The sequence below is a fragment of the Amycolatopsis sp. GM8 genome, assembly GCF_021653975.1.
Classification (GTDB): domain Bacteria; phylum Actinomycetota; class Actinomycetes; order Mycobacteriales; family Pseudonocardiaceae; genus Amycolatopsis_E.
Window position 1 is genome coordinate 1,276,817 of sequence record NZ_JAJKFK010000001.1, and the last position, 113,746, is coordinate 1,390,562.

Sequence of the window (113,746 nt, forward strand, 5' to 3'; positions counted from 1 at the left end):
CGTTCGTGCGCCGGTACGTGGGCGGGCGGCTCGCCCTGGATGTGCAGCACGATCTGCGCCAGGCGGTGTTCGGCGCGGTGTCGCGTTTGGACGGTGGGAAGCAGGACTCGCTGCGCACCGGGCAGGTCGTCTCGCGCGCGATCACCGACCTGCAGCTGGTCGTGTCGCTGCTGATGATGACGCCGGTTTCGGCCGGTTCCATCATTTTCGCCCTGTTCTCCCTCGGCGCGATGTTGTGGATGTCACCCGGGTTGACGCTGATCGCGCTGGTCGTCGTGCCGGCGGTCGCGATCGTGGCCGGTGCCGCCCGCAAGCGGCTGTTCCCCGCGACCTGGTCGGCGCAGCAGCGCGCGGCGGACCTGGCCCAGCACGTCGAGGAGACGGTGACCGGGGTCCGCGTGGTGAAGGGCTTCGGGCAGGAGGCGCGCGAGGTCGCGCGGCTGGAAAAGACCGGGCGGAAGCTGTTCTCCGAACGCCTGCGCGCGGCCCGGCTGTCGGCCGTGCCGACGGCGACGACGTCCGCGCTGCCTGCCGCCGGACAGGTGGCCGTGCTGGCGTTCGGCGGTGTGCTGGCGCTGCACGGCGACGTGAGTCTCGGCACGTTCCTCGCGTTCGCCAGCTACGTCTCGGGCTTGATCGGGCCGGCGCGGATGCTGTCCGGGATGATCGTGCAGGCGCAGCTGACGCGCGCGGGCGCGGACCGGGTGTACGAGCTGATCGACGCGCAGCCCGAGGTCCGTGACAAGCCGGACGCGCGGTCGCTGCCGGACGGGCCGCTCGGCATCCGGCTCGACGACGTGAAGTTCGGTTACACGCGGTCCGAACCGGTGCTGGACGGCCTGTCGCTCGAGGCGAAACCGGGCGAGACGCTCGCCCTGGTCGGCACGGCGGGCTCGGGCAAGTCGACGATTTCCCTGCTGCTGCCCCGGTTCTACGACGTGCACGCGGGGTCGGTGCGCCTCGGCGACTGTGACGTGCGGGACCTCCGCCTGGCCGAACTGCGCAAGGCGATCGGCGTGGTGTTCGAGGAGGCGTTCCTGTTCTCCACGTCGATCCGCGACAACATCGCCTACGGCCGGCCTGACGCGAGCGACGAAGAGGTCTACGCCGCCGCGAAAGCCGCGGAGGCGCACGAGTTCATCATGTTGCTGCCCGAGGGCTACGACACGCTCGTCGGCGAGCGCGGGCTGACCCTGTCCGGCGGCCAGCGGCAACGGCTGGGCCTCGCCCGCGCGCTGATCACCGATCCGCGCGTGCTGATCCTCGACGACGCGACCTCCGCCGTCGACACGGTGACCGAGGCCGCGATCCACGACACCCTGCGCGCGGTCACCGCGACCCGCACCACGCTGCTCATCGCGCACCGCAAGTCCACGCTCGCGCTGGCCGACCGGATCGCCGTCCTGGACGCCGGCCGGGTCGTCGACGTGGGCACCGCCGAGGAGCTGGAAGAGCGCTGCGATCTGTACCGCGAGCTGGTGTCCGGGCCGGGTGAGGGGGTCGAGGAGAAGCATCGGGGCAAGTGCGAGGTCCGGCCGGAAACCGGGATCACACCGGAGTTGTGGCCCGAACCGGCCGCCCTGGACGACGCCGGGCAGCTCGCCGACGCGGCGCAACAACGTACGCCCGTGGCCCCGACCGCGATCTGGGGCGCGTTCGACGTGCCGCCGTCGGAGGAGCTCGTCGAGGGCGTGCGCAAGCTGCCGCCCGCGACGGACGTCCCGGCGCTTTCGGCCCACGACGTGACCGAAGCGGATCCCCGGTTCAGCCTCGGCCGGCTGCTGCGGCCGGTGCGCGCGTTGCTGACGATGGTGATCGTGCTCGTCGGGCTGGACGCGGCGGCCGCGATCGCGTTGCCCGCGCTGTACCAGTACGGCGTGGACCACGGTGTCCGGCCGGGCGTCGAGTCGGTCGTGTGGTTCACCGCCGCGGCGGGCGCGCTGATCGTCGCGGCGGACTGGTTCGTGATCCGCTCGCAGACGCGGCTGACCGCCCGCGCCGGGGAAACCGTGCTGTACTCGTTGCGGGTGCGCAGTTACGCGCACCTGCAACGGCTCGGCCTCGACTACTACGAGCGCGAGCTGTCCGGCAAGATCATGACGCGGATGACCACGGACGTCGACGCGCTGTCGACGTTCCTGCAGACCGGTGTCGCGCAGGCGGTGATCAGTGCGCTCACCCTCGTCGGGATCTCCGCGGCCTTGCTGGTCACCGACATTTCCCTTGCCCTGTACGCACTTTCGGTGCTCCCGGTGCTGATCATCGCGACCGTGATCTTCCGCCGGCTCGCCACCGCCGCCTACAACGAGGCGCGGGAAAAGGTGAGCGTGGTCAACGCCGACATGCAGGAGAACGTCAGTGGCCTGCGGGTCGCACAGGCCTACAGCCGCGAGGAGCGCTCGGCCGAGATGTTCGCGTCCCGCAGCGACGCCTACCGCCGCTCGCGGTTGCGCGCGCAGCGCTACGTCGCGACCTACTTCCCTTTCGTCACCATGCTTTCCGGGTTCGCCGAGGCGATCGTGCTGGTGGCGGGGGCGAACCGGGTCGCGGCCGGCACGCTGCCGATCGGCGTGCTGCTCGGTTTCCTGTTGTACCTCAACCTGTTCTTCTCACCGATCCAGCAGCTGTCCTCGGTGTTCGACGGGTACCAGCAGGCGAAGGTCGGGTTGCGGCGGATCAGCGATCTGCTGCACACGCCGACGTCCGTCCCGCCGGCGGAGAACCCGGTGGCGGTGCCCGACCGGCTGTCCGGCGAGGTCACCTTCGACGCGGTGGACTTCTCCTATGCGGGCACGGATTCCCGTGCACTGGCGGACATCTCGCTCAAGGTGGTGCCCGGTGAGACGGTCGCGCTGGTGGGCGCGACCGGGGCGGGCAAGTCGACCGCGGTGAAGCTCGTCGCGCGGTTCTACGACGCGACCGGCGGCAAGGTTGGTATCGACGGCGTGGACGTTCGCGACTACGACCTGCCGGCACTGCGGCACCGGATGGGCGTGGTGCCGCAGGAGGCGCACCTGTTCTCCGGCACCGTCGCGGACAACGTGCGCTACGGCCGCCCGGACGCGAGCGACGCCGAGGTGGAAAGCGCGGTGCGTGCCGTCGGCGCGCTGGACGGCGTGGCCGCGCTGCCGTCAGGGTTCCGGCAGCAGGTCGGTGAGCGGGGCAAGTCGCTCTCGGCCGGTCAGCGGCAACTGATCGGGCTGGCGCGGGCCGAACTGGTCGACCCGGACGTGCTGCTGCTGGACGAGGCGACGGCGGCCCTGGACCCGTCCACGGAGGCCGCGGTGCTGCACGCAACGGAGAGCCTTTCCCGCCGCCGCACGACTTTCGTGGTGGCGCACCGGCTCGCGACGGCCGCCCGCGCGGACCGGATCGTCGTGCTCGACCACGGCCGTGTCGTCGAGCAGGGCTCGCACGAGCAGTTGGTCGCCGCGGGCGGGCACTACGCGCAGCTGTGGCGCACGGGCAACCACGAGTGACGTGCCGATCGTTACTGATCCGACGGCAGCCACGGCGGAAACGGGTTTCTACGAGCAGGCCGGCTGCGGACCGTGTCCGCCTACTTTCGGTCGGATCAGTAACTACAGCTCGACCACCGGGAGCCGCCACGCGGCGCGGAACTCCTCGATGAGCAGCCAGGCATGCGTCATGTTGTCGCCGAACGCCTGGCGGGCGCGGGCGAGCGTCTCGAACGAACCCGGGCCGGGGTCCAGCGAGGCGGTGACGATCTGGTCCTTCGTCAGGTCGTCGGTGAAGACTTCGCGCAGGGTCAGCGCGAAGTAGAGGAGGGTCGCCAGCTCCAGCCGGACGGTGGCGGTCTCCTCGGTGGTCTGGACCAGCTTGCCGATGGTCGCCTGCAGCTCGCCGGGCGGCCGGCGGGTCAGGCTCGGGCCGTCCGCCAGCCGGATCAGCTCCACCACGGACGCGGCATGTGCCAGCGGCCGGAGCTCCCGCTGCGCGAGCCGCGCCGCCTGCTCGATCGCGGTCCCGGTCAGCGCCGCGCACACGTGCGCCAGGCCCGGCGCGGGTGTCGTGTGGGTGATGTCCATCATCGCCCTGGCCACCCGGATCAGGTCGCGCGGCAGGCCGCCGGAGAAGCAGTACGCGAAGGTGACGAACGGCTCGGGCACCCCGATCAGCCTGCTGCTGAGCAGTTCCCGGCTCTCCGCCAGCGTCAGGTAGTCGACCCGGATGATCTCGTCGAAGGCGCTGTCGAACGCGTCGCGCACGGCGAAACCCCTGCGCTCGAAGGAGATCAGCGCGTCCTCGGACACCGACAGCACGAAATGGCAGCCGGGCACGCCGAACAGCGCCTTCAGCTCGTTGACGAACCGGTAGGCGTGCTCGGCCGAGGCGATCTTGTCCAGCTCGTCGATCGCGACCACCAACGGGGTCGCGGCCGCGTTCGAGTTGACGAAGCTGAGCAGCGCGGCCACCCGCGTGAGGAACTTCCGCAGCTCGTTGATGATCTCCGGGTACGTCAGCGGCTGGCTCGCCTTCGCCGTCGAGCGGCTCGCCGACACGTCCGCGCCGGTGCCCGGCAGCGTCACCTTGCCCGACCAGCCCGTGGTGCTCGTCTGCAGGTAACGGATCCGGTCGAGCCGCCGCGTGGCGTCCTCGACGACATCCAGCCGCACCTTGTCCTCGGCCGGCTGCCGCCCGAAGATCCACTTCTTGCGCTCGGTGCGCAGGGTGTCGATGACGGCCTCGCAGGCGGCGGCGTAGATGTGCAGCGCGAAGTCCCGGCCCTCGTACCCGATCGGCGCGTCGACCCGGATCACGACGTGCTCGCGGCCCCGCGGGAGCAGCCATCCTTCGCGATGCACCTCGATCAGCGTCGTCTTGCCGACCCCGCGGGGACCGGCGATCCCGACCGCCCCGGACCGCATCCGGCCGAGGACCCGCCGCAGGCGTTCCCTCGCGGCGGTGGCGACGACCCGGTCGAGATTGGCCATCGTGCCCAGGCCCGAGTCGTCCCGCACGGTCAGCCGCACGTCGTAGGACGGCGCCGACAGGCGGCTGATCAGCCGGTTCACCGCCGGTACGACGGTCGCCCGCGCCGCGTCGCGCCACACGTCGAGCGCCGCCGCCGCGTCGGCCCGCAGCCGGGCCCGGCGCACCCCCACATTCCGCGCGATCACCTTCTCCATGTCCGGATTGAGGCTGGCGACGCTGAAGGCGAGCACGAGCGCGATCACCGCGAGCAGACTGGCCGCGATCGCGCCCCACACGGTCAAGGACCGCTCCAGTGCCGGCAAAAGGGCATAGACCGCGACCGCCAGCACGAGGAACGCGAGCCAGCGTGCGATCTTCGCGGCACGGTGCGTGCCGAGCGGGCGGAGCCGGGGCGGCGGCAGCCGTTCGGTGACGGTGATCAGCGCGCCGATCGGCACCGCGAAATAGAGCGCGACCACGCCGGCCGCCACGACCAGGCCCAGCACGATCTTGACGATCACCGGAAGGCCACCACGGGCGATCACGCCGACCAGGAGCGCCGCGCCCATCATTTCCGCGGACCCGAGCAGCAGCAGGAAGAACTCCAGCACCGCCCGGTAGTCGCTCGGCCAGGTCCGCTCGCGCGCCCGGCCAGGGCCGACCTCGCCGAGGGCGCGCACGGCGTCCCGGTAGGCGGAGATCTCCGTGTTGGTCGGGCTCAGCAGCTCGTCGGGATCGGCGAGCAGCCGTTCGCGGAGCTCGGCGGGATCCAGTTTGTGCTTGTCGCATTCGTCCTGGATCCGCGGCCGCGCCAGTACCTCGTCGACGATGGGCGGGAGCTCCGCCAACGCGAGTCTGCGCACGACGGAGTCGTCCGCGGGAGCACGCTCGTCCACCAGTTCGGCCGCCATGATCCTTATGACGGCTGCCATCCGGACGCGGTTGCTGCTCCGGTCAGGTGAAGATCTTGCCCGGGTTCAGGATGTTCAGCGGGTCGAGCGCGGTCTTGACCGCACGGTGCATCTCCAGCACCGCCGGGCTCAGCTCACGCCGCAGGCCCGCCCGCTTGAGCAGGCCGACGCCGTGCTCGCCGGTCACCGTGCCGCCGAGCTCGATCGCGTCCGCGATGATGTCCTCGAAGGCCGCCTGCGCCCGGCGTTTCGCGTCCTCGTCCCCGATCGGGGTGATCAGCAGCGGGTGCAGGTTGCCGTCGCCGGCGTGCGCGATGTTGGCGATGAGCGTGTCGTGCTCGGCCGCCGACTTCTCGATCCGGGCCAGCATTTCCGGCACCAGCGCCTTCGGCACGCAGACGTCCTCGGTCAGCACCGGGCCCAGGCGCTCCAGGGCCGGGTACGCCAGCCGCCGCGCGTCGAACAGGGCCTCGGCCTCGTGCTCGTCCGAGGACAGCGCGGCCCACGTGGCCCCGGCCTCCTCGAAGCACCGCAGCACGGTCCGTGCCTCGTGCTCGCCGTACTCGCCTGGGGTGTCGACCCGGCCGAGCAGCACGACGTTCGCCTCGGTGGACAGGCCCATGTTCTTCCAGGCGTCGACGGCTTCGAGGCAGTGCCGGTCGACCAGTTCGAGCGCGGACGGCACGACACCCGACGCGGACACCGCGCTCACCGCCTCGCCGGCCGCGACGACGGAGTCGAAGTACCCGGCGATCGTGCGCTCGGCGGGCCGCTGCGGGCGCAGCCGCACGGTGATCTCGGTGATGATGCCGAGGGTGCCCTCGGAGCCGACCATCAGTCCACAAAGGTCGTAGCCCGCGACGCCTTTCGCGGTGCGGTGGCCGATCCGGACCACCTCCCCGCGCCCGGTCACCACCTCGAGCGCCAGCACGTAGTCACGCGTCACGCCGTACTTGACGCAGCACAACCCGCCCGCGTTGGTCGCGACGTTGCCGCCGATGGTCGACCACGGCGCGCTCGCCGGATCCGGCGGGTACCACAGATCCTTGGCCGCACAGGCACTTCGCAGATCGTCGTTGACCACACCCGGCTGCACGACGGCGAGCCGCTCGACGGTGTCGATCTCCAGCACCTGGTTCATCGCCTCGAACGCGAGGACGACGCAGCCCTCGATCGCGTTGGCGCCGCCGGACAGGCCGGTGCCCGCGCCGCGCGGCACGACCGGCACCCGGAGCTCCGCGGCCAGCCGGACGACCGCCCGCACCTCCTCGGTGCTACGCGGCCGGACCACCGCGGCGGCCTGCGCGTACTGGGCCCATTCCGCCTGGTCCTGCAGATAGGACTCGACGACGGCCGGATCGTCCAGCACGTGCTCCGCGGGCACCGCCGCCCGCAGCCGGGTCACCAGATCCATCGCCACCTCCGAACGTTCAGGCTACGCGGACAGGCCGCTCGCCGACGCCGTTCACCACCAGATGAGACAGCGGTCATGCCCGCTCGACCAGCGGTTTAATCGATCAGCGGCTTCCCGATCGTGTCCAGCACCTGCCCGGTGGACTGGTCTTGTGCGGTATAGGTCTGGACCGCGTCACGGACCTGGCCGGCGGTGTCGCCGACCGACTCCTGGGCGCTCTGCAACGCGCGCACGCCCATTTGCTCGAACGGATCGAGCAGCAACGCGAACGGCTGGCAGATCACGCCGTACGCGCTGTTGTCCATGGCCACCTGCTGGGCCGCCTGCACCGCGGTCTGCAAGCGTTGCGCGAGCCCGTCCACCTTGCCGGCATGGGTGTCCAGCTCATCGGTAAGAACTTCGTAACCATCGCTCACCGTCTACCCCCGTTCTCAGTCACGGCGAAGGAAAGTCTGGTCGCCGAAGTCGTCGTCCCCGCCGTCTTCGCGGCGGTGTTTCGGTTGCGGCTTCGGCTGCGCGGGCTGCTCTTCCTCGGCTTCCTGCTCGATCCGCAGCTGCCGCCCGGGCGCCTCCGGCTCCTCTTCCGCGGGCGGGGGCGGCGGGAAGTTCTCCACCGCGGTGGCCACGATGTGGCGACTCGTGTCGTCATCCCCCACGGTTTCCGAAACGATTTCCTGAATTCGCTGCGGATACTGGGACTGCGCCTGCTGCATCGCGGTGAGCACGGCGGCCGCGATCTCGTCCGGGTTCATCTTGCGGACCGCGTCCGTCATCGCGACACCCGTCGGGATGCCGTTGCTGCCCACGGTCACGCTGACCGCGCCGTGCGCCGCCGAGCCGGTGATCGAGATCTGCCCGACCTCCTGCTGCATCCGCTGGTAGCGCTCGGCTTTCTGCTTCGCGTCGCGCTCCCAGTCATCGACCATGCGCTCGACGTCGCTCAGGTCAGCCACGGTGCGATCCTCCCTGTCCCCCTCGTTCGACGACCGCACGAACGGCCCGGTTCCCAGGCTCTCGCAGCACGCCCGCGACGTCCAGTAGCAGGACCCATCGATCCTGCATCGATCAAGTGAGGAATCCCAAACCCACTTGCAACGGAGATGCACCACTTAGGCGACATCCCGAAAGGGTGGGGGGTTAGCCTGGTAGGCGCATCAAGCGGACAACCAAGATCGAGATGGATAGAGGCGAGTCCCTGCCGTGTCCAGCAGCAGCCCTGCGTCACAGTTCGGCCCCAATGAATGGCTCGTCGAGGAGATGTACGACCAGTTCCTCGCCGACCCTTCCTCAGTAGATGCCGCCTGGCATGACTTCTTCTCCGACTTCAAGCCGACGCAGACGCCGGAGACCAAGCCGGACACCGCGAGCGCCACCGCCGCCGCGCAGATCCTGCCGAAGCCGTCGGGCAACGGTCAGGCCCCCGCCGCCACGCCCGCTCCCGCCGCGGTGAAGGCCGCGCAGCCGCCCGCCGCGAAGGCCCCCCAGCCCGCCGCCGCGAGGACACAGGCCGCCGCCGTCAAGCCCGCCGCGGACGAAGAGACCAAGCAGCTGCGCGGCGCCGCCGCCGCGATCGCGAAGAACATGGACGCCTCGCTGAGCGTCCCGACCGCGACCAGCGTGCGCGCCGTGCCCGCGAAGCTGATGGCGGACAACCGGATCGTCATCAACAACCACCTCCGGCGCACCCGCGGCGGCAAGATCTCCTTCACGCACCTCATCGGGTACGCGATGGTCCGCGCGCTGCGCGACTACCCGAACATGAACCGGCACTACCAGCTGATCGACGCCAAGCCGTTCGCGGTCACGCCGGAGCACATCAACCTCGGCCTCGCCATCGACATGAAGGGCAAGGACGGCAGCCGCACCCTCGTGGTCGCCTCCATCAAGAACACGGAGAACATGACGTTCCTCCAGTTCTGGCAAGCCTACGAGGACATCGTCAAGAAGGCGCGCAACAACAAGCTCACCGCGGACGACTTCGCCGGCACCACCATTTCGCTGACCAACCCGGGCGGCATCGGTACGAACCACTCCGTGCCACGGCTGCAGGCGGGCCAGGGCGCGATCATCGGTGTCGGCGCGATGCAGTACCCGGCGCATTTCGAGGGCACCAGCGAGAAGACGCTGACCGACCTCGGCATCAGCAAGATCATGACGCTGACCTCGACGTATGACCACCGCATCATCCAGGGCGCGGAGTCCGGCGAGTACCTCAAGCTCATCCACGAGCTGCTGCTCGGCGGAGACGGCTTCTACGACGACATCTTCACCTCGCTGCGGCTGCCGTACGAGCCGGTCCGCTGGGTCGAGGACATCCCGGCCGGCGCGGTGGACAAGACCGCGCGGATCCTCGAACTGATCGACGCCTACCGGATGCGCGGCCACCTGATGGCCGACACCGACCCGCTGAACTACCGGCAGCGCCGCCACGAGGACCTCGACGTCCTCTCGCACGGCCTGACCCTGTGGGACCTCGACCGCGAGTTCGCGGTCGGCGGGTTCGCCGGGCAGGAGAAGATGAAGCTGCGCGACATCCTCGGTGTGCTGCGCGATTCCTACTGCCGCACGGTGGGCATCGAGTACACGCACATCCTGGACCCGGAGGAGCGCCGGTGGATCCAGGAGCGTGTCGAGGTGCCGCACGCGAAGCCGGACCCCGCCGTGCAGAAGTACGTGCTGTCCAAGCTGAACGCGGCGGAGGCCTTCGAGACCTTCCTGCAGACCAAGTACGTCGGCCAGAAGCGGTTCTCGCTCGAAGGCGGCGAGACGGCGATCCCGCTGCTGGACACCGTGCTGGACAAGGCGGCCGAGTACGAGCTGGACGAGGTCGTCATCGGCATGCCGCACCGTGGCCGGCTGAACGTGCTCGCCAACATCGTGGGCAAGCCGATCTCGCAGATCTTCCGCGAGTTCGAGGGCAACCTCGACCCGGGCCAGGCGCACGGCTCCGGCGACGTGAAGTACCACCTGGGCGCGGAGGGCAAGTACTTCCGGATGTTCGGCGACGGCGAGACCAAGGTTTCACTCGCCTCGAACCCGTCGCACCTGGAGACCGTCGACCCGATCCTCGAAGGCATCGTCCGCGCGAAGCAGGACATCCTCGACAAGGGTGACCAGGACGGCAAGGGCTTCACCGTGCTCCCCGTGCTGATGCACGGTGACGCGGCCTTCGCCGGTCAGGGTGTGGTGGCCGAGACGCTGAACCTGTCGCTGCTGCGCGGGTACCGCACCGGTGGCACCGTGCACCTGATCATCAACAACCAGGTCGGCTTCACCACCGCGCCGGAGCACGCGCGCTCCTCGCAGTACGCGACCGACGTGGCGAAGATGATCGGCGCGCCGATCTTCCACGTGAACGGTGACGACCCGGAGGCCGCGCACTGGGTGGCGAAGCTGGCGGTGGACTACCGGCAGGCGTTCAACAAGGACGTCGTGATCGACATGATCTGCTACCGCCGCCGCGGCCACAACGAGGGCGACGACCCGTCGATGACGCAGCCGGCGATGTACGACATCATCGACACGAAGCGTTCGGTGCGTAAGACCTACACCGAGGCCCTGATCGGGCGCGGCGACATCTCCGTCGAAGAGGCCGAGGCCGCGCTGCGCGACTTCTCCAGCCAGCTCGAACACGTCTTCAACGAGGTTCGCGAACTGGAGAAGCACCCGGCGACGGCGAGCCCCTCGGTGGAGGAGGAGCAGCAGGTCCCGGCGAAGGTGCCGACGGCGGTTCCCCGCGAGACGATCGAGCGTATCGGCGACGCGTTCCTGAACGTGCCGGATGGTTTCAGCCCGCACCCGCGGGTCAAGCCGGTGCTGGAGCGCCGCGCGAAGATGTCGCGCGAGGGCGGTGTCGACTGGGCGTTCGGTGAGCTGCTCGCGTTCGGTTCGCTGGCGATGGAAGGCCGGCTGGTGCGACTGTCCGGTCAGGACTCTCGCCGCGGCACGTTCACCCAGCGGCACTCGGTGCTGATCGACCGCAAGAACGGCAAGGAGTACTCGCCGCTGCAGAACCTGGTGGACGGCCAGGGCCGGGTGCTGATCTACGACTCGGCGCTGTCGGAGTACGCGGCGGTGGGCTTCGAGTACGGCTACTCGGTGGCCAACTCGGACGCGCTGGTGATGTGGGAAGCGCAGTTCGGTGACTTCGTCAACGGCGCGCAGACCGTGATCGACGAGTACATCTCGTCCGGTGAGGCCAAGTGGGGCCAGCTCTCGGATGTCGTGCTGCTGCTGCCGCACGGGCATGAAGGGCAGGGTCCGGACCACACGTCGGGCCGGATCGAGCGGTTCCTGCAGCTGTGCGCCGAGGGCTCGATGACGGTCGCGGTGCCGTCGACCCCGGCGAACTACTTCCACCTGCTGCGCCGCCACGCGCTGGACGGGATCCGCCGGCCGATGATCGTCTTCACCCCGAAGTCCATGCTGCGCAACAAGGCTGCGACTTCGGCGGTCGAGGACTTCACCGACCAGTCGAAGTTCATGTCGGTGATCGACGATGTCGAGGTGGACCCCGCCAAGGCCCGGAAGGTGCTGCTGACTTCGGGCAAACTGTACTGGGAGCTGGTCGCCGAACGCACCAAGCGCGAGGCGCACGACGTCGCCATCGTCCGGATCGAGCAGTACTACCCGCTGCCGATCAAGAAGCTGGGCCACGCACTGGAGCGCTACACCGCCGCGACGCAGGTCACCTGGGTCCAGGAGGAGCCGGAAAACCAGGGCGCCTGGCCGTTCTTCGGCCTGCACCTGCCCCGCAAGCTGCCGCAGCTACTGTCCACTCTGGACGTCGTGTCCCGCCGCCCGATGGCCGCGCCGTCCGCGGGCTCGTCGAAGGTGCACGAGGTTGAGCAGAAGGCGTTGATCGCCAAGGCTTTTGAGTGAGGTTTTAGAGATCAAGAGATGTCCTCGCCGGACGGGCTGGCTCCGGGATGAGGGGGCCAGGGGATCTTGCGTTGAGTGGGTGGTCGGGGTGGGTTGTCATCCCGTCGCCTGCGGTTTGATGTATCACTTTGAGCCGGGGCCGCAAGGTTGGTCTTGTCGGCTGCCGGTTGTGTTGTAGGTTGCGGCCCCGGCTCAAAGTGATGGTTCCTGTTTCAGGCGACGGGATGACAACCCAAGCCCTCGGGTTTTAAAGACAAAGCCCGCCCAGCGCGCCGACCTACGGCCCCGTGTACAACAGAACGTTCGGCGAACCGGACCCAGCGCCGGTCACCTTCCCGGTAGTCCCGGCCGCCACCAAGGCATTCCGCACCGCCGCCGGGGACGCAGTCGTATGTGTCGCCAGATAAAGCGCCGCGGCACCAGTGACATGGGGTGTTGCCATCGACGTGCCGCTGATGGTGTTCGTCGCCGTGGAGCTGCCGATCCAGTCGGACTTGATGCTGCTGCCCGGCGCGAAGATGTCCAGACAACTGCCGTAGTTCGAGTAGCTGGCACGCGCATCGGTGCTCGTCGTCGCGCCGACGGTGATCGCCTCGGCGGTGCGGGCCGGGGACGAACCGCAGGCGCTCACACTGTCATTGCCGCCCGCGACGGCGAACGTGACGTTCTTCGATATCGCGTTCCGGACAGCATTGTCGACCGACGCAGAAGCACCACCGCCGAGGCTCATGTTCGCCACGGCCGGTTTGATCGCGTTCGCGGCAACCCAGTCGATCCCCGCGATGACACCGGCATAGCTACCCGAACCCGAGCAGTCCAGCACCCGCACCGCGGTCAGTTGCACACCTTTCGCGAGACCGTAGGTGGCCCCGCCGACCGTCCCGGCGACGTGCGTGCCGTGCCCGTTGCAGTCGGTCGCATTGCTGTCGTTGTCGACGAAATCGTATCCGGACTTCGCCCGCCCACCGAAGTCGCTGTGGGTCAGGTTGATCCCGGTGTCGATGATGTACGCGTGCACGTTCGACGCCGTCGTCGAGTACGTGTATTTCTTGTCCAGCGGCAACGATCGCTGGTCGACCCGGTCAAGGCCCCACGACGGCGGGTTCAGCTGGTCCGTCAGGATGTGGAACGTGCGGTCCTGCTCGACGTAGGCAACCGAGGAGTCCGCCGCGGCACGCTTGGCCTGGCTCTCGGTCATGGTGGCCGAGTAACCCTTCAGCGCGGCCGAGAACTTCTGGTGCACCACGCCGCCGAGCTTCCCGGCCAGCGCGTCGACGGGCGACGCGGTGTCCTTCAGTACGACGATGTAGCTGTCCTTGATCGCGTCGGCGCCGCCGGCACCGACGATGGAACCTTCCTGGGCCATCGCGGGAGCGCTGGTGGCGACAGCGGCGATCGTCGCGACGGCCGCGGCGAGGCCGAGTGTGGCGACTGGTCTGCGTTTGAGTCCGGTGGGGATACGCACGGCAGGCATTCCTCCCTCAGCAGGAGCGAAAAGCATTCACGGCGCGAATGCATCGCCGAGCGTAAAACGGACACCCCGGCGCCGGAAGCCCCCGCACTCGAACAGACCCAGCCGAAAGTAGGCCCGCGGTCACTCCCGGTGTTCGAGCACGTCCAGAATCTGCCTCGCCGTGACCACACCGGTCACGCGCCCCTCGTCGTCGACGACGACACCCAGCCCCGCGGGCGAGGACAGGGCGGCGTCGAGCGCACCGCGGATCGCCGTGCCCTGCTGGTACAGCGAACCTCCCGCGACGAGGTCCGCCTCCGCCAGCGAACCGTCCACAGTGGACTCGGGCGCGAGCCATCCGCGCGGGCGTCGCTCGGCGTTCACGGCCAGCCGCCAGTCCTCGACCGGGCCGGCCAGCGTCTCGCCCAGCTCGATGGTGGCGACGTCCTTCACTTCCACCCCAGTGGAATCCACAAAGGACAGACCACGGTAGCCACGGTCCCGGCCGACGAACGAAGCGACGAAATCGTCCACCGGATAGCGCAGCACATCGGCTGGGGTGCCGTACTGCGCGAGCTTCCCGCCGACCCGCATCACGGCGATCCGGTCGCCCAGCCGGACGGCCTCGTCGATGTCGTGTGTCACGAACACGATCGTCTTGTCCAGCCTCGACTGCAGCCGCAACAACTCGTCCTGCAGCTCCTCGCGGACGATCGGGTCGACCGCCGAGAACGGCTCGTCCATCAGCAGCACCGGAGAATCCCCCGCGAGCGCGCGGGCGACGCCGACGCGCTGCTGCTGGCCACCGGAAAGCTGCGCGGGATAACGCTTTCCGAGCTCGGCGGGCAGGCCCACGGTGTCCAGCAGTTCGGCCGCGCGATCGCGCGCCTTCCGCCTGCCCCAGCCCGAAAGCAGCGGCACCGTCGCCACGTTGTCCAGCACCGTGCGATGCGGGAACAGGCCCGCGTTCTGGATGACGTATCCGATTCCCCGACGCAGCACGGGCGGATCGGACTCCCGGACGTCCTTGCCGTCCAGCAGCACCGCGCCGGAGGTCGGCTCGACCATCCGGTTGATCATGCGCAGCGACGTGGTCTTGCCGCAGCCCGACGGGCCGACGAGCACCGTGATCGTGCCGTCGTCGATGGTCAGACCGAGGTCGTCGACCGCGACCGTGCCACCTGGATACCGCTTGGTGACGTGCCGGAACTCGATCCCCACGCCCGCCTCCTCACTAAGCCGAACGGCCGGCCTCCCGCTGGGGAGACCGGCCGTTCCCACAGCCTTGCGAGCAACCCTAGCCGGTGACGCCGTCCTCCACCGCCGCCTTCGCGACCGCGGCGGCCACTTCGGGCGCCACCCGCGGGTCGAGCGGGCTCGGCACGATCCGGTCCGGACCGAGGTCGTCCTGCGCGACGGCCACGATCGCCTCCGCCGCGGCGAGCTTCATGTTCTCCGTGATCGCCCGCGCGCCCGCGTCCAGCGCGCCCCGGAACACACCGGGGAACGCGAGCACGTTGTTGATCTGGTTCGGGAAGTCACTACGCCCGGTGGCCACGATCGCGGCGTGCCGCGCGGCCACCTCCGGATGCACCTCCGGGTCCGGATTGGACAGAGCGAACACGATCGCGTCATCCGCCATGCTGCCCAGCAGCGACCCGTCGATCGTCGCCCCGGACAGCCCGAGGAACACGTCGGCGCCCCGCAGCGCCTCGGCCAGCCCGCCCCGCAGCCCGGCCGAGTTCGTCGTCCCGGCCAGCTGCTCCTTGACCGGGTTCAGCCCGGCTCGGCCGGCGTGGATGATGCCCTTCGAGTCGAGCACCGTGATGTCGCCGATGCCCGCCTCCTGCAGGATCTTCGCGCAGGCCACCCCGGCCGCGCCGGCGCCGGAGATCACCACGCGCTGCTCGCCGATTTCCCGGCCCAGCACCAGGTTCGCCCCGCGCAGCGCAGCGAGGGTGACGATCGCGGTGCCGTGCTGGTCGTCGTGCATGACCGGGCAGTCCAGCGCCGACTTGAGCTTGTCCTCCAGCTCGAAGCAGCGCGGCGCGGAGACGTCCTCGAGGTTGACCGCGCCGAACGAGGGCCGCAGCCGCACCAGCGTCTCGACGATCTCGTCCACGTCGGTGGTGTCGAGCACCAGCGGGATCGAGTCGAGCCCGCCGAACGTCTTGAACAGCACCGACTTGCCTTCCATCACCGGCAGCGACGCGCTCGCGCCGATGTCGCCGAGGCCCAGCACGGCGGTGCCGTCGCTGACCACGACGACCAGCCGGTCGGCCCAGGTGAACCGCTTGGCGAGTGAAACGTCCTCGGCGATCGCCCGGCTCACCTTCGCCACGCCGGGCGTGTAGGCGACGGAAAGATCGCGCGGCTTGGAAATCGGCCGGATCGCCGCGACGGACAGCTTGCCGCCCTCGTGTCCGGCGAAGATCTCGGTGTCGGTGACGGGCGACGAATCGTCCTGCGCCGTGTTCGTCGTCTCGGCTTGAGTCATTGTCGAATCCCTCCCGGGACTGCGAGCGGGGGACCATGGCCCCCGAATTCCCCAGTGAATACTGGCATTTGCTGCTCGGCAGCCGGGCGCGGTGGCGCCGCCTACCGGCCAGGCGTCCGGTCCGGCAGCCCTTGGTGAGGCGGCGGCCGCGGACGTGGCGGTCCCTTCAGTCTGACATCATCCGCCCGCCGGGTGCTGAGCAGGTGCGGGCGACATCACAAAAAACCCTGGTCAGGCACGGTATAACAAGACGTCCGTCCGGCTTGGTAGCACCTTCGATAACCGCCAGCCCCTCGCCCGACCACCACCCCTCAACGAAACGCTTCGCGTTACCGTGACCCCCATGAAGGTTCGCCAGTTGGCTATCAGCGATGCCTACGAGTTCACCCCGCGGCAGTTCCCCGATCACCGCGGCCTCTTCGTCGCGCCGTTCCAGGAGTCCACCCTCGTCGAGGCGGTCGGGCACCCGATGCGGCTGGCACAGACCAACCACAGTGTCTCCAAGCGCGGCACGATCCGCGGCGTGCACTTCGCGGACACCCCGCCGGGGCAGGCGAAGTACGTGTACTGCCCGAGCGGCGCACTGCTGGACGTGATCGTCGACCTGCGTGTCGGCTCGCCGACGTTCGGCCGCTGGGAGGCCGTCCGGCTGGACTCGGTCGAGTTCCGCGCCGTGTACCTCGCCGAGGGCCTGGGCCACGCGTTCGTCGCACTGGCCGACGACACCGCGATGTCCTACCTCTGCTCGACCGGCTACAACCCGGCGGGCGAGCACGGCATCACGCCGCTCGATCCCGAGCTCGGCCTGCCCTGGCCCACGGACATCGAGCCGATCCTGTCCGAAAAGGACACTCAGGCACCCACGCTCGCCGAAGCGCGGGCGGCGGGCCTCCTGCCCAGCTACGAGGCCTGCCGCGCGCACTACGCGACGCTCGGCTGATGTCCTGCTACTGAGCCTTCTTCTTCGTGACCCAGATGGTGATCGTCGCCGTCACCACGGTTTTCCCGTGTTTGTCGAGAATCGTGACCGGCACGGGAAGATCGAACCCCTCGTCGCCGAACTCGGTCAGCTCCGGCAGTTCCGCGACCGCGCGCAGGCCCGTCTCCGCCTTGGCCACGTAGGCGACGGTCATCCCCTTCGGCAGCCAGCGATGGGTGGCGGGCACGGTCGCCTCGGCGAGCATGCCCATCGCGAACTCGGCGAGATTGCAGGCCGCGATCGCGTGAAAAGTCCCGATGTGGTTCCGCGCACCCCACCAGAGCGGGCCGGTCACCTCGCAGTGACCGGGTCGCAGCTCGCGCACGGTCGGCAGCACGGTCCGGAAATAGGGCGCACGCAGGCAGACCGCGGCCGAGAACAGCTGTTTGCCACCGGGCAGCCCGGCGAGTTTCGACCATCTGGCGAGGGTCGGGGTCATGGCACACTCCTTTGTTACTCGTCGGTAGCAAAGCAGAGGTGCACTATCTTCGCAAGCGTGGAGCACGAGCTTTTCCTTCTCCGGCATGGCCAGACCGAGTGGTCGGCGAACGGCCGCCACACCGGGCGCACGGACGTCCCGCTCACCCCGGCTGGTGAGAACCAGGCGAGGGCGGCGGGGCTGACGCTCGGCACCCTGCGCAAGGGCCAGGCGCTGGTCGTGACCAGCCCGCGCCGGCGCGCGGTCCGCACGGCCGAGCTGGCCGGGCTGGTGGTCGACGAGACCACCGAGGACCTGGCCGAATGGGACTACGGCGACTACGAGGGCATCACCACCGCGGACATCCGGAAGACGGTGCCCGGCTGGACGGTGTGGTCCGGGCCCGTCCCCGGCGGGGAAAGCGCCGCCGACGTCACGGCGCGGGCCGATAAGCTCCTCGATCGGGTGCGCGCCGCGCTCGCCGAGACCGAGGTGATCCTCGTCGGGCACGGTCACTTCGGCCGGGTGCTGGTGGCCCGCTGGCTGGGCCTGCCCGCGCAGTCCGGAGTCCACTTCGGACTCGACCCGGCGGGCGTCTCGGTACTGGGCGATGAGCGGGGCGAGCCCAAGATCGAGCACCTGAACATCCCGCCGTCGTAGAGAAGGTTCCCGCCTTGGCCGAGATCCGCCGCGTCAAAGAGTCCGATGTAGACACTCTCGTGCAGCTGGTGCACGACCTCGCCGCGTACGAGAAGGCGCCCGCGGAGTGCCGGCTGAACGCCGCCAAGCTGCACACAGCGCTGTTCGGCGAGCACCCGGCGGTCTTCGCCCACGTCGCCGAGCAGGACGGCGAGATCGTCGGGTTCGCCTTGTGGTTCCTGAACTTCTCCACCTGGCGCGGGGTGCACGGGATCTACCTCGAAGACCTGTACGTGCGGCCCGCGCTGCGTGGTTCCGGCCTCGGCAAGGCCCTGCTGGCGACCCTGGCGCGCGAATGCGTCGAGAACGGGTACCAGCGGCTGGAATGGTCGGTGCTCGACTGGAACCCGGCCACGGGCTTCTACAAGGCCCTGGGCGCCACCGCGATGGACGAGTGGACCGTCTACCGCCTCACCGACACCGCCCTCGACAACCTGGCCCGCACAGCCTGACCCACACGACCGTCGAACTCGCCGTCGCGAGTGTCGGAGTCGCCGTCGCGAACGTACGACTCGCGCGCCGGGGCGCCACGCCCCGCGAGTCCGACGGTCAGGACGGCGAGTCCGACGTTGGGGACGGCGAGTCCGACGTTCGGGACAGTGAGTTCGGCGTTCGGGTCAGTCGTCGTGGTGGTCGCGGTCGGCGTGGCGGCCTTCGAGACCGCCACGCTCGGCGGCGTCTTCCTCGCTCTCGCCCGGCCGCTGGCCCAGCGCCCACGCCCGCGAAGGCTGCCGGAACAGCAGCACGATGATCAGCAGGCCCAGCAGGATGACCGGCACCCCCGGCCCCGGCTGCCCGGACGGCCCGGCCAGGTACCAGCCGGCGCCGATGGTGATCAGCGCGATCACCACCCCCGGCGAGCGCGCCCACGTGTGCCCCATCCCGAGACCGGCGGCGCAGGCCAGCACCACGAGCGCGAACAGCAGGAAGAAACCCGCCTCCGCGAGGACGTTGTTGCGCGGCGCGGCGGAGCTGCCCGACGCGGCGAGCACCATGACGCCGAACCCCAGCAGGCCGAGGCCCAGCAGCGCGGTGACCAGCCCGGCGAGCCGGACCTCGCGTGGCGCGGGAGCGATCTTGTCGGTGATCGACACGGGAAAAACGCCTTCCACCTGCGGCCGTGACCTTGTGTGAGCACTTTCGATGGTATGCCACCCGGTCGGCCGTTTTCGAATCGCGGCCGCTCGGGTCAAGATCTGAGTGTCGTCGGCGAGCGGGCGGTCGGCCCGGGTGCACTTGTCACGACGAGCGGCACTGCGTGAACGATGGGAGGTCCCACCGGCACTCGGATCTGTTCCCGTGAGTTGGCACTCCGCACCCCACCGCAGTGACGGTGGTTGACCTACCCTGCGAGTTGTGCGCGCGATTCTCGTCGTCAACCCGCAAGCCACGTCGACCACGGCCGGTGGCCGCGATGTGCTGGCCCATGCGCTGGCCAGCCAGATGAAACTCGAGGTGGTCGAAACCGACTACCGCGGGCATGCGCTGGCCGTGGCGCGCAGCGCGGTACGAGACGGCATCGACCTGGTCGTCGCGCACGGCGGTGACGGGACGGTCAACGAGGTCGTCAACGGGATGCTCACGGACGGGCCCACGAACCGGACCGCGCTCGGCGTGGTCCCCGGCGGCTCGGCGAACGTCTTCGCGCGCGCGTTGGGTATCTCCCGGGACCCGGTCGAGGCCACCCACCAGCTGCTGCGGGCCGTCGAGGACGGGCAGAGCCGGTCGGTGGGGCTGGGCAGGGCCGACGAGCGCTGGTTCACCTTCAACGCCGGCCTCGGCTGGGACGCCGACGTCGTGGCGGCCGTCGCCGACCGGCGCGGCAAGCAGACGAACGCCCTGCTGTACATGCGCTCCGCCGTCGCCTGCTACTTCAACCCGCCGCGCGGCAAGGAACCGCTGACGCTGCACATCCCCGGCGAGGACCCGGTCGAGGTGCGCACGGCGTTCATCTCCAACACCGATCCCTGGAGCTACCTCGGCCCGCGCCCGGTGCGCTTCAACACGGGCACGTCGTTCGAGACCGGCCTCGGCCTGTTCGCGCTGCGCACCCTGAGCCTGTGGACCGTTTACCGGCACGTGCGGCAGTCGCTGCGGTCGGAGGCGAAGCACCGCGGGCGGAATCTGGTGCGTCATGACGATCTCGCGAAGCTCCGGATCGAGGCGCCGCACCCGGTGAACTTCCAGGTGGACGGCGATCCGGTGGGCCGGCGCAGCCAGGTCGAATTCGTCAGCGTCCCACACGCGCTGAGCGTGCTCATCGGCGGGTGAGGGCCCGCGGAGTGATCGTTCGGGGCAAAGTGCAAGTTGCCGTTCGTCGACACACAAGCCCCGTTTACCGCACCGTCCTTTCCGTCCAGTGGCCGTTTCGGAGAGAAACCGCAGGTCAGCAGCGTCGCTCGACCAGGTGAGCTGACTCACCGATCTCCAGAAAACCCTTGTCGAACGCGTGTCTTCGTGAAAGCATTCACAAGCACCCAAAAAAACGACCGCCATGACGACTGTGGCGCATCACACTGCGCCCTTTAGAAGGAGCTCACCGATGGACTGGCGCCACGACGCGGCCTGCCGAGACGAGGACCCCGAGCTGTTCTTCCCTGTAGGGAACAGCGGTCCCGCTCTGCTTCAGGTCGCCGAGGCGAAGGCCGTTTGCCACCGCTGCACCGCAGCGTCCGACTGCCTGGCCTGGGCTTTGGCCAGCGGGCAGGACGCCGGTGTCTGGGGCGGTATGAGCGAAGACGAGCGCCGCTCCCTCAAGCGTCGCCGCGCTCACTCCGGTATCCGCTGACTTCGCGGATCAAGGCAAGCTTTTCGCCTTCAACGGGCGCTGGACACTATTCGTGTACCAGCGCCCGTTTTGTTTGCCCTAGAGCCGGCGGCTCAACGGAATTCGCAGGGCGGCTTCGGTGCCGTGCACATCCGCGTCACGGACCCGGCGCAGGGACAGCGAACCACGCAGCTCGGACTCGATGAGCGTCCGGACGATCTGCAGGCCGAGGCCGTCGGCGCGTTCCAGCGAGAAACCCGACGGCAGGCCGCGGCCGTTGTCGCGGATCACCACGTCCAGCCAGCGCGCCGAGCGGGACACCGCGATCTCGACCTTGCCCGGCCGCCCGTTGGGGAACGCGTGCTCGACGGCGTTCTGCACGAGCTCGGCCAGCACCATCACCAGCGGGGTCGCGATCTCGGCCACGACCACGCCGAACGAGCCGGTGCGCTTGATGCTCACCCGCGATTCGGCGGTGGCGACCTCGCCGACCATCGGCAGCACGTTGTCCAGCAGCTGGTCGAGATCGACCCGCTCGTCGACCGACACCGACAGCGCCTCGTGCACCATCGCGATTGACGCGACCCGGCGCACCGATTCGGTCAGCGCGAGCCGCGCCTCCTCGCTCGCCGTCCGCCGCGACTGCAGCCGCAGCAAGGCCGCGACTGTCTGCAGGTTGTTCTTGACCCGGTGATGGATTTCGCGGATCGTCGCGTCCTTCGACAGCAGCGCCCGGTCCCGACGCTTCACCTCGGTCACGTCCCGCACCAGCACCAGCGCACCGGCCGGCTGGCCGTGCGGCCGCAACGGCAGCGCGCGGAACAGCACGACGGCGCCGCGGCGCGAGTCGGCCTCCGTACGGCTGCCCGGTTTGCCGTCCAGCGCGTCCAGAATCCGGTGTGCGACCTCGGTGGCGTCGAACGGGTCACGGATCAGCGAGCGGGTCAACGGGGCCAGCCTGGTGCCGACCAGGTCCGCCTCGTGGCCCATCCGGTGGTACGCCGACAACCCGTTGGGGCTCGCGAACACGACGTTGCCGCCCGCGTCCAGCCGGATCAGGCCGTCCCCGACACGCGGGCTGGTGTGCACGTCGCTCTGCGAATCGGCGCTCGGGAACGTGCCGTCCGCGATCATCTGGCACAGGTCGCCCGCGCTGCCGAGATACGCGACCTCCAGCGGGCTCGGCACCCGCGGCGCGGCCAGGTTCGTCTCCCGGCTGAGCACCGCGATCACGGCCCCGGCGAAGGTCACCGGCACCGCCTCGCGCCGCATCGGCAGGTCCCGGAACCAGTGCGGGTCCTCCTCGCGGCAGATCCGCACCTCGCGGAGCGCGCGGGCCAGCTGCGGGTGCTCCTCGCCGGTGACCCGGACGCCGACGACGTCCTCGGGATGCGCCGTCAGCCCGGTGGTCGGCCGGGCCTGGGCGACGCACACGAAGTCGCCGCCCTCCTCGTTGTGCTCCGGCGAGACGGGCACCCACAGCAGGAAGTCCGCGAACGACAGGTCCGCGAGCAGCTGCCACTCGGCGACCACGGCCTGCAGGTGATCCGCGGCCTCACCGGGCAGCCCGGTGTTCTCGGCGAGCAGGTCGGAAAGTGTGGACAAGGGGTCACTCCGGCGAGCAGGGGTATCGGATCCATGTAACCAGAGCGGACCGGGTCGGCACAGGCCGGGCGGCGCCTGCCACACTGGAGCGAGCAAGCAACACCCGAGGAGCAGATATGTCGAAGCGTGCCCGCAAGCGCCGGGACCGGAAGAAGAACGGCGCGAACCACGGCAAGAAGCCCAACGCCTGAGCGCGGAACGTAAAAGGCCCCGGCACGTGCCGGGGCCTTTTTTACGAGCTGTTCTCAGTCGTGGTGCTCGACGCGGACTTCGGTCTGCTCGACGGATACGCCGCCGCGGATCTCCACCGTCTGGCGGATCGACGCGCGCAGCTTGTGCTTCAGTTCCGCCGGTGCCTGGTCACCGCCGCACTTGCGGGCCAGCAGTTGCTTCAGCGCGGCGTCGATGCCGTACTCGGCCAGGCACGGCGGGCAGTCCTCGATGTGTCGCCGCAGTTCCGCGTCCCGCTCCGCGCTGCATTCGGAATCCAGCAGCAGGTAGATCTCCGCGAGTGCCTGCTCGCAGTGCACCTCGTCCTGACCGGACTTTGCTTCGTGCGGGTTCACTGCGCCACCTCCTGCTGCGCGCGCCTGATGAAGCCGCGGTCACGCGCGACATCGGCGAGCAGGTTCCGCAGCTGCGCCCGGCCACGGTGCAGCCGGGACATCACGGTGCCGATCGGAGTGTCCATGATCTCGGCGATTTCCTTGTAGGCGAATCCCTCGACATCGGCAAGGTACACCGCGAGCCGGAATTCCTCAGGCAGTTGCTGCAAAGCCTGCTTGACGTCGCTGTCCGGCAGCCGGTCCATCGCCTCGACCTCGGCCGACCGCAGGCCGCTGGAGGTGTGACTCTCCGCCTGGGCGATCTGCCAGTCGGTGATCTCCTCGGTCGGCTGCTGCACCGGCTGGCGCTGGCGCTTGCGGTAGCCGTTGATATACGTGTTGGTGAGGATGCGATACATCCAGGCCTTGAGGTTCGTTCCCTCCTTGAAGGAGTTGAACGCGCCGTACGCCTTGAGATAGGTCTCCTGCACCAGATCCTCGGCGTCGGCCGGGTTGCGGGTCATCCGCATGGCCGCCGAGTAAAGCTGGTCCAGCAGCGGCATCGCGTCGCGTTCGAAACGCTCGGCGCGTGCTTCCGCCTGCTCTTGCTCGACGGCGGGTGTCGCGTCGTTCGGCGTGCTCGGCAAACCTTTCCCTTCCCCGTGCGCATAAGACAGCTCCGAGGATACGCGGGCGGCTTTCGTCTGGCCCGGCACGGAGGCCTGACCAGGACGTGTGAGGTTCTGCACCCTGCCGGCGGGGCGAGCGAGATCGGTCATCACGACAGCCATAACGGGAATCCGGTGGCCGTCATTCCCGAATCGATTACGCTGCGAACACCATGGCAGGCAAGGGAACTCCGGCGACCGCGGTGCTCGCGAAACAGCGGATCGCACACACGCTGCACACGTACGATCACGATCCGAAGCACGAGTCGTACGGCCTGGAAGCCGCCGAAGCGCTCGGCGTGGAGCCGTCCCGGGTGTTCAAAACCCTGGTCGCGGACGTGGACGGCAAGCTCACGGTCGGCGTCGTGCCGGTCACCGGCCAGCTGGACCTGAAGGCGCTCGCGGCGGCGGCCGGTGGCAAGCGCGCGAAGATGGCCGAGGCGGCCGCGGCACAGCGCGCGACCGGTTACGTGCTCGGCGGGATCTCCCCGCTGGGGCAGCGCAGCCGGCTGCCCGTTGTGATTGATTCGTCAGCAGAGGCGTTCGACACAGTGTTCTGCTCGGGCGGCCGGCGTGGGCTGGAAATGGAGCTGGCGCCCGCGGATCTCGTCCGGCTCACCAGCGCGACCGTCGCGGCGATCGCCGGCTAGCGAGCTGATCGCAGGTACTCCCGCAGGTGCTGCTCCTCGGTGCGGCCGTGCAGCGGGAACGTGAAGCTCGAACCGTCCGGCCAGACGATGGTGCGCGTGCGGAGGTCGACCTCCGGGGCCTGCGGTTTGCGCGCCTGCCACACGATCCGCGGCGCGGGCGCGCCGGCTGGGTCGGTGATGGTCGATCCGGTGTCCACGATCGCGAGCGCGGACGACGAGCACACCAGCCAAGGGCCCTTCACCGGCCGGAGCTGGTCCACCAGGTCGAGCGCCATCGCGTTCGCCGGGCCCTTCACCCGGATTTCCCGCTTGAACGGATGTGCTGCCCCGCGAGCGTCCGCGCCATTCGCCAGGAAAAACACGAACAACGCCGCGCCACCGATACCGCGCAGGATGTTCCAGAAGAACCGCCGGACGAGGTTCTTTCCCTTGATCGTGCCGTCCGGGCGCCTGCCAGGCACGTCGAATCCCAGGCCGTCATCCCCGAGGCGCAGCACCACGAACGGTTCACGCCACTGGCCGCGCATCACTTCCTCGACACGTTCCCGGAACCCCGGACGGACAAGGGTCTTGTCCCGTTTCGCCGCGAGCCGCTCTTCGTTGGCGAAGATGTTCTGCGCGGCTAGATGTCGAGATTCTTGCTGGTCTCCTCCGGACTCTGGTCCCCGCCGATCTCGCTCTTGTTGAACCACGGTTCGTCCCCTTCGCCAGTGACGGCGTCCTTGCCTTCGCCGTAAGCCGCTTTCCCGGCCCCGATGCCGGCCTTGACACCCGCGCCGGCGAGCAACGGACCGGCGCCGACCGAGGTACCGAACATGGTGGTGAGCGCGCGGTTGCTCGGCTGGAAACCCTGGGCGACCGCGCCGAACCCGAACTTGGTCTCCCCGGGCATCACACCGACCCGCAGTTTCCTGGTGAAGACCTCCAGCTTCCCGGAGAACTTGACGAGGAACTCCATGAACGTGTCGAGCAGCTTCCCGAATTTGCCGAGGTAGCGGGTGACCTTCTGCAGCACGCTGGCGGCCTTGGCGATGGACGCGGTCATCGCGGCGGCGACCGAGCCGCCGAAGCTGATCACCGAGGCGGCCAGCGCGGGCAGCCAGAGGGTGATCAGCCACGAGACCAGCTCGGTGATGATCGCCTTGATCACCTCCTCGATGACCACCATGACCATCGACCACATCTGCAGCACCTCGGCCACCGAACCGGCCGCCGAGCCGACACCGCGGATGCCGGACGAGAAGTCGCCGAGCGCTTCCTTCGCCGCAGCACCGGCCTTGTCCACCCAATCGGCCAGGGCCGTGTCACCGGTCTTCTCGAAGTCCTCGGCGAGCGCGACGAAACCCTGCGCGATCGTGACGTAGTTTTCGGAAGCGTGCCCGATGGCCGGCCCGTCACCGGTGACCTGGTGCAACGCGTCCTGCAGCGGCTGGACCAGTTCGAGCAGCATGTTCAGCCCGTGGCTGACCAGCCAGCCGATCGGGTCCATGGCGAAGGTGACCATGTCTCCGGCGGCGGCGCCGACGAACGCCGCGCCGTCGCCGACCAGCGCGGCACCCGCGGACGCGAGCTCGCCCGGGCCATCCGCCTCGGCTGCCTGCCGCGCGTGCCCGGCGATCGACTTGCCGGAGTCGTAGACCGTGCCCACCACCGGTGCCGCGCTCAGCCCGCGATCGAGATTCGCGCCCATGCTCTCGTCGTAGCCCTCGACGTTCAGCGTGTCGGCAATGCTCTTCTTGTCGGTCACGGGTTACTCCCCCACCGCGTCGATTTCCGCCTGGTACTTGCCGAACGTGATCTTCCCGGCGTCCTCGTTGCCCTGGTACATCTGCGACGCCGTGTCCAGCTTGGTGGTCAGCCCGTCCACGCCGTCCTTGAGATCGCTCAGCAGCGAACGTAGTTCGGCCAGGCGGTCGGTATAGCCCTGCTTGGCGAAGATGCCGATCACGCCCCACGCCTCGTTGCTCACGTCGGCGGTGTCGATCAGGGTGCCGAACTTGTCCGCTTCCTGCTGGTAGTAGGGCAGTTGCCGGGCGTACCGGGCGATCGCGTCGATATTCGTCTGGATTCCGTCGGACATCGTGGGAGCCCCTCGGTCGGTTCGGTCAGCGGCGCAGGACGGTGCCCTGATCGAAGTAGTCGTCGTCATCCCCCGGGCTGGGGCGGCGCCTCGGCGGCGCCGCTTGCTGCGGCGGCTGCTGTTCCTGCGACGCGGGCTCGTCCGCGTGGGTTCCGAACGCTTCGGCCTGGGCCTCGCGAACCTGCGCCGAGATGTTCACGCCGAACGCGTCACCGAACGCGCCGTCGACGATTCCGGCCTGCTGCTGGACGGCCCCGGCGACCGCCTGGCGGAGGGTGCGCATGATCGTCGCGGCCAACTGGTCCGACCCGAGGCGGACGGCGCCCGGGGCCAGCCGGATGTCGGTGACGGTGCCGCCGGCGCCCGCGACCACCGTGACGGTGCCGTCCGGTGCGGTCGCGGTGCTCTGCACCTGCGCGATCCGCTCCTGCATGTCGTCCACGCCGGCGAAGCTGGCCTCGGCCTGGCGCACCTTGGCCTGGAAGTTCTCGAACTGCGCGATCAACTGGTCCATGTGCGCAGACATGACGCCCCCTCGTGCGGCCGGTCGGTGGATGCACGGATTGTGCCAGAGTCACACCAGCTGGTGGCGAAAATCCGAAAAGTCACGAACCGCCGAAAGGCGCTCCGCGCGTCAGTCGAGCGGACGCAGCACGCGGGTCAGCCATTCCGACGTGATCCGGGACAGCGCCTCGAGATCCTTGTCCAGGGCGTGCGTGCCCGGGATGACGACGACCTCGTGGTGCGGCGCCGGTTTCGGGCGGCCGAACGGGTCGGTCTCGCCCTGGACCACGAGCGTCGGCACCTCGACGGCGTCCAGTTCGGACTGCCGCGAGCTCTCCGGCCTGCCCGGCGGATGTTCGGGAAAAGCCAGGCACAGCACGGCAACCGCCTGTCCGGCGGCCGCTGTGCGGCAGGCCACGCGAGCACCCGAGGACCGGCCACCGAACACCTGCGGCAGCCCGTCGAACCGCCCGGCGAGTTCCTCCGATACCGCGAGCCAGGCCGCGTCGAGCTGCTTCGCGGGCGCCGGGGCACGCCGGCCCGCGACCCGGTACGGCTGCTCGATCAACGCGACGTCCACGCCCACGGCCTGCGCCGCGCGCGTCACCGCGACCAGATCCTTCGCCTCGATCCCGCCCCCGGCACCATGCCCGAGCAGCAAGACGGCCTGCCCCTGCTCGGCGCAATGCAGGTCGGCACGCGCCGGGCCGTGCGGAGTGGCGATCTCGATCCGGGTCATTTCGGTACTTCGAACAGGGCCGACTCGGCGGTCGCGTCGAGATCCGGCTGCCCGGGCTCGACGCGCTCCAGCAACTCCGGGCCGTTGTTGCGGACGTTGTTGACGCGGTCGGAAATCGGCCGCAGCTCCAGGGTGTCGACCAGATCGGCCGGCGGGGTCATCAGCTCCGTGACGTCAGCGCGGTCCGGATCCAGCCAGCCCGCCCATTTGTCCTTCGTCATCAGCAGCGGCATCCGGTCGTGGATGTCGGTGAGCCGGCCGATCGCGTCGGTGGTGATGATCGAGAAGGTGATCAGCGGGTCCGCGTCGTCCTTCTTGGGGTCCCGCCAGCTCTCCCAGATGCCGGCGAACGCGAGGTCCTCGCCGGTCATGAAGAACGGTTCCTTCTTGCCGTCGGTCTTGCGCCACTCGTACCAGCCGTCGGCGGGCACCAGCAGGCGGCGCTTGGCCAGCGCCCGCTTGAACGCGGGCTTCTGGGTCGCCGTCTCGGCCCGCGTGTTGATCATGCGGTTGCCGACCGACGGGTCCTTCGCCCAGAAGGGCACCAAGCCCCAGCGCATCACCCGCAGGCTGCGCACCGCGGGCTCGTCTTCGAGCACCTGACCCTCGGCGTCGCGCGGATGCCGCTGCACGACGGTGACCACATTCTTGGTGGGCGCGACGTTGTAGTCGTTTTCGCGGGCCTTGCCGTCGGTCTCGTCCACCGCGTCGAACTCCTTGACCAGATCCGCGGGGTTCTTGGTCGACGCATAGCGGCCGCACATCTCGCCAGCTCCTTCGCGCGGGTACTCGGACAACCATCGTGACACACATCGGGGATCATCGTGTTCGTACACATCGACGGCGGGAGACCGGTTTGGCGGGCAGGGACTGGAGCAAGCTCGACGAGAGCGACGTCCGGGTGCGCCCCGGACGCGGTTCACGCCCCCGCAGCAAGCGCCGTCCCGAGCATGCCGACGCCGTGGCGGCGATGGTCGTCGTCGTCGACCGGGGCCGCTGGACCTGCGCGGTCGGCGGCGACCCGAAACAGGTCGTGACGGCGATGCGCGCGCGCGAACTGGGCCGCACCCCGGTGGTCGTGGGCGACCAGGTCGGACTCGTCGGGGATGTCAGCGGCAAGCCGGACACGCTCGCCCGGATCGTCCGCGTCGAGGAGCGCGCAAGCGTGCTGCGCCGCACGGCCGACGACACCGATCCGTACGAGCGGATCGTCGTGGCGAACGCCGAGCAGCTGCTCATCGTCAGCGCGCTGGCGGATCCGCCGCCGCGCACCGGGTTCATCGACCGGTGCCTCGTCGCGAGCTTCGCCGGCGGGCTGCGGCCGATCCTGTGCCTGACGAAAGCGGACCTCGCGAGCCCGGACGATCTGCTCGCGCTCTACGCCGATCTCGATGTGCCCGCGATCGTGACCAGGCACGACGAGGACTCGCTGCCCTTGGCCGACACGGTCCACGGCCGGGTGTCGGCGCTCGTCGGGCATTCCGGGGTCGGCAAGTCGACACTGGTGAACCGCCTCGTGCCCGACGCCGAGCTGGCCACCGGCGAGGTCAGCGCGGTCGGCAAGGGCCGGCACACGTCGGTCACCGCGATCGCGCTGCCGCTACCCGACGGCGGCTGGGTGATCGACACGCCCGGCGTGCGGTCGTTCGGGCTGGCGCACATCACCGCCGACGACATCGTCTCGGCGTTCCCCGAATTCGCCGAAGCCGCCGAGGAATGCCCGCCGGGCTGCGGTCATCTCGGTCCGCCCGAGGACCCGGACTGCATGCTGGACGAGGTGCCGGAAACGCGGCGGCTGCGATCTTTGCGGCGGCTGCTGACATCACGCGCCGGTCTGGAAACATAAAGCTCCGTTCACACGATTGGGGCAATATGAGAAAAAGACAGGTGATCGCCGCTGCCGCGGTGACACTCACGCTCGCCGGTTGCGGAGCCCGCCCGGTAGCCGGTAGTCCCACCGCGGACCCGCAGGTTTTCGGCGACGCGCAGGCACTCGTCCGCGCGGCCACGACCCAGACCGAGAAGGTCAAGTCCGCGAAGTTCAGCATGGACACCGCACTGCTCGGGCAGTCCTTGACCGCCCAGGGCGAGGGCCGGTTCGACGGTGACAACTCGGCGATGCAGCTGACGATGCACATCGGCCCGCTCGACGAGACGATGCGCTACGTGAACAAGACGTTGTACCTGCAGGTGCCCGACCAGTACCGGGCGCAGGTGACCGGTGGCAAGCCATGGGGGAAGGTGCCCGCGGACAGCCCGGCGGCGGAGCAGCTGGGGGCCGCGCAGGCCCAGCAGAACGATCCGAGCCAGACTCTCCAGCAGATCCAGGAAGCCGGCACGATCACCCGCAGCGCGCGCGAGACGCTCGACGGCCAGCCGGTGACCCACTACTGGATCGACGTCGGTTTCGCCAAGGCGCTCGACAAGTTCAAGGACACCGGGCTGTCGCAGGAAGACCTGGACAAGCTCGGAGCAATGAACCTGACCATCCCGGTCGAACTGTGGCTCAACAGCGACCAGCTGCCGGTCCAGATCACCGAGGACCTGGGGGGCGCGTTGAAGGCCGCCGCGGCGGCTGAGGGACCCTCGTCCGCCGCCCCGTCTGACCTGAGCATGAAGCTGACCATGAAGTACAGCGACTGGGGCACCCCGGTCGACGTGCAGGAGCCACCCGCCGACCAGGTCGGCGAAGCGAAACTGCCCGGCTGATGTCCGCGCGTCGGCTACTCGTCCTGGTGCGGGTAGCCGATGCGGGTGGGCGCGTCGAACGTTTCCTTGATCGAGCGCGGGCTGGTCCAGCGCTGCAGGTTGAACATCGAGCCCGCCTTGTCGTTGGTGCCCGAGGCCCGCGAACCGCCGAAGGGCTGCTGGCCGACGACCGAGCCGGTCGGCTTGTCGTTGACGTAGAAGTTGCCGGCGGTGAACCGCAGCGCGTGGTGCGCCTGGCCGATCGCGGCTCGGTCATCCGCGAATATCGCACCCGTGAGCGCGTACGGTGCGATCCCGTCCATCTGCTCGAGAATCCTTGCGTAGCCGGCATCTTCGTAGACGTGCACGGCGAGGATCGGGCCGAAGTATTCGGTCGAGAACACCTCGTGCCCCGGGTCTTCGGACACCAGCACGGTGGGCTCGACGAAGTAGCCGATCGCGTCGTCGCAGTGGCCGCCGACGAGCGCGTGCAACGCCGGATCGGAATCCACAGTGGACAGCAGTTTCCGGTGCTTGGCAAAGGCCCGCACGTCGATCACCGCACCGCCGAAGACCGAGAAGTCCGTGATGTCACCGTATTTCACGGTTCGGGTCAGATCGGCCAGTTCCTCGCGCAGGCCGCCGTCCCACAGCGAACGCGGCAGGTACGCGCGCGAGGCCGCCGAGCATTTCTGGCCCTGGTACTCGAAAGCGCCCCGGACCATCGCGGCGACGAGTTTTTCCTTGTTCGCCGAGGAATGCGCGACGATGAAGTCCTTGCCGCCGGTCTCGCCGACGATCCGCGGGTAGCTGCGATACGCGTCGAGGTTCTCCGCGATCCGCCGCCACAGCAGCTTGAACGTCGCCGTGGAACCGGTGAAGTGCAGGCCCGCGAAACCCGGGTCGGCCAGCGCGACCTCGCTCACCGCGCGGCCGTCGCCGGTCATCAGGTTGAGCACGCCCGGCGGCAGGCCCGCCTCCTCGAACGCCAGCATCGTGTAGTGCGCGGCCAACTGCTGGGTCGGCGTCGGCTTCCACACCACGGTGTTGCCCATGATCGCCGGGGCGGTGGGCAGGTTGCCGGCGATCGCGGTGAAGTTGAACGGGGTGATCGCGACGACGAACCCGTCGAGCGGCCGGTAGTCCATCCGATTCCACGCGCCCGGCACCGAGTTCGGCTGCTCGGCGAGGATCCGGCGCGCGTAGTGCACGTTGAACCGGAGGAAGTCGATCAGCTCGCAGGCCGCGTCGATCTCGGCCTGCTGCACCGATTTCGACTGCCCGAGCATCGTCGCGGCGTTGAGGGTGTCCCGGTACTTCCCGGCGATGAGGTCCGCGGCGCGCAGGAAGATCGCGGCCCGCTCGTCGAACGGCAGGTCCCGCCAAGCGGGCGCGGCGAGCTTCGCCGCTTCGACCGCGTCGGCGACGTCCGCGGGTGTCGCGTGCGCGGCCACGCCGAGGACATGCTTGTGGTCATGGGGAGCGACGACCTCGAACGCGTCACCCCCGCCGAGCCTGCGCCGGCCGCCGATCGTCTGGGGCAGCTCGTGTTTCTCGTCCGCCAGTTCGGCGAGCCGCCGCTGCAGCGACTCCCGTTCGGGACTGCCGGGGGCATAGCTCAGGACGGGTTCGTTGCGCGAGGCAGGCACGTTCGTGACGGCGTCCATGTTCATACGCTACGCGCTTCGCCTGGAATATGAATGACGTTCACCATTGCTGCCTAGAGTTTTCGATCATGGCGGAATCAGAAGAGAACACCGGAAAATCCTTCACCCGTCGTCGTTTGCTGGGGGCAGCCGCGGGTACCGGCGCGACGCTCGCGCTGCCGCTGAACGTGCAGCGCGCACTGGCGTGACCACCCCCGAGCAAACGGCCTTCCCTGCGCGACATCGAACACGTCGTACTCCTGATGCAGGAGAACCGCAGCTTCGACCACTACTTCGGGACGATGTCCGGCGTCGCCGGGTTCTCCGACCCGCACGCGATCAGGCTGCCGACCGGCCGCAGCGTCTTCTACCAGCCCACCGACGCCACACCCGAGGGCTACCTGCTGCCGTTCCACCTCGACAGCCGGACCACCTCGGGCCTGAAGAACCCCGGCACGGACCACAGCTGGGCCGTCCAGCACGCCTCCTGGAACGGCGGCAAGATGGACTCCTGGCTCACCGCACACATGCAGCCGGGCTCGGACGGGCCGGAGAAGGCGCCGTTCATCATGGGCTACTTCGACGAGCAGGACATCCCGTTCCACCGGGCGCTCGCGGACGCGTTCACCATCTGCGACCACTACCACTGCTCGATGCTGTCCTCGACGACGCCGAACCGCGTCATGTGGGAGACCGGCGGTATCGACCCGGAGGGCACGCACGGCGGGCCGGTCCTCACCAACGCGATGGGCGTCAACACCTGGCCCACCTATGCCGAGGCGCTGACCGACGCGGGGGTGAGCTGGAAGCAGTACTGGGTCGACGGTGGGATGAAGAGCCAGACCCCGTACTGGAAGGCGTTCCGCGAAGCACCAGCCGACTCGACGCTGGCGATCAACAGCAAGGTGAGCCCGATCGGCCAGTTCGAGTACGACGCGATCAACGACCAGCTGCCCACGGTCAGCTGGCTGTTCCCCGGCCCCGGCCAGAACGAGCACCCCAACCAGGGCGCGATTCCCGCAGCCGGTGCGCAGTTCATCGCGTCGAAGATCGACGCCATCGCCGCGAACCCGGACGTCTGGGCCAAGACGGTCTTCATCGTCAGCTGGGACGAGAACGACGGCCTGTTCGACCACGTTGTGCCGCCCACCGCACCGCCGGGCACACCGCTGGAGTCCACGACGCTGACCTCCCCGGGCGGCATCCACGGTGAAGGCCTGCCGCTCGGTGCCGGTTTCCGCGTCGGCTGCCTCATCGTGTCGCCGTGGACCGCCGGCGGCTGGGTGTGCAGCGAGAACTTCGACCACACGTCGCAGCTCCGGTTCCTCGAAGAGGTCACCGGCGTGGAGTGCGTGAACATCAGCCCATGGCGGCGCAGCACGTTCGGCGACCTCACGTCGGCATTCCGCTTCGACCAGCGGCCGTCCCCGCCGCCGACCCTGCCCGACACCACCGGCAACCTGGCCCTCGCGCAGTACGAGATCGACCACCTGCCGGCGCCGGCCGCGCCCACCGGCCACCAGACCCCGCCGGCGCAGGCACCCGGCCACCGGCCGGTCACCCCACGCCGGCCGCACCACCCGTGAGGACTACAGCAGCTCCAGCAGGAACGGCAGCTCCTGGGCCGCGTACCAGGCCAGTTCGTGATCCTCGGCCTCGCCGAGGGTGAACTCGGCGTCCAGGTCGCCGAGGTCGGCGGCATCGATGACCTCGGCGGCCGCGTGCACGGCCGCCTCCGCGTCCTCCGCGTCGACGTGCACCGCCGCGACCTCGTCGAACACGATCGGGCCGGGCAGCTTCACCACGGCCGCGTCGAGGTCGGGGCGGACGACGGCGTTGTCCACGTCGACCGAGAGCACGACCCGCCGGGGCAGCTCCTGGTCGTCGTCCCCGATCAGCCGCAGTGACGCGCGGGCCGCGTCGAGGAGCGCGGCGTACTCCAGTTCCTCCGTGTCGCCGCTGGTGTAGGACTCGCGCAACGCCGGGGTCAGCGCGAAGCCGGTGCCGCCTGGCGGCTGCAGCTTGCCCTCGGAAACGAGCTTGCGCAGCATCCCGATCGTCGCCGGGAGATAGACCCTCACCAGTGCGTCCCCTTCAGTTCGTCGAGCGCATCCTCGACCATCGCGGCCAGGTTCCCCACGTCGGACACGGCCTTGCGGTCCCCGTTCAGTCCGAAGTAGACATGCCCGTGGTAGGACGTGACCCCGATGGCGAGCGCCTGGTTGCGTGCCAGCGGGATCACCGGGTACATCTCGGTCAGCCTCGCCATCCCCGCGTACAGCGGCTGCTGCGGGCCCGGTGAGTTGGTGATCACCAGGTTGAAGATCCGGCCGGAGAAGGACCCGGCGGCCCGCGCCGCCAGCGAGTGCATCGTCGCCGGCGCGAACCCGCCCACCTTCAGCATGGCACGGGCCGCCACCGAACGGCTGGAGTCGGTGTAGACGCGCATGGCGTGGCTGATGTGCCGCAACCGCAGCACCGGGTTCGCCTCGCCGACCGGCAGGTCCAGCAGATGCGCCTCGACCTGGTTGTTCACCAGTCCGGCGGCGGAGAACTCGACGGTGTCCGGTTCGAGCACGGCCATCGGCACGAGCGCCCTCAGCGTGGCGCTGGGCTGCAGGGCCTCCCCTCGGGAGAGCAGCCACTCCCGCAGCGCGCCGGTCAGCACGGTCAGCACCAGGTCGTTGACGGTGCCGCCGTGCTCGGCGCGGATCTTGCGGTAGTCCTCCAGCTTGGTGCGCACGACGGCGAACACCCGGCCGCCGCTGACGTGCTTGTTCAGCGGGCCGGCCGGGGCGGGCCGGATGATCGTGCGCACCGCGGCGGCGACCCCGCCGATGGTGTCGGCGAGCTTGTCCACGGTCGCGGCCGCGTCGCCGACGATGGCGCGCACGTTCTCCATCAGCTCGCCGGGCCGCTGCACGGTCTCGCTGACCGCGTCCAGCACGAGCTGCGTGGCCGACGGCATCCGGCGGGGCGCCCAGGCGTCCTCGTAGGGCTCGCACAGCTGCGGCACGGTGTCGAGGATCAGCTGGCCCAGCTCGACGGTGCCGATGCCGTCCACGACGGCCTGGTGCGTCTTGGTGACCAGCGCGACCCGGCCGCCCGCGAGCGCTTCGACGAAGTACGCCTCCCACAGCGGGCGCTCGTGGTCCATCGGCCGGGCCATCAGCTGCGCGACCAGGTCGAACAGCTGCTCGTCGCTACCGGGCGAGGGGAGCGCGGAGCGGCGCACGTGGTAGTTGAGATCGAAGTCGGTGTCGTCGACCCACACCGGGCGGGCGAGATGCCCCGGCACGGAGAGCACGCGCTGCCGGTAGCGCGGCAGGTAGCCGAGCCGCTGGCTCACCAGGCACAACAGCTGCTCGTAGTCGAAGCCGTCGCGCGGGCGCTCGAACACCGCGACCCCACCCACGTGCATCGGGGTCGCCGCGTCCTCGAGGTACAGGAACGACGCGTCGAGCGCGGACAGGCGGTCGGGCATGACGCGATCCTGGCACATCCTGATGTACTGGGGCTGTGCACGAGACTCAGGTATCGCCGAAGGATCGCTTTCTGACCGTCTACGGGCGCAAGCCGGTGCTGGAGGCGCTGGGCGACCCGGGGCTGCGGGTGGACAAGGTGATCCTGGCGGACACCGCGCGGGCGCCGGAGATCGAACAGGCGGCACGCAAGGCGCGTGTGCAGGTGCAGCGCGCGAGCGCACACCGGGTGAAAGTCTTGGCGGGCAACGGAAAACAGGACCAGGGCGTGCTCGCGGACGTCGTCGCGCCGCGGATGCGCCCGCTCTCCGCGGCGTTGTCGAGCGCGCCGCTGCCGCCCCGGGTGCTGGTGCTGGACGGCATCACCACGCCCGCGAACGTCGGCATGATCCTGCGCACCGCGACGGCGGCCGGGATCGAAGGCGTGGTCGTGCCGCGGCGCGGGGTCGCGGCACTGGATCCGCTGGTGGTGAAGGCTTCGGCCGGGGTCGCGTTCCGCGCGCCGGTGCTGCGGTGCGCGACGGCCGCGGAGGCCGCCGGGATGCTGTCCGACGCCGGGTACCGGCTCTACGGACTGGGCGCGTCCGGCGGGGAGCCGCTGTTCGAGGCGGACCTCCCGGAGCGGGCGGCGTTCGTGCTCGGCGGCGAGACCGCCGGCGTGTCGGACGACGTCGAAGAGCTGCTGACCGGCTGGCTGTCGATCCCGATGCCCGGTGAAGTCGAGTCGCTGAACGTGTCGGCCGCGGCGGCTGTCCTGTGCTTCGACCTGGTCAGGCGGGAAACCAGGAGGCCTGATCAGCGATAATCGCGGAGCCGTTGATCGAGGCCGACCGGGTGCGGGTGTCCCGCAGGAAACAGCGCGCTGAGTTCGTCGAGGGTGGCGCCGACCGACGTGTGGTGGACCCCGGTCATCCCCGCCGCCACGGCACCTTCGACGTTCCCCCGTGAATCGTCGACGAAGACGCACGCCGCGGCGGGCAGACCGAGCCGTTCGGCCGTGATCACGTAAACCTCCCGCGCGGGCTTGGCCCAGCCGACCTCACCGGAGAACACGACCTCGTCGAACCACCGGCTCAGCCGGCCTTTCACCGTTCCGTCACCGGCGGCGTTGGACAGCAGCGCGGTGCGGATTCCCCTGTCCCGCAACTGGTCGATCGCGGCGTACAACGCGGCGGCGTCCGGTTCGGTGAGCACTCCGGCGTAGTCGACCACGAGCCCGTTCAGCATGAGCAGACGATAGTCGTCACCGGTTCAGGGTCAGTTCGGCCGAGCGGTTCCCGCCGGCCCCTCTTGTCGGGCGCACGATCCGAACATCCTGGGGGAACACATGCGGGCGTTGAAGCCGCTGATCGACTACGAACCTTTCCGCGACCTGCGGCGGCTGCTGTCCGGCGGGCAGCTGGACCTGATTCCGGAACACCTGCCCCATCCGCGGCTGAGCCCGCGCGGCCGACCACCATTGCCACTGGCGCATGTCCGGTCGGTGCTGACCGGCGTGCTGGCGGTCCGCACCGGACAGCAGTCCCCGACGTACGTCCAGGGCTGGGTCGGCGCGTCCCTGTACGCCCAGTTGAGCAGGCAGGCTCCGCTGGACGTACGGCTGACGCTCAACGGCGTACGGGGATGCGTCGTCCCGCCGTCGTCGTACGAGGTATCGGCCACCGCGGCGAGCGCCGCCCGCGCGTACGCGCTGTTGGCCCGGTTCGACCTGGCCGACGGCGCCTGGCGCTGCACCGTCTTCGACGTGATCGTCCCGCCCGGCCGGCGATAGGAAAAAGGGCCCGTCACACCATTGACGGGCCCCTCTTCCAGCAGGTCACTGACCTGACTTCTTGCCCTTCTTCGCGTCGGCGCGCGCGGCGGCCCGGCGCTCGCGGCGAGTGCCGCCGCCCCCGCCACCACCGGACGGCTTGGCGCTCGCGCCGCTGCGCTCCACGCCACCCTGCTCACCGGGGCCGGAGAAGGTCAGCCCACCCTGCCCGTTGCCCTGGCCGAGGCCCTTGCCCCGCAAGGCGGACGGCACCGGCTCGGGCGCCGGTTCCGCCGGCGGCTGCGGCGGCGTCGCCTGCGAGTGCCGCGACGACACCGTCGGCACGGGCTGGCCCGCGACCGGCAGAGCGGCCGCGGCCGGCTGCGCCGCCTGCGGCTCGGCCTGCTCCACTTGCAGGTTGAACAGGAAGCCGACGGCCTCCTCCTTCAGCGAGTCGAGCATCGCGCGGAACATGTCGAAGCCCTCGCGCTGGTACTCGATCAGCGGGTCGCGCTGGGCCATCGCGCGTAGCCCGATGCCCTCCTTGAGGTAGTCCATCTCGTAGAGGTGCTCGCGCCACTTGCGGTCCAGCACCGACAGCAGCACCTGCCGCTCCAGCTGGCGCATCGCGCCTTCGCCGATCCGCTCGTCGATCTCGGCCTCACGCCGGTCGTAGCCGTTGTTGGCGTCCTCGAGCAGCCGGTCGAGCAGGTAGTCCGAGCTGATGTCCTCGTCCTCTTCGACCAGCTCGTCCCAGGTGACCGCCACCGGGTAGAGCTGCTTGAGCGCGGCCCACAGCTTCTCGTGGTCCCAGTCCTCGGCGTAGCCGGTCGAGGTCGCGCCCTCGACATACGCTTTCACGACGTCGGTGAGCATGTTCCGCATCTGCTCGGAGAGGTCCTCGCCCTCCAGCACCCGGCGGCGCTCGGCGTAGATCACCTTGCGTTGCTCGTTCATGACCTCGTCGTACTTGAGGACGTTCTTGCGGATCTCCATGTTCTGCTGCTCGACCTGCGTCTGCGCACTCTTGATCGCGCGCGACACCATCTTGTGGTCGATCGGCTGGTCGTCCGGCAGCCGCATGGTGGTCATCACGCGCTCGACCATCACCGCGTTGAACCGGCGCATCAGCTCGTCGCCCAGCGACAGGTAGAACCGCGACTCGCCCGCGTCACCCTGACGACCGGAGCGGCCACGCAGCTGGTTGTCGATCCGGCGCGACTCGTGGCGCTCGGTGCCCAGCACGTACAGGCCGCCGGCCTCCTTGACCTCTTCGGCCTCGGCCTTCACCTCGGCCTTGACCTCTTCGAGGACCCTCGGCCACGCCGTCTCGTACGCCTCGGAGTGCTCGACCGGGTCGAGACCGCGCTCGCGCAGCACCTCGTCGGCGATGATGTCCGGGTTGCCGCCGAGCACGACGTCGGTACCGCGGCCCGCCATGTTGGTGGCCACCGTGACCTGGCCCTTGCGACCGGCGCGGGCGATGATCAGCGCCTCCCGGTCGTGGTACTTCGCGTTCAGCACCTCATGCGGCACCCCGCGCTTGAGCAGCAACTTCGACAGGTACTCGGACTTCTCGACGCTCGTCGTACCGACCAGCACCGGCTGGCCCGCCTCGTGCCGCTCCTGGATGTCGTCGGCCAGTGCCTCGAACTTCGCCGGCTCGGTCTTGTAGATGAGGTCCGTCTCGTCCTTGCGGATCATCGGCTTGTTCGTCGGGATCGGCACCACACCCAGCTTGTAGGTCTGGTGGAACTCCGCCGCCTCGGTTTCGGCGGTACCCGTCATGCCGGCGAGCTTTTCGTAGAGCCGGAAGTAGTTCTGCAGCGTGATCGTGGCGAGCGTCTGGTTCTCCGCCTTGATCTCGACGCCTTCCTTGGCCTCGATCGCCTGGTGCATGCCCTCGTTGTAGCGGCGGCCGTGCAGGATGCGACCGGTGAACTCGTCGACGATGACCACTTCGCCGTTGCGGACGATGTAGTCCTTGTCGCGCTTGTAGAGCTCCTTGGCCTTGAGGGCGTTGTTCAGGTAGCCGACCAGCGGCGTGTTCGCGGCCTCGTACAGGTTTTCGATGCCGAGCTGGTCCTCGACGAACGCGACGCCCTTCTCGCTGACGCCGACGGTGCGCTTGCGCTCGTCGACCTCGTAGTGCACGTCCTTCTTCATCAGCGGCGACATGCGCGCGAACTCGACGTACCAGCGGGCGGACTGCTCGGCCGGGCCGGAGATGATCAGCGGCGTCCTGGCCTCGTCGATGAGGATCGAGTCGACCTCGTCCACGATCGCGAAGTTGTGCCCGCGCTGCACGCAGTCGTCGAGCGTCCACGCCATGTTGTCACGCAGGTAGTCGAAGCCGAACTCGTTGTTCGTGCCGTAGGTGATGTCGCAGTTGTAGGACTCGCGGCGCTGGTCCGGCGGCAGCTCGGACAGGATCGCGCCCACGGTCAGGCCGAGGAAGCGGTGCACCCGGCCCATCCACTCCGCGTCACGTTTCGCGAGGTAGTCGTTCGTGGTGACCAGGTGCACGCCCTTGCCGGAGATGGCGTTGAGATAGGCGGGCATCACCGACGTCAGCGTCTTGCCCTCACCGGTCTTCATCTCGGAGACCTGGCCGAGGTGCAGCGCGGCGCCGCCCATCAGCTGGACCGGATACGGCCGCTGCCCGAGGACTCGGAACGCCCCTTCGCGCGCGACGGCGAACGCCTCCGGGAGCAACTCGTCGAGCGACTCGCCCTCTTCGTGCCGTTTGCGGAACTCGTCGGTCTTCGCGCGCAGCTCGGCGTCGGTGAGGTCCTTCACCTCGTCTTCGAGGGAGTCGATGTGGTCGGCGATGTTGCGCAGCCGCTTGAGCATCTTGCCCTCGCCCGCGCGCAGCAGGCGGTTGAGAACCATCCGGTCGACCTCACTAGCTGTCTTGGAAATGCGCCCAGGCTTGTTCCCGGGCGGACCGTGCCCTCCTCCATCGTAGGGAAGGTCGGCCCCGACATGCACGCACGTCACCGCATGTGTAGCAGAACGACCCGCACGCGGCGTCGCGTGCGGGTCGTTTTCGAGGCGGGGGCGGTCCTCAGCCGCCCAGCCGGATCACGCCGTAGGCGAATCCCTTCCGCCGGTACACGACGCTCGGGATGCCGGCGTCGGCGTCGTTGAAGAGGTAGAAGTCGTGGCCGACCAGCTCCATCTGGTAGAGGGCTTGGTCGACGGTCATGGGATCGGCGGAATGGTGCTTCTCGCGCACGATGCGGCCGGGCTGATGGTCGGCCGCGTCGTCCCAGCGCTGCACGGGCAGGTCGAGCTCCTCGGCGTCGAGCTCGACGGCTTCGAACGGCACGGGCGCTTCGAGTACGGCTGTGCTCGTCGCGGGCTGGCGGCCATTGACAGGCGGCGCGACGGCAGGCGTGGACGAGGTTGCTTCGGCGACCGATTCTGGGCAGCGGCGCCCGTAGTGGACGCGGCGGCGGTCGGCGAGCCGGCGCAACCGGTTCTCCAGCTTGGTGACCGCGGCGTCCAGTGCGGCGTAGAAGTCGCCGGCGCAGGCTTCGGCACGGACCGCGGGGCCCCTGCCCTTGCCGGTGATCTCCACGCGCTGGCAGCTCTTGGACTGCCGGCGGTTGGGCTCGTGGAAGAGCTCCACGTCGTAACGGAAGACCTTCTTGTCGTAGCGCTCCAGACGCGTGAGCTTGGCGCTCACATGCGCCCGGTAGTGCTCGGGCACCTCCACGTTGCGACCTTTAACCACGATGTCCATACACGACCTCCTCCTACTGGATTTCGAGCTCTTCGGACTTCGATCTGGGCACCGGCGCGGGCTTTCCCGAAGGGAACGTCTTAGCCTCCCGTCGGCACCAGGGTCATGGGCTGTTCACCTCCCTGCCGCGGAATCGCTATAGCGGAGCACGCTAGCGCGGTAACGCGCATCACAAAACCCCCCGAGCCGGGGGATGCCGACGAGTGGGAAACAGTCACGGTGCGCGTCTGCGGGTAGGTACGCGCGGCCGGGCGCGATCTCGAACGGAGCAGTGCGGGGATCCGCTTTTCACCTTGACAGGCAAGGAATTCCGAGCGTCCGGAGCTGATCGTCACGGCACGCCCGTCTCGGCTGCCCCCATGCGTGGGTTGGTGCCTGGGGTCGTGCGCCGGAGGCGGCACTTCGCTGGACGGCCGCATATTCGGACAACGAAAACAGCCCGATGGGCGTTCCCGGCGATTACACCTATGTGAGTGAGATAGAAGGTTCTGCCGAGGTCCGGAACTGTCGGTGGGGCCGGGCAGAGTGCGGGGCGTGGGAGTACTCGAGTTGCTGCTGCCGGCGTCGTGCGCGGGATGCGGGGCGCCGGGGGCCGCGTGCTGTCCGCAGTGCGTGGCGATGTTCGGCAGGCCGGAGCGCGTAGCACGCGGGCCGACGGCGCGGACCGCGCCGGTCTACGCGCTCGCCCGGTACCGGGACGTCGCGCGGCGGTTGGTGCTGCACTACAAGGAGCGCGGACGGCGGGACCTCGCCGGGCCGCTGGGCGGTGTGCTGGCGGCGGCGTTGCCGCACCTGCCGGAGGCGCAGCCGGACGCGGACGGCGTGTGGTGGCTCGTGCCGGCCCCGTCGCGCCGGGTCGCGTCCCGTGTCCGGGGCGGCCCCCACCTGCGGCGGCTGGCCGGCGCCTGCGCGGCGGGCCTGGCCGGGTCAGGTCGTCCGGCCGCAGTCGCTCCCGCGCTACGGCTGGGCGCGGGCGCCCGCGACGCGGTGGGGTTGAGTCGCGAGCAGCGCGCGGCAAACCTCGCCGGCCGGCTGCGCCTGGACCCGCGCGGTGTCCCACCGCCCGGCACCCCGGTGATCCTGCTCGACGACGTCATCACCACCGGCGCCACCGCGGCCGCCTGCACCCACACCCTGACGGCGGCCGGCTTCCCGGTGCGGCTGATCCTGACCCTGACCGCCGCCTGATCCCGCGAGTCCGACACTCACGACAGCGAGTCCGACACTCGTGCGCGCGAGTTCGACACTCAGGACAGCGAGTCCGACATTCGCGTGCGCCTGAACGTCGGACTCGACGTCGCGAACGTACGACTCGGCGTCACGAACGTCGGACTCGGCGTCCTGGACGTCGGACTCGCCGGGGTCAGCCGGGGTAGAACGGGGAGACGCGGGTGCCCAGGGAATGCGGGTGCGGGCGCCAGACCTCGCCGACGTCCGAGGCCGTCCACAGGCCACCGGCGTCCGCGACGACGATCGGGCGGCCCGGCGCGGCCGTGATGGCGCTGACCGGCGGCGTCAGGTTCGAGCTGTTGAACGTATCCATCCGCAGCCCGTCGATGGGCACCTTCACCACCGGCTGCGACGGCAGCGTCGTCGCGGCGACCAGGCTGTCCTGGCTCAGCCAGTCCACGTCGACCACCCCGGACAGCGTCCCGGACTGCAGGATCCGCGGGCTCCGCAGCGTCACCGCGTCCTGCGTCCGCACGACCGAGGCCACCAGCACCTGCCCGTTGACGACCATCGCCGCCCTGGCGCCGTCGCGGGACAGCCGCAGCACGCTGATCTGCCCGACCGTCAGCACCTCCTCGGCGTTGACGGCCTGCCCGGTCCACCCGCCGTCCGACGTCCGCAGCACCCGCACCACCGACGAGCCGTCGACCACGGTCCACACTTCGCCGGCGGTGCCGTCGGCGGTCGCGGTCGGCCGCCAGGTCGGTCTGGTCAGCGTGCCGCCGAACAGGTTCACCGGCTGCGCCGCCGCCCCGAACGCGCCGATCCGCAGCTGCTGGTGCCCGTTCGCGTTCTCCACGATCGCGAGCTGCCGCCCGTCGATCGACTGCGCGGCACTCGCCACCTGGTACGTGCCCTGCCCGGCCGGTCCCTGGATCGCGGACCCGTCCGCCAGCGACCGGACCCGGCCGTTGACAACCATCAGCCCCGGTTGGTCCGCACCCGGCGAGGCCAGCGACGTGTACGACGGGACATCGCTCGGCAGCCAGTCCTCATGCCCGTCGACCAGCGCGTTCCCGTCCGACAGCAGGCGCACCCGGTTCGTCGTCACGGCCTGCAGCGACAGCACGATCTGCGCCGCGATGAGTTTCTTGACGTCCGGTGTCTGGTCGCCGACCCCGGTCAGCGGCACCATCAGCGCCCCGTCCGGCGTGGTGGTCACGTTGCCCTCGATGTTCGCGGCCTCCGGCAGCGGGCTTCGGACCGCGCCGACCAGTTGGTCCGATGGCCCGGACAGCAGCAGCGACACCACTCGCCCGGCCAGCCCCGTCTGCGGTTTCCCTGCCACGTAACGCAGATCGGGCACGATCGTGTTCGAGTCCTGCGCGAAGAAGTACACCGGCACCCGCACGTAGTTCGCGGTGAACGCGCTGGAGGGCATCACGATGTTGGCCGGCGGGTTGGTGACCCGCCACTGCCCGTCGGCCTGCTTGCGCACCAGCAGCCGCAGCTCGTACGGGGTCCGTGACGGGATGAACGAGCTGTCCGCGCCGAGCGTGCCGATATTGGTGCCCCGCACGACGACGACCACTTCCGTCGGGTTCACCGGCAGCGCCGCGCCCACCGCGTACACCGTGTTGAACTGGTCGTCGATGACGTTCATGACCTTGCCGGGCTGCCAAGCCTTCGCCGCGGCGTCGTCGAGATACGTCCGCGCCGCGGCGTTGTTGCTCACCGGCTGCGCGCTGGCCTCGACGAAATCGCGCGCCACGGTCAGCGGGTCGATGTCGCGTTGCGGCTGCTGCACGTCGGGGTTGGCGATCTGGCCGAGCTCCTGCTGCTGCACCGCGACCGGCTGCGACTCCTCGGGCACGGTGGCGCACCCGCCGACCAGCACGACACTCGCCAGCACCGCGAGCAGGCCGGCCCGCCTCATCGGACGTCCTCCCTGCGTAGCTCGTGCAGGACGATGCTGTAGTCGGCGCCGGACCCGGTGCTGGCCTGCCCGTTGACGGCCTGACCGTCCGGGGGTGTCAGCGGCAGCGGGTACTCCTCGAACGGCACGCCCTGCTGCCGCGGCAGCGTGAGCCGGAAGCACGCGCCGGATCCGGGCGCGCCCCAGGCCTCGAGCTGGCCGCCGTGCAGGCGGGCGTCCTCGTGGCTGATCGCGAGCCCGAGCCCGGTGCCACCGGTGCGGCGGTTGCGCGACGGGTCCGCCCGCCAGAACCGGTTGAACACCAGGTCGGCCTCGCCCGGCCGCAGGCCCACCCCGTAGTCGCGGACGGTGATCGCCACGGCGTCGTCGTTCGCGGCCAGCGTCAGGCGCACCGGTTTGCCCTCGCTGTGGTCGACGGCGTTGGCCAGCAGGTTCCGCAGGATCCGCTCGACGCGGCGGGCGTCGATCTCGGCGAGTGTCTCGCCTTCGGGCAGCACCAGTTCGACGGAACTGCCCGCGTTGCCGGCGATCACCCGGACCTGCTCGACGGCGCGTTTCGCGATGGGCCCGATGTCGATCAGCTCGGCCGCCAGCTCCTCGACGCCCGCGTCGAGCCTGCTGATTTCCAGCAGGTCACCGAGCAGCGCTTCGAACCGGTCGAGCTCGTCCACCAGCAGCTCGGTGGACCGGGCGAGCCCGGCGGGGAACTGCTCACGGGACGCGTGCAGCACGTCGGCCGCCATCCGGACCGTGGTCAGCGGGGTGCGCAGCTCGTGCGACACGTCGGAGGTGAACCTGCGCTGCAGGGTGCCGAACTCCTCGAGCTGACGGATCTGACGCTGGATGCTGGCCGCCATTTCGTTGTAGGACACCGCGAGCCGGGACAGGTCGTCCTCGCCCGTCACCGGTAGTCGTTCGTCGAGCTCGCCACCGGCGAACCGGGCCGCGGCCGCCGCGGCCGACCGGACCGGCCGCACGACCTGCCGGGTGACGATATTGCTGATCCCGGCCAGCAGCATCAGCAGCACGAGACCACCGACGAGCAGCGTGTTCTGCACCGTCGAGGCGGTGTTCTGCTCGGCTGTCATCGGGAAGAGCAGGTACAGCTGGATCGGCCGGCCCGTGCTGGCCACCGGCGCACCCACGACCAGGTACGTCGTGCGCGTGCCGCTGTCGTCGACGCTGTGGGTCTGGTAGGCGATCTGGTTGGCCTCGGCGAACCGCTCCAGCCCCTCGGGCACCTTCCAGATCGGGCCCGCCGAGTCGGGCGAGCCCGTGCCACCGGCCGTGAGCACGGGCTCGAACGCACCGGCGGCGGACGTGCCCGAGCCCTGGTCGTCCGACGACGTGCTGGTGATCTTCTTCAGCACGTTCTGCAGCCGGTCTGGCAGCGCGTCCTGGTCGCTCAGGCCGACCAGTTCGCCCTCGGCGGTGGCGACGACCTGCAGCGTCTGGGCGACGGCGGCCTCGCGCTTGGTGTCCATGAGCCGGGTGATGATCTGGTTCTGCAGCACCATGCCCAGCACGAAGATCACCGCTGAGGACAGCGCGAGCGTCGACGCGGTCACCCGGAACTGGAGGGAGCGCCGCCACAGCACGCCGAACGCGACGAGGCGGCTGCGGCCATAAGCGCCGACGCGGCGGGCGAGCCGCAGCACCCTGAATGCGAAAGCGAGGATGTTCTGCTTCATCGTGGGTTTACGGGGGACCCGCCTTGTAGCCGACGCCGCGGACCGTCAACACGACCTCGGGGTGTTCGGGGTCCTTCTCGACCTTGGACCGCAAGCGCTGGACGTGCACGTTGACGAGCCTGGTGTCGGCGGCGTGCCGGTAGCCCCAGACCTGTTCGAGCAGCACCTCGCGCGTGAACACCTGACGCGGCTTGCGGGCCAGCGCCACCAGCAGGTCGAACTCGAGCGGGGTCAGCGGGATGGCCTTGCCCTCCCGCGTGACCTCGTGCCCGGGCACGTCGATCGCGAGGTCGCCGATGGTGAGCGACTCGGCGGGCTCGGCCTCGGTGCGGCGCAGGCGAGCACGGACGCGGGCGACGAGTTCCTTGGGTTTGAAGGGCTTCACGACGTAGTCGTCGGCACCGGACTCGAGACCGAGCACGATGTCGACGGTGTCGCTCTTGGCGGTCAGCATGACGATGGGCACGCCCGACTCGGCGCGGATCGCCTTGCAGACGTCGATCCCGTTCATCCCGGGCAGCATCAGGTCCAGCAGGACCAGGTCCGGCTTGAGGTCTCTGAGCGCGGGCAGCGCGCGGGAGCCGTCGGCGACGACGGCGGTGTCGAATCCCTCGCCTCGGAGCACGATCGTGAGCATCTCTGCGAGCGCAGGGTCGTCGTCGACCACCAGGACACGTGCCTTCATGACCACATATTCGCACTCCGGACACCGTTCGTGACTCCCGACCCGGTATCCGACGGGTAGATCTCACCAGCTTAGCCCGGATGGACCAGTCCGCTCGCCAGCTCAGCGTGGTCGGAACCGGCGGTACCGTCGATCACTCGCCAGGGTGAAAGCCAGGACTCGGCGGCGAGCTGGTCGTACACGCGGGCGCAGCGGACCTGGAGATCGTCGTCGGATTCGAAGGCGTCCTTCGCTCGGTCCACTTCGGACTGTGCCCGCCGCTCGGCCCGCTCGGCGGCGACCTCGGGGCTGACCCGCAGCAGGATCTGCGCGTCCGGCACGGGCAGGCCGAACCGGTTGATCTCCAGGTCGCGCACCCACTTCACGAACTCGCCGTGCGCGTCCTGACGCAGGCGGGCGGCGCCGTACGCGGCGTTCGACGCCACATACCGGTCGAGGAGGACGATGTCGTGGAGTCTCAGGTCGTGCTCGACCGAGGCGGCCGCGCCGCGCCGGTCGAGCGCGTAGAGCACGGCCATGCCGTACACCGAATCGGCGAGATCGCCGTGCCCGCGGTGGAGGGCGTCACGGACCAGGTCGGCGTGCACATCTTCGCCGTAGCGCGGGAACGCCAGCGTCGCGACACTCTTGCCGAGGTCGTGCAGGGCCTTGGTCAGCGCCTCGGTGAGAGTGCGCTTACCCGCGCCGTCCAGCCCTTCGATGACAACCAGTCGTCCCACGGGTCAGACAGTATCGCCGCGTTGAGATACGGCGATACGAGCCGTGGCATCACGACACCCCGGGCAAGCACGGCGGGACGGCCGAGGAGTGGTGGCCGCCGGACGGGCCGGCGGCCACCGGAAGCCTCAGTAGCGGTAGTGCTCCGACTTGAAGGGGCCTTCCGGGTCGACGTCGATGTACTCGGCCTGGTCCTTGCTCAGCTTGGTGAGCTCGCCGCCGAGGGCCTGCAGGTGAATGCGGGCGACCTTTTCGTCGAGTTTCTTCGGCAGCCGGTAAACCTCGTTGTCGTATTCCTCGTGTTTGGTGAACAGCTCGACCTGCGCGATGACCTGATTGGAGAAGCTGTTGGACATCACGAACGACGGGTGGCCGGTGGCGTTGCCCAGGTTCAGCAGGCGCCCTTCGGACAGCACGAGAATCGAATGACCATCAGGGAAGACCCATTCATCGACCTGCGGCTTGATGTTCACCCGCCGGATTCCCGGATACCGGGTCAAACCTGCGATGTCGATCTCATTGTCGAAATGGCCGATGTTGCCGACGATGGTCTGATGCTTCATCCGCGCCATGTGCTCGGCCATCACCACGTCCTTGTTCCCGGTCGTGGTGATCACGATGTCCGCCTCGGGCAGCGCGTTCTCCAGCGTCTTGACCTGGAATCCGTCCATCGTGGCCTGCAGCGCGCAGATCGGGTCGATCTCGGTGACGATCACCCGCGCGCCCTGGCCGGACAGCGACTCCGCCGCGCCCTTGCCGACGTCGCCGTACCCGCAGACGACCGCGACCTTGCCGCCGATCAGCACGTCCGTGCCGCGGTTGATGCCGTCGATCAGCGAGTGCCGGATGCCGTACCGGTTGTCGAACTTCGACTTGGTGACCGAGTCGTTCACGTTGATCGCCGGGAACAGCAGCTTGCCGGCCGCCGCCAGCTGGTACAGCCGCAGCACACCGGTCGTGGTCTCCTCGGTCACGCCCAGGATGCCCTCGCCGACGCGGGTCCACTTGCCCGCGTCCGCCGCCAGCGAATCGCGCAGCAGGCCCAGGAAGACCTTCCACTCGTCGGAGTCGTTCTCATCCTCCGGCGGCACCACACCGGCCTGCTCGAAGTCGGTGCCGCGGTGCACCAGCATCGTCGCGTCGCCACCGTCGTCGAGGATCATGTTGGGGCCCGCGCCGTCCCAGGTGAGCATCCGCTCGGTGCACCACCAGTACTCCTCGAGCGACTCGCCCTTCCACGCGAACACCGGCACACCCTTGGGCTCCTCGACCGTGCCGTGCGGGCCGAGCACCACCGCGGCGGCCGCGTGGTCCTGCGTGGAGAAGATGTTGCAGGAGGCCCAGCGCACTTCGGCACCGAGCGCCACCAGCGTCTCGATCAGCACCGCGGTCTGCACCGTCATGTGCAGCGACCCGGAGACCCGCGCCCCGCGCAACGGGTACACCTCCGCGTACTCGCGGCGCAGCGCCATCAACCCCGGCATCTCGTGCTCGGCCAGCCGGATCTCCTTGCGACCGAACTCGGCCAGCTCCAGATCGGCCACCGCGAACTCCACCCCATTGCGGGTGTCGTGCCACTTGGCAACGCTTTCGGGGGTCATAGGGCATTTCCTCCAAGGATCGGTGACACCTGAACAGTACCGTTGTCGGTTCATTCCGTTACACCCTTGCGAAGGAGACTGCGCAGTGCCGATTCCCGGCCCGGAAACCCGGATCGTCGAGCTGCGCGTACCCGGCGTCACCGGTACCACCGGCGAGGCGCTGCTGGACGCGGTCAGCACGGTCGAGGTCGCGGGGGACGGAGTGGGCCGGGTGATCCGGCCGTCCGACCGGTTGCGCCGCCCGGCGCCGGGACCGGTTCTGCAGGCGCTCGGCCGCTCGGTGCCGCGCACGCTCGAAGGCTATTTGTGGGGCGCGATGACCTCGGGCGGCGCCGCGAAAGCGACCTGGGCGCTGCTGTTTCCTTTCTCACTTTCCAATGTGGCCCACTGGATGCTGCCGCCGGTGCCGAAGGACAGCCGGGCGGCCGTGGCGCTGGGCGCGGTGTGCCGGAGCCTGCTGCGGGTCGCGGGGTTGCTGCTGACGATGCTGCTCGTCGGGCAGCTCGCGGTGATCGCGCTGGACCTGTTCGCGACGCAGTGTCTCGCGCCCGGCTCGGCCTGTTTGTCGTTCGTGCCCAACGGATTCCGTGAGCTGACGGTGCTGCGCACGATCGCCGGGCTGGTCCCGCTGGTCGTGGTGATTTTCGTGCTGCACCGTGTTTCCGGCACGAATTGGACGGTCACGTCGGAGGACGTCACGCCGCGGCGCGGCTCGCTGCCCGGCGACGTGTTGCGCGACGGGCCGGACTCCGCGGGGCTGCGCTGCCTGCACGCCGTGGCCGCACTGGCGACGACGGCGCTGCTTTCGCTCGGCGGCCCGCTGCACGCGCCGGACACGACGCCCGAGTTGATCGTGTGGATCGTTGCGCTCGCGCTCGTGCTGGCGACGGTCTTGACGGTCATCGTCGGCGTCCCCGCGCTGCAGAATTGGGCACGTCGCAGCGTCCTCGTCTTCGCGACGCTCGTGCTCGCCGCGGTCACGGCCTTCCGGCCGGTGCTGCCCGCCGGTTCCGAGGACACGGTGCGCACGCTCGGAGCCGCGCTGCTCGTGGTGTCGGTGCTGTTCGCCGCGCTGCTCATACCGGCCGCGTTGCTCGGTCGGCGGATCTGGCGTAACCAGCCGAAGCGGCTACGGCCGTGGCTCGGTGGCTGGGCCGCCGCGCCGGTGCTCGCGCTCGCGGTCCTGCTGGGCGGCGGTTTCGGCGCGGGGCTCGCGATCGCGCTACGCCGCCTGGCCGGCGCGTCGGCGTTACAGCTGCCCGCCAGCTACACCCCGGTCACGGTGCTGTGGGGCGGCGGTCTGGTGCTCGCCGCACTGCTGGCGCTGCTCGGATTCGCGGTGGGCGTGCCGCTGCGCCGCCGTCGGCGCGGTATCCCGGAGATCGTGCGGTTGCTCCAGAACACGCCCGGCGACGAGAAGGCGGCCGCAGCGGCCTGGGCGCGTTCGTCGTGGGAGCGGCGGCACCTGCACCAACTCGTGTCCGGCGTCGTATTCGGCATGTCCGCCGGGGCGGCCGCGCTGCTCGTGGCGCACTACGGCTTCCACTTCCGGCCGGGCTGGCTGGATCCGCTGTCCGGGCTCGGTGTGTTCGCGCTCGGCGCGATGGCCGTCGGACTGTTGCGCGTGGTCTACACCGCGGCGACGAAACCGGGCCGGAACAGGCATCTCGGCGCGCTCGCGGACCTCGTGTGCTTCTGGCCGCGGGTGGCGCATCCGGCCGTGCCGCCGTGCTACGCGCTCAAGGTCGTGCCCGAACTCGCCGCTCGCACGAAGGAGCACCTCGCCGACCCGAGCACGCGGGTTGTGCTCGGCGGGCACAACGTCGGCAGCCTCCTCGCGCTGATCGCGACCGCCCGGCTCATGCACGACCTGCCGGAGCGCGACCGTGAACGCGTCGGCCTGCTCACCGCGGGTTCGCCGCTGCAGTGGGGTTACCAGCGGGCGTTCCCTGCGGTGCTGCCGCAGGATTCGCTGACCGCGTTGTACGGGGAGCTCGCCGGGCGGTGGCGGGGGCTGGCGCGCGGCACCGACATCTTCGGCGGCGGGGTCACCACGTGGCGGCAGGACGTGTACGACGGCAAGCTGCTCGGCGTCGGTTTCCTGCCCACCGGCGAGGTCGGCGCGCTCGACCCGGCACTGCCGGGCGCGACCGGCGCCCTCGTCCTCGGCGGTGACCACTGGCTGCCCGACCCGATCCGCAACACCCCGGGCACCCGGCGCTGGGCCGCGGGCGTGCTGGGGCACAGCGACTACGAGGTCGACCCGGAATGGGATCGCGCGGTCGCGATGGCCGCCGGACTGGAGTTCGCGGACCGGCCGTCGACGCGGCCGTTCGGCGAGCAGGTGCCGCTGTTCCCGGACCTGCCGCGGTTCAACGTCAACTTCGCGAAGTAGTAAACGGATCAGGCGGTCTGCCGGTCCAGGTCGGGCTCGAGGTAGATCAACCGCACGACCGGAACCTTGGCCCGCACCCGCGCTTCGGCGTCGTCGATCGCGCGGGCGACCTGGCTCAGCTCGAGGTTCGGCGCGAGCGCGAGCTTCGCGGCGACGAGCAGCTCCTCCGGGCCGAGGTACTGGGTGCGGATGTGGATCACGCGCTCGACGTCGCCACCGGTCAGCTCGGCGACGATGTCGTCGAGCTGCACGTCGGTGGCGCCCTCGCCGATGAGCAGGCTCTTCATCTCGACGATCAGGATGATCGCGATGACGCCCAGCAGCGCGCCGATCATGATCGTGCCGATGCCGTCCCACACCGGGTTCCCGGTCAGCTCGGACAGCCCGACGCCGATCAGCGCGAACACGAGACCGAACAGCGCGCCGGTGTCCTCCAGCAGCACGACGGGCAGCTCGGGCGTGCGCGATTGGCGGATGAAGCCCCACCACGAGACGTCACCCTTGATCTTGCGGGACTCACCCATCGCGGTAACGAAGCTGTAGGTCTCCAGCCCGAACGCGACCACCAGGATGCCCACGGCGACCAGCGGTGAGGTCAGCGGCTCGGGGTGCTCCACCTTGTGGATGCCCTCGTAGAGCGCGAACACCGAGCCGAGCGTGAACAGCAGGAGCGCGACGACGAACGAATAGAAGTAGCGCTCCCGGCCGAAGCCGAACGGATGCTCGCGGGTGGCCCGGCGCCGCGACGAGCGCTGGCCGAGCAGCAGCAGGCCCTGGTTGGAGGTGTCGGCGATCGAGTGCACCGCCTCGGCGAGCATCGAGGAGGACCCGGTGATCAGGAACCCGACGAACTTCGCCACGGCGATTCCCGCGTTGGCGGCCAGCGCCGCGAGGATCGCTCTGGTACCGCCGCCTGCCGACACACTGGCTCCCTGCGTCCGTCCCGATTTGTCGGAATGAGCCTACGGGGCTGATCGTCAGCGCAGTAGCGGGAGCCCTCCCACCAGCTTGCCGATCTTGTTGCGCGGCCCGACCAGGCTGACCGCGTAGTAGCTCAGGGCGTCTTCCTCGCTGCCCTCAACGGCGGCGCGGTACTCGGTATAGTCGCGGCTCGCCTGCGCGTGCTTGGACATGTCCGCGACGAACAGCCCGTCCTTGGTCATCGCCTTCGCCCGGATCTCGCGGACTTTCGCGGCGTCCGCGGCCAGGATCGAGCAGCCGCTCCACGGCAGGCCGGGATGGGGCTGCCTGGACGCGTCGGTCACTTCCGCGCCGACCATGCCCGGCAGCACGGCCGCGACGGCGGCACCGAGGCACGCCGTCGCGTTCGCGACCAGACCGGGGCCCAGCGCCTGGTCGACGACGATGACCCACTTGAGCTTCGCCGTCCGAGTGCCCGCGCCGTCCCGAACGTCCGCCGCGAGAATGGCCTGTAGTTCCTGATGTTCTGTGGTCACATCCGCAGAAGCTAGGTAAAGATGGCGGGTATGACCAGTAGGGGCGAACTTAGTTCGGCAGAATGGCACTCATGGCCGAGCTGGACGAATTAGATCAGGCACTTCTGCGGGAACTGCAGCGCGACGCCCGCCGGACCAACCGCGAACTGGCCGCCGCGACGGGTGTCTCGCCGTCGACGTCCCTGGAGCGCGTGCGATCGCTGCGGGAGCGCGGGATCATTCGCGGGTACCGGCTCGACGTCGACTTCGCGAAGATCGGCCGCCCCGTGCAGGCGCTCATCGCGCTGCGGGTGCATCCGCCGAAACGTCAGATCATCGAGGCGTTCCGGGAATGGGTCGCCCTGCTGCCGGAAACCGTCGGCGTGTTCGTGGTGTCCGGCGGCGAGGATTTCCTCGTGCACGTCGCCGTGCCCGACAACGATGCGCTGTACGCCTTCGTCATCGACCGCCTCACCCAACGACCGGAGGTCGCGGACGTGCGGACAAGCGTTGTGTACGAACACATCCGGCCCCGCGTGATCACCCCCGCGAAGCGCGCTTAGCGGCCCGAGGTCATCTCCGAGGCTCGGCAGCGATGCGGTCAAGAAGCCGCTGTGCGGCGGCCACGAGGGGCGGCGATGGCTTTCACGGCTTCGCCGATCTCGATCAAACGCACCCGGACGGCATCGAAAACCAGCCCGTCATCGAGCCCACCGCGCCGCGTGTGGTCAGCGATCGCGGCGGCCGCCGCCAGGATGTCCGCGAGCCGCTGATCGTCATGTCGGCTCACAGCTCCATTGCCTCAGCCAGGGCCTCCGCTCGAACGCCCGCCTTGAGCGTGCCGGCTGGGACGACGTCGACGTCGACGCCAAGTAGCTCGGTCAGCTCCCGGCGCAATCCGGCCAGCGCCACCAAACCCACTCCACCTTCGAGATCGACCAGCAGGTCGACATCACTGCTGTCGGTGTCTTCCCCCCGGGCAACGCTGCCGAAGACGCGCACGTTGTGCGCCCCTCGCCGAGCAGCACGCTCGATGACCTCACGACGATGCCGGCGCAAACGCCGACCCAGCCGCGTATCGGGGAGCCCCAGACGATCCCGCGGTGCGGGAACAAGCTCGATCGCCAGTTGGTGACCTGTAGCTTCGATCAGCTTGACCAGGGTCCGCAAGCTCGGTTCACGCCGGTCGGCCTCGTAAGCACTGATCACCGGCTGTGCCACGCCGGCACGGCGCGCAAGATCGGTTTGCGACAGTCGCGATCGCTGTCGCGCCTCGCGAATCATCGTTCCGGCGCTCGCCTCCACACGGCACGCCTATCACGGATTGTCTATGGGGAGGTCCGCGACGCTCAGCGGCCCGAGGTCGCGCGGAACAGCTGCGTGCGGCCCTCGCCCAGCGGGCGGACGTACACGGCCGGGTCCGTGGCCGGCAGCCAGATCGACCGGCCGCGGCCCAGCTCCAGTTCCCCGCCGCCGTCGGCGCGCACGAGCACGCGGCCGGCCGTGCACAGCAGGATCTGCGGCACCCCGGTGTCCACCCGCAGCTCGTCCCGTTCGCCCGCCGCCCAGTCGCAGCGCGAAAGCTCGAACTCCGGCGCGTCCGTCCGGTACACCGCGCCGCACGCGCCCGGCTCGCCCGGCAGGACCGGCATGTCGGAGCACGCGAAGTCGACGACCCGCAGCAGCTCCGGCACATCGACGTGCTTCGGTGTGAGCCCGCCGCGCAGGATGTTGTCGGAGTTGGCGAGGATCTCCACCGCCGTGCCGTGCAGGTACAAGTGCAGGTTCCCGGCGGGCAGGTAGATCGCCTCGCCCGCACGTAGCGTGAGCCGGTTCAGCAGCAGCGCCGCCAGCACACCCGCGTCCCGCGGATGCGCCTCGCCCAGCTCCAGGATCGTGCGGCATTCGGTGTCGAACTCGCCGTGCTCCTTCACATGCAGCACGCACGCGTCGAGCACCTCCGGCAGCAGCTCGTCGAGGCTCGCCTGCGGCAGCGTGATCCACGTGGTGAACAACGCGCGCATCCCGTCGGAGTCGGGCTGCGCGGCGAGCAGCTCGGTGTACTTCGCCAGCCCCGGCGTCTCGACCGCTCGCAACAGCTTGATCGTGCGACCGGGCTCGCGGAACCCGGCGAGCGCGTGGAACTCCGTCAGCGCGCACACCAGCTCGGGCTTCGCGGTCGGGTCCGGGTAGTTGCGGTTCGGCGCGTCCCGCGGGATGCCGGCGGCCTCCTCACGCGCGTGCCCCTCCGCGGACTGCGCCGCCGACGGATGCGCCTGCATCGACAGCGGCTCCTCGACGGCGAGGATCTTCAGCAGGAACGGCAGCCGGTTGTTCCACCGCCGCGCGCAGTCCGGCCCCAGGTGCACGTGCGGGTCGGCCTCGATCAGCTCCAGCAGGCTGCGTTCCGCGCCGTCCTCACCGAGGACGCGCGATGGGTCGCCCGGGTGGGCACCCATCCACAGCTCCGCCTCCGGGTGCGGCGCCGGGACCTCACGTCCCAGCAGCTCCGGGATCGTCGTCCGGGACCCCCACGCGTAGGGCCGCACAGCATTGCGGAGCAGCTCCACTGTGTTCTCCAACTCCTCGGCACCCGCGGACGGGTGTTCTTCGGCCGGGCTACGCCGTGGCCGGCGCGTACTGGCCGGCTCCCCCCATACTCCCCGCCGCAAGCCCCAGATAGACCGCGGCGAGCTCGAACCGTAGCGCGAGCACTCCGGCACGAACAGGTTCGTCACCGGAAATCTCGTCGCCGGGGGCGATGATTCCGGCCCCGGGAAGGGTATTCGAGGCCTCGTACCGGGCCGCGTCCGCGGTGGGTCCGCTGTGCACGGCCAGCAACAGGACCCGTGGTTTCAGGCCCATGTCATCGAAATCGGGATCGGCGAACAGGTCCTGCTCACCGGAGTTCGCGAGCACCATCCGGCGCAGCGCTGGCCGGGCGAGCGCCTGGCGGTAGTCCGCCGCGTCGCAGACCATGCCCGCGTAGGCGCCGAGCTCGTAGGCGCCGTGCTCCGCGAGGGCGATCGCGAGCGGATCGAGACCCCACAGCATCGGCACCCGGTCGGCCAGCCGCAGCGCGAGCGCCTTCGCCGGGTTCGAGAACGAGTCACGGCCGAGATGCCCGCGCTCGGCCTCGCCGTCCAGTTGGTCGGCGAGCGCCTCGACGTCCGCGACCAGCAGGCCGAGCGCGTTGGCCGTGAGCAGCCCGGCGGCCAGCCCGCGGGCGAAGGTGAGCTCGGGCGGCACCGGGATCCGGGGCGAGAGCAGCAGGCCCTTGCCCGCGACCGACGCCGCGACCGGGCCCTCGTCCGGCGCCGACAGCACCACGGTCGCGCCGTACCGGCTGGCCCGTTCGATACCCGCGGCCAGTTCCCGGTCGGCCGGGTCGTCGGTGTGCGCGAAAACCACGTCCAGCGCGCCGATCCAGCTCGGCACCGCGTCGGTCACCACCACCGGCACCGGGCAGGACGGCGCGAGCAGCGCCGCCAGCAGTTTCGTCAGCGCGCGGCCGACGCCGGGCCGGACGATGAGCACGAGCGCCCGCGGCCGGCCGAGGTCGAGCCGGTCGGCCAGCTGGACCTCCACCGCGCGCTCGGTGGTGGAGCGGACCTGCGCGCCCGCCATCGCCGCGGCCCGCAGCAGCCCCGCCGAATCGGCCTCCGCCAGCCGTGCGGGGTCGTCCAGGAGCGTGTCGTCAAGCACCGCTGACACTGGCACCACTGGAGTCCGGTTCGGTGGCCTCGTCGAGCAGCAGCACCGGGATGCCGTCGCGCACCGGGAAGATCCGGCCGCACGACGTGCAGGTCAGCGCGTCCGCGGCCGGGTCGCCCGGGGTGCCGGGACGCAGCGGGGCGTGGTCCGGGGACGGGCACGCGAGAATCTCCAGCAACTGGGCATCAAGCGTGAAAGCCATACCTTCTCCTTACCACGCGTTCCGGCGGTCAACCACGGACGATCGCCAGCACTTCGTCGGTCAGCGCGCGCACGGCGTCCTGGTTGGGGGCTTCGACGTTGAGCCGCAGCAGCGGCTCGGTGTTGGACGGGCGCAGGTTGAACCACGCGCCGTCGCCCAGCTGCACGGTGAGGCCGTCCAGCTCGTCGATCGTCACCCCCGGCCGGCCGCTGAACGCGTCCTTCACCGCGAGCTGGCGGGCCACCTGGTCGTCGACCGTCGAGTTGACCTCGCCGGACGCCGCGTACCGCTGGTATTCGCGGGTCAGCTCCGACAGCGGGCCGTCCTGCTCGCCGAGCGCGGCGAGCACATGCAGCGCGGCGAGCATGCCGGTGTCGGCGCGCCAGAAGTCGCGGAAGTAGTAGTGCGCCGAGTGCTCGCCGCCGAAGATCGCGCCGGTGCGGGCCATCTCCTGCTTGATGAACGAGTGCCCGACGCGCGTGCGCACCGGTTTCCCGCCGTGCTCGGTGACGATCTCGGGCACCGCGTGCGACGTGATCAGGTTGTGGATGATCGTCGCGCCCGGCTCCTTGGCCAGCTCGCGGACCGCGACCAATGCCGTGATCGCGCTCGGCGAAACCGGTTCGCCCCGCTCGTCGACGACGAAGCAGCGGTCGGCGTCCCCGTCGAAGGCCAGGCCCGCGTCCGCGCCAGCCTCGCGCACCTTCGCCTGCAGGTCGACGAGGTTCTTGGGGTCCAGCGGGTTGGCCTCGTGGTTGGGGAAGCTGCCGTCCAGCTCGAAGTACATCGGCACGATGTCGATCGGCAGCCCCTCGAACACGGTCGGCACCGTGTGCCCGCCCATGCCGTTGCCGGCGTCGACGACGATCTTCAGCGGGCGGCTGCCCAACAGGTCGACCAGGCCGCGCAGGTACGCGGCGTAGTCCGCGAGCACGTCGCGCTCGGTGATGCTGCCGGGCTGGCCGTCGAAGGCGGGGACGCCCTCGTCGACGGTGTCGCGGATCTCGGCGAGCCCGGAGTCCTGGCCGACGGGCGCGGCGCCGGGGCGACACATCTTGATGCCGTTGTAGCGGGCGGGGTTGTGGCTCGCGGTGAACATGGCACCGGCGAGGTTGAGCGAGCCGGACGCGAAGTACAGCTGGTCGGTGCTCGCCAAGCCGATCGACACGACGTCGAGCCCCTGCGAGGTCACGCCGTCGGCGAACGCGCGGGCCAGCTCGGGCGAGGACTCGCGCATGTCGTGGCCGATGACGACCGCCGGGGACTCGGGTTTGACCAGCAAGGCGAACGCGGCGCCGAAGTCACGCACCAGGCCGGCGTTCAACTGCTCGCCGACAACTCCCCGGATGTCATAGGCCTTGACGATGGCCGACAGGTCTGACACGCGCTTCTCCCCGGCAGTTCGACTGAATCGGATGCCGGAAAGCGTACCGGGGGAGGTCAGGAGATCGGATCGGGCAGCACGCGGAGATGCCCACGACGGCCGGAGGTGCCTTCGGGCTCCGGCGGCGGGGCCGGGCGGTCCGGGCGACCGGCTTCGCGGACCGCTTCGGCGAGCGCGGTGAGCTCGTCGTCGGACCGGTCCGGTTCGCCGAACGAGCCCTCGTGCCGCACGACTTCCCAGCCCTTGGGCACGGTCAGCCGCAGCGCGTGCTCTTCGCACAGGTCATAGGAATGCGGCTCCGACGCCGTCGCGAGGGGACCGACCACCGCGGTCGAATCGCTGTAGGCGTAGGTCAGCGTGGCGACAGCGGGTTGGAGGCACCCCGTCCGCGAACACTTTCGTACGCTCGACACGAACATGGACGATACTGCCTGCCGACGGCAACTGTGCGCAGGCACACCGGTTGAGGCGCTGTAACCTTCCTCTGTGTCCACCGCTCGCAGTTCCCGGCAGCAGCGGCGCGTCCGTCGCGACCGCCACGGTCGTGGCCTGCGCGGTCCGCTGTACCCGGCGTCGCTGCCGGCCGCGTCGAGCCGGGCGGAGAAGTTCGACCAGCTCGTGCTGGATTCGCTCGAGCCGATCGAGGCGCGCTGGCGTGACCAGCTGACCAAGCTCGACGTCGCGGTGGACGACGTGCCGGAGGTGCGCGGGGCCGGCCCGGCGGCGCAGGCCGAGGGTGTGCTGCACGACGGTTCGGTGCCGCTGTCACGCCTGGTCCCGGCCGGGATGGACCGCACCGGGCTGCCGACGCGGGCCCGCGTCGTGCTGTACCGGCGGCCGCTGGAAGCCCGCGCGAAGGATCCCGGCGAGCTGGCCGAACTGGTGCACGACGTGCTGGTCGAGCAGATCGCGGGCTACCTCGGCGTCGAACCGGACGTCATCGAAGGCGAGTAGGGACCGAGGTCATCGCGGCGAACAACACCGCCGCGACCTGGACCAGCAGCAGCACATCCCGCACCGTCGACGGGTGCTCGATGCTGACCTCCGAGGACGCCTCCGGGAGCGCGACCGCCACCTGGTGCCCCCACGCCGGCACGATCGGCTCCGGCCTGCCGTCGACGGTGGCCTGCCAGCCCGCCTCCTGCTCGGCCGACAGCACGAGCAACCGCCCGGCGATGCCCTCCGACACCCGCACCCGCACGTCGGGCAACGCGGCGTCCACCGGAGTCACCCCCGACCAGCTGGACGGCGCCGACGACGTGACGGCCTGTTTCGCGATGCCCGGCGGCACGAGCACCACCTGGCCGGACGGCGCGAGCAGCCGCAGCACCGGCCGGCCGCCGGTGGTCGGCTGGACGGCGACGGCGAGGTCCGGGGCCAGCGTGACGATCGGGCCGGGGTCCGCATCGGGCGGTAGTACGACGAACAGCGCGCCGGACGCGGTCGCGGCCGACAGTGCGGCCCGGGTGGCACCTGACGAAGGCTGCAGCAGAGCGCTCTGCCAGCCGGTGAGCCGGTCGGGCGTGTTCGCTGTCAGCGCAAGCTGATCATCGCCGTACTCCGGCAGCCGCCCGCCGGCCTGCCGGGTGGGCAGGTCACCCGAACCGACGACCAGCACCGACCGGCCCGCGCGCGCCAGCTCGTCCGCCTGCGCCTGCGCCAGCTGGTCGCCGCCGGACCGCAGCGGCCCGCCCCGGCCCGCGAGCACCGCGCCCGTCCCGAGAGCAAGCAACACGACCACGGCACCGACTGCGGCGAGCTTCGGCAGGACCGCGACGGACGTGCCGCGCTGGAACGCGGTGAGGATGATCCACAGCAGCCCGGCGCTGATGACCAGCAGCGGCACCCCCGTGAAGCCCACCGAAGGCGCGCCGCCCTGCAGCGGGCTCACCGGCACGAGCAGCACCACGGCCAGTCCGCACGCGCCGAGCACGAGCACTCCGAGCCCAGGGCTCATCAGTGCCCGCGGCCGGGCCGCGAGCGCGAAGATGGCCGCCACGAGCACCGCGACCCCGATCGGCCAGGCTCCGGCGCCGGCCGGGTCGAGCCCGACCAGATCCGCGGCGGGCGGGGCGGGCGCCGGTCCGCTGAGCCCGTGCAGGAACAGCGCCGGCTGGCCGGCCAGCACGGTGGGCCATGGCAACAGGAGCACGAGCGGCAGCACCACGACGATCACGACGGACGCGATCCGCTTGAGCAAACTCTTGCCTGGCGGCAAAACCACGAACCCGGCGACCAGCCCGAGCAACGCGAGTCCTTGTGCCAGCGGGGAAAACGCGCCGAGCACGGCGACACCCACCGCGCAGATCGACGACGCGGGCAGCCAGCCCGCGCCGGTGCGGGCCAGCAACCCGGCGATGCCGGAGATCACCAGCGGCAACACGATGTGCACCGCGACGACGTCCAGCCGTCCCTGCGCGACCGACGCGGTGGCCGCCGGCAACAACGCGTAGGCCGCGGCGACCGCGGCGCGAGCCCACCGCGTTGCGGGCAGCCGACGGGTGGCCGCGTACGCGGAAAGTCCGGCGAGCGGCGCGTCCCCGATGAGCAGGACCGCCACGAGCGCGTGCGGTCCGCCGAGCGGGGTGAAGATCGCCCCGGCGACACCGAGAATCGCGAGTGACGCTGGTGCCGCACTCGCAGTGCCACCACCGGTTTGGTGCCAGCCCGCGAGATACGTCGACCAGACTTCGCTCAGCGAGCCCACGGGCAACAGCCGCCCGCCGGCGAGATCCAGACCGAGCCGGGAACCGTTGACACCCAGCCCTATCGCTGTGAGCACAAGGAAAAGGCTGACCGGCGGCACGAACCTCCGGCCCAAGATGTGCCCGGACCGGTCCCCTGCCAACGCCGCTCCCCGTGTCGTACTTTCCCGCAAGGCGGCCACCTTAGCGGGTGCCTGACGGGAAAGTACTTCTAGACAGCGCGTTTCTTGAGTTTCCGACGCTCCCGTTCGGACAGTCCGCCCCAGATGCCGAAGCGTTCGTCATGGGCCAGGGCGTACTCGAGGCACTCACCCTTCACTTCGCAGCCCTGACAGATCCGCTTGGCTTCGCGGGTCGATCCGCCCTTCTCGGGGAAAAACGCCTCCGGATCGGTCTGCGCGCACAGCGCGCGGTCCTGCCACTCCGGTGGCTCGGCGGGATCGAAGATGTCGGCGAGCTCCCCCAGTTCGCTGTCCGGGCTCGCTCCCCACTCCACGACCTGCCCCCATTCCCTTCCATCTGCTTCCAACCGCACTTCCGCCTCCTCTGCTTCCACGCACTCCCCAGGCTGGCGGTGTTGAAGCCGCACCCGACGCCCCCTTCGCGCGTCGAATGACAGCAATGTGATTACACCCGTGTAATGCGGCCAGGTCAAGCGAAGTACCGAGTTTGGGGGACCCCGATGCCCTTGAGCGCAAGGGGACACGCCGACGGCGACCCGGACGGATACGACAGACTGGGGGCGTGCAGCGATCAGCGGTCAGACCCAGCCCTGTCTTTTTCGGCATCCTCGCGCTCGCCGTCGTCGGTGGGCTGCTGGCGGCCTTCAGCAACCCGGAGACCACCCGCGATCCGATGTTGATCGCCGGCGTTTTCATCCTGGTGGTGGCGGGCTGGGCGGTGTCGCTGACACTGCACGAGTTCGGGCACGCGTTCGTCGCCTACAAGGGTGGTGACACGTCCGTCGCGAGCAAGGGTTACCTGAACCTCGATGTCCGCCACTACACCGACCCCGTGCTCTCGCTGGTGTTGCCGCTGATCCTGCTGGCGATCGGCGGCATCCCGCTGCCCGGCGGCGCGGTGTGGATCAACCGCTGGGCGCTGCGCTCGCGGGCGGTGTCGACCTGGGTGTCGCTGGCAGGGCCGCTGAGCAACCTGCTGTTCGGGGTACTGCTGACGCTCGCGGTGGCCTACATCCCGATGACCGTCGGGCTCGCGATCGGCCTGTCCTACCTGGCCCTGCTGCAGGTCTTCGCGTTCGTGCTGAACATCCTGCCGGTGCCGGGCCTGGACGGGTTCGGTGCGATCGAGCCGTACCTGTCGCCGCAGACCCGCGAGTTCGCCGCGAAGGTGCGGCCTTGGGCGCCGCTGGCGCTGTTCGCGCTGCTGTTCGCGGTGCCGACCGTCGGCGGTGCCTTCCAGGACTTGTCCAGCTTCGTCTACGAAGCCATCGGCGGCAGCCGCGACGCCGCCTACCTCGGCCAGATCACCTTCATGTTCTGGCGGCACTGAGCCACTTGCTCGCTCGCTTCGCGACGCTTCGCAGGCCGGTGCGCTCGGCCCAGTAGTCGCCCGCCATGCCGACGAGCGGGAGCATGCCGACCGCGCGCTGGTAGAAGCGGCCACGCGGGCGCTTCTCCAACTCACCCGAGATGGCCAGCAGCGAGCGGCCCATGCGCCAGAGCGTGCCCGCCGCACTCTTCAGGGTGATCTTGCGATTTTGCTGCTCACCGAACTCGCCGGCCAGTTCCGCCGCTTCGGCTTCCTCGGCGGCATCCTTGCCGGCGGCCAACGACGGATCGAGGTCGCGCCGGAACAGCACCCAGCCGATCAGCCGCACCCGCTCGCCGATCTCGTCGATGCCGTGTTCATCCGCGATCGCGCACAGCAACAACACCTGGGCACTGGCGCCGAGCGCGTCCTGCACCGGCAGCCGGTCGGCGAGCACGCCGCCGAGCCCGGGGATCGCGGTCACCAGCGCGGTGAGCCGCCCGACGCGGTTGATCCACCAGTCCGTGCGCTGCTCGGGGGTCATCGCCACCCACGCCGCCGAGCCGGGCACCTTCATGTTGGCCATGCCTTCGAGCCGGCCCGGCGTGCGCATCGCGCCGACCACCGGCCGCGCCGCGCGCACGAAAGGGCGCAGCACCTGCACGACCTGCCGGTCGGAGATGGCTTCCGCCACGTCACTTCCTCCCTGGAATCGCCAGCGACCCGCCGAGCGCGAACGCCGCGGGCAGCGCCCCACCCGCGATCAGCAGCAGCGCCCGCCAGTCCTGCACCAGCACGAGATCCCCGCCCGGCCCCATCAGGCCCAGAACCACGATCGTCACTACCCACAGGGCCAGCGGGGCAAACGCCGCCCTCCGATGGACGAGCTTGCTCGCCTGCACGACCAGCAGTGGGGTGGTGAAGATCGCGACCAGCACAGTGACCGGGATCGGCACCGTGCCCGCGCGCAGCGGGAGGAAGAACAGTTCGAGTATGGCCAGCAGGATGGTGTCGACCAGCAGCAGCACCAGCAGGCCGTTGCGGGTCATGCCAGCCCTCCGAACAGGTCCGTCTCGGCGCCCTGGCGGGGGCCGCGGACCAGTGTGTAGTACTCGCCGTCGGCGATGGGCTGCGGCACCCCGTTGGACAGTGCGAACTCCGGCGGGTTGACCGTCACCTGCGTCGCGTGGGCGCGCAGGGCCGCGATCTTCGCCGCCAGGTAAGGGCGGATGTCGATGGTCGTGGTGATCTCCGTGGCCGGCGCCTCGGGCGGGAGCAGCGCACCTCCGCCCGAGGCAATGTGGAAGACGCGCCGCGCCGCGTCCGCGACGGCCATCGTGATCTCGTGCGCACGGATGTGGTCGGGGTGGCCGTAGCCACCGAAGGCGTTGTACGTGACCAGGACGTCCGGCCGGACCTCGTCGACGATCGCCCGCAGCTGCCGCACCTGCTTGTCCAGCGGGCCGGTGGCGAACGCGCGGGGGTGCTCGGCGGCCGGGGTACCGGCCATGCCTGAATCACGCCAGCCGCCGATTCCGCCGAGGAACCGGTGTCCGGTGACGCCGAGTGCGCGTAGGGCGGCGGAGAGTTCGCCCGAGCGGTAGCCGCCCAGCTGGTCGGCCGCCCAGGAGCCGAGGCCGGCGAGTTCCGGCGGGATGATCTCGCCTTCCTCGCCGAGCGTGCAGGTCACCAGCACCACCTCGGCGCCGTCGGCGGCGTAGCGGGCCATGGTGCCGCCCGTGGTGATGGTTTCGTCGTCGGGATGGGCATGGACCAGCAATAATCGGCGGCTCACCGATTCAGAATATTTACCCTGCCCCGACCTCCGTCGATGCATCCTCGGATATCCTCGCGCGAAGTTGCGCTGAACAGCGTGGAACGTTTTCCCCTCACGAAGGGCCAGTTGGTGAGCACAGAAGCGACGACGGCGAGGCTGGCCGCCTCGGGCTCCGTCCTGTCCATTGCCGACCTCAAGATCACTTTCAGCACCGAGGACGGCATCGTCGAGGCGGTCAAGGGCATCGGCTTCGACGTCAGCCCCGGAGAGATCGTCGCCGTCGTCGGTGAGTCCGGTTCGGGCAAGTCCGTGACGTCGATGTCGGTGCTCGGCCTGCTGCCCAAGACCACCAAGATCGAGGGTGATCTGCGCCTGGAGGACCGCGAACTGGCGGGCCTGAAGGACAAGGACATGCGGAAGGTCCGCGGCAACGACATCGCGATGATCTTCCAGGAGCCGATGAGCGCGCTGAACCCCGTGTACACGGTGGGCTGGCAGATCCGGGAAGCGCTGCGGGCGCACCGGGACCTGTCGCGCGAAGCCGCCGACCGGCGGGCGATCGAATTGCTGGAAATGGTCGGCATCCCGAACCCGCCGGAGCGGTTCCGGCAGTACCCGCACCAGCTCTCCGGTGGTCTGCGGCAGCGCGTGGTGATCGCGATGGCGATCGCCTGCGACCCGAAGGTGATCATCGCCGACGAGCCGACCACCGCGCTCGATGTGACCGTGCAGGCGGAGATCCTCGGCCTGCTGCGCAAGCTGCGGGACACGCTGAACACCGCGATCGTGCTGATCACCCACGACATGGGTGTCGTCGCCGACCTCGCGGACCGGGTCGTGGTGATGTACCAGGGCGAGATCGTCGAGCAGGCTCCGGTGCACGAGCTGTTCGCCTCGCCCAAGGAGGACTACACCCGCCGCCTGCTGGCCGCGGTGCCGGTGCTGGGGCAGCGTCCGGCGGGCCGCCGCCTGCTGGACGACGCGCCGCTCGAAATGGACGCCGAAGAGGCGGCGAAGGTCGCGGAGGAAATCCGGATCACCGATGCCGAGTTGCAGTCCCAGATCGAGAGCGACGCGCCCGCGCTGGAGATCAAGGACCTGGTGCTGGAGTTCCCCGGCCGGCGTGGCCAGCAGAAGAACCGGGCGGTTGACGGGGTTTCCCTGCACATCAACAAGGGTGAAATCGTAGGCTTGGTGGGCGAGTCGGGTTCCGGCAAGTCCACTGTGGGCCGCTGCGCGATCCGGTTGCTGAAGCCCACCGAGGGCACGGTTTCCATCGCGGGCCGCGACATCACAAAACTGTCCACAAAGGAACTGCGCCCGCTGCGCCGGTACTTTTCCATTGTTTTCCAGGACCCGGCGTCCACCCTGGACCCGAAAATGACCATCGGCGAGTCGATCGCCGAGCCGATGGTGCTGCACAAGATGTTCGCCGGCAAGGAACTCAACGATCGCGTAGTGTCGCTTTTGGACAAGGTCGAGCTTTCCGGGCACTATCGAAACCGGTACCCGCACGAGCTTTCCGGCGGTCAGCGTCAACGTGTCTCGATCGCCCGGGCCCTCTCACTCGACCCGCAACTCCTGATCGCGGACGAGCCCACCTCGGCGCTCGACGTCTCGGTACAGGCGCGGGTGCTGGACCTGTTCGTGGGCCTGCAGCAGACGCTGGGCTTCGCGTGCCTGTTCATCAGCCACGACCTGGCCGTGGTCGACCTCCTGGCCGACCGGGTCGCCGTGATGCAGCGCGGGAAGCTCGTCGAGGTCGGCGTACGTGACCAGGTGCTGCACAACCCCCAGCAGGAGTACACGAAGCGCCTCCTGTCGGCCGCCCCCGTGGCCGACCCGGTACTCCAAGCGGAACGCAGGGCAGCCTGGGAAGCCGGCAAACTAGCCCCAGTAGCAGCCGACTGACCAACTAACCAAAGGTGCCCCTCCCACGCACAAACGGGAGGGGCACTTTTCTTTGAACCCAAGGGCTTTGGGTTGTCATCCCGTCGCCTGAAACAGGAACGATCACTTTTCGTCAGGGCCGCAACCTACGCCGGAACGCGCAGCCGAAAGACCAAAGCTTGCGGCCCTGAGGAAAAGTGATACTCGAAACCGCAGGCGACGGGATGACAACCCAACCCCGACCACCTCGCGAAGGTGAGATCCCGTTGGGGCTCAGTCATCCTGGAGCCTGCCCGCCGGCGAGGCATTCTTTTGATCTTTGATCTTTAGACTTGCCCGGGTGCCCTGCCGGACCCAGCGGGACCGGGCGCAAGGCGCCCTCGACCCAGCGCAGGCCCTCCCCCGCCCCGATCTTTGAGTGTTCGCGTGCAGACGGGGTTGTCAAGGCTGGAAAGAATACCTTGACAACCCCGTCTGCACGCAAGGGCCGCTTGGGATCGGGGTGGGGGAGGGTGTGGGCGGTGGCGGGGCTTGGTTTCGTTGCCGGGTGGCGGTTTTGAGATTCAGGCCTTCATGCGGCGTTGCCTTGGGTCGAAGGCGTCACGTAGACCGTCACCGATGAAGTTGATCGACAGCGAGATCAGCACCAGGACGACGAACGGGCCGAAGAACAGCCAGGGGCGGGTCTGGACCTGTGCGTAGTTTTCCAGGATGATCCGGCCCAGTGACGTGTCCGGCGGCTGGACGCCGAGGCCGATGAAGCTCAGTGCGGCCTCGACGAGCACCGCCTGCGCGACGGCCAGGGTCGCGTTCACCGTGATGCTGCCGACCATGTTGGGGATCAGGTGCTTGAAGATGATCCGTCCGGTTCCACCGCCCGCGGCCCGTGCGGCCTCGACGAACTCGCGTTGAGACAACGCCATCGCCTCGGCCCGGGTGATACGGGCGATCGGCATCCAGGCGAACAGGGCCAGCACGAGCGCGACCACGAACCAGCTGCCGTGCCCGAACACCTTCGCCAGGATCGCGGCGGCCGCGATCTGCGGGATGATCAGGAACAGGTCGGTCAGCCGGGACAACGCGGAATCCGTGAAACCGCGCAGATAACCGGCAACCGAGCCGAACACGACGCCGATGAACGTGCCGACGATCGACACCACAACGGCGATCAGCAGCGAGAACTGCGTGCCGCGCAGGACCTGCGACACCATGTCCTTGCCGACCTGGGTGGTACCGAGCGGGAAGTCACTGCTCGGCCTGGCGAACGACGGGAAGCTCGCGTCCTCGTACTTGTGCATCCAGAAGATCGGCAGGATCACCGCGACCAGCACGACGAGCAGCAGCACCACCGTGGAGACCATGGCGAGCTTGTGCCGCAGGAACTTTCGCAGGACCAGCCGGCCCTGGCTCACGGGTTCCGGAAGTGCCTCCGGGGGCAGGGTGCCTTCGCGTTGAGCGGCCGAAGCCGCCTCGCCGGCAACCAGAGAGTTCATGTCAGCCAACGCGAATCCTCGGGTCCATGATGCCGTACAGCAGGTCTGCGATGAGGTTGGCGACCACCACCAGCACGGCGACGACCACCAGCCAGCCCATCAGTGTGCTGGGATCGAGGTGATTCACGGAATCGACGAGCAGTGTCCCCATCCCGTGCCAGTTGAATACGGTCTCGGTGATGATCGCACCGGTCAGCACCTGGCCGAAGTTCACCGAGAAGAGCGTGGCGACCGGAATCAGCGCGTTACGGAACGCGTGCCGGAAAACGACGCGAGAACCCGAAATACCCTTCGCCCGGGCGGTGCGCACATAGTCCTGGTTCAGCGTCTCCAGCATCGACGCACGCTGGAACCGGCTGTACGCGGCGAAACTGATCGCCATGATCGACAATGTGGGCAGCAGATAGGCGCCCGAGTATTTCGCCAGGAAATCGCCGAACCCGGTGGAATGGAGATTCTCCGGGCTCGTCGTTCTGAGCCAGGGATTACCCAGCCAGTCCGTGAGCCCCAGATCTCGCACCCAGCCGTTGACCTGGATCGCATAGGTCTTCAGGACCACGGCGACACAGAAGATCGGCATCGAGAACAGGAAGAAAGCCAGCGTGGTGGCGAGGTAGTCGACGATCGAGTACTGCTTGACCGCCGCCAGCACACCCACCGCGACGCCGACGATCAGCGCGAGGATCTCGGCGCCGACCACCAGCTTGATCGTGACGTCGAAAGCGCCCATCACCTTCGGGAACACCGGCTGCATGGCGTTGCCCTGCGCGACCGAGACGCCCCAGTCACCGGTGAGGAAGTTCCCCAGCCAATGGAAATAGCGCGGAATGATCGGCATGTCCAAACCGAGCTGTTGCGCGGTCTGGGCGATCGCCTCGGGATTGATGTTCGGCCGGCCCCGCAGTTCCGCCAGCGGATCCCCGGCCGCCGAGATCATGATGAACACCAGGAAGGTCCCGACGAACAGGACGGGGATCGAAATCGCCAGCCGGCGAAGAATATAGATAACCAGATTCAACGAGATAGCTCCTCATCCGGGCCTGGCCGGAAGTATGCAGCCGCGCCCGGTGTCCACCGTACTGGGGGTCGCCCAACGGTCGACAGCTACTTCCGATGGAAATCCGGGGGCCGGGGGTTCGTGACCCCCGAGCCCCCGGATTCCGCCAGGGTTATCGGTCAGCCGGGAAGGCTACTTCTGCTCCCACTCACCGACGTTCCACAGCGCACCGTTGTACGACTGCATGTACACCTTCTGGATGCCCGAGAAGGCCCACATCGACGGCGTGGCGAACAGCGGCAGCGACGCGTAGTCCGCGGCGATCTGCTTGTCGGCGTCCGCGTAGTGCTGGTTCGCGGTGGCCTCGTCGGTCGCCACCACAGCCTGCTTGAACGCGTCGTCGACCTTCGTGTCGCTGTACGCCTGGTAGTTCTGGCTACCACCGGTCGAGTAGATCGGCTGCGACTGCGACTTGAACGGCGCCTGCGACCACCCGAACAGGGCGATGTCCCAGTTACCGGTGCTGACCCGGCCACCACTGAGGAACGTGGGGTCGTTGTCGTTCTTGATCTCGATACCCGCGGCCTTGGCCTGCGACTGGATGATCTCCACCGTCTGGTCGCGCCGCGTGTTGTTGTTGTGCGAAATCGTCACCGAGTACCGCTGGCCGTTCTTCTGGTAGATGCCGTCGGCACCCAGAGTCCAGCCGTCGGCCTCCAGCGTCTTCTTCGCGTCGGCGGCGCCGGTGCCCGCGGTGGTGCCGTAACCGGCGTCCTTGTAGCTCGACTCACCCGGGGTCCAGATCAGGCTGTTGTCCGGGGTGACGTCCGCCTGGACTTCCTTGAGCAGCTTGTCCGTGACCTCGGTCCGGTTGACCGCCTGGAAGAACGCCTTGCGCGCGGCATCGTCCTTGAGCACCGCGTTCTTGTAGTTCATGTCCAGGTGCTCGTAGGTCAGCTGCGGCGCCGAACCGTAGATCACACCCTGCGCCGAGAGACCCTTGAGGGTGTCGGCGGCGGTGGCGTCCGGCTGCGTCGACGCGACGACGTTGATCTCACCGTTCTGCAGCGCGGTGGCCATCGCCTTCGTGTCCGAGAACTTCTTGACGACGACCGTCTCCGGACCGCCCTTGGCGCCGATCCAGTTCGGGTTCTTCTTCAGGGTGACCGCACCCTGGTTCTCGTCGAACGCGGTGATCATGTACGGGCCCGAGGCCGGCATGATCGAGGCGTTGAAGCCCTTCCAGCCATTGGTCCAGAAGTCACCGGCCTTCTTCAGCGTCGCGGGATCACTGGTCGGCGTGACCTTGGTGATGTCCGGGATACCGGTCTGCTGCTCCAGCACGTGCGCCGGCAGCATCTGGGCGCTGTCGAACAGGCCCTTGTAGTCGACGTAAGGCTGCGCGTAGGTGGTGACGAAGGTCTGGTCGTCCACGCACTTCGCGTCACTGATCAGGTCGTAACCGGTGGTGGAGGCCGCGTTGAAGTCCTTGACCTTGCCACTGCCGGCGAGCCACGCCAGGTAGTAGTCCTTGCAGTTCCAGGGGGCACCGTCGGACCACTTCACCCCAGGCTTGATCTTGTAGGTGACGGTGTACGGGCTCGTGGAGGTCACGTCCCAGGAGTCGAGCACATCGTTGTTCAGCAGCACCTTGTTGTTGCCGTCCAACACATCCGACCCGGCGAGGACCGCCGTGAGGATGTAGGTGTTGTACGAGGTGTTGCTGTCCGGGGTCTGGTTGTTGTATGCCGAGTAGGCATCATCGATGCCTACCGTGACCGGACCAGGCCAGCTCGGTACGTCGCCCAGTTTGTACGTGCCGGCGTTGACGTTTTCCGCCTTGCCGACCGCCATGCTCTTGACATCGGTGCTCGAACCGTTCTGGTCCGTACCACCGCTACCGCTGCCGCCACTGCAGGCGCTCAGCACAAGCGCGGCAGTCGCGGCCACGGTGACGGCCGAGACTGCTTTCCATCTGCTCATTTATGTGTGCCCTCCTAGCACTGGGCTAACGCCCACACCGCTCCTGCGCGTTAGGCGGGAGCCTATGTCACGCCGAATGCACGCGTCGGCGCACTGCCGTGGAACGCTAGAAAGGTGAGCACAAGGAGTCACCAGTCCGGGAACGATTGTGACCAAAGGGTGACTTCTAGCTAACATGAGGACATACGTTGGTTACTTGCCGCCACGTGTCCAATTGACGGCTGACCCAAACGGTCCAACCATTGCGGGCCCCGGCGTCACGCCCGTAATACCCGAACCGATCGCGAGTGTGTCGGCCAGCTGGAACAGCGGGATCACCGTGTGCTGGGCCCACAGCTTCGGCTCGAGTTCGGCCAGCGCGTCCGCGAGCGTCTTCTGCCCGGTGAGCGCGTTGTCGATGGTGGGCTGCAGCTCGGCGTCACACACCCCGGCGGGATTGGCCGGCACCACCGGAGTGGTCGTCGGGGCCGAGAGCTGACCGGGGCGGCAGCTGAAAGTCGAGGCCAGCACCGTGGCCGGATCCCCGCTGGCCGGCATCGGGACGACGGCGATGTCCACCGCCACGTTGCCCGAACCGTCCGCGGGCGGCTGCCCGCTCCGGTTCACGGGCATGGCCAGCAGGTTCGAGAACAGGTCCCGCGGCTCCGGGTTGATCGTCGTGACCTGGACCCCGGCCGCGGTGAGCTGGCGCGCGAGCTCCTTCGCGACACGCGCGTACGGCTCGAGCTGGCCCGGCGAGGCGATGACGAGCGACAGCGGTTTCCCGTCCCGGCGCCAGCTACCCGCCACCTGGGTGTAGCCCGCACGCTGCAGCAGGGTCGCCGCCCCGGCCGGGTCGGGCGCCGACACGTTCGCGGGAATCGTCGCGGCATACCCCGGCACCGACGGCGCGAGGACCTGGGCGTCCGCGCGCAGCTCGGCCGACGGGCCGTCCGCGGCGCCTTCGTCGATCAGCTTGTTCCGGTCGATGAGCGCGGCGACCCCGGCCCGCACGTCCTCGTCGACGAGCGCGCCGTTGACCGGACGCAGCAGTACATCGGCGACCCGCGGGCTGGGGACGGTGTGCGACTGCACGCCGGGACCGAGGTCCTGCAACAGTTTCAGCCCGGTGGCGTCGGTACGGGACATCACGAACTGCTCGTTGCCACTGCGCAACGCGGCCGCGAGCCCGGCCTCGTCGGACCGGCGCAGCACGATCTGGTCGATCGCGGCCGGCTTGTCCCAGTAGCGGTCGTTGCGCTCGATGATGATCTCGCCGCGCGCGGTGTCGAGCTGCTTGATGGAGAACGGCCCGCCATAGGCCGGGAAACTGCCCTGTAATGCCCCCTGCCAGCCTCCTGGGGCGTCCTTCAGCAGATGCTGGGGTAACAGGTCGGAGAACAACGTGCGCCAGCCTGGATAAGGCTGTGAGAACGTCACCTGGACGCCCTTGCCGCCCTCGCTCGACTGGATGTTCGAGATGAGCCGGTACCCGGCCGGCTCGACGACGCCGGGCTGGTCGCGCATGGAATCGGCGAGGTAGGCGAAGTCCTCGACCGCGATCGGCGCGCCGTCGGACCACGAGGCGTCCGGGCGGATCTCGTAGGTCACCGTGAACGGCTGCTCCGAGGTCACCGCGGCCGAGCGCATCAGCGTGGTGTCGAGCTCGTACTGCCCGTCGTCGGACTGGCGGAACACCGACGGCAGCATCAGTTGCGCGAGCGCGGTGGTGATCGTCGACTGGTCGGCGAGGTTGTGCGGGTTGTAGCCGCCGATGATGTCGTCCACACCGACCACGATCTGTGCCGGGCTGGGCGCCGCGGAGCTGGCGGACGGCCCCGCGGGCGCGGTCACGAGCGGCGGTGGCGGGGTCGCCGTGCACGCCGCGAGCGTGGCAGCGAGCACCAGCACGAGTGCCGCCACGCTGCTTGTCCGCACACTGCCTCCCCAGGCGATGAGCCCACGATGCTGCCACAAGGCCGGGTTACCCCTCCACCGAGTTAACCAAGGCCATCCGGCACCGTATCGGGTGGACGTAAGCCACCCGGACGGGGTTCCTTTCGCGCGGAGAAAGCGAGCTACCGGGCCAGGCTCTTGGCCCGCGAACGCTCCTTCGCGCGCTGGCTGATGTCCAGTGTCACCTTGCGCACCCGGACCACGTCCGGCGCGACCTCGACGCACTCGTCGACAGCGCAGAACTCCAGCGCCTCCTCCAGGCCCAGCTTGCGCGGGCGGGCGAGGCGCTCGAGCTCGTCACCGGTGGACGAGCGCATGTTCGTGAGCTTCTTTTCCTTGGTGATGTTGATGTCGAGGTCCTCGGCGCGCGGGTTCTCCCCGACGACCATGCCCTCGTACACCTCCGCACCGGGCTCCACGAAGAACGTGCCGCGGTCGGCGAGCTGGATCATCGCGTACGCGGTGATCGGGCCCGACCGGTCGGCGACCAGCGAGCCGGTGTGCCGGGTGCGGATCTCGCCCGCCCACGGGAAGTAGCCCTCGAACACGTGGTTCGCGATGCCGGTACCGCGCGTCTCGGTGAGGAAGTCGGTGCGGAACCCGATCAGCCCGCGCGCGGGCAGCACGTAGTTCAGCTTGATGCGGCCGGTGCCGTTGCCGCTCATGTCCTCCATGCGGCCCTTGCGAGCGGCGAGCAGCTGCGTGATCGCGCCGAGGTGCTCCTCCGGCGAGTCGATGTACAACCGCTCGAACGGCTCGTGCAGCTTGCCGTCGATCGTGCGCAGGACCACCTGCGGCTTGCCGACGGTCAGCTCGAAGCCCTCGCGGCGCATCTGCTCGACCAGGATGGCCAGCGCCAGCTCACCACGGCCCTGCACCTCCCAGGTGTCCGGGCGCTCGGTGGGCAGCACCCTGATGCTCACGTTGCCGATCAGCTCGGCGTCCAGCCGCGCCTTGACCAGCCGCGCGGTGACCTTGTCGCCACCGTTACGGCCCGCGAGCGGCGAGGTGTTGACGCCGATGGTCATCGAGATGGCGGGCTCGTCGACGGTGATCCGGGGCAGCGCCACCGGGTTCTCCGCGTCGGCGAGGGTGTCACCGATGGTGATTTCCGGGATACCCGCGATCGCGACCAGTTCGCCCGCCGACGCCTCGGTCGCCGGGACGCGGGTGAGTGCCTCGGTGACCAGCAGCTCGGAGATGCGCACGTTCTGCACGGAGCCGTCCTCGCGCATCCAGGCCACGGTCTGGCCCTTGCGCAGCTTGCCCGCGTGGATCCGGATCAGCGCGATCCGGCCGAGGAAGTTCGACGCGTCGAGGTTCGTGACCAGCGCCTGCAGCGGCGCGTCGGAGTCGCCGACCGGCGGCGGCACGTGGCGCAGCAACGTCTCGAACAGCGGGTCGAGGTTCTCACTGTCCGGCAGGCCGCCGTCCGCGGGCTGCTCCAGACTGGCCTTGCCGGCGCGCGCGGAGGCGTAGACGACGGGGAGGTCGAGGACCGCGTCGAGGTCGGCGTCCTCGATGTCGCCCGCCAGGTCGAGCAGCAGGTCGTGGGTCTCCTCGACGACCTCGGCGATGCGCGCGTCCGGCCGGTCGACCTTGTTGACCACCAGGATCACCGGCAGGCCCGCCTCGAGCGTCTTGCGCAGCACGAAGCGGGTCTGCGGCAGCGGGCCCTCGCTGGCGTCGACGAGCAGCACGACACCGTCCACCATGGACAGCCCGCGCTCGACCTCGCCGCCGAAGTCGGCGTGGCCGGGGGTGTCGATGACGTTGATGGTCACCGCGCCGTCCGGGGTCTGGCGGTGGATGGCGGTGTTCTTGGCCAGGATGGTGATGCCCTTTTCGCGCTCGAGCTCACCGGAGTCCATGACACGGTCGACGACCTCGGCACGCTCGGCGAACGCGCCGGACTGGCGGAGCATGGCGTCGACCAGGGTGGTCTTGCCGTGGTCCACGTGCGCCACGATGGCGACGTTGCGCAGGTCCGTGCGGACCTTCTCGGCGGTTGCTGCGGGCACGCGAAGGCTCCTGGCTACTAAGAGGTCTGAGGGAGACGCCGGCGGCCGGCTTTGGCCACGGGCAGTCTCTCCCAGAATACCCTTGACCCCCTTGTGACCAGCACCACGGTCTACGCGTAGTTAGCTTCGCCTAACCTAATCCGATGGGCAAGGATCCGCGGGCGGTGGTGCGGCACCTCATGAAGGCCGGCAAGGTCAAGAAGAAGTGCTGCCGGTCGAAGAGCCGCTGCAAGAAGTGCCCGGTGCTCGCGCTGCAGAAGGCAAAGGCCGCCGCTTAGGCGCTCTGCGGCAGCAACTCGTTGAGCAGCCGCAGTTCCGGGGCCGTGCGTGTCGGCGAGAACTGGATCACCTGATGGGTCGCCAGATGCTCGGCGAAGAGCGGATCCATGCACAGGATCGCGTCCAGCTTCGCCCGCGACATGTGCCGCGCGATGATCACCCCGCCGTCCCGCGGGAGCTGGCGGCCGGCGGCGAGGAATTCCCCGGCCTTGAAATGCCTGTCGAGCCACTGGGTGTGGTCGGGCAGCAGATAGTCGACTTCTTCGATGGGCGCCTTATAGGTCAGCAGGACAACGTACATAATTTGACGGTAGACCCGTTTCGGCATGCCGGAGGTCGCGATCCGCGATCGATCGATCACATCGGTTATCGGCCGGTAAAGGATTTCCACATGGGGTAAAGTGCGGGCATGCGCAGCTTCGCAGGACTGTGGTGGCCGCCTTCGGGCGGCTGACCGCTGTGCGCTGACACAGAGACCGAGGCCGCCCCGCGTGGGCGGCCTTCCTTGTGTGCCAAGGTCGTTTACGCGGGCGGCGCGACCGACGAGGACCACGAATGAGACTGTCCGGCATCACTCCATCGGGCCACACCCAGCTCGGCAACCACCTCGGCGCGATCGCGCGCTGGGCCGCCGGGGGCGGGGCCGATGACCTGTATTTCGTCGCCGATCTTCACGCGATGACGACAACGCACAATCCGGCCGCGTTGCGTGCCCGGGCGAGCGAGATGCTCGCCGTCCTGATCGCCGCCGGAATTGCACCGGAACGCGTTTTCGTCCAATCCGATCTCGCCCGCGAGCTCGGTGCGCTGACCTGGGCACTGGAATGCACCTGCAGTTATGGCGAGGCGGCCCGAATGATCCAATTCAAGGAAAAGGCCGGTGGCCGGTCCGGGGTGCGGCTGAGCCTGCTGACGTATCCGGTGCTGATGGCCGCGGACATCCTGTTGCTGGGCGCGGACGAGGTGCCGGTCGGCGAGGACCAGAGCCAGCACGTCGAACTGGCCAGGGCGCTCGCGCGGCGGTTCAACTCGACCTACGGCGAGGTGTTCACGGTGCCCCGCCCGGTGCTGCCGCTGACCGGCGCGCGGGTGCGTGATCTCGCGGACCCGGCGCGGAAGATGTCGAAGTCCACTCGCGACTCGGCCGGGGTCGTGTTCGTGCTCGACGAGCCGGACCTGATCCGCCGGAAGATCCGTCGCGCGGTGACGGACGCGCATTCGGTGCCGGCGTACTCGCCGGACGACCGGCCAGGCGTGTCGAACCTGCTGGAGATCCTGGGCGCCTGCACGGGAGTGACGCCACAGGAGGCCGCGGCCGCGCACACGTCGTACGGGCAATTGAAGGAGGCCGTCGCCGACGCGGTGATCGAAACGCTCCGGCCGATCCGCGAGCGAACACTGTCGCTACTGGCGGATCCGGTGGAGCTGGACCGGGTGCGCAAGGCGGGTGCGACCCGTGCCGCGGAACGCGGCGAGCACCGCCTCAGCTCGGCGCTGCGGCTGATCGGGGCGGGCTAAGGGAGCGTGGTCAACGGGATGCCCGTCGCGGAGGCCGCTCGACGCTGCTGCCGGTCGAACGAGCCGAGGACGACCTCCGCGCCGGGCTCCTCAGCCGCCTTCAACGCCACGGCGACATAACAGGCGTCCGCACCGCGAAGCGGGCCGTGATCCTGGATCAGCCGCACGGCGAGGTCGGCCAGCGACCTGTCCACCATGTGCAGCACGATCCCGTCGAGCATGCTCGCCCAGGTGGTCGACGCGAGCTTCCGCCGGGACCTGGTGAACACGCGGGGATGACTTCGCTGGTGCACGCCGAGCGCGGCCTCGACCTCCGCCGCGATGATGCTCGGCGCGACCCAGGTCACCGCATCGTCGGCCCACCACCGCAGCGCGATATCGGTGCCGTCCTCCTGCAGCATGACTTTCGCCGCGAACGAGGCGTCGGCGACCAGGATCACCGGCGGTTGTCCGCGATGATCTCCGTCGAGTCGTCGCCACCCGCATCGATCGGCTCGACGGCGATGCGCCGGTGCGAGGGCATGATCACCACTCCGGCGTCGGCCAGCGCCCGGAGGGTCGAGTCGTCCGTCTCGGGCACGATCCGCACGTAGGGCTTGCCGTCCTTGGTGATGACGGCCGGTTCTCCGGTACGGACGACCTCGTCGTGGATCGCCGCCATGTCCCGGCGGTATTCCTTCGTGCCGTGCTTCGCCATCGTCAGCCTTTCAACGGTGTACCCTTCAACGAATCTAGTGTACACCCCGCAGCAGCTCCCGCAGTGCGGGAAGCAACTCCAGATCCGCCGGCAGCCACGGCAGGCGGTCCAGCGCCGACGCCGTGATCCACCGAAGTCCCTTGTGCTCCAACGCCTTCGGCCGCGCGGACGGGTCGGTCAGCGCGGCGGCGTACACCCGCAGCACGAGGTTCGCCCGCAGCGGGACGTCGCCGCCGACCCGGTCGCCGACGGTCACCTCGACACCCAGTTCCTCGACGCATTCCCGGCGCAGCGCCTCGGGTTCGGTCTCCCCGGCTTCGACCCGCCCGCCAGGCAGTTCCCACCGCCCGGCCACCTCCGGCGGGTACGCCCGCTGCTGCGCGAGCAGCGCATCGCCCCGGACTATGGCCGCACCGACGATCACTCGCGCCTTCACGAAGCGGAGACGTTACCGGCTCGCCGCCACATCACCTGGAAGCGGGCACCGCCCTCCGGCGACTCGCCCACGGTGACCCGGCCGCCACGCCGCCGCACCGCCTCCGCCACCATCGCCAGCCCCAGCCCGCTGCCGCCGGAGGACCGCGCCCGATCGTCGGAAACCCGGTAGAACCGGTCGAAAACCCGTTCACGGTGCTCCGGCGGCACCCCGGGCCCGTCGTCGTCGACCACCACCCGCACCGTCGAATGCCCGGCCAGCACGGAAACCACGATCTGTGACCGCGCGTACCGGCAGGCGTTGCGCAGCAAGTTGTTCAGCACCAGCTCGACCTCCGCGTGCGCCGCGTACGCCCAGGCCGAGCCGACCACGCCGTTGACCCGCGCCGCGACGGAACCCGGCGGCATGCGCTTCACCGCGGCGCGGGCTTCGGTGACGAGCTCGACCGGTTCCGCCGGCTGCACCTCCCCCGCGTCGGACCGCGCCAGCGTCAGCAACTGGTCCAGCAGCGCCGAAAACCGTTCCGCCTCGGCGAGGATGTCGGCGAGCGTTTCCTGCGCCAGCTCGGGATCCGGGTTCGCGACGGCGACCTCGGCCTGTACCCGGATGGACGCGACGGGTGAGCGCAGCTCGTGCGCGGCGTCGCCGGTGAACCGCCGCAGCCGCTGGCTCACTTCTTCTTGCCGCGCAAGCAAAGCGTTGAAATCGGCGGCGAGGGCGCGCAGCTCGTCGTGCGCCTCGGGCACCGGCAGCCGCTCCCCGGCCGGCAGCGCCCGCAACGACCGGCGCATCCGCCCGACCGGCCGCAGCGCGGTCCGCACGATCAGCCAGGTGGCCGCGGCGGCGACTATCGCGCCGATCAGCGCCGCCCACAGCAGCCAGTGCGAACCCATCCGCACCGCCGAGTTCAACCCGACCAGGCCGGTGCCGGCGGCGACCAGCCGCAGCGAACCGTCCGGCGTCGTGACGACGGAGCCACGCCAGTACATCGTTCCATTGTGGACAGACGTGCCGGACTCGAGCGCCCGGATCTCGCCCGGCCCAAGATGCGCCGGCGGGGGTCCGCCGTCCAGGGGGCCGCCGGCCGTGTCGAGCACGCGCAGGATCACGCCGTCCACGGGCGCGGGCGGGCGGCCCGCCGAAACCGCCGCGGCCGCGGGCCCGAGCGCCTCGCCGAGTTCGTGATCGACCGACGACAGCCGCAGCGGGCCCAGGCCGCGCCCGGCGACCACCGCGAGCGCGACCAGCACCGCCAGCGTCACGATCGCGGCGGGCACGGTGATGCGGAGCCACATCGGCCAGCGCGAGATCACCCCGGGAGGACCTCGTCCAGCTGCGCGTCGGACGCGAGATACCCGTGCCCGCGCACGGTCCGCACCAGCGAACCGGCGCCCACCGCGTCGAGCTTTCGCCGCACGTACCCGACATAGACCTCGACGACGTTGCGCGTCGCCGCCTGCTCGTCACCCCAGACCGCGCGCAGCAGCTCGTCCTTCGTGACGACCGTGCCCGCCCGGCCGACGAGCACCTCCAGCAGCCCGAACTCGCGCGGGCTGAGCGAAACCGGGTCGTCGTGCCAGCGCACCTGCCGCGCCGCCCGGTCCACGACGAGCCCGCCGATCCGCAGGGGCCCGCGCGCCGCGTCCCCCTGCGCACGCCGCAGCACCGCGCGCACCTGCGCGACCAGCACGACGAACGAGAACGGTTTCACGAGGTACCCGTCCGCGCCCAGGTCCAGTCCATCCGCCTGGTCGACCTCGCCGTCCTTCGCCGAAATCATCAGCACCGGCGTGCGGATACCCTCGGCCCGCAGCTGCTGCAGCACGCGGTAGCCGGACAGGCCCGGCAGCATGATGTCCAGCAGCAGCACGTCGAACGACCCGGTCTGCGCCAGCCGCAGGCCCGCCGGCCCGTCCGCGGCGGTGACCACGTCCATGCCCTCCGCGCGCAGCCCGCGATGCAGCGCCTTGCGCACACCCGGCTCGTCGTCCACCACCAGTACCCGAGGCTTCACGCTGCCCAGAATGCACCGTTTTCGCTGGCCGCGCGCCCGTTCTCAGCGCTCTCTCAGCGTCTCAGGGCCATCTCAGGCCCCGGGGAGGAGCGTTCTCGGCGGGGAACGAGCACACTGGTGCTCGCCGACACAGGGAGTGTTTCGATGCAACCGAAGACGAAAGCCATCACGGCGGCCGTCGCGGCCTCCGCGGTCGGGGCCGCGGGGCTCGCCTGGCTGGCGATGCCGGCGAGCGCGGGCGAGGCGCCGCAGCTGCCGTCGATCAGCGCCGAGGAGCTCGTGCAGTCGGTGCTGTCCACCAAGACGCCCGCGCTGGACGGCACGGTTCAGGTGGACAACAACCTGGGGCTGCCGGTGTCCGCGCTGCCCGGGGGTGTCAACGTCAACATCGACGCCGCGCACGTCTACAACGACGGCAACGGCAACAGCAAGCTCACCGTCGAGCAGGGCAGCGCCGACACCACCGTGGTGCGCAACGGAACCACGGTGTGGACGTACAGCTCGAAGGACAACACCGCGAACAAGTCCACGCTGCAGCCGGACATGGCGCAGCAGCCCTCGGACGTCCCGACCGACCCGGCGGCCGCGGCGACGCAGCTGGTGGCGAAGGTCCGCGAGAGCAGCACCGTGAGCGTCGAGGGCACCGCGCGCGTCGCGGGCCGCGCGGCCTACGAGCTGGTCCTGACGCCGAAGCCGACCGAGCACACCGTGCTGCGCGAGGTGCGCGTCGCGGTCGACGCCGAGAAGCGGGTGCCGCTGCGGCTCGCGGTGATGACCTACGGCACCGCCGACCCGGCGCTGCAGGTCGCGTTCAGCGACATCGAGTTCGCCGCGCAGCCGGCGAGCGAGTTCCAGTTCACCCCGCCGCAGGGCGCGAAGGTCACCGAGAAGCAGCCGGACGTGCGTGAGCACGCCGCACCGACGAAGGACGAGCCGAAGATCGTCGGCGACGGCTGGGACACGGTGGTCACCGGGACGTTCTCGCCGGACGCGCTCGCGCCGCAGCAGGGCCACCCGCAGCGGGGCAAGAACGGCCAGTCGATGGACCCGACGGCGCTGCTGCGTCAGTTCGGCAAGCAGGTCAGCGGGCCGTACGGTACCGGTTACCTGATCACCACGAAGGTCGGCAGCGCGCTGATCACCGATGACGGCCGGTTCGCCGCCGGCGCGGTCACCGAGCAGGCGCTGAGTGACGCGCTGAGCGCCAAGTGACCACGTCGTTCGACACCGAGCACGGGGCGGGCGTCACGACGCCCGCCCCGGCTCCGGCACTCGCCGCGCGGACCAGGGGGTTGCGCAAGGTGTACCGGAGCACCGTCGCGGTGGACCAGGTCGATCTGGACGTGCCCGAGGGCGCGGTGCTGGGCATGCTCGGGCCGAACGGGTCCGGCAAGACCACCACGATCCGGATGCTGCTCGGCCTGGTCCGCCCGACGGAAGGCGAGGTGGAACTGCTCGGCAGGCGGATGCCGGAGAACGCGCGGCACGCGCTGCCGGACGTCGGCGCGCTCGTCGAAGGCCCGGGCTTCCACCCGTTCCTGTCCGGCCGGGAGAACCTGCGCCGGCTGGCCGCCGCCGAACCACATCTGTCCACTTCGGACATCCCGCGGGCGGTGGAGAACTCGCTGGAGCGGGTCGGCCTCGCCGGCGCGGCACATCGCCGGTACAAGGGGTACTCGCTCGGCATGAAGCAGCGGCTCGGCCTGGCCGGCGCGCTGCTCGTGCCGCGGCGGATGGTCGTGCTGGACGAGCCGACCAACGGCCTCGACCCGGCGGGTACCCGGGAGATCCGCACCATCATCGCCGAGCTGCACGCCGACGGGGTGACCGTGCTGGTTTCCTCGCATCTGCTCGCCGAGGTCGAGGCGACCTGCACGCACGTGGCCGTGCTGCACGACGGGACGGTGGTCGCGCAGGGCGAGCTGAACGAGCTGCTGGAGTCCGGCAGCCCCGGCGTTGTAGTGTCCACTCCGGACGGTGACAAGGCATTGGAAGCGCTGCGGGAAAACCGGATCCCGGGCAAGCTGGTGCCGGACGGCGTCCGCGCCGATCTCACCACGGCGACCGCGCCACATGTGGTCGAGGCGCTGGTGCGTGCCGGCGTCGCGGTGCACGAGGTCAAGCGCGAGCGTACCGGTCTCGAGGACCTGTTCGCGCGGCTGACCCAGCACGAGACCGAACCCGACAGACTGTCCGAAGTGGACGAGGTGACGCGATGACGACGGCGACCCTGCCCGCGGCGGCACCGAAGCGCACCAGCGTCCCGCTGCCCCGCCTGTACCTGGCGGAGCTGCGCTGGATCTTCCGCCGGCCGCGCACGCTCATCGTGCTCGGGCTGCTCGCCCTGATCCCGGTGATCGTCGCGATCGCACTGGGGGTCGGCCGCTCGACCGACAACGGGCCGGGCAACGGCGGGGACGCGCTGCTGACCAGCGCCACCGCCAACGCGCTGGTCCTGCCGGTCGCCGTGCTGATCGTGACGCTGAACCTGTTGCTGCCACTGACCACCGCGATGTCCGCGGGCGACGCGATCGCCGGCGAACTGTCGCACGGCACGCTGCGCGGGTGGCTGCTCGCGCCGGTGAGCCGCGGCCGCCTGCTGACGGTGAAGGCGCTCGGCGTGGCCACGTTCACGCTCGCCGCCGTGCTGCTGATGGCGGTGGTCGGCCTGCTCGCGGGGCTGGTCATGAACGGCACCGGTTCGCTGTTCACGTTGTCCGGCACCACTTTGTCGTTCGGCGCGGCGCTCGGCCACATCGCGATCGCCGTCGGCTGGGTGACGCTGCAACTGTGGGCGGTCGGCGCGGTCGCGCTGGCGATCTCGGCCTGCACGGAACATCCGATGCTGGTCGTGGTCTCGGTACTGGCGGGCACGATCGTGTCGACGGTGCTGCTCCTGCTGTCGTCCGTGTCGTGGCTGCATCCGTTCCTGCTGCCCAAGTCCTGGGACGCACTCGTCGACGTGCTGCGGGATCCGATGCCGAGTTCGGGGCTCACAGAGGGCGTCATCCGCGCGGTCTGCTACCTGGTGATCGGGCTCGGCCTCGCCTACGCCCGCATCACGACGAAGGACGGCTGACGACCGCCTGCTCGTCGAGTCCGAGCCGGATCTCGTCGCCCGGGTCGAGGTCGGCGTCCACCGGCGCGACCGCGTCCACCGCGGTACCGGCGGTGTGCACCCGCAGCCGGACGTGGTCGCGACGGTGCACTTTGGACACGATCTCACCCGGGATTCCGTTAGCCGCGGGATGTAAGGCCTGCGGCCGCAGGCCGATCCTTATCGGGCCGTCGGGTTCGTCGCGGGCCAGCGTGCCGAGCGGGAAGGTGAGCACGCCGTCCTTGGCATGGCCGTCGAAGAACGTCGTCACACCGAGGAAAGCGGCGGTCTCGTCGTCGGCCGGCCGCCGCCACACCTCGCGCACAGCACCGATCTGACGGATCTCACCGGCGCGCAGCACGGCGACCCGGTCGGCGAACGTGAACGCCTCTTCCTGGTCGTGCGTGACCAGCAACGTGGTGATCTTCGCGCTACGCAACACTTCGGCGAGTTCGACGGCGAGCTGCTCACGGAGCCCGGCGTCCAAACCGGACAGTGGTTCGTCGAGCAGCAGCAACCGCGGTTCGGGGGCGAGTGCCCGCGCGAGCGCGACCCGTTGCGCCTCCCCGCCCGACAGTTCGGTCACCCTGCGTCGCTCGTACCCATTGAGCCCCACCAGATCCAGGAGGCTGCACACCCGCTGGGTTCGTTGCTTCGCGGGCATCCTGCGCATGCGCAAGCCGAACGCGATGTTGCCGGCGACGTCGCGATGCGGGAACAGCTGACCGTCCTGGAACACCAGGCCGAAACCACGTTCGTGCACCGGCACTTCCGCGAGATCCTCGCCGTCCCAGCGAATCTTGCCGCCCGCGAGTGGCTCCAGCCCGGTGATCGCGCGCAGCAGTGTCGACTTGCCGGAGCCGGACGGACCGAGCAGCGCGAGCACCTCACCGTCGGCGATGTCGAGTTCGGCGTTGCGGACCGCCGTGAACGATCCATAGTGGACGGTCAGGTCCTGCACGGAAAGCGCCATCAGAACTCCCCCACCCGGCCGGAGCCGAACCGGTCGATCACGACCACGGCGGCCGCGGTCACCAGCATCAGCAGCGCGCAGGCCGCGTAGGCCATCTGGTTGTTCAGCTCGCCCGGCCGCCCGATGAGCGACGCGATCGCGACCGGCAGCGTCGGAGTCTGGGGCCGGGCAAGGAAACTCGTCGCACCGAACTCACCGAGCGCGACGACGTAACCGAAGCCCGCCGCCGCGACCACGGACCGGATCGCGAGCGGCACGTCGATCTCCCGCCACACCCGCACCGGCCCGGCGCCGAGCGTCGCGGCGGCCTGCCGCAGCCGGTCGTCGATGGAGCGCAGCACCGGCAGCACCATGCGCACGATGAGCGGGATGATCACGAGCGCCTGCGCGAGCGGCACGAGCAGCGGCGAGGTCCGCAGGTCGCCGGGCAACGCGTCGAGCGTGACCAGGTAACCGAAACCGACGGTGACGGCGGAGACGCCGAGCGGCAACATCAGCGCGGTGTCCAGGCCTTCCGCCAGCCCGTGGGAAACCCGGCCGGGCGCGCGACGCAGCGTCACGACGAGCACCGATGCCGTCACGCCGATCACCAAGGCGAGCACGGTGGCGTCGGTCGCCGTGAGCAACGAGTTCACCGCGGCGCCCCACCCGGAGATCTGGAGCGTGCCGTCGTTTCCGGTGCTGGACAACGCCTTGTACCCGGCGAGACTCCAACCGTCCTCAGTGGACACCGAACGGATCAGGAGTGCGACAATCGGCGTCAGCAGCAACGCGACGACGGCGATGGCGGCTGCGACGACCCACCATTCGCCCTTCACCGGACGCCGCGCACTCTCCCGGCGTGCCCGCAGTTTCAGCGCGGTCTCCCGGCGGCGACGCGCGGCCGCCCCAAGCACTAGCACGGCGAGCACCGCGGCGATCTGCACGAGCGACAGTGCGGCGGCGCCCGTGAGGTCGAGGAGGTTCTCGGTGCGCAGGTAGATCTCGGTCTCCAGGGTGCGGAAGCGGCCACCGCCGAGCACCAGGACGACACCGAAGCTGGTGGCGCAGAAGAGGAAAACGACCGCGGCGGCCGACGTGATCGCGGGCAGCAGCGCGGGCAGCGTGACCGAGCGGAACGCCCGCCACCGCGACGCGCCGAGCGCCCTGGCGGCGTCCTCGGCGCGGGAGTCGAGGTGCGACCAGAGCCCGGCGACGGTCCGGGCGACCACCGCGACGTTGAAGAACGCGTTGGCGAGCACGATCGACAGCACCCCGCCGTCCGTCCACAGTGCACGGAACGCGAGCCCCACCACGACCGTCGGCAGCACGAACGGCACCAGCACGAGGGTCCGCAGCACCGCGACTCCGGGCAGCCGCACGCGCGCGAGCACGAAGGCCAGCGGCATCCCGGCGAGCACCGCGAGGAGCGTCGAGCCGGCGGCCTGCGCGACGGTGAACCAGGTGAGCCGCCACGTCTCGCCCTGGGCGAGCGCGGTCAGCACACCGTTGCCGCTGAACCCGCGTTTCAGGATCGCCAGCACCGGCCACGCGAAGAAGACGACCAGGAACCCGAGCGGGACGAGCGCCAGCAGGCCGAGGCCGGCGCGGCTTACTGGCCGAGCAGCGAACGCCATTGGCCGATCCACCGCTCACGCCCGGCCTGCACCTGGTCGCCCGGCAGCGTCGCGGAGTTCGGCGGGAGCGGCGCCGCCTCGGCCCACCCCTTCGGCAGCGCGACACCCTGGCGAGCCGGGTAGACGTACATGTTCTCCGCGACCGTCGTCTGGAACTGTTGCGACAGCAGGAAGTCGATGACCTTCTGCGCCTTCTCCGGCTGCTTGGTGCCGTGCAGCACCCCGGCGTACTCGACCTGGCGGTAACAGGTGTCGAGCAGGGCCTTGGTGCGCGGCTTGCCGTCGTTGCCGATCTCCGCGGCGGGCGAGGACGCGTAGGAGACGACGATCGGCCGCGGGCCCTTGCCGGACGATCCGGAGAAGTCCTGGCTGTAGGCCTCTTCCCAGCCGCTGTCGGCCTTCGCGCCGTTGTCCTTCAGTTTCTGCCAGTAGCCCTGCCAGCCCTGCTCGCCGTACTTCGCGATGGTGCCGAGCAGGAACGCGAGCCCGGGCGACGACGTCGCGGGGTTCTCCACGACGAGCAGGTCCTTGTACTGCGGATCGGTGAGGTCGTCGTAGCTCGCCGGGGCGGGAATGCCCTTCTGCGCGAACCAGTTCGTGTCGATGTTGAGGCACACGTCGCCGACATCGACCGCGGAGAGCCGGTGCTGGGCGTCGGCCAGGTAGCGCTGCGGCCCGCGATCGGCCTCCGGGCTCGTGTAGGCGTCGAAGACGCCCTCGCTGAGCGCCCGCGAGGCGAACGTCGAGTCGACGCCGTACGCCACGTCGCCGATCGGGTTGGCCTTGGTCAGCACGAGCGAGTTGGTGAGCGCACCGGCGTCGCCCTTCTTGAGCACCTCGAGCTTGATGCCGGTCTGCTGCAGGAAGGCGTCGAGCACCTGCTGCGGCGCGGCCCAGGAGTCGTGCGTGACCAGCGTGACCGTGGACGCGGAGTTCGCCGAGCCGCTGCCGACGAGCGTGCAGCCGGTGGTCAGTGCGGCGGTGAGGCCGAGCACGACCGCCGTGCTCCACTTGCCTCTCATGGGCCCTCCTCGCGCTCACCGGCAGGAGGACCCAGGGCCTCCCTGCGCCGGCATGATCCGGATCAGGTGCGAACGGTCGCGGGCCGGCGGCCCGCCTCTCAGCCCGGCCCGCGCCGGACTCCCGTGGCAACCGTGCAGCGTACCCGTCACGATGGAGTGATGGCGAAGCTACTGAACGAGGACGAAATCGTGGCGGCCTTGACCAAGCTGCCGTACTGGAAGCGCGAAGGTGATGTACTGGCGCGCACGGCGGAGCTGGCCAGCTTCCCGCAGGCGATCCAGGTGGTGAACCGGGTCGCGGAGATCGCGGAGAGCGCCGACCACCATCCGGACATCGACATCCGCTGGCGGACGCTGACGTTCCGGCTGAGCACGCACTCCGCGGGCGGGCTCACCGCGAAGGACGTGTCGCTGGCGACCGAGATCGACGGGGTCGTCGACCAGCTGTGATCTCGGCAACCGCGGCAACATGGCGCGGGGCCGGGTGCGTTGCCCTTACGGAGGGAACGCACCATGTCGAAGATCATGATCAGGCTCGCCGGGCTGGTGGCGGTGTTCACGCTGCTGTTCGGCGGGTTCGCACAGGCAGCGGAAAACGGCACGCCGGGCGCCGCGGCGCCGAGGACGGCGCACCCGGAAAGCGCGGCTGAACAGCCGCCGAGCGAAACGCGCGCGATCGTCGTCGGCGGGCTGGCTTTCGTGCTGATGATCGGCGCCGCGGGGGCGGTGGTCTGGTACACAGCGCGAGGCCGGCACTCCATGAAGTGATTTAGGACACAGTGCTGTAACAGGGTTCGAGATCAAGGCGGTTTCACCCCCGGAATCCGCTGCTCCAACCCCAGGGAACGCCATGAACAGGTCCATCCCCGCCCTGTCCGCCGGCCAGCGCGCATGGGTCGCCGGCATCGCCACGACCGTCACACTGCTGATCGTCATCCTGCTCGGGTTCTCGGGCTTCACCGGCTGAGACCCTCACCCCGATCACACATCGGACCCCGCTTTAGGCCATTCGACCCAAAGCGGGGTCTTTTGTTCGCCTGTTGATCTGTGCCGCTTCTCACCGAACTAGTGACTTCACCCCATTCGATTCGTAACGTGACGTCGGTTCCTCCAATAACGAGGCGGTCACAGAACAATTACTGTCAGTATCAAGAATGGTGCTTCACAATGGTGGGTCGACATAGGTCAAGATCGCGATTGCGCATTCTTCCGGTCGTTATCGCGCTCGGGGCGGCGTTTCTCCTGGGGTTCACGATCTGGATCGCGGGAGGTCCGTTGCAGCGTGACGCACCGAGCCTGGCCGCGGCCGAACTGAAGGCTCCCCCGCCGCCCACGACCTCGTTGTCGACCAGCAGCACGATACCCCCGCCGCCCCCACCACCGCCGTCTTCGCCGTCCACGACGACCCCTCGGTCGACCAGCGTGTCGCCGAAGACCAGCACAAAACCGCCGGCCACAAAGCCGCCGACCACATCGGCGTCGGCGACGGCCGCAGGACGCGCATGCTCAACCGTGCTGGCCGGGGCACAGCCTGCCGCCGCCCAGGCGGGCAACTACCTGAAGGCCATGTTCGGCGTCGACACGATCTTCGGCCGCGCGGCTCGCGGCGGCGAAAGCGATCACCCGAACGGTCTCGCCCTGGATTTCATGGTGGACACCGCGACCGGAAACCGCCTGGCGGATTACGTCCTCGCGAACCAGTCTCGGCTAGGCGTGAAATACGTGATCTGGCGGCAGCGCTATAACGACGGCAGCGGCTGGTCGGCAATGGAAGACCGCGGCAGCACGACCGCGAACCATTACGACCACGTGCACGTCTCATTCCTCTCCGGCGCGAAGGTCTCCGTGACCTGTTGAGCCCGTGGCCCGCCGCCACCATCCCCGGCGGTGGGTCACGATTCAGACGTTGAAGCGGAACTCGACCACGTCACCGTCGGCCATGACGTAGTCCTTGCCCTCCATCCGGACCTTGCCCGCGGCGCGGGCGGAGGCCATCGAACCGGCCTCCAAGAGGTCGTCGAAGGAGACCACCTCGGCCTTGATGAACCCGCGTTCGAAGTCGGTGTGGATCACGCCGGCGGCCTGCGGTGCGGTCGCGCCCTTCGGGATCGTCCACGCGCGAGCCTCCTTCGGGCCCGCGGTGAGGTAAGTCTGCAGGCCGAGGGTGTGGAACCCGGCGCGGGCCAGCGCGGCCAGCCCCGGCTCGGGCTGGCCGACGGACTCCAGCAGCTCGCGGACGGACTCCTCGTCGTCCAGCTCCAGCAGCTCGGCCTCGATCTTGGCGTCGAGGAACACCGCGTCCGCGGGCGCGACCAGCTTGGCCAGCTCCGCACGCTGGGTGTCATCGGTGAGCACGCCCTCGTCGGCGTTGAACACGTACAGGAAGGGCTTGGTGGTCAGCAGGCTCAGCTCGCGCAGGAGGCTGCCGTCGACCTCCTTCTGCGCGGAGAAGAGCGTGCGGCCGCTGTCGAGGATCTCCTTGGCCTGCTGCGCCGCCTCCAGCGTGGGCCGGTTCTCTTTCTTGGTGCGCGCCTCTTTCTCCAGGCGCGGCAGGGCCTTCTCCAGCGTCTGCAGGTCCGCGAGGATCAGCTCGGTGTTGATCGTCTCGACGTCGGACGACGGGTCCACGCGGCCGTCGACGTGCACCACGTCGGGGTCGTCGAAGACGCGGATGACCTGGCAGATCGCGTTCGCCTCGCGGATGTTCGCGAGGAACTTGTTGCCGAGCCCGGCGCCCTCGGACGCGCCCTTCACGATGCCCGCGATGTCCACAAAGGACACCACGGCCGGCACGGTCCGCTCGGAGTGGAACACCTCGGCGAGCTTGTCCAGCCGGCCGTCGGGCAGCGGCACCACCCCGACGTTGGGCTCGATCGTGGCGAACGGGTAGTTCGCGGCGAGCACGTCGTTGCGGGTAAGTGCGTTGAACAGGGTGGACTTGCCGACGTTGGGCAGTCCGACGATGCCGAGGGTGAGGCTCACGAACGAACAGTCTAGTTTGCGCCACGCGGACGCCCCGGCCGCCGGTTGTGCCGGACCATCGCCGGCGAAGGTGCCACCTGGTGACCGCCGGCCGAGCCCGCGACCAGCTCGATCATCGCCGTGTCGGATTCCCGCCAGTCAGGCGTCTGACCTGCTGGCAGGATCGGAGGCATGACAGCCGTAGCCACCCCCGCCGGACAGGCGCTCTGGCGAGACGCGGAGAGCTGCTACCGCGCGGTCGCGTCCCGCGACGCCCGCTTCGACGGGCAGTTCATCGTGGCCGTCAAGACCACCGGCATCTACTGCCGTCCTTCCTGCCCCGCGCTCACCCCGAAGGCCGCCAACGTGCGGTTCTACCCGACCTCGGCCGCCGCCCAGTCCAGCGGTTTCCGCGCGTGCCGCAGATGCCTGCCGGACGCGGTGCCCGGCTCGCCGGAGTGGAACCTTCGCGCCGATCTCGCCGCCCGCGCGATGCGCCTGATCGCCGACGGGGTCGTCGAACGTGAAGGCGTGCCTGGCCTGGCGCACCGCCTGGGCTACTCGGAGCGCCAGCTCGGCCGCGTCCTCACGGCAGAGCTGGGCGCGGGCCCGCTGGCGCTGGCCCGTGCCCATCGCGCCCACTCCGCGCGCCTGCTGATCGAGTTGTCCGAGCTGCCGCTCGCCGACGTCGCGTTCGCCGCCGGGTTCGCGAGCGTCCGCCAGTTCAACGACACCATCCGCGAAGTCTTCGCCCGCACCCCGTCGCAGCTGCGCGCATCTGCGACAGCGTCACGAGGCCGCCCGGACGACGCGCACGCCGACGAGACGACCGGCACCAGGCTGAGCCTGCGCCTGCCGTATCGCCAGCCGTTCGACCACAACGGCATATTCGGTTTTCTCGCGGCCCGCGCGGTGCCGGGCGTCGAGTGGGCCAGCGACGGCGGCTACGGTCGCACGCTGCGCCTGCCCCACGGGCCGGGCAGCATCGCGCTCACCCCGCAGGACGGCCACATCCGCTGCGAGCTGCACCTCGCGGATGTGCGCGACCTCGGCAGCGCTGTCGCGCGGACCCGCCGCCTGCTCGACCTCGACGCCGACCCCGAGGCAGTCCAGCGCGTGCTCGCCGCCGACGCCGCCCTGGCCCCGGCCGTCGCCGCGGCACCGGGCATCCGGGTACCCGGCGCCGTCGACGGCCCGGAGCTCCTGCTGCGCGCGATACTCGGCCAGCAGGTGTCGGTCGCCGCAGCACGGACGGCAGCCGGCCGGCTTGCCGAAGCGCTCGGCGAGCAGCTCCCCTGGGGCACGCTGTTCCCCACGCCCGAAGCCGTCACCGACCGGGGCCGCGAGGTCCTGCGCGGACCGAAGCGGCGGATCGAGGCGATCTGCGCCGCCGCCGAGGCGCTCGCCACAGGCGCCGTCGAGGTGCACGTCGGCCGCGACGCCGACCAGCTCCGCGCGGAACTGCTCGCCCTGCCCGGCATCGGGCCGTGGACCGCCGACTACGTGGTCATGCGCGTGCTCGGCGCCCCGGACCTGCTCCTCACCGACGACCTGGTGGTCCGCAAGGGAGCGGCGGCCCTGGGCATCGCGGATCTCACCGAACACTCCCAGGCCTGGCGACCCTGGCGCAGCTACGCCGGCATGTACCTGTGGCGCAGCGCCTGAACCCCGTCCGAGACCATCCGAAGGAGATTCCCATGAGCATCGCCCACTGGTCCACAATGGACACACCCATCGGCCCCTTCACGACCATCGTCGCGTCCGACGGCGCCGTCCTGGCGTCCGGCTGGACCGCCGACCTCGACGCGCTCACCCCGCAGATCTCGCGCTCGCTCAAACCGGGCGAGCTGCGCGAGAAGCGGGACCTGGGCGCGGTCAGCACCGCGGTCCGCCGTTATCACCGGCGCGAGCTGGACGCCATCGACGACATCCCGGTCCGGCAACGCTCGGGCGAGTTCCTGCAGCACGCCTGGGACGTCCTGCGGACGGTTCCGGCAGGCAAACCCGTGACCTACACCGACTACGCCGAACTCGCGGGCCGGCCCGCGGCCGTCCGGGCGGCCGCGTCCGCCTGTGCTCGCAATGCGGCGGCGCTGTTCGTGCCCTGTCATCGGGTGCTGCGCATCGGCGGCGCGATGGGCGGCTTCCGCTGGGGTGTCGACGTCAAGCGCTGGCTGCTCGACCACGAGTCACCCGAGCTGCGTTAACTCACATCTGCACCTCCAATGTCGATCCGGCACGCGCCTTGCGCACCCGCAACCGGGTGGGGATGCGCTGGCGCAGCTCCTCGACATGGGAGACGAGGCCGACGACCCGTCCCCCGGCGCGGAGTTCGTCGAGGATGTCCATGACGACGTCGAGGGTTTCGGCGTCCAGCGTGCCGAAACCCTCGTCGACGAACAGGGTGTCCAGCAGCGCGCCGCCGGTCTCGGCGGCGACCACGTCCGCGAGGCCGAGCGCCAAGGCGAGCGACGCGAGGAAGGACTCGCCGCCGGACAAGGTCTTCGCGGGCCGGACGGTGCCCGAGTAGTCGTCGAGCACGTCTAGCGCAAGGCCGCCCTTCGTGCCGTGCGCACCGGCCCGGTCGGAGTGCACGAACGAGTAGCGGCCCTGGCTCATCGCCTGCAGCCGGGTGCTCGCTGCCAGCGCGACTTCTTCGAGCCGGGCCGCGAGAACGTAGGAGCGCAAGGACATCCGGCGTGCGTTCTGCCCTCGCCCGTTGACCACGTCGGTCAGGGCGTCGAGTTCCTTGAACTCCTCTTCCAGCGGCCGGATCGCCTCGGTCGCCGAAGACAGCCGGGCGGCCAGCGTTTCCAGGTCGTTCGCGCGCTTGCCGGCCGCGCGCAGTCCGACGAGCGCGGTCTCAGCGGCCTCGCGGGCTGCCCGGGCCGCGATCACCGCCGACTCGACGTCCACCACGTCATCGGGTGCGACACCGGCGAGTTCGGGCTCCGCCAGCACAGCTCGTGCCGCGGCCTCCTCCGCCGCGGCCTGGGCGAGCCGTTTGTCCAGCCGTGCCACGGTTTCCTCCGGCCGGGTGGCCGCGCGCACCTCGCCGACGGTCGTGAACCCCGCCCTCGCCAGGCTTTCGCCCAGTTCCTCCCGGCGCTGCTCCAGTTGCCGCTGCGCGGTCACGCGGTCCGTTCGTGCTTCGATGAGTGCGTCGAGCGCCCGCACGACCCGGCTCAGCTGTGCCCGGCGAGCGGCGACGTCGGGATGCTCGCCGCGAGCCTCGTCGAGCCGTCGCTCCCGTTCTTTGACCTGATCCAGCAACGTCCCACGGCGCGCATCGGCTGCTGCGGCCGCCTGTTCGGCGGCGCGCAGCTTCTCCGTCAGCGACTTCGCCTCAGCCTCGGCGGACCGGGCTTCGCTCGCCAGCTGTGCCCGGCGCTTGGCCTGGCCTTCGAGGCCGGCCAGCTCATGGCGAACCTGCCGCAGCTCTTCGTTCAGTTCTTCGCTGTTCCGGCCACGCAAACGTTCGCGGAGCGCAGCAAGCTTGGTCTCGGCCTCGTGCTTCGCCGTCTCGGCCGCGCTGCGGGCACGCTCCGCCCGCCGCTCGGCCAGCTCCGCCTCGGCCTCTTGCTCGCGATCCACCGAACCGGCCGCGGGACGAGCGGGCGCCGGATGTTCAGCGGCTCCGCACACGGGACAGGACGCGCCGTCGACCAGCACTGCGGCCAGCTCGGCAGCCATCCCGTCGAGCCGCAGCTCACGCAGCTTCAACCGGTGCTCACGTGCTTCCTGATGCTGGTCGGTCACCGCCCGGACGCGCTCCCCGGCCTCGGTCACCGCCCGCATCGCACCGGGCAATCCGGCCGCATCCTGGACCGCGAGAGCGACCTCCGACTGCCTGGCTCGCACCGCTTCGAGCTGCACGGCCGCGGCGTTCGCGGCGTCGAGTTGCTGCCGCAACTCCTCCACTCGTTGCGGGATGCCGTCCAGTTTTTCGGTCAGTACCAGGGCGTTCGTGCGTGCGTCCTCGGCCTTCTCGGCGAGCGATTCGATTTCCCTCCGGTCGCGCGCCTGCTGTTCGGCTTCGGCCACCAGTCCGGCGAGTGCACCGGCTTCCTCGCGTAGCTTGCCCGCGAGGCGACGGAGCTCAGCGACGTCCGCCTCGGTGCCCGACTGCCCGGTGGCGGCGACCTCGCGGGCACGTAACTGTTCTGCGGCAACAGCTTCCTCGAGGCGGGCCGCAGTTCGCTCCGCGTGGGTCACCGCTCCCACAACACCGGCGGCACGCCGAGCCGCGGCGATCTCGTCGGCCCACCCCCGCCGCTCGGTCGCCTGTTCGTCCAAAAGCGACAGACGGCGATGAGCCGAACGGAGCCGATGCACCCGCTCCGCGGCCGTGCGCCGTTCGGTCAGCACATTCGCGGCGGTGTCCGAAGCGGACCGTGCCCGTTCCTCCGCCGACTCTGCCGTGACCACGGCTTCGGACGCGTTCTGGCGCACCGCCGCGACCCAGTCGGCAAGGCCTTCCTCGGGCGCATTCTCGCCGGCGACCTGCCCGAACCGGGCCACCCACTCCCGCACATCCTGCCGCCCCTGATCGAGCTCGCGCCTCTTCTCGACGCGCAGGTCCCGAAACCATGCCTCGACATCCGCGAACCGCTTGGTACCGAACAACTTCTCGAGCAGCTTCTCCCGCTCGTCGGTCTCGGCACGCAGAAAACGCGCGAACTCCCCCTGCGGCAACAGCACGACCTGGAAGAACTGCGCGGCACTCATCCCGAGCAGCCCTTCCACCGTGCGGCCGACCTCGTCGATCCGCGTCAGGCCTTCCGCCGGATGCCCTTCGGGAGCGCCACCGAGCCAGACGAGCGAAGCCCGGGCCTGCTGCTTGGTGGTGCCGTCACCGCGGCGTTTCGGCCGCTGATATTCGGGGCTACGGGCCAGCCGCAGCCGCTGACCCTGCACGGTCAGTTCGAGCACGACCTCGGTCACGTCATCCGGCTCGGCGAAATCGCAACGCAGCCGTTTGACCTCGCCGCGAGCGCCGGGCACGACCCCGAACAGCGCGAACGCGACCGCGTCGAGCAGCGTCGTCTTGCCCGCGCCGGTGTCACCGTGCAGGAGGAACAAACCGTCGGAACCGAGCGCGTCGAAGTCGACGATCTCCCGATTTCGATAAGGACCGAACGCGGCCACTTCCAGGTGATGCAGCCTCATTCCTCACCCTTTCCGGCGATTTCCAGAGCCGTGCGCAACAATGTCGCTTCGCGGTCGTTCGGCGGCGCACCACGGCAGGCGTCCAGGAAGTTCCGCGCGATTTCGCTGTCCGGCCGGCCGCGCACCGCCTCCGCGTACCGCATCGCCGCCGTCGTCTTGCCGTTCTCCGGCTGCCATTCCAGATGCACGGCATACGGGAACCGTTCGCGCAGCCGGCGCATCGCGTCGACCGGGCGCACCGAATCCGTGAGGGTGACCGAGAGATAGCAGTCGATCAGGTCCGCGTGTTCGCCGGCGCCGAGCAACCCGTCGATGTTCCCGGTCAGTTTCGCGAGTTTGCGCGGCACCGGCAACTCGTGCCGGCGCACCTCGGCGAGCCCGTCCGCGCCGAAATCGACCAGCCAGACCGATTTCCGTTGCCGGGCCTCGGAAAACGAGTAGGCCAGCGGGCTTCCCGAGTAGCGCAGATGATCCGCGAGTGTCTGCGGGCCGTGCAGATGCCCCAGCGCCACGTAGTCCACGCCGCCGAAGACGTCACCACCGACCTGGTCGACACCGCCGACCGCGATCGTACGTTCCGAATCCGTGCCCTGCCCGCCCGTCACGAACGCGTGCGCGAGCACGACCGAGCGGGTGCCGGGCGCGCGGCCGGCCAGATCGGCCCGGATCCGGTGCATCGCCTCGCTGAGAACTCCGTTGTGCCCCTTGACATCCGGCACACCGAGCGCCTGCCGCGCCGGCTCCGGCTCGAGATACGGGATGCCGTAGATCGCGACCGGGCCGTGCTCGTCCTCGAGCAGCACGGGCTCGGCGATCCGGTCGACCGCGGTGCGCAGGTGCAACCCGCCGGCGGCCGCGAAATCGCCGAAAACCCCAAGGCGTGGCGCCGAATCGTGGTTCCCCGACGTGAGCACGAGCTGCGCTCCCGCGGCCCGGATCCGCGCCATGGCACGGTTTGCGACCTGCACGGCTTCGGCCGAGGGCACCGCGCGGTCGTAGATGTCCCCGGCCACCAGCACGACGTCGACCGCCTCGGCGGCGACGACGTCCGCGAGGTGGCCGAGTACGGCGGCCTGCTCGGCGAGCAGGTCCGCACCGTGGAAAGTGCGTCCGACATGCCAATCGGAGGTGTGCAGGAATCTCACAGGGCCCAAGTTAAGGCCGACCCCCGACAGAAACGTGGAGACATGCCGCAGCGATTCACCCGAACGTGTGTTCGACTTTCTGGGCCCTGCGTTTTTGTCGGTGGGCTCCGCCATGATGCGGGGGCAAGGACCGAGATCGAAGAAGGGAGGCGGACGTGGCATCCACCGTGATCAGCACGGCGGCCGTCGTCATCGCACTGGCACTACTGGTGGCGATCGTCCTGCTCTGGCGGCTCTACGCGGACAGCATGCGCCGCGCGGACGCCGCCGCGCGGCAGGTCGAGGCCGAGCGCGCACGGGTGGATCAGCAGCAGGCGGCCCTGCGCCGGTACGAGGTGGCTTTCGCCTCGATCAGCGGCAGGGGCGAGCTGGGGGAACAGGTTCTGGCGGAGACGGCGCGGGCGCTCGGTCTGCGGGAGGGGCTGCACTTCACCCTGCAGACCGACCTGGCGGGCGGCGGCGCGGCGAAGCCGGACATGGTGCTCCGGGTCGGTGGCGATCGCACCGTCCCGGTGGACGCGAAGGCGAGCATGGCCTGCTGGGCCGAGGCCGTCGAGACGGACAATGCCGACGAACGGCTGGACGCGCTCCGGGTGCACGTCCGCAACCTGCGTTCGCGGGCCGCGGAACTGGCGGGCAAGGGTTACCAGCGCTGGGCGGACGGCATCTACGGCACGGTCATGTTCGTTCCCTCCGATGCGGCGGTCGTCGCCGCGCTCGACACGGATCCCGAGCTGTTGCGGTGGATGCTGGACCGGCGGGTCTTCCTGTGTGGCCCGACGGGTTTCGCGGTCGTGGCTTCGGCGGCGTTGTTCGCGGCGAGCGACCGGGCGGTCGTCGAGGACATCGAACGAGTCCGGACCGGAGCCAATGCCGCACACCGGGCGGCAGGAAACGCGGTGGAGGCGCTCAACCTGTCCAGCACCCATCTGCAGCGTTTCCTGTCCGCCCGCCGGCGCGAGCTGGACGCACTGGAGGGGTTCCGGGCGTCGGTCACACCGTTGACCGAAGCGTCCGGAAACCCCACAGAGGTACCAGCGATACGAAAGGGGGACGAATTGGCCGCGAGCTGAGCGCGCCTGGCCGGTCCAGACCAATGACCGGATCGAGTGCGTAACAGGCAGATTGCCAACAAGATTGGCACCCGTAAAACCGCTGGTCAGCGTGGACCGAATGGTCCATTGTGAGCAGGTTGCAGGGCCAACTGCGCGGAGTGGCGGGCGGTTCGTGTCCTGAACGAGTTACCGTGTTGCCCTGTGACCGCAATTCGCGATCGGCAGAGCGATCCCGACGCCGACGACGTAGCCGTTCCCTGGGACGAGCGTGCAGTCGTCGGCGCCAGACGGGGTCTGCCCTGGTGGGGGTCTGTGCTGGTGGCGTTCGGCCTCTCGCTGGTCGGTGCGATCGCGGACATGCAGATACAGAACAACCTCGGCTGGTTGTTCCGCGTCTGCTACTTCGTGGGCGCGGTCGGCGCGATCTGCGCGGTCCAAAGGCGCAGCCTTTTCGGCCCGATGGTGCAACCACCGCTCACTTTGGCGATCACGGTGCCGTTGGTCGTGCTGCTGATCACCGGGGTCCCGGCGAACAGCGACATGCTCGCGAAGGCCCTCGCCGTCGGGACGCCGCTGATCAACGGTTTCCCGACCATGGCGGTCACGACCGCCTGCACGCTGGCGATCGGTATCGCCCGGCTGTACCGCGAGCGCAACCCGGACGCGCCCGCGAGGTCAGCCGCGGACGGTGCGGATGGGAAGCGCCCCTCGGGGCCGCGTACCCGTGACAAGGCTGCCGACCGCGACAGGACGACAGGCAGGCCCGCTCGTGAAGGTGCGGGACTCGAGGCCGGGGCCGGCCGGGGACGCCGTCCCGCCGAAGGACGTGCGCCGCAGCGGCCTGTTGGCGGCGAGCCGCATCCGTCGTTGCCGATGACGCCTCGGCGCCGGCCGGAAGACCCGCCGCGGCGCGGTGGACCGGCCGGACGCGGCGCGCCGGGCGAACCGCCGCGTGGCGATCGCCGGGAGCGCGGCGCGGAACCGGGTGCCCGCGGCGGCAAGACGCCCCCGCCGCCTGCCGCGCGCCGCGGCCGTCCGCCGCGCGGTGCGGCGCCGGACGACGATCACCGCCGCGGCGGTGAGGGCCGCGACGGCCAAGGCGAACGTCCGCGTCGGCAGCCGCCACGTGGCGGCGAGCCAGGCAGCGGCGAGCCGCCTCGCCGCGCCCCGGGCCGCCGCAACGGGCCACCCCCGCGCGCCCGCCGCCCGTGGGACGACGAGGGCTAAGCCCACGCCGCACACCCGCGAGCGGCACGCCCGACAGGACCTCGTCGCGTGGCTGGCCTCCGGCTGGGCTCCGCGACGTGATCACTGACAGCGCCTCGCGGGCCTTGGCAGCGTCGTTGGCTGACTCTGCGACCTGATCACTGACAGGACCTCGCAGGGACTTGGCGGCGCCGTCGGTGGCCTTCGGCCGGACTCCGCGACGTGACCGCTGGCGGGACCGCGCAGGGGACTTGGCAGCATCGTTTGCCCCTCGGCCGACATCGCGACGTGATCGCCTGACAGCGCCTCGCAGGACTTGGCGGCGTCGTTGGCCCTTGGCCCACACGGCGGCGTGACCGCTGACAGGGCCTCGCCGGGGCCGGGCAGCGCGGTGGCCGTTGACCGAACACCGCGACGTGGGCCTGGCGGGGCGGCCAGTCCGGGCGCAACCGGCTGGGCGTGGTTCGCGCGCGGCTCCCGGCCGGAATTCGTCGTGGGCGCGGCTCGCGGCTGGGCGTGGTCACGCGCGGCTCCCGGCCGGAATTCGTCGTGCGTACGGCTCCGGGCGGACCCCGTCGCGCGTACGCCTCTTGCCAGGCCAGGTCCGCACAACGCCGCCCGACCACTTAGGCGCGCGACTCCCAGCCGGGCGCAGCAACCAGAGCCCCGAGCCGCGACAGCCCCGCGCGCCCGGAGCCCGGCGTGCTTACTTCGCGCTCTGGCGGAGTTCCCGCGGCAGGGCGAAGGAGATCTTCTCGTTTGCCGTCGTCACCTCGTCGACCTGGCCCCAGCCTCGCTCGGCCAGCCAGGCCAGCAGGTCCATCACGAGCACATCCGGCACGGACGCGCCGCTCGTGACGCCGACTGTCGTGACGCCTTCGAGCCAGGCTTCGTCGACCTCGCGGGCGAAGTCGATCAGGTGCGAGTCCCGCGCACCGGCCTGTAGCGCGACCTCCACCAGCCGCTTGGAGTTCGACGAGTTCCGCGAACCGACGACCAGCACGAGATCGCACTCGGCGGCCATGGCCTTGACCGCGACCTGACGATTCGAAGTGGCGTAACAAATATCGTCGCTGGGCGGGTCCGCGAGCCCCGGGAAACGCTCACGCAACTGGTCGACCCGCACCATGGTCTCGTCCACGCTCAACGTCGTCTGCGAAAGCCACACGACCTTCGACGGGTCGCGCACCTGCACGCTCGACGCGTCCTCGGACGTGTCGACCAGCTGCACATGCTCGGGCGCCTCGCCGGAAGTCCCTTCCACCTCTTCGTGGCCCTCGTGACCGATCAGCAGGATGTCGTAGTCATCCTTCGCGAACCGGTTGACCTCTTTGTGCACCTTCGTCACCAGCGGACAGGTGGCGTCGATCGTGCGCAGGTTCCGCTCGGCGGCTTCGGCGTGCACGGCCGGGGAAACCCCGTGTGCCGAGAACACGACCAACTCGCCCTCGGGCACCTCGGAGGTCTCGTCGACGAAGATCACGCCACGCTCGCGCAGGGTCTCCACGACATGCCGGTTGTGCACGATCTCCTTACGCACATAGACCGGCGGACCGTAGAGCTCCAAGGCCTTCTCGACCGCGATCACGGCGCGGTCCACCCCGGCGCAATAACCGCGCGGCTTGGCCAGCAGGACTCGTTTGGCGGGCTCGGTGGCAGGGCTCGCTGCGCTCATGCCCCCAGGGTACGGGGCGCACCCGAATGTGCAGCCGATCACGTCGGACAGGCCACCGGGCATGATCGGTTTGGGCCGGCCGGCGCCCGTGCGGCACGCTGTACGCATGAAGCCGCTCCCGCTACCCCTCCGCGTCGCCGCAGGCCTGGCCGTGACGGCCGCCGAGCGTGCCCGCGAGCTGCCGAAGAACCTGCTGGGCCTCCCGGTGACCGTCGTCTCGCAGGTACTCCAATTCTCCATGCGCCTCCAGCAACATGTCACCGAACTGGCGATCAAGGGCGACGAAGTGCTGTCCACAGTGCGCCCCGCCGAGGAAACCCCCGAGTGGGCCACGTTCGACGAGGACCTCCCGGCCGCCGGCGAAACCCCGAAGAACCACAACGGCCACCGCCCCGCCAGGGTCCTGCGCGACGTCAGCGAAAACGCGCACGACCCGTGGGAACAGGAAGAGCGCGCGCTCGCCGAGGACCACACCGACGGCGAGTACGACAGCGCGAGCGGCGAGCCGATCGCCACCGCAGACCAGGAAAGCCTGGCCGGGGTCGCCAACTACGACGACCTCAGCCTGCCCCAGCTGCGCGCCCGGCTTCGCCGTTTCACCCTCGACCAGCTCGAAGCGCTCCTGGCCTACGAACGGGCGAACGAGAACCGGCCGTCGTTCGTCGGGATGCTCGCGCGGCGGATCGGCAACGTCCAGCGACTGTCCGAAGGCGACAACGGCACAGGCGCCGACGGCGAGTGAGCACCGAACCGACCGCGGCAAAGGACCAGACCACCGCCGAGAACCCCTGGCCGGTCCGCACCGTCGCGCGCAAGATCGCCGACTGGGTGCACCGGCTCGGCGCGGTCTGGGTCGAGGGCCAGGTCACCCAGATCTCCGCCCGCCCCGGCACCCAAACGGCCTTCCTCACCCTGCGCGACCCCTCCGCCGACGTCTCCATGACGGTCACCGCCCCGATGCGGCTCGTGCGCGCGATCGAGCCGCCGTTGCGCGAGGGCGCGAGCGTTGTCGTGTTCGCGAAGCCGACGTTCTTCCTCGGCCGCGGCACCATCAGCCTGCGCGCGGCGGAGATCCGCGCGGTCGGCATCGGGGAACTACTCGCGCGCATCGAGCGGCTCCGTCGGCTGCTCGAGGCCGAGGGGCTCTTCGCGCCCGAACGGAAACGCAAACTTCCTTTCCTGCCCAAGGGAATCGGCCTCATCACCGGGCGCGCGTCGGCCGCCGAGCACGACGTCCTCGTCAACGCGCACAACCGCTGGCCCGCCGCCCCCATCGAGGTCATCAACACCGCCGTGCAGGGCCCGACCGCGGTGCCGCAGATCCGCAAAGCACTGTCCATTCTGGACAAGGACCCGAACATCGACGTCATCGTGATCGCCCGCGGCGGCGGCAGCGTCGAGGACCTGCTGCCCTTCTCCGACGAGGCGCTGTGCCGCGCCGTGTCCGCCGCGCGCACCCCCGTCGTCAGCGCGATCGGCCACGAGCCCGACACCCCGCTGCTCGACCATGTCGCCGACCTCCGCTGCTCGACACCGACCGACGCGGGCAAGCGGATCGTGCCGGACGTGCGGGAGGAGACAGCCCGCGTGCACCAGCTGCGCGACCGTGCCCGCCGCGCGCTGCACGGCTGGGTCGACACCCAGGCCCGCCTGCTGAACCAGCTGCGCAGCCGCCCCGTGCTCGCCGAGCCGATCGGCCCGATCGACCGCCGCGCGGACGACGTCGAGCTGCACCGCGAGCGCGGCCGGCGGGCCATCCTCAACACGCTGTCCCACGAGCAGGCCGCCATCGCCTCGGCGCGGGCGCGACTGACCGCGCTCGGTCCCGCCGCGACGATGGCCCGCGGCTACACCGTCGTGCAATATCCCGACGAGCAAGGCAACCTTCAGGTACTGCGATCCATCTCTGAAGTGGCGGACGGAACTCCGCTGCGCGTGCGGGTCGTCGACGGCGCTGTGCACGCGGTCGCCCGGACCGTCGAGCCTGGAGAGTAGGAAGTGCGCAGCCCCACATTCCTGCCGCTCACCACCGACGCGGCAGTGCACAACGGTGCACACGCGGTGCTGCACCGCGCCACCGAGGCGGACCGGGCCGCGGACGCCTGCTGGGCGTCGCTGCTGGCCGGTGCGGAGGCGAGCCGGTGCGGTCTGGACGCGCGGCTGCGGCGGCTGTCCGAGGCCACCTCGGTCTACGTCGGCACCAAGTGGTGGTCCGGCCAGGGCTCCGCATACCGGGAACGGGTCGCGCGGGCACAGGGCTGTATCGAGGAAGCGATCACCGACGGTGACGGCAGCGAGTTCGCTCAGGCCTTCATGGGCTACGACCACGCGCTCGCCAGCGCGCTAGTCTGCACCAGTGAGCGAGGCCACGGAAAACACAGAGCTCGGCTATGAACAGGCCCGTGACCAGCTCGTCGAGGTAGTGCGCGAGCTCGAGACCGGTGGCCTTTCCCTGGAACAGTCGCTGGCGTTGTGGGAGAAGGGCGAGCATCTCGCGAAGGTCTGCGAGCGTCACCTCGAAGGAGCGCGGGAACGCATCGAGGCGGCACTGAAGTCCGTAGAGGACGAGAACGAAGACGCTGAGTGAGCTTTGCCATGCCGGGAATGCCCTGTGGTGCTGGCGCGGTCTGACAGAATTGACATCCGCCCTGCACCGAACCGGGAGGCAACCATGTCCAGCGACGCCACGAACGCCCCCAGAAGAAAAGAAGCACCGGACCGCAACCTGGCGATGGAGCTGGTGCGGGTCACGGAAGCCGCGGCGATGGCGGCCGGCCGGTGGGTCGGCAAGGGCGACAAGATCGGTGGTGACGGCGCCGCGGTCGATGCGATGCGCCAGCTCATCTCGACGGTCTCCATGCGCGGCGTGGTCGTCATCGGCGAGGGCGAGAAGGACGAAGCGCCCATGCTGTTCAACGGCGAGGAAGTCGGCAACGGCAACGGCCCCGACTGCGACGTCGCGGTCGACCCGATCGACGGCACCACGTTGATGGCGAAGGGCATGCCGAACGCGCTCGCCGTGCTCGCCGTCGCCGAGCGCGGCGCGATGTTCGACCCGTCCGCGGTGTTCTACATGGAAAAGCTCGCCGTCGGGCCGGAGGCCGCGGGCGTGGTGGATCTGGCGGCGCCGGTCGCGGAGAACATCCGCCGGGTCGCGAAAGCCAAGCACAGCAGCGTTTCCGACGTCACCGTCTGCATTCTCGACCGCCCGCGGCACGAGCAGCTGATCAAGGAGGTCCGCGAGGCGGGCGCCCGGATCCGGTTCATCTCCGACGGGGACGTGGCCGGCGCGATCGCCGCCGCCCGCCCGACCACGGGTGTCGACCTGCTGCTGGGCATCGGCGGCACACCGGAAGGCATCATCGCCGCCTGCGCGATGAAGTGCCTCGGCGGTGAGCTGCAGGGCCGGCTGTGGCCGAAGGACGACGCGGAGCGGGAGAAGGCCCTCGCCGCGGGGCACGACCTCGACCGCATCCTGTCCAACGACGATCTGGTGCGCGGGGACAACGTGTTCTTCTGCGCGACCGGCGTGACCGACGGCGACCTGTTGCGCGGCACCCACTACCGGGCCGGCGGCGCGACCACCCAGTCGATCGTGATGCGCTCGAAGTCGGGCACCGTCCGGATGATCGACGGCTACCACCGGCTGACCAAGCTGCGCGCCTACGCGTCGATCGACTTCGACGGGGCGGACGGCGACGAAGACCTCGTGCCGCCTTTGCCGTGAAACTGGCCGGATCAGTAAAAACGCTCATCGGTGCCGCCGGTTGCCTGCTGGCCGTGCTCTTCGTCGTCCAGCCGGGTTCGGCCGCCGAACCGCGGATCGTCGGCGGCACCGAGGCCGATCAGCCCTACCCGTTCGCGGCCGCGCTGCAGACCACGGACGGCGAGTTCTTCTGCGGTGGCACGCTGATCGAGGCGTCGTGGGTGGTCACGGCCGCGCATTGCGTGCAGGGCAAGGATCCGGCGTCGTTCACCCTGCGGCTGGGTAGCAAGGACCGCACCCAGGGCGGCGAGGTCGCCAAGCCCGACAAGCTGGTTGTCAGCCCGGACTACAACGCCGCCGGTGCGGGCGGGGACATCGCGATGGTGCACCTGACCGCGCCGGCCACGGCCGCGCCGATCGGCCTCGGCACGGCGACCGCGGTCGGCACCGAGGTGCGGCTGCTCGGCTGGGGCCAGACGTGCCCGACGCCCGGCTGCGGCGACGACCCGGCGATGTTGCAGCAGCTCGATTCGCATCTGGTGGACCCGGCCCGGTGTACCGCGCCGATCAAGACCGACGTCGAGCTGTGCACGGACAGCCCGGACGGCAAGTCCGGCGCCTGCTTCGGCGATTCCGGCGGGCCGGAGGTCACCCAGGTGGACGGGCACTGGGCGCTGCTCGGCGTGACCAGCCGCCCCGGCAACGACTCGTCGACCTGCGCGACGGCGCCGTCGATCTACACCTCGGCCGTCGCGTACGCGGGGTGGATCACCAAGCTGCTCCCGCCACCGGCGCCGCCGATTCCCACACCGAGTCCGACGCCATCCCCAAGCCCGACACCGAGTCCTACGCCGACTCCGACGCCCAGCTCAACGCCCACGCCCAGCCCGACGCCAACATCCTGACGGTCATTCCACGTTGCTGGAGTGCCCGGGAAACAGGTGTGCGTCCGGGTTGAGCGCGACCGCGATGTTGTTGACGGCCGTGGCCGCTTCGCCGAAGCCGGTCGCGATCAGCTTCACCTTGCCGGGATACGCGGCGACGTCGCCCGCGGCGTAGATCCGCGGGCGGGCGGTCGCCATCGTCGAGTCGACGCCGATCGCGCGGTGGTCGATCTCCAGACCCCAGTTCTCGATGGGCCCCAGGTCCGCGGTGAAACCCAGCGCCGCCACCACGGTCTGCGCCGGCAGCACCGCCGGCTCGGCGTTCTTCGCGGTCACGACGACCTCGCACAGCGCACCCGCGGCGTCGTCGCGCAGCTCGGCGACCTCGGCATCGGTGATCATGCGGATACCCCGCCGCTCCGCCTCCCGCACGATCGATTCGGCGGCGCGGAACTTCGCGCGCCGGTGCACCAGCGTCACGCTCGCCGCGATGGGATGCAGGGCGAGCACCCAGTCGAACGCCGAGTCCCCGCCGCCGACCACGACCACGTCCTGCCCGGCGTGCACGTCCAGCGACGGCACGAAATGCACCATCCCGCGGCCGAGCCAGCCGTCCCCGGCCGGCAGCGGGCGCGGGGTGAACTCGCCGATTCCGGCGGTGATCAGCACGGCGCCGGCATGCACGACGTCGCCGCCGTCGAGCAGCACGTCCAGCCCGGAGTCCCCGTCACGCACGTGTTCTGCCTTGCGCCCCAACAGGTATCGCGGCCCCCAGGGCGCGGCCTGCTCCAGCAGTCCCTTGATCAGATCGCGCCCTCGGACCGCCGGGAACCCGCCGACGTCGTAGATCATCTTCTCCGGGTACATCGCGGTGACCTGGCCGCCCGCCTCGGGCAGCGAGTCGACGATCGCCATTGACAGCCCGCGGAACCCGGCGTAATAGGCGGCGAACAATCCGGTCGGCCCCGCACCGACGATGAGCACATCGACCGAAAGTTCCACCGAGTACCGCCCTCCACAAGTGATCGGGACCACGTAGATCGTAGCCACATCGCGTGCCGAAACACACGAGGCGAAGGCCGCCGGGCTGCGCGAGACTGGCGTTATGGCTGAACAGGAATACCGGATCGAACACGACACGATGGGCGAGGTGAGGGTGCCCGCCGACGCGCTGTACCGGGCGCAGACCCAGCGTGCCGTCGAGAACTTCCCGATCTCCGGCCGCGGTCTGGAACGCGCGCAGATCCGCGCGCTCGGCCTGCTGAAGGCCGCGGCGGCGCGGGTCAACGTCCGGCTGGGGGTGCTGAAGCCCGACGAGGCCGAGGCGATCGCGGCGGCGGCCGACGAGGTGGCCGAAGGTAAGTACGACGAGCATTTCCCGATCGACGTGTTCCAGACCGGGTCCGGCACGTCGTCGAACATGAACGCCAACGAGGTGATCGCGACGCTGGCGAGCCGGAAGCTCGGCACCGACGTGCACCCGAACGACCACGTCAACGCGTCGCAGTCGTCGAACGACACGTTCCCGACCACGATCCACGTCGCCGCGACGGAAGCGGTGCTCACCGACGTGATCCCCGCGCTCGACCACCTGGCGAACGCGATCGAGCAGCGCGCGGCCGAGTGGCAGGACATCGTGAAGTCCGGCCGCACGCACCTGATGGACGCCGTGCCGATCACCCTCGGCCAGGAGGCCGGCGCCTGGGCCGCGCAGGTCCGCTACGGCATCGAGCGGCTGGAGTCGGGTGTGGGGCGACTCGGCGAGTTGCCGATCGGCGGCACGGCGGTGGGCTCCGGGCTGAACGCGCCGGAGGGTTTCGGCGCCGCTGTGGCGGAGGAACTCGCGCGGGTCACCGGTCTCCCGCTGACCGAGGCGCGCAACCACTTCGAGGCGCAGGCGAGCCAGGACAGTGTGGTGGAGACGTCGGCGCACCTGCGGACGGTGGCGGTTTCGCTGGCCAAGATCGCGAACGACCTGCGGTGGCTGGGTTCCGGTCCGCGCACCGGGCTCGCGGAGCTGGCGCTGCCCGATCTGCAGCCGGGTTCGTCGATCATGCCCGGCAAGGTGAACCCGGTGATCCCGGAGGCGACGCTGCAGGTCGTGGCGCAGGTGATCGGCAACGACGCGGCGGTGGCGTTCGCGGGCTCGCAGGGCAATTTCCAGCTCAACGTGAACCTGCCGGTGATCGCGCGCAACGTGCTCGAGTCCGCGCGGCTGCTGGCGGCGGTTTCGCGGTTGCTGGCGGACAAGGTGTTCGCCGGGATCACCGTGCACACGGATCGGACCAAGGCGTACGCCGAGGGTTCGCCATCCATCGTCACGCCGCTGAACAAGTACATCGGCTACGAGGAGGCGGCCGCCGTCGCGAAGCAGGCGCTCAAGGAGATGAAGACGATCCGCGAGGTCGTCATCGAGCGCGGCTACATCGAGCAGGGCAAACTCACGGAAGCCCAGCTCGACGAGGCACTCGACGTACTGCGCATGGCCCGCGGCGGCAAGTGAGGCGCCGGTGGGTCCGGACTGGCTGGGCTCCGTGAACGATCAGCGCCGGTTGCCACTCGCGGTGAACCGATCGCGCGCGGGGCACGTGTGCGTCCCGACCGGGTGGGCCCCAGGAAGGACGCCGCAGTGGACGATGACCAGATCACACGGGATGCCTTCGCGGCTGCCCGGGGGAACGCCGCGGCTGGGGAACGGTTCGTCGCGGCCACGCGGCGCCAGTTGCACCGCCTGCTGACCTACCTGTCGAGCCCGGGCGTCGCCGAGGACCTGACGCAGGAGACCTACCTGCGCGCGTTCGCCGCGCTGCACCGCTACGAAGGCCGCTCACCAGCCCGGATGTGGCTGCTGGCCATCGCCAAGCGGGTCGCGGCGGACCATCTGCGCACGGCGCGGCGCCGGCCCGTCACGGCACAGACCGCGGACTGGGTCACGACCGCCGAACTGAACGGCGCGTACACCTCGGACCCGGGGCGCATGGTCGCGCTACGCCAGCTGATCGGCGACCTCGACACCGAGCGGCGGGACGCGTTCGTGCTCACGCAGGTGGCCGGGCTCTCCTATGCCGAGGCGGCCGAGGTGTGCGACTGCGCGGTCGGCACGATCCGGTCGCGGGTCTTCCGGGCGCGAGAGGAGCTGACGAAGGCGGTCCGCAGCGCGGACCGGCTCGCCTCGATCAGCTGAGCGTCCCCGCGAAATTGTCGTACCCCCGGGGCATGATGACGACATGTTCCTCGCCGACGTCGTCAACGCCTCCGCCGAGCTTGCCGCCACGCGCTCGCGCAAGGCGAAAATCGCGACGCTGGCCGGGCTGATCAACCGGGCCGGGCGCGAGGAACTGCCGGCCGTCGTCGCCTTCCTCACCGGTCAGCCCAGCCAGGGGCGGATCGGCACGGGCTGGCGCACGCTGGCCGAACTCGGTGCCCCCGCGGCGCGGGGCCCGACCCTCACCGTCGCGGAAGTCGACGCGGCGCTGGGCGAGGTCGCGGGCATGTCGGGCAGCGGGTCGGCGAAACGCCGGGCCGGCACGCTGCACGCGCTGTTCGCCCGCGCGACCGAGGACGAGCAGTACTTCCTGTTCCGCCTGCTCACCGGGGAGCTGCGGCAGGGCGCGCTGGAAGGCGTGATGATCGACGCGATCGCCGCCGCGGCCGAGGTGCCCGGCGAGGCAGTGCGCCGCGCGGTCATGCTGTCCGGGCAACTGCCGGTGACGGCACTGGCCGCGGTCACCGGCGGCGAGGCGACGCTCGGCGAGTTCCGGCTCCAGCTGGGCAGGCCGCTGAAGCCGATGCTCGCCTCGCCGGCCGAGTCGCTCGACGAGGCGATGCGGGAGCATGCTGCGGCGATCGTCGAGTACAAAATGGACGGTGCGCGCATCCAGGTGCACCGGATCGGCGCCGAAGTCCATGTGTACACCAGGACTTTGCGCGAAATCACCAGGAACGTCGGCGAGCTGGTGGAGCTGGTCCGCGCGCTGCCGTGCGAGTCCGTCGTGCTGGACGGCGAAACGCTCGCGCTCACCGACGACGGCAGGCCGCGCCCGTTCCAGGAGACGATGAGCCGGTTCGGCAGCACGCGCGAGGAGCAGGTGCGCGCGCTGTTGCTGCGACCGTATTTCTTCGACTGCCTGCATCTGGACGGCCGGGACCTGCTCGACGCGCCGCTGCACGAACGCAACGCCGCACTGCGTTCGGTGGCGGGCGAACACCTGATCCCGGGCGAGCGCGAGCCCGGGGACGCGTCGGCGATCCTCGACGCGGCACTGGCGGCCGGGCACGAGGGTGTGATGGTCAAATCGCTCGACTCGGTGTATGCGGCGGGCCGCCGCGGGCGCGCGTGGCTGAAGGTCAAGCCGGTGCACACGCTGGATCTGGTGGTGCTGGCCGCGGAATGGGGACACGGGCGGCGCACCGGGTATCTGTCCAATCTGCACCTGGGCGCGCGGGATCCCGATGGCGGGCCGCCGATCATGGTCGGCAAGACGTTCAAGGGCCTCACCGACGAACTGCTCGCCTGGCAGACGAAAACGTTCCAGGACATGGAATCCCGCCGCGACGACTGGACGGTGTACGTGCGCCCGGAACTGGTCGTCGAGATCGAGCTCGACGGCGCGCAGGTCAGCTCCCGCTACCCCGGCGGCCTGGCGTTGCGCTTCGCCCGCGTGGTCCGGTACCGCCCGGACAAGGACCCCGCGGACGCCGACACGATCGACGCCGTACGCGCGACGCTGAAGGGGTGAAAGATGGAGGAACGGTTCGAGGAGCTGGTGGACCAGTTCGTTGGTATGCCTGACGTCGCGCCGCCGGGCAGCACCGGCGGCCGGTTCGGCTCGCACGCACTCCGGGTGCGGAGCAAGATCTTCGCGATGTACGTCCGCGGGCAGCTCGTGCTCAAACTGCCCAAGTCCAGAGTGGACGAACTGGTCGCGGCCGGTGAGGGGATCCGGTTCGACGCCAACAAAGGCACCCCGATGAAGGAATGGCTCGCGCTGGCGCCCGAGTCGGAACTGCCGTGGCACCCGCTCGCGGAGGAGGCGATGACCTTCGTCCGTGGCTAGCGTTGTGATCCTGACCGGCGCCAGGACGACGCGGCGACCGAACGCCGCGTCGCCCCACGCCGACGCGTCGGGCTAGCCGCGGCCCAGGAAGATCGGGTTCGTCATCGCCGCCATGGCGCCGAAGTTCAGACCCGGCGAGAGCGCGGGCGCACCGGCGCTGCCGTCCGCCAGCGGGTGCCGCACCTCGGCGCGGATGTACTTCGACACCGCGGGCGTGGTCAGCCACGTGACGCTGCCGGTACCGCTCGCGGGCAGGCTCGTCTGCAGGATCTGCCCCTCGTCGGTGATGAGCCGGACAGTGCCGTTCGGCACGCCCTTGACGTCGAGCCTCACCGCGATCTTGTCGTTGTCGCCGACGTCGAGTCGCTCACCGATGCCCGCGGACTGGCCGCGCGGGCCGGTGACCGCGAACGTCAGGTCGACCTCGGCGGACTCGGCGAGCCAGTTGCGGCCCGCCTTGATCCCGGCCAGGATCGCGTCCCGGTTCAGGTCGTCGGCGAGCACCACGTTCTGCGGCAGGCCGATCACGTTGCCGGGGTTGTGCGCGTCACTGTTGCCCATCGCGGGCAGCCAGTTTCCCTTGCCCCGCACGGCTTCCACCAGCTTATTGTCCCATGTGGACACCGTCGCGTCGTCATCCCAGGTCCACGGCCCGTTCCACACCTCGACCGCGTCGAACTCGTCGTAGCCGAACTTGAAGTTGCACGCGATCCATGGGCAGTACGGGTGCGCGGCGACACACAGCCCGCCGACCCGGTGGATGGCCCGCGTGTAGTCGTCGACCGCGTTGTCCGTCGAGCGGTAGCGCCAGTCGACGAACTGCCCCGGCTCCAGCCCCAGCCCGAGCCAGTGGCCGTTGCGGGTGGTGACCTCCTCGCCGAGGATGATCAACAGGTCCGGTCCGGCGAACTCGCCCCACACCGCGTGCGAGGACGACGTGTTGTGATCGGTCGACGTGATGAAGTCGAGCTTCGCGGCCCGCGCGCCCGCCGCGACCTCGGTCGGCAGCCGCCTGCCGTCGGAGTACACCGTGTGCAGGTGGCAGTCCCCGCGATACCAGGTGCGACCGCGGCCGCGGGCCTTGGTGGGCGGGTAGTTCGGCTTGAACGGCTGGCCCGGGTCGCCGTAGGTCAGCGTGACCTCGACGTGGTAGTCCATCCCCTGCGGCACGACCTGGTACGGCCCGAGCACGATGTTCCAGGTGCCGGCCATGATGTCGCCGGGCAGGTAACCGGGCGTCGCCTCGGTGCGGCTGATCGAGAACCGGTCGCGGAACCCGCCGGACCAGCCGCGGAAACCCTCGCCGCCCAGCCGCGTGCCGCGCGCGTCGAAAACGCCGATGTCACAGGAGTTTCCGGGCGTGCCGGCCGGCACCGCCGGCTTGTCGTAGCTGTAGACGACCGAGAGCTGGCTGACCCCCCGCGGCACCTCCACCGGCAGGTACACGAAGTCCGGCACACCCTGGTCGAGATGCCCGGTGAGTACCTTGGTCTGGACCTGGCCTTCGGCCGCCTCGGCGAACGCCACCGGCGTGAGCGCGAGACCCGCGCCCACCCCCGCCGCGGTCAGAAACCCACGGCGGGACACACCTTCCCCGCAATTGATGCACATGCCCGCACGTTTTCACCCGGATCCGTCCAACAGGTGTCCGCGCGCTGAACAGCTAGGCTGCAACACTGTGACGTCCTACCTTGCACGTACGAATCGCTACGACGGGATGGCCTACCGCCGCACCGGCCGTAGCGGCCTGAAACTGCCCGCCATCTCCCTCGGCCTGTGGCACAACTTCGGTGACGACCGGCCGCTCGAAACTCAGCGCGCCATCCTGCGCCGCGCCTTCGACCTCGGGGTCACGCACTTCGACCTGGCCAACAACTACGGACCGCCCTACGGCTCGGCCGAGGCCAACTTCGGGAAGCTGATGGCGCAGGACCTGCGGCCGTACCGGGACGAGCTGGTCATCTCCACCAAAGCCGGCTACGACATGTGGTCCGGACCGTACGGTGAATGGGGTTCGCGCAAGCACCTGCTCTCGAGCCTCGACCAGTCGCTGGGCCGGATGGGCCTGGACTACGTCGACATCTTCTACTCGCACCGCTTCGACCCGGAGACCCCGCTCGAAGAGACGATGGGCACCCTGGTTTCCGCCGTGCAGCAAGGAAAAGCGCTGTATGTGGGGATTTCCTCGTACAACGCACACCGCACCCGCGAGGCCGCGGCGCTGTTGCGCCAGCACGGCGTGCCGCTGCTGATCCACCAGCCGTCGTACTCGATGCTCAACCGGTGGATCGAGGAGGACGGCCTGCTCGACGTGCTCGCCGAGGAAGGTGCCGGCTGCATCGGGTTCGCGCCGCTCGCGCAGGGCCTGCTCACCGACCGCTACCTCAACGGCATCCCCGAGGGTTCCCGTGCCACGCAAGGGAAATCGCTCGAGCCGGACCTGGTCGAGCGGACCCTCGACAAGCTGCGCGCGCTCAACGACATCGCGCAGCGGCGCGGGCAGACGCTGGCGCAGCTCGCGCTGACCTGGCTGCTGCGGGACCCGCGCGTCACGTCGGCGCTCATCGGCGCGTCCTCGGTGCGGCAGCTGGAGCAGAACATCGCGGCGCTGCAAGGGCCCGCGCTGACCGACGACGAGCTCACCGAGATCGACAAGTACGCCACCGATTCCGGTCTGAACATGTGGGCACGCTCCAGCGAGTCGTAATGTCGGAGGCATGACAGCACGGGTGCGCAACGTAGTGACTTCTGGTGTGTTCGAGCTCGACGGCGGCAGCTGGGACGTCGACAACAACGTGTGGCTCCTCGGTGACGACCGCGAGGTGTTCGTCATCGACGCGGCGCACGACGCGGAGGCGATCGCCGAGGCGGTGGGTGACCGGATCGTCCGGGCGATCATCTGCACGCACGCGCACAACGACCACGTCAACGCCGCACCCGAACTGTCGGAGCGCACCGGCGCGCCGATCCTGCTGCACCCGGACGACCGGGTGCTGTGGGATCTCACGCACACGGGCGTCGCGCCGGATGCCGAACTAGAGGACGGGCAGATCCTGACCATCGCGGGAACGGATCTGTCCGTTCTGCACACGCCGGGGCACGCGCCGGGCGCGGTGTGCCTGTACTCGGCGGACCTGGGCGTCGTGTTCACCGGGGACACGCTGTTCTCCGGCGGTCCCGGCGCCACGGGCCGCTCGTACTCGGACCACCCGACGATCGTGAAGTCGATCCGCACCAAGCTGTTCGCGCTGCCCGACGACACGGTTGTCAACACCGGCCACGGCGAGTCCACCACCATCGCCGCCGAAAAACCCAACGTCCCCGACGCCTAACCGCAGGGCAGGAGCGGGGCGCGGCCGTTGGCGCCGGCCCGGGTCCAGGCGACCAAGGCCGCGACATCGATGCCGTAGGGCGCGTCGGCGGCGAAGGGCTCGATCGCGTCCGCACCCCGGGCCAACAGGGCCGCGGCACCCCTGGAGTTCCCGCGGGCCGCGTGCGTCAGGCCGACGGCCAGCTGCGCGAGCCCCTTCCACAGCGCCCGCTCCGGCCCGTCAGCCGACTTCCACGCGTCCTCGAACACTTCATGCGCGTGGAACGGCTTCCCGTCGTCCAGCAGCCGCTGGGCCTCGGCAATCGTCTCTTCCGGGGTGCGCACGACCCCTTCCGGCTGCCGCTGCACCCCAGGTGAGCCGTACGGCAGCGGCCTGCCCAGCCCGTCCCGCGGGCGGGCGTTGCGGGCCCGGCCTTCGGCGTCTCGATCGCGGTCGGGCATGCACCAATTCTCCCATGACCTATTCTGGGGACTCGTGCGCTTCATCGATGGCCACCGGCCTGCCCACGACCTCACCTACGACGACGTGTTCCTCGTCCCGAACCGTTCGGACGTGGAGTCCCGGTTCGACGTCGACCTCTCCACCGTGGACGGCACGGGCGCCACCATTCCCGTCGTCGTCGCGAACATGACCGCCGTGGCCGGCCGCCGGATGGCCGAGACGGTCGCTCGCCGCGGCGGGCTCGTCGTGCTCCCGCAGGACGTCGACCCGGCCGCCGTCGCCGACATCGTCGCCTGGGTGAAGAGCCGCCACACCGTCTGGGACACCCCGCTCGTGCTCACCGGCGGCGACGCCGTCGCGGACGCGCTCAACCTCTTCGGCAAGCGCGCGCACGGCGCCGCTGTCGTGGTCGACGACGAGGGCCGGCCGGTCGGGGTCGTGGACGAGAACGCGTGCGCCGGGGTCGACCGGTTCGCGCGCCTGTCCGAGGTCGCCGAACCGCCCGCGGTGACGCTGCCGCTCGACACGCCGGCCCGTGAGGTTTTCGAACGCCTGCACGCGGCGGGCGCGCGCCTCGCGCTCGGCGTCGACGGAGACGGCAAGCTCGCCGGCGTGCTCACCCAGACCGCCGCCCTGCGCACCGACATCTACACGCCCGCCGTCGACGCGCGCAATCGCTTGCGCGTCGCCGCGGCGATCGGTGTGAACGGCGATGTCGCGACCAAGGCCCAGGCCGTGCTGTCCGCCGGGGTCGACGTGCTCGTCGTGGACACCGCGCACGGCCACCAGGAGAAGATGATCTCCGCGCTTAAGGCCGTGCGTTCGGTGTCGCCGCGGGTGCCTGTCGTCGCGGGCAACGTGGTCACTGCCGAGGGCACCCGTGATCTCATCGCGGCGGGCGCGGACGTGGTCAAGGTCGGCGTCGGCCCCGGCGCCATGTGCACGACCCGGATGATGACCGGCGTCGGCCGCCCGCAGTTCTCCGCCGTCGCCGAATGTGCCGCCGCGGCAAGGGAACTGGGCAAGCACGTGTGGGCCGACGGCGGGGTGCGGCATCCGCGGGACGTCGCGCTGGCGCTGGCCGCGGGCGCCTCCGCGGCCATGGTCGGCTCCTGGTTCGCCGGCACCCACGAGTCGCCCGGCGACCTGCGCTACGACGAGAACGGCCGGCCCTACAAGGA

The 113,746-nt window shown here is 69.8% G+C and carries 109 protein-coding genes, 1 pseudogene and 1 riboswitch (2 of these 111 cut by a window edge); of the genes and pseudogenes, 45 read left to right on the forward strand and 65 right to left on the reverse strand.

The window, feature by feature from the left end; genetic code table 11:
- On the forward strand, positions 1-3,479 hold the 3' portion of the coding sequence (locus LOZ83_RS06090; protein ID WP_236789462.1) for an ABC transporter ATP-binding protein. Its footprint begins 259 nt before the window's first position; 3,479 of the gene's 3,738 nt are visible here — the last part of the coding sequence; the start codon falls outside the window, past its left edge; its stop codon occupies positions 3,477-3,479.
- A gap of 102 nt (positions 3,480-3,581) precedes the next feature.
- Here the strand turns inward: LOZ83_RS06090 and LOZ83_RS06095 are convergent, their stop codons facing one another.
- The 4 genes from LOZ83_RS06095 to LOZ83_RS06110 all read right to left on the reverse strand — a co-directional run bounded on the left by LOZ83_RS06095 (position 3,582) and on the right by LOZ83_RS06110 (position 8,213).
- Positions 3,582-5,846, reverse strand: coding sequence for a hypothetical protein (locus tag LOZ83_RS06095; protein ID WP_236789186.1), 2,265 nt, complete (start codon positions 5,844-5,846; stop codon positions 3,582-3,584).
- A 43-nt stretch (positions 5,847-5,889) separates the two neighbouring features.
- A complete protein-coding gene (locus tag LOZ83_RS06100) occupies positions 5,890-7,260 on the reverse strand; it encodes an FAD-binding oxidoreductase (RefSeq protein ID WP_236789187.1) in 1,371 nt (456 codons plus the stop codon).
- A gap of 95 nt (positions 7,261-7,355) precedes the next feature.
- The gene (locus tag LOZ83_RS06105; RefSeq protein WP_236789188.1) at positions 7,356-7,676 is read right to left on the reverse strand and encodes a type VII secretion target; all 321 of its coding nucleotides are present in this window, start codon (positions 7,674-7,676) and stop codon (positions 7,356-7,358) included.
- A 15-nt stretch (positions 7,677-7,691) separates the two neighbouring features.
- Positions 7,692-8,213: a YbaB/EbfC family nucleoid-associated protein gene (locus tag LOZ83_RS06110; protein WP_236789189.1), complete on the reverse strand. Its 522-nt coding sequence runs from the start codon at positions 8,211-8,213 to the stop codon at positions 7,692-7,694.
- Positions 8,214-8,460: 247 nt separating this feature from the next.
- Here LOZ83_RS06110 and LOZ83_RS06115 point away from each other — a divergent pair, with 247 nt between their 5' ends.
- A complete protein-coding gene (locus LOZ83_RS06115) occupies positions 8,461-12,141 on the forward strand; it encodes a multifunctional oxoglutarate decarboxylase/oxoglutarate dehydrogenase thiamine pyrophosphate-binding subunit/dihydrolipoyllysine-residue succinyltransferase subunit (RefSeq protein WP_236789190.1) in 3,681 nt (1,226 codons plus the stop codon).
- A 283-nt stretch (positions 12,142-12,424) separates the two neighbouring features.
- Here the strand turns inward: LOZ83_RS06115 and LOZ83_RS06120 are convergent.
- From LOZ83_RS06120 to LOZ83_RS06130, 3 genes and pseudogenes are all read right to left on the reverse strand, one after another.
- A pseudogene (locus LOZ83_RS06120) lies at positions 12,425-13,615 on the reverse strand (S8 family peptidase); the annotation flags it as partial.
- A 120-nt stretch (positions 13,616-13,735) separates the two neighbouring features.
- Positions 13,736-14,815, reverse strand: a complete 1,080-nt coding sequence (locus LOZ83_RS06125) for an ABC transporter ATP-binding protein (protein WP_236789191.1) — start codon at positions 14,813-14,815, stop codon at positions 13,736-13,738.
- A gap of 76 nt (positions 14,816-14,891) precedes the next feature.
- The gene (locus LOZ83_RS06130) at positions 14,892-16,091 is read right to left on the reverse strand and encodes an NADP-dependent malic enzyme (RefSeq protein WP_236789192.1); all 1,200 of its coding nucleotides are present in this window, start codon (positions 16,089-16,091) and stop codon (positions 14,892-14,894) included.
- Positions 16,092-16,434: 343 nt separating this feature from the next.
- Between LOZ83_RS06130 and LOZ83_RS06135 the strand changes: the two genes are divergently transcribed.
- Positions 16,435-17,031: a dTDP-4-dehydrorhamnose 3,5-epimerase family protein gene (locus LOZ83_RS06135; RefSeq protein WP_236789193.1), complete on the forward strand. Its 597-nt coding sequence runs from the start codon at positions 16,435-16,437 to the stop codon at positions 17,029-17,031.
- Between the two features lie 7 nt (positions 17,032-17,038).
- Here LOZ83_RS06135 and LOZ83_RS06140 read toward each other — a convergent pair whose 3' ends face one another.
- Positions 17,039-17,509 carry a hotdog fold domain-containing protein gene (locus LOZ83_RS06140; RefSeq protein ID WP_236789194.1) on the reverse strand — a complete coding sequence of 157 codons (471 nt, stop codon included), beginning with the start codon at positions 17,507-17,509 and terminating at the stop codon, positions 17,039-17,041.
- A gap of 57 nt (positions 17,510-17,566) precedes the next feature.
- Here LOZ83_RS06140 and LOZ83_RS06145 point away from each other — a divergent pair, with 57 nt between their 5' ends.
- On the forward strand, positions 17,567-18,148 hold the full coding sequence (locus LOZ83_RS06145) for a histidine phosphatase family protein (RefSeq protein ID WP_236789195.1): 582 nt from the start codon (positions 17,567-17,569) through the stop codon (positions 18,146-18,148).
- 14 nt (positions 18,149-18,162) lie between these two features.
- The gene (locus LOZ83_RS06150) at positions 18,163-18,639 is read left to right on the forward strand and encodes a GNAT family N-acetyltransferase (RefSeq protein ID WP_236789196.1); all 477 of its coding nucleotides are present in this window, start codon (positions 18,163-18,165) and stop codon (positions 18,637-18,639) included.
- Positions 18,640-18,804: 165 nt separating this feature from the next.
- Here the strand turns inward: LOZ83_RS06150 and LOZ83_RS06155 are convergent, their stop codons facing one another.
- Positions 18,805-19,281, reverse strand: coding sequence for a hypothetical protein (locus LOZ83_RS06155; protein ID WP_236789197.1), 477 nt, complete (start codon positions 19,279-19,281; stop codon positions 18,805-18,807).
- A 262-nt stretch (positions 19,282-19,543) separates the two neighbouring features.
- Between LOZ83_RS06155 and LOZ83_RS06160 the strand changes: the two genes are divergently transcribed.
- Together LOZ83_RS06160 and LOZ83_RS06165 are read left to right on the forward strand one after the other, a co-directional pair.
- The gene (locus tag LOZ83_RS06160; RefSeq protein ID WP_236789198.1) at positions 19,544-20,458 is read left to right on the forward strand and encodes a diacylglycerol kinase family protein; all 915 of its coding nucleotides are present in this window, start codon (positions 19,544-19,546) and stop codon (positions 20,456-20,458) included.
- A gap of 271 nt (positions 20,459-20,729) precedes the next feature.
- Positions 20,730-20,975 (forward strand): WhiB family transcriptional regulator, encoded by a 246-nt coding sequence (locus LOZ83_RS06165; RefSeq protein ID WP_236789199.1) that lies wholly within the window; start codon positions 20,730-20,732, stop codon positions 20,973-20,975.
- Between the two features lie 78 nt (positions 20,976-21,053).
- On the opposite strand, the gene LOZ83_RS06170 is transcribed toward LOZ83_RS06165, so the two are convergent.
- On the reverse strand, positions 21,054-22,559 hold the full coding sequence (locus LOZ83_RS06170) for a sensor histidine kinase (RefSeq protein ID WP_236789200.1): 1,506 nt from the start codon (positions 22,557-22,559) through the stop codon (positions 21,054-21,056).
- A 116-nt stretch (positions 22,560-22,675) separates the two neighbouring features.
- On the opposite strand from LOZ83_RS06170, the gene LOZ83_RS40715 reads away from it, so the two are divergent.
- On the forward strand, positions 22,676-22,750 hold the full coding sequence (locus LOZ83_RS40715; protein WP_098515123.1) for a 50S ribosomal protein bL37: 75 nt from the start codon (positions 22,676-22,678) through the stop codon (positions 22,748-22,750).
- A 54-nt stretch (positions 22,751-22,804) separates the two neighbouring features.
- Here the strand turns inward: LOZ83_RS40715 and rsrA are convergent, their stop codons facing one another.
- Together rsrA and LOZ83_RS06180 are read right to left on the reverse strand one after the other, a co-directional pair.
- On the reverse strand, positions 22,805-23,125 hold the full coding sequence (gene rsrA / locus LOZ83_RS06175) for a mycothiol system anti-sigma-R factor (RefSeq protein WP_236789201.1): 321 nt from the start codon (positions 23,123-23,125) through the stop codon (positions 22,805-22,807).
- Entirely contained in the window at positions 23,122-23,751 is a 630-nt protein-coding gene (locus tag LOZ83_RS06180; RefSeq protein ID WP_236789202.1) for a sigma-70 family RNA polymerase sigma factor, read from the reverse strand. Before LOZ83_RS06180 ends, rsrA begins: the two co-directional genes overlap by 4 nt.
- Positions 23,752-23,945: 194 nt before the next feature.
- Here LOZ83_RS06180 and ybaK point away from each other — a divergent pair, with 194 nt between their 5' ends.
- Positions 23,946-24,422, forward strand: coding sequence for a Cys-tRNA(Pro) deacylase (gene ybaK, locus LOZ83_RS06185; RefSeq protein ID WP_236789203.1), 477 nt, complete (start codon positions 23,946-23,948; stop codon positions 24,420-24,422).
- Here ybaK and LOZ83_RS06190 read toward each other — a convergent pair.
- From LOZ83_RS06190 to LOZ83_RS06215, 6 genes are all read right to left on the reverse strand, one after another.
- Positions 24,419-24,949: a hypothetical protein gene (locus tag LOZ83_RS06190; protein ID WP_236789204.1), complete on the reverse strand. Its 531-nt coding sequence runs from the start codon at positions 24,947-24,949 to the stop codon at positions 24,419-24,421. The two genes, ybaK and LOZ83_RS06190, sit on opposite strands and share 4 nt — an antisense overlap.
- 95 nt (positions 24,950-25,044) lie before the next feature.
- Positions 25,045-26,112: a hypothetical protein gene (locus LOZ83_RS06195; RefSeq protein WP_255823374.1), complete on the reverse strand. Its 1,068-nt coding sequence runs from the start codon at positions 26,110-26,112 to the stop codon at positions 25,045-25,047.
- Positions 26,113-26,172: 60 nt separating this feature from the next.
- Positions 26,173-26,502: a hypothetical protein gene (locus LOZ83_RS06200; protein WP_236789206.1), complete on the reverse strand. Its 330-nt coding sequence runs from the start codon at positions 26,500-26,502 to the stop codon at positions 26,173-26,175.
- Between the two features lie 25 nt (positions 26,503-26,527).
- The gene (locus LOZ83_RS06205; protein WP_236789207.1) at positions 26,528-27,028 is read right to left on the reverse strand and encodes a YbaB/EbfC family nucleoid-associated protein; all 501 of its coding nucleotides are present in this window, start codon (positions 27,026-27,028) and stop codon (positions 26,528-26,530) included.
- Positions 27,029-27,136: 108 nt separating this feature from the next.
- On the reverse strand, positions 27,137-27,745 hold the full coding sequence (locus LOZ83_RS06210; protein WP_236789208.1) for an alpha/beta family hydrolase: 609 nt from the start codon (positions 27,743-27,745) through the stop codon (positions 27,137-27,139).
- Positions 27,742-28,509, reverse strand: a complete 768-nt coding sequence (locus LOZ83_RS06215; protein WP_236789209.1) for an SOS response-associated peptidase — start codon at positions 28,507-28,509, stop codon at positions 27,742-27,744. The genes LOZ83_RS06210 and LOZ83_RS06215 overlap by 4 nt, the downstream gene beginning before the upstream one ends.
- 92 nt (positions 28,510-28,601) lie before the next feature.
- On the opposite strand from LOZ83_RS06215, the gene rsgA reads away from it, so the two are divergent.
- Together rsgA and LOZ83_RS06225 are read left to right on the forward strand one after the other, a co-directional pair.
- On the forward strand, positions 28,602-29,591 hold the full coding sequence (gene rsgA, locus LOZ83_RS06220; protein WP_236789210.1) for a ribosome small subunit-dependent GTPase A: 990 nt from the start codon (positions 28,602-28,604) through the stop codon (positions 29,589-29,591).
- A gap of 26 nt (positions 29,592-29,617) precedes the next feature.
- Entirely contained in the window at positions 29,618-30,454 is an 837-nt protein-coding gene (locus tag LOZ83_RS06225) for a hypothetical protein (protein WP_236789211.1), read from the forward strand.
- Positions 30,455-30,468: 14 nt separating this feature from the next.
- On the opposite strand, the gene pruA is transcribed toward LOZ83_RS06225, so the two are convergent.
- Positions 30,469-32,100, reverse strand: coding sequence for an L-glutamate gamma-semialdehyde dehydrogenase (gene pruA, locus LOZ83_RS06230; RefSeq protein ID WP_236789212.1), 1,632 nt, complete (start codon positions 32,098-32,100; stop codon positions 30,469-30,471).
- A gap of 221 nt (positions 32,101-32,321) precedes the next feature.
- Here pruA and LOZ83_RS06235 point away from each other — a divergent pair, with 221 nt between their 5' ends.
- Positions 32,322-33,665, forward strand: coding sequence for an alkaline phosphatase family protein (locus LOZ83_RS06235; protein WP_308190197.1), 1,344 nt, complete (start codon positions 32,322-32,324; stop codon positions 33,663-33,665).
- A gap of 3 nt (positions 33,666-33,668) precedes the next feature.
- Here the strand turns inward: LOZ83_RS06235 and LOZ83_RS06240 are convergent, their stop codons facing one another.
- Complete coding sequence (locus LOZ83_RS06240) at positions 33,669-34,160, reverse strand: hypothetical protein (RefSeq protein WP_236789214.1); 492 nt, start codon at positions 34,158-34,160, stop codon at positions 33,669-33,671.
- Entirely contained in the window at positions 34,157-35,563 is a 1,407-nt protein-coding gene (locus tag LOZ83_RS06245) for a wax ester/triacylglycerol synthase family O-acyltransferase (RefSeq protein ID WP_236789215.1), read from the reverse strand. Before LOZ83_RS06245 ends, LOZ83_RS06240 begins: the two co-directional genes overlap by 4 nt.
- Positions 35,564-35,598: 35 nt before the next feature.
- Between LOZ83_RS06245 and LOZ83_RS06250 the strand changes: the two genes are divergently transcribed.
- The gene (locus tag LOZ83_RS06250) at positions 35,599-36,366 is read left to right on the forward strand and encodes an RNA methyltransferase (protein ID WP_236789216.1); all 768 of its coding nucleotides are present in this window, start codon (positions 35,599-35,601) and stop codon (positions 36,364-36,366) included.
- Here the strand turns inward: LOZ83_RS06250 and LOZ83_RS06255 are convergent.
- Positions 36,357-36,788: an HAD-IA family hydrolase gene (locus LOZ83_RS06255; protein WP_236789217.1), complete on the reverse strand. Its 432-nt coding sequence runs from the start codon at positions 36,786-36,788 to the stop codon at positions 36,357-36,359. The two genes, LOZ83_RS06250 and LOZ83_RS06255, sit on opposite strands and share 10 nt — an antisense overlap.
- A gap of 100 nt (positions 36,789-36,888) precedes the next feature.
- Between LOZ83_RS06255 and LOZ83_RS06260 the strand changes: the two genes are divergently transcribed.
- Entirely contained in the window at positions 36,889-37,332 is a 444-nt protein-coding gene (locus tag LOZ83_RS06260; RefSeq protein WP_236789218.1) for an Rv3235 family protein, read from the forward strand.
- A gap of 45 nt (positions 37,333-37,377) precedes the next feature.
- Here the strand turns inward: LOZ83_RS06260 and secA are convergent, their stop codons facing one another.
- Together secA and hpf are read right to left on the reverse strand one after the other, a co-directional pair.
- On the reverse strand, positions 37,378-40,203 hold the full coding sequence (secA, locus tag LOZ83_RS06265) for a preprotein translocase subunit SecA (protein ID WP_236789219.1): 2,826 nt from the start codon (positions 40,201-40,203) through the stop codon (positions 37,378-37,380).
- A 175-nt stretch (positions 40,204-40,378) separates the two neighbouring features.
- Positions 40,379-41,059: a ribosome hibernation-promoting factor, HPF/YfiA family gene (hpf, locus tag LOZ83_RS06270; RefSeq protein WP_236789220.1), complete on the reverse strand. Its 681-nt coding sequence runs from the start codon at positions 41,057-41,059 to the stop codon at positions 40,379-40,381.
- 534 nt (positions 41,060-41,593) lie between these two features.
- Here hpf and LOZ83_RS06275 point away from each other — a divergent pair.
- The gene (locus LOZ83_RS06275; protein ID WP_236789221.1) at positions 41,594-42,247 is read left to right on the forward strand and encodes a ComF family protein; all 654 of its coding nucleotides are present in this window, start codon (positions 41,594-41,596) and stop codon (positions 42,245-42,247) included.
- 175 nt (positions 42,248-42,422) lie between these two features.
- Here the strand turns inward: LOZ83_RS06275 and LOZ83_RS06280 are convergent, their stop codons facing one another.
- The 5 genes from LOZ83_RS06280 to ahcY all read right to left on the reverse strand — a co-directional run bounded on the left by LOZ83_RS06280 (position 42,423) and on the right by ahcY (position 48,859).
- Positions 42,423-44,165 carry an LpqB family beta-propeller domain-containing protein gene (locus LOZ83_RS06280; RefSeq protein ID WP_236789222.1) on the reverse strand — a complete coding sequence of 581 codons (1,743 nt, stop codon included), beginning with the start codon at positions 44,163-44,165 and terminating at the stop codon, positions 42,423-42,425.
- Positions 44,162-45,856 carry an MtrAB system histidine kinase MtrB gene (gene mtrB, locus LOZ83_RS06285; RefSeq protein ID WP_236789223.1) on the reverse strand — a complete coding sequence of 565 codons (1,695 nt, stop codon included), beginning with the start codon at positions 45,854-45,856 and terminating at the stop codon, positions 44,162-44,164. Before mtrB ends, LOZ83_RS06280 begins: the two co-directional genes overlap by 4 nt.
- A 7-nt stretch (positions 45,857-45,863) precedes the next feature.
- Positions 45,864-46,541 (reverse strand): MtrAB system response regulator MtrA, encoded by a 678-nt coding sequence (mtrA, locus tag LOZ83_RS06290; protein ID WP_144644326.1) that lies wholly within the window; start codon positions 46,539-46,541, stop codon positions 45,864-45,866.
- A 71-nt stretch (positions 46,542-46,612) separates the two neighbouring features.
- The gene (locus tag LOZ83_RS06295; protein ID WP_236789224.1) at positions 46,613-47,260 is read right to left on the reverse strand and encodes a dTMP kinase; all 648 of its coding nucleotides are present in this window, start codon (positions 47,258-47,260) and stop codon (positions 46,613-46,615) included.
- Positions 47,261-47,386: 126 nt separating this feature from the next.
- Positions 47,387-48,859, reverse strand: a complete 1,473-nt coding sequence (gene ahcY, locus LOZ83_RS06300) for an adenosylhomocysteinase (RefSeq protein ID WP_236789225.1) — start codon at positions 48,857-48,859, stop codon at positions 47,387-47,389.
- 91 nt (positions 48,860-48,950) lie between these two features.
- Here ahcY and LOZ83_RS06305 point away from each other — a divergent pair, with 91 nt between their 5' ends.
- Complete coding sequence (locus tag LOZ83_RS06305; RefSeq protein WP_236789463.1) at positions 48,951-51,254, forward strand: hypothetical protein; 2,304 nt, start codon at positions 48,951-48,953, stop codon at positions 51,252-51,254.
- 8 nt (positions 51,255-51,262) lie between these two features.
- Here LOZ83_RS06305 and LOZ83_RS06310 read toward each other — a convergent pair whose 3' ends face one another.
- Both LOZ83_RS06310 and LOZ83_RS06315 read right to left on the reverse strand, forming a co-directional pair.
- On the reverse strand, positions 51,263-52,177 hold the full coding sequence (locus LOZ83_RS06310) for a cation diffusion facilitator family transporter (RefSeq protein ID WP_236789226.1): 915 nt from the start codon (positions 52,175-52,177) through the stop codon (positions 51,263-51,265).
- Between the two features lie 54 nt (positions 52,178-52,231).
- Positions 52,232-52,711, reverse strand: a complete 480-nt coding sequence (locus LOZ83_RS06315) for a DUF2000 domain-containing protein (protein ID WP_236789227.1) — start codon at positions 52,709-52,711, stop codon at positions 52,232-52,234.
- A 71-nt stretch (positions 52,712-52,782) separates the two neighbouring features.
- Between LOZ83_RS06315 and LOZ83_RS06320 the strand changes: the two genes are divergently transcribed.
- Positions 52,783-53,253: an Lrp/AsnC family transcriptional regulator gene (locus tag LOZ83_RS06320; RefSeq protein WP_236789228.1), complete on the forward strand. Its 471-nt coding sequence runs from the start codon at positions 52,783-52,785 to the stop codon at positions 53,251-53,253.
- A 38-nt stretch (positions 53,254-53,291) separates the two neighbouring features.
- Here the strand turns inward: LOZ83_RS06320 and LOZ83_RS06325 are convergent, their stop codons facing one another.
- Genes LOZ83_RS06325 through LOZ83_RS06355 form a run of 7 tightly spaced genes read right to left on the reverse strand, consistent with a single transcriptional unit; the run spans position 53,292 to position 58,403 of the window.
- Positions 53,292-53,480, reverse strand: a complete 189-nt coding sequence (locus tag LOZ83_RS06325; protein WP_236789229.1) for a hypothetical protein — start codon at positions 53,478-53,480, stop codon at positions 53,292-53,294.
- Positions 53,477-53,995, reverse strand: a complete 519-nt coding sequence (locus LOZ83_RS06330; protein ID WP_236789230.1) for a helix-turn-helix domain-containing protein — start codon at positions 53,993-53,995, stop codon at positions 53,477-53,479. The genes LOZ83_RS06325 and LOZ83_RS06330 overlap by 4 nt, the downstream gene beginning before the upstream one ends.
- Before the next feature lie 44 nt (positions 53,996-54,039).
- On the reverse strand, positions 54,040-55,260 hold the full coding sequence (gene manA, locus LOZ83_RS06335; RefSeq protein ID WP_236789464.1) for a mannose-6-phosphate isomerase, class I: 1,221 nt from the start codon (positions 55,258-55,260) through the stop codon (positions 54,040-54,042).
- A 49-nt stretch (positions 55,261-55,309) separates the two neighbouring features.
- The gene (locus LOZ83_RS06340; protein ID WP_374202626.1) at positions 55,310-56,404 is read right to left on the reverse strand and encodes a hypothetical protein; all 1,095 of its coding nucleotides are present in this window, start codon (positions 56,402-56,404) and stop codon (positions 55,310-55,312) included.
- Complete coding sequence (locus tag LOZ83_RS06345; RefSeq protein ID WP_236789231.1) at positions 56,388-56,606, reverse strand: Trm112 family protein; 219 nt, start codon at positions 56,604-56,606, stop codon at positions 56,388-56,390. Before LOZ83_RS06345 ends, LOZ83_RS06340 begins: the two co-directional genes overlap by 17 nt.
- Before the next feature lie 28 nt (positions 56,607-56,634).
- Positions 56,635-57,990 (reverse strand): phosphomannomutase/phosphoglucomutase, encoded by a 1,356-nt coding sequence (locus LOZ83_RS06350; protein WP_236789232.1) that lies wholly within the window; start codon positions 57,988-57,990, stop codon positions 56,635-56,637.
- Between the two features lie 56 nt (positions 57,991-58,046).
- A complete protein-coding gene (locus LOZ83_RS06355) occupies positions 58,047-58,403 on the reverse strand; it encodes a DUF3499 domain-containing protein (RefSeq protein WP_236789233.1) in 357 nt (118 codons plus the stop codon).
- A 73-nt stretch (positions 58,404-58,476) separates the two neighbouring features.
- Between LOZ83_RS06355 and LOZ83_RS06360 the strand changes: the two genes are divergently transcribed.
- Complete coding sequence (locus tag LOZ83_RS06360; protein ID WP_236789234.1) at positions 58,477-58,944, forward strand: metallopeptidase family protein; 468 nt, start codon at positions 58,477-58,479, stop codon at positions 58,942-58,944.
- On the opposite strand, the gene LOZ83_RS06365 is transcribed toward LOZ83_RS06360, so the two are convergent.
- Both LOZ83_RS06365 and LOZ83_RS06370 read right to left on the reverse strand, forming a co-directional pair.
- Positions 58,928-60,772 carry a hypothetical protein gene (locus LOZ83_RS06365; protein ID WP_308190190.1) on the reverse strand — a complete coding sequence of 615 codons (1,845 nt, stop codon included), beginning with the start codon at positions 60,770-60,772 and terminating at the stop codon, positions 58,928-58,930. The two genes, LOZ83_RS06360 and LOZ83_RS06365, sit on opposite strands and share 17 nt — an antisense overlap.
- Before the next feature lie 134 nt (positions 60,773-60,906).
- Positions 60,907-61,191, reverse strand: a complete 285-nt coding sequence (locus LOZ83_RS06370) for a WhiB family transcriptional regulator (RefSeq protein ID WP_374202636.1) — start codon at positions 61,189-61,191, stop codon at positions 60,907-60,909.
- A 248-nt stretch (positions 61,192-61,439) separates the two neighbouring features.
- Between LOZ83_RS06370 and LOZ83_RS06375 the strand changes: the two genes are divergently transcribed.
- Complete coding sequence (locus LOZ83_RS06375) at positions 61,440-62,207, forward strand: site-2 protease family protein (RefSeq protein ID WP_236789235.1); 768 nt, start codon at positions 61,440-61,442, stop codon at positions 62,205-62,207.
- Here LOZ83_RS06375 and LOZ83_RS06380 read toward each other — a convergent pair.
- From LOZ83_RS06380 to mshB, 3 genes are read right to left on the reverse strand one after another with little or no spacing between them, the layout of a single operon-like run.
- Entirely contained in the window at positions 62,188-62,880 is a 693-nt protein-coding gene (locus LOZ83_RS06380; protein WP_236789236.1) for a hypothetical protein, read from the reverse strand. The genes LOZ83_RS06375 and LOZ83_RS06380 overlap by 20 nt on opposite strands.
- A 1-nt stretch (position 62,881) precedes the next feature.
- On the reverse strand, positions 62,882-63,235 hold the full coding sequence (locus LOZ83_RS06385; RefSeq protein WP_236789237.1) for a hypothetical protein: 354 nt from the start codon (positions 63,233-63,235) through the stop codon (positions 62,882-62,884).
- Entirely contained in the window at positions 63,232-63,981 is a 750-nt protein-coding gene (gene mshB / locus LOZ83_RS06390; protein ID WP_374202627.1) for an N-acetyl-1-D-myo-inositol-2-amino-2-deoxy-alpha-D-glucopyranoside deacetylase, read from the reverse strand. The genes LOZ83_RS06385 and mshB overlap by 4 nt, the downstream gene beginning before the upstream one ends.
- Positions 63,982-64,092: 111 nt before the next feature.
- Here mshB and LOZ83_RS06395 point away from each other — a divergent pair, with 111 nt between their 5' ends.
- Positions 64,093-65,874 carry an ABC transporter ATP-binding protein gene (locus LOZ83_RS06395; protein ID WP_236789239.1) on the forward strand — a complete coding sequence of 594 codons (1,782 nt, stop codon included), beginning with the start codon at positions 64,093-64,095 and terminating at the stop codon, positions 65,872-65,874.
- A 542-nt stretch (positions 65,875-66,416) separates the two neighbouring features.
- Here the strand turns inward: LOZ83_RS06395 and LOZ83_RS06400 are convergent.
- From LOZ83_RS06400 to typA, 5 genes are all read right to left on the reverse strand, one after another.
- Positions 66,417-67,346: an ABC transporter permease gene (locus tag LOZ83_RS06400; protein WP_236789240.1), complete on the reverse strand. Its 930-nt coding sequence runs from the start codon at positions 67,344-67,346 to the stop codon at positions 66,417-66,419.
- Between the two features lies 1 nt (position 67,347).
- Positions 67,348-68,364 (reverse strand): ABC transporter permease, encoded by a 1,017-nt coding sequence (locus tag LOZ83_RS06405; protein WP_236789241.1) that lies wholly within the window; start codon positions 68,362-68,364, stop codon positions 67,348-67,350.
- Positions 68,365-68,535: 171 nt separating this feature from the next.
- Positions 68,536-70,326: an ABC transporter family substrate-binding protein gene (locus LOZ83_RS06410; protein ID WP_236789242.1), complete on the reverse strand. Its 1,791-nt coding sequence runs from the start codon at positions 70,324-70,326 to the stop codon at positions 68,536-68,538.
- Between the two features lie 192 nt (positions 70,327-70,518).
- A complete protein-coding gene (locus tag LOZ83_RS06415) occupies positions 70,519-72,243 on the reverse strand; it encodes an ABC transporter family substrate-binding protein (RefSeq protein ID WP_236789243.1) in 1,725 nt (574 codons plus the stop codon).
- Between the two features lie 140 nt (positions 72,244-72,383).
- Positions 72,384-74,282 carry a translational GTPase TypA gene (gene typA / locus LOZ83_RS06420; protein ID WP_236789244.1) on the reverse strand — a complete coding sequence of 633 codons (1,899 nt, stop codon included), beginning with the start codon at positions 74,280-74,282 and terminating at the stop codon, positions 72,384-72,386.
- A 143-nt stretch (positions 74,283-74,425) separates the two neighbouring features.
- On the opposite strand from typA, the gene LOZ83_RS39705 reads away from it, so the two are divergent.
- Positions 74,426-74,560, forward strand: coding sequence for a hypothetical protein (locus LOZ83_RS39705; protein WP_255823102.1), 135 nt, complete (start codon positions 74,426-74,428; stop codon positions 74,558-74,560).
- Here LOZ83_RS39705 and LOZ83_RS06425 read toward each other — a convergent pair.
- Positions 74,557-74,862: a YciI family protein gene (locus LOZ83_RS06425; RefSeq protein WP_236789245.1), complete on the reverse strand. Its 306-nt coding sequence runs from the start codon at positions 74,860-74,862 to the stop codon at positions 74,557-74,559. The two genes, LOZ83_RS39705 and LOZ83_RS06425, sit on opposite strands and share 4 nt — an antisense overlap.
- Positions 74,863-75,116: 254 nt before the next feature.
- On the opposite strand from LOZ83_RS06425, the gene trpS reads away from it, so the two are divergent.
- Entirely contained in the window at positions 75,117-76,079 is a 963-nt protein-coding gene (gene trpS / locus LOZ83_RS06430) for a tryptophan--tRNA ligase (protein WP_236789246.1), read from the forward strand.
- Here trpS and LOZ83_RS06435 read toward each other — a convergent pair.
- From LOZ83_RS06435 to LOZ83_RS06455, 5 genes are read right to left on the reverse strand one after another with little or no spacing between them, the layout of a single operon-like run.
- On the reverse strand, positions 76,076-76,519 hold the full coding sequence (locus LOZ83_RS06435) for a type II toxin-antitoxin system VapC family toxin (protein WP_236789247.1): 444 nt from the start codon (positions 76,517-76,519) through the stop codon (positions 76,076-76,078). The two genes, trpS and LOZ83_RS06435, sit on opposite strands and share 4 nt — an antisense overlap.
- Positions 76,516-76,776, reverse strand: a complete 261-nt coding sequence (locus LOZ83_RS06440; RefSeq protein ID WP_236789248.1) for a type II toxin-antitoxin system Phd/YefM family antitoxin — start codon at positions 76,774-76,776, stop codon at positions 76,516-76,518. The genes LOZ83_RS06435 and LOZ83_RS06440 overlap by 4 nt, the downstream gene beginning before the upstream one ends.
- A gap of 34 nt (positions 76,777-76,810) precedes the next feature.
- Positions 76,811-77,212 carry a (deoxy)nucleoside triphosphate pyrophosphohydrolase gene (locus tag LOZ83_RS06445; RefSeq protein WP_236789249.1) on the reverse strand — a complete coding sequence of 134 codons (402 nt, stop codon included), beginning with the start codon at positions 77,210-77,212 and terminating at the stop codon, positions 76,811-76,813.
- Positions 77,209-78,507 carry a cell wall metabolism sensor histidine kinase WalK gene (locus LOZ83_RS06450; protein ID WP_236789466.1) on the reverse strand — a complete coding sequence of 433 codons (1,299 nt, stop codon included), beginning with the start codon at positions 78,505-78,507 and terminating at the stop codon, positions 77,209-77,211. Before LOZ83_RS06450 ends, LOZ83_RS06445 begins: the two co-directional genes overlap by 4 nt.
- A gap of 14 nt (positions 78,508-78,521) precedes the next feature.
- Positions 78,522-79,226, reverse strand: coding sequence for a response regulator transcription factor (locus tag LOZ83_RS06455; RefSeq protein WP_236789250.1), 705 nt, complete (start codon positions 79,224-79,226; stop codon positions 78,522-78,524).
- A gap of 144 nt (positions 79,227-79,370) precedes the next feature.
- Here LOZ83_RS06455 and LOZ83_RS06460 point away from each other — a divergent pair, with 144 nt between their 5' ends.
- The 3 genes from LOZ83_RS06460 to LOZ83_RS06470 are packed head-to-tail and all read left to right on the forward strand — an operon-like array spanning position 79,371 to position 82,305.
- A complete protein-coding gene (locus LOZ83_RS06460; protein ID WP_236789251.1) occupies positions 79,371-80,438 on the forward strand; it encodes a sigma-E factor regulatory protein RseB domain-containing protein in 1,068 nt (355 codons plus the stop codon).
- Complete coding sequence (locus tag LOZ83_RS06465) at positions 80,435-81,445, forward strand: ABC transporter ATP-binding protein (RefSeq protein WP_236789252.1); 1,011 nt, start codon at positions 80,435-80,437, stop codon at positions 81,443-81,445. The genes LOZ83_RS06460 and LOZ83_RS06465 overlap by 4 nt, the downstream gene beginning before the upstream one ends.
- Complete coding sequence (locus LOZ83_RS06470; RefSeq protein WP_236789253.1) at positions 81,442-82,305, forward strand: ABC transporter permease; 864 nt, start codon at positions 81,442-81,444, stop codon at positions 82,303-82,305. The genes LOZ83_RS06465 and LOZ83_RS06470 overlap by 4 nt, the downstream gene beginning before the upstream one ends.
- On the opposite strand, the gene LOZ83_RS06475 is transcribed toward LOZ83_RS06470, so the two are convergent.
- The 3 genes from LOZ83_RS06475 to LOZ83_RS06485 are packed head-to-tail and all read right to left on the reverse strand — an operon-like array spanning position 82,286 to position 85,934.
- A complete protein-coding gene (locus LOZ83_RS06475; protein WP_236789254.1) occupies positions 82,286-83,296 on the reverse strand; it encodes an ABC transporter ATP-binding protein in 1,011 nt (336 codons plus the stop codon). The genes LOZ83_RS06470 and LOZ83_RS06475 overlap by 20 nt on opposite strands.
- Positions 83,296-84,912 carry an iron ABC transporter permease gene (locus LOZ83_RS06480; RefSeq protein WP_236789255.1) on the reverse strand — a complete coding sequence of 539 codons (1,617 nt, stop codon included), beginning with the start codon at positions 84,910-84,912 and terminating at the stop codon, positions 83,296-83,298. The genes LOZ83_RS06475 and LOZ83_RS06480 overlap by 1 nt, the downstream gene beginning before the upstream one ends.
- A complete protein-coding gene (locus LOZ83_RS06485; RefSeq protein WP_236789256.1) occupies positions 84,888-85,934 on the reverse strand; it encodes a thiamine ABC transporter substrate binding subunit in 1,047 nt (348 codons plus the stop codon). Before LOZ83_RS06485 ends, LOZ83_RS06480 begins: the two co-directional genes overlap by 25 nt.
- A gap of 22 nt (positions 85,935-85,956) precedes the next feature.
- A riboswitch (TPP riboswitch) is annotated at positions 85,957-86,069 on the reverse strand.
- A 24-nt stretch (positions 86,070-86,093) separates the two neighbouring features.
- On the opposite strand from LOZ83_RS06485, the gene LOZ83_RS06490 reads away from it, so the two are divergent.
- Positions 86,094-86,384, forward strand: coding sequence for a 4a-hydroxytetrahydrobiopterin dehydratase (locus tag LOZ83_RS06490; RefSeq protein ID WP_236789257.1), 291 nt, complete (start codon positions 86,094-86,096; stop codon positions 86,382-86,384).
- A gap of 63 nt (positions 86,385-86,447) precedes the next feature.
- Positions 86,448-86,702 (forward strand): hypothetical protein, encoded by a 255-nt coding sequence (locus LOZ83_RS06495; protein WP_236789258.1) that lies wholly within the window; start codon positions 86,448-86,450, stop codon positions 86,700-86,702.
- A gap of 380 nt (positions 86,703-87,082) precedes the next feature.
- Here LOZ83_RS06495 and LOZ83_RS06500 read toward each other — a convergent pair whose 3' ends face one another.
- Positions 87,083-87,487: a hypothetical protein gene (locus tag LOZ83_RS06500; protein WP_236789259.1), complete on the reverse strand. Its 405-nt coding sequence runs from the start codon at positions 87,485-87,487 to the stop codon at positions 87,083-87,085.
- Between the two features lie 13 nt (positions 87,488-87,500).
- Between LOZ83_RS06500 and LOZ83_RS06505 the strand changes: the two genes are divergently transcribed.
- Entirely contained in the window at positions 87,501-87,791 is a 291-nt protein-coding gene (locus LOZ83_RS06505; protein ID WP_236789260.1) for a hypothetical protein, read from the forward strand.
- A 42-nt stretch (positions 87,792-87,833) separates the two neighbouring features.
- On the opposite strand, the gene ychF is transcribed toward LOZ83_RS06505, so the two are convergent.
- Positions 87,834-88,916 (reverse strand): redox-regulated ATPase YchF, encoded by a 1,083-nt coding sequence (ychF, locus tag LOZ83_RS06510; protein WP_236789261.1) that lies wholly within the window; start codon positions 88,914-88,916, stop codon positions 87,834-87,836.
- Between the two features lie 171 nt (positions 88,917-89,087).
- Between ychF and LOZ83_RS06515 the strand changes: the two genes are divergently transcribed.
- Together LOZ83_RS06515 and LOZ83_RS06520 are read left to right on the forward strand one after the other, a co-directional pair.
- Positions 89,088-90,560, forward strand: a complete 1,473-nt coding sequence (locus LOZ83_RS06515) for a DNA-3-methyladenine glycosylase 2 family protein (protein ID WP_236789262.1) — start codon at positions 89,088-89,090, stop codon at positions 90,558-90,560.
- A 32-nt stretch (positions 90,561-90,592) separates the two neighbouring features.
- Entirely contained in the window at positions 90,593-91,102 is a 510-nt protein-coding gene (locus tag LOZ83_RS06520; protein ID WP_236789263.1) for a methylated-DNA--[protein]-cysteine S-methyltransferase, read from the forward strand.
- Position 91,103: 1 nt separating this feature from the next.
- Here LOZ83_RS06520 and LOZ83_RS06525 read toward each other — a convergent pair whose 3' ends face one another.
- Positions 91,104-94,064, reverse strand: a complete 2,961-nt coding sequence (locus LOZ83_RS06525) for an AAA family ATPase (RefSeq protein WP_236789264.1) — start codon at positions 94,062-94,064, stop codon at positions 91,104-91,106.
- On the reverse strand, positions 94,061-95,209 hold the full coding sequence (locus LOZ83_RS06530) for an exonuclease SbcCD subunit D (protein ID WP_236789265.1): 1,149 nt from the start codon (positions 95,207-95,209) through the stop codon (positions 94,061-94,063). The genes LOZ83_RS06525 and LOZ83_RS06530 overlap by 4 nt, the downstream gene beginning before the upstream one ends.
- Before the next feature lie 155 nt (positions 95,210-95,364).
- Here LOZ83_RS06530 and rmuC point away from each other — a divergent pair, with 155 nt between their 5' ends.
- Together rmuC and LOZ83_RS06540 are read left to right on the forward strand one after the other, a co-directional pair.
- Positions 95,365-96,282, forward strand: coding sequence for a DNA recombination protein RmuC (gene rmuC, locus LOZ83_RS06535; RefSeq protein WP_236789266.1), 918 nt, complete (start codon positions 95,365-95,367; stop codon positions 96,280-96,282).
- Positions 96,283-96,465: 183 nt separating this feature from the next.
- A complete protein-coding gene (locus LOZ83_RS06540; RefSeq protein ID WP_236789267.1) occupies positions 96,466-97,491 on the forward strand; it encodes a DUF6542 domain-containing protein in 1,026 nt (341 codons plus the stop codon).
- Between the two features lie 685 nt (positions 97,492-98,176).
- On the opposite strand, the gene LOZ83_RS06545 is transcribed toward LOZ83_RS06540, so the two are convergent.
- Positions 98,177-99,145 carry a 4-hydroxy-3-methylbut-2-enyl diphosphate reductase gene (locus LOZ83_RS06545; protein WP_236789268.1) on the reverse strand — a complete coding sequence of 323 codons (969 nt, stop codon included), beginning with the start codon at positions 99,143-99,145 and terminating at the stop codon, positions 98,177-98,179.
- A gap of 106 nt (positions 99,146-99,251) precedes the next feature.
- On the opposite strand from LOZ83_RS06545, the gene LOZ83_RS06550 reads away from it, so the two are divergent.
- The 6 genes from LOZ83_RS06550 (at position 99,252) to LOZ83_RS06575 (ending at position 103,756) form a co-directional block, all read left to right on the forward strand.
- Entirely contained in the window at positions 99,252-99,887 is a 636-nt protein-coding gene (locus tag LOZ83_RS06550; RefSeq protein ID WP_236789269.1) for a lipid droplet-associated protein, read from the forward strand.
- Positions 99,884-101,140, forward strand: coding sequence for an exodeoxyribonuclease VII large subunit (xseA, locus tag LOZ83_RS06555; protein ID WP_236789270.1), 1,257 nt, complete (start codon positions 99,884-99,886; stop codon positions 101,138-101,140). Before LOZ83_RS06550 ends, xseA begins: the two co-directional genes overlap by 4 nt.
- 3 nt (positions 101,141-101,143) lie before the next feature.
- Positions 101,144-101,539 carry a hypothetical protein gene (locus LOZ83_RS06560; RefSeq protein WP_236789271.1) on the forward strand — a complete coding sequence of 132 codons (396 nt, stop codon included), beginning with the start codon at positions 101,144-101,146 and terminating at the stop codon, positions 101,537-101,539.
- On the forward strand, positions 101,502-101,732 hold the full coding sequence (locus LOZ83_RS06565; RefSeq protein WP_236789272.1) for an exodeoxyribonuclease VII small subunit: 231 nt from the start codon (positions 101,502-101,504) through the stop codon (positions 101,730-101,732). Before LOZ83_RS06560 ends, LOZ83_RS06565 begins: the two co-directional genes overlap by 38 nt.
- 84 nt (positions 101,733-101,816) lie before the next feature.
- Positions 101,817-102,872, forward strand: coding sequence for a class II fructose-bisphosphatase (glpX, locus tag LOZ83_RS06570; protein ID WP_236789273.1), 1,056 nt, complete (start codon positions 101,817-101,819; stop codon positions 102,870-102,872).
- Between the two features lie 2 nt (positions 102,873-102,874).
- Complete coding sequence (locus LOZ83_RS06575; RefSeq protein ID WP_236789467.1) at positions 102,875-103,756, forward strand: trypsin-like serine protease; 882 nt, start codon at positions 102,875-102,877, stop codon at positions 103,754-103,756.
- A gap of 3 nt (positions 103,757-103,759) precedes the next feature.
- Here LOZ83_RS06575 and LOZ83_RS06580 read toward each other — a convergent pair whose 3' ends face one another.
- On the reverse strand, positions 103,760-104,737 hold the full coding sequence (locus tag LOZ83_RS06580; RefSeq protein ID WP_236789274.1) for an NAD(P)/FAD-dependent oxidoreductase: 978 nt from the start codon (positions 104,735-104,737) through the stop codon (positions 103,760-103,762).
- A gap of 103 nt (positions 104,738-104,840) precedes the next feature.
- Here LOZ83_RS06580 and LOZ83_RS06585 point away from each other — a divergent pair, with 103 nt between their 5' ends.
- The 4 genes from LOZ83_RS06585 (at position 104,841) to LOZ83_RS06600 (ending at position 108,792) form a co-directional block, all read left to right on the forward strand.
- Positions 104,841-106,238 carry a class II fumarate hydratase gene (locus LOZ83_RS06585; RefSeq protein WP_236789275.1) on the forward strand — a complete coding sequence of 466 codons (1,398 nt, stop codon included), beginning with the start codon at positions 104,841-104,843 and terminating at the stop codon, positions 106,236-106,238.
- Positions 106,239-106,364: 126 nt separating this feature from the next.
- Positions 106,365-106,919 carry a sigma-70 family RNA polymerase sigma factor gene (locus LOZ83_RS06590; protein WP_236789276.1) on the forward strand — a complete coding sequence of 185 codons (555 nt, stop codon included), beginning with the start codon at positions 106,365-106,367 and terminating at the stop codon, positions 106,917-106,919.
- A 43-nt stretch (positions 106,920-106,962) separates the two neighbouring features.
- Positions 106,963-108,474 (forward strand): ATP-dependent DNA ligase, encoded by a 1,512-nt coding sequence (locus LOZ83_RS06595; RefSeq protein ID WP_236789277.1) that lies wholly within the window; start codon positions 106,963-106,965, stop codon positions 108,472-108,474.
- A gap of 3 nt (positions 108,475-108,477) precedes the next feature.
- Positions 108,478-108,792, forward strand: coding sequence for a TfoX/Sxy family protein (locus tag LOZ83_RS06600; RefSeq protein ID WP_236789278.1), 315 nt, complete (start codon positions 108,478-108,480; stop codon positions 108,790-108,792).
- 72 nt (positions 108,793-108,864) lie between these two features.
- Here the strand turns inward: LOZ83_RS06600 and LOZ83_RS06605 are convergent, their stop codons facing one another.
- Positions 108,865-110,379, reverse strand: a complete 1,515-nt coding sequence (locus LOZ83_RS06605) for a CehA/McbA family metallohydrolase (RefSeq protein ID WP_308190191.1) — start codon at positions 110,377-110,379, stop codon at positions 108,865-108,867.
- A 91-nt stretch (positions 110,380-110,470) separates the two neighbouring features.
- On the opposite strand from LOZ83_RS06605, the gene mgrA reads away from it, so the two are divergent.
- Positions 110,471-111,499 carry an L-glyceraldehyde 3-phosphate reductase gene (mgrA, locus tag LOZ83_RS06610; protein ID WP_308190192.1) on the forward strand — a complete coding sequence of 343 codons (1,029 nt, stop codon included), beginning with the start codon at positions 110,471-110,473 and terminating at the stop codon, positions 111,497-111,499.
- Between the two features lie 10 nt (positions 111,500-111,509).
- Positions 111,510-112,124, forward strand: coding sequence for an MBL fold metallo-hydrolase (locus LOZ83_RS06615; RefSeq protein WP_236789280.1), 615 nt, complete (start codon positions 111,510-111,512; stop codon positions 112,122-112,124).
- Here LOZ83_RS06615 and LOZ83_RS06620 read toward each other — a convergent pair.
- Positions 112,121-112,564 (reverse strand): DUF309 domain-containing protein, encoded by a 444-nt coding sequence (locus LOZ83_RS06620; RefSeq protein ID WP_236789281.1) that lies wholly within the window; start codon positions 112,562-112,564, stop codon positions 112,121-112,123. The genes LOZ83_RS06615 and LOZ83_RS06620 overlap by 4 nt on opposite strands.
- Before the next feature lie 34 nt (positions 112,565-112,598).
- Here LOZ83_RS06620 and LOZ83_RS06625 point away from each other — a divergent pair, with 34 nt between their 5' ends.
- Positions 112,599-113,746: the 5' portion of a GuaB1 family IMP dehydrogenase-related protein gene (locus LOZ83_RS06625; RefSeq protein ID WP_236789282.1), read on the forward strand. The gene runs 292 nt beyond the window's last position; 1,148 of the gene's 1,440 nt are visible here — the first part of the coding sequence; it begins with the start codon at positions 112,599-112,601; its stop codon lies off the right edge, out of view.

Bases quoted from the DNA above. Each gene is read 5' to 3' on its own strand.
- LOZ83_RS06475 (WP_236789254.1), bottom strand. From the start codon at position 83,296: ATGGCGCTTTCCGTGCAGGACCTGACCGTCCACTATGGATCGTTCACG.
- LOZ83_RS06505 (WP_236789260.1), top strand. From the start codon at position 87,501: ATGTTCGGCGTCGACACGATCTTCGGCCGCGCGGCTCGCGGCGGCGAA.
- LOZ83_RS06495 (WP_236789258.1), top strand. From the start codon at position 86,448: ATGTCGAAGATCATGATCAGGCTCGCCGGGCTGGTGGCGGTGTTCACG.
- mtrB (WP_236789223.1), bottom strand. From the start codon at position 45,856: ATGAAGCAGAACATCCTCGCTTTCGCATTCAGGGTGCTGCGGCTCGCC.
- LOZ83_RS06400 (WP_236789240.1), bottom strand. From the start codon at position 67,346: ATGAACTCTCTGGTTGCCGGCGAGGCGGCTTCGGCCGCTCAACGCGAA.
- LOZ83_RS06200 (WP_236789206.1), bottom strand. From the start codon at position 26,502: ATGTCCGACGGAATCCAGACGAATATCGACGCGATCGCCCGGTACGCC.
- LOZ83_RS06130 (WP_236789192.1), bottom strand. From the start codon at position 16,091: ATGACTCAAGCCGAGACGACGAACACGGCGCAGGACGATTCGTCGCCC.
- LOZ83_RS06460 (WP_236789251.1), top strand. From the start codon at position 79,371: ATGCAACCGAAGACGAAAGCCATCACGGCGGCCGTCGCGGCCTCCGCG.
- LOZ83_RS06245 (WP_236789215.1), bottom strand. From the start codon at position 35,563: ATGCCCGACCGCCTGTCCGCGCTCGACGCGTCGTTCCTGTACCTCGAG.
- LOZ83_RS06225 (WP_236789211.1), top strand. From the start codon at position 29,618: ATGAGAAAAAGACAGGTGATCGCCGCTGCCGCGGTGACACTCACGCTC.
- LOZ83_RS06620 (WP_236789281.1), bottom strand. From the start codon at position 112,564: ATGCCCGACCGCGATCGAGACGCCGAAGGCCGGGCCCGCAACGCCCGC.
- LOZ83_RS06135 (WP_236789193.1), top strand. From the start codon at position 16,435: ATGAAGGTTCGCCAGTTGGCTATCAGCGATGCCTACGAGTTCACCCCG.
- LOZ83_RS06100 (WP_236789187.1), bottom strand. From the start codon at position 7,260: ATGGATCTGGTGACCCGGCTGCGGGCGGCGGTGCCCGCGGAGCACGTG.
- LOZ83_RS06190 (WP_236789204.1), bottom strand. From the start codon at position 24,949: ATGCGCGGCCAGTGGCGTGAACCGTTCGTGGTGCTGCGCCTCGGGGAT.
- LOZ83_RS06195 (WP_255823374.1), bottom strand. From the start codon at position 26,112: ATGGGCGCGAATCTCGATCGCGGGCTGAGCGCGGCACCGGTGGTGGGC.
- LOZ83_RS06385 (WP_236789237.1), bottom strand. From the start codon at position 63,235: ATGACCCGCAACGGCCTGCTGGTGCTGCTGCTGGTCGACACCATCCTG.
- LOZ83_RS06550 (WP_236789269.1), top strand. From the start codon at position 99,252: ATGAAGCCGCTCCCGCTACCCCTCCGCGTCGCCGCAGGCCTGGCCGTG.
- hpf (WP_236789220.1), bottom strand. From the start codon at position 41,059: ATGGACATCGTGGTTAAAGGTCGCAACGTGGAGGTGCCCGAGCACTAC.
- secA (WP_236789219.1), bottom strand. From the start codon at position 40,203: ATGGTTCTCAACCGCCTGCTGCGCGCGGGCGAGGGCAAGATGCTCAAG.
- ybaK (WP_236789203.1), top strand. From the start codon at position 23,946: ATGGCAGGCAAGGGAACTCCGGCGACCGCGGTGCTCGCGAAACAGCGG.
- LOZ83_RS06095 (WP_236789186.1), bottom strand. From the start codon at position 5,846: ATGGCGGCCGAACTGGTGGACGAGCGTGCTCCCGCGGACGACTCCGTC.
- LOZ83_RS06280 (WP_236789222.1), bottom strand. From the start codon at position 44,165: ATGAGGCGGGCCGGCCTGCTCGCGGTGCTGGCGAGTGTCGTGCTGGTC.
- LOZ83_RS06600 (WP_236789278.1), top strand. From the start codon at position 108,478: ATGGAGGAACGGTTCGAGGAGCTGGTGGACCAGTTCGTTGGTATGCCT.
- trpS (WP_236789246.1), top strand. From the start codon at position 75,117: ATGAGACTGTCCGGCATCACTCCATCGGGCCACACCCAGCTCGGCAAC.
- LOZ83_RS06205 (WP_236789207.1), bottom strand. From the start codon at position 27,028: ATGTCTGCGCACATGGACCAGTTGATCGCGCAGTTCGAGAACTTCCAG.
- LOZ83_RS06595 (WP_236789277.1), top strand. From the start codon at position 106,963: ATGTTCCTCGCCGACGTCGTCAACGCCTCCGCCGAGCTTGCCGCCACG.
- LOZ83_RS06410 (WP_236789242.1), bottom strand. From the start codon at position 70,326: ATGAGCAGATGGAAAGCAGTCTCGGCCGTCACCGTGGCCGCGACTGCC.
- LOZ83_RS06470 (WP_236789253.1), top strand. From the start codon at position 81,442: ATGACGACGGCGACCCTGCCCGCGGCGGCACCGAAGCGCACCAGCGTC.
- LOZ83_RS06320 (WP_236789228.1), top strand. From the start codon at position 52,783: ATGGCCGAGCTGGACGAATTAGATCAGGCACTTCTGCGGGAACTGCAG.
- LOZ83_RS06480 (WP_236789255.1), bottom strand. From the start codon at position 84,912: ATGGCGTTCGCTGCTCGGCCAGTAAGCCGCGCCGGCCTCGGCCTGCTG.
- LOZ83_RS06520 (WP_236789263.1), top strand. From the start codon at position 90,593: ATGAGCATCGCCCACTGGTCCACAATGGACACACCCATCGGCCCCTTC.
- LOZ83_RS06215 (WP_236789209.1), bottom strand. From the start codon at position 28,509: ATGTGCGGCCGCTATGCGTCGACCAAGAACCCCGCGGATCTGGTCAAG.
- LOZ83_RS06585 (WP_236789275.1), top strand. From the start codon at position 104,841: ATGGCTGAACAGGAATACCGGATCGAACACGACACGATGGGCGAGGTG.
- LOZ83_RS06210 (WP_236789208.1), bottom strand. From the start codon at position 27,745: ATGACCCGGATCGAGATCGCCACTCCGCACGGCCCGGCGCGTGCCGAC.
- LOZ83_RS06255 (WP_236789217.1), bottom strand. From the start codon at position 36,788: ATGCTGAACGGGCTCGTGGTCGACTACGCCGGAGTGCTCACCGAACCG.
- LOZ83_RS06425 (WP_236789245.1), bottom strand. From the start codon at position 74,862: ATGTACGTTGTCCTGCTGACCTATAAGGCGCCCATCGAAGAAGTCGAC.
- LOZ83_RS06485 (WP_236789256.1), bottom strand. From the start codon at position 85,934: ATGAGAGGCAAGTGGAGCACGGCGGTCGTGCTCGGCCTCACCGCCGCA.
- glpX (WP_236789273.1), top strand. From the start codon at position 101,817: ATGTCCAGCGACGCCACGAACGCCCCCAGAAGAAAAGAAGCACCGGAC.
- LOZ83_RS06515 (WP_236789262.1), top strand. From the start codon at position 89,088: ATGACAGCCGTAGCCACCCCCGCCGGACAGGCGCTCTGGCGAGACGCG.
- LOZ83_RS06615 (WP_236789280.1), top strand. From the start codon at position 111,510: ATGACAGCACGGGTGCGCAACGTAGTGACTTCTGGTGTGTTCGAGCTC.
- LOZ83_RS06345 (WP_236789231.1), bottom strand. From the start codon at position 56,606: ATGGCTTTCACGCTTGATGCCCAGTTGCTGGAGATTCTCGCGTGCCCG.
- LOZ83_RS06490 (WP_236789257.1), top strand. From the start codon at position 86,094: ATGGCGAAGCTACTGAACGAGGACGAAATCGTGGCGGCCTTGACCAAG.
- LOZ83_RS06260 (WP_236789218.1), top strand. From the start codon at position 36,889: ATGCGGGCGTTGAAGCCGCTGATCGACTACGAACCTTTCCGCGACCTG.
- LOZ83_RS06140 (WP_236789194.1), bottom strand. From the start codon at position 17,509: ATGACCCCGACCCTCGCCAGATGGTCGAAACTCGCCGGGCTGCCCGGT.
- LOZ83_RS06440 (WP_236789248.1), bottom strand. From the start codon at position 76,776: ATGGCGAAGCACGGCACGAAGGAATACCGCCGGGACATGGCGGCGATC.
- LOZ83_RS06525 (WP_236789264.1), bottom strand. From the start codon at position 94,064: ATGAGGCTGCATCACCTGGAAGTGGCCGCGTTCGGTCCTTATCGAAAT.
- LOZ83_RS06165 (WP_236789199.1), top strand. From the start codon at position 20,730: ATGGACTGGCGCCACGACGCGGCCTGCCGAGACGAGGACCCCGAGCTG.
- pruA (WP_236789212.1), bottom strand. From the start codon at position 32,100: ATGGACGCCGTCACGAACGTGCCTGCCTCGCGCAACGAACCCGTCCTG.
- ahcY (WP_236789225.1), bottom strand. From the start codon at position 48,859: ATGACCCCCGAAAGCGTTGCCAAGTGGCACGACACCCGCAATGGGGTG.
- LOZ83_RS06545 (WP_236789268.1), bottom strand. From the start codon at position 99,145: ATGAGCGCAGCGAGCCCTGCCACCGAGCCCGCCAAACGAGTCCTGCTG.
- mtrA (WP_144644326.1), bottom strand. From the start codon at position 46,541: ATGAAGGCACGTGTCCTGGTGGTCGACGACGACCCTGCGCTCGCAGAG.
- LOZ83_RS39705 (WP_255823102.1), top strand. From the start codon at position 74,426: ATGGGCAAGGATCCGCGGGCGGTGGTGCGGCACCTCATGAAGGCCGGC.
- LOZ83_RS06450 (WP_236789466.1), bottom strand. From the start codon at position 78,507: ATGTGGCTCCGCATCACCGTGCCCGCCGCGATCGTGACGCTGGCGGTG.